Origin of the sequence: Amycolatopsis sp. FU40 (genome assembly GCF_021903635.1) — a bacterium.
GTDB classification, from domain to species: Bacteria; Actinomycetota; Actinomycetes; order Mycobacteriales; family Pseudonocardiaceae; genus Amycolatopsis; species Amycolatopsis dendrobii.
Genome location: NZ_CP091381.1, coordinates 735,333 through 848,808 on the forward strand (window position 1 = coordinate 735,333; position 113,476 = coordinate 848,808).

107 protein-coding genes (2 of these 107 only partly in view) are annotated in these 113,476 nt (G+C 69.8%); 63 read left to right on the forward strand and 44 right to left on the reverse strand.

Translation table 11 applies throughout. The features are described 5' to 3' along the window. The 7 genes from L3Q65_RS04660 to L3Q65_RS04690 all read left to right on the forward strand — a co-directional run. Positions 1–43, forward strand: the end of a protein-coding gene (locus L3Q65_RS04660) for a nitrilase-related carbon-nitrogen hydrolase (protein WP_182896026.1). It extends 770 nt beyond the left edge of the window; 43 of the gene's 813 nt are visible here — the last part of the coding sequence; the start codon falls outside the window, past its left edge; it ends in the stop codon at positions 41–43. Beyond that, complete coding sequence (locus L3Q65_RS04665) at positions 40–699, forward strand: DUF2848 family protein (protein WP_182896025.1); 660 nt, start codon at positions 40–42, stop codon at positions 697–699. The genes L3Q65_RS04660 and L3Q65_RS04665 overlap by 4 nt, the downstream gene beginning before the upstream one ends. Continuing rightward, positions 699–2,159, forward strand: coding sequence for a 4-hydroxyphenylacetate 3-hydroxylase family protein (locus tag L3Q65_RS04670; protein WP_182896024.1), 1,461 nt, complete (start codon positions 699–701; stop codon positions 2,157–2,159). Before L3Q65_RS04665 ends, L3Q65_RS04670 begins: the two co-directional genes overlap by 1 nt. After that, positions 2,156–2,500 (forward strand): cupin domain-containing protein, encoded by a 345-nt coding sequence (locus tag L3Q65_RS04675; protein WP_009076086.1) that lies wholly within the window; start codon positions 2,156–2,158, stop codon positions 2,498–2,500. Before L3Q65_RS04670 ends, L3Q65_RS04675 begins: the two co-directional genes overlap by 4 nt. Positions 2,501–2,522: 22 nt before the next feature. Next, positions 2,523–3,041: a flavin reductase family protein gene (locus L3Q65_RS04680; RefSeq protein ID WP_182896023.1), complete on the forward strand. Its 519-nt coding sequence runs from the start codon at positions 2,523–2,525 to the stop codon at positions 3,039–3,041. A 108-nt stretch (positions 3,042–3,149) separates the two neighbouring features. After that, complete coding sequence (locus L3Q65_RS04685; protein WP_237598864.1) at positions 3,150–4,487, forward strand: MFS transporter; 1,338 nt, start codon at positions 3,150–3,152, stop codon at positions 4,485–4,487. Then, positions 4,471–5,214 carry a cysteine hydrolase family protein gene (locus L3Q65_RS04690; RefSeq protein ID WP_237598865.1) on the forward strand — a complete coding sequence of 248 codons (744 nt, stop codon included), beginning with the start codon at positions 4,471–4,473 and terminating at the stop codon, positions 5,212–5,214. Before L3Q65_RS04685 ends, L3Q65_RS04690 begins: the two co-directional genes overlap by 17 nt. On the opposite strand, the gene L3Q65_RS04695 is transcribed toward L3Q65_RS04690, so the two are convergent. Then, positions 5,198–6,178 carry a biotin-dependent carboxyltransferase family protein gene (locus L3Q65_RS04695; RefSeq protein WP_182896021.1) on the reverse strand — a complete coding sequence of 327 codons (981 nt, stop codon included), beginning with the start codon at positions 6,176–6,178 and terminating at the stop codon, positions 5,198–5,200. The two genes, L3Q65_RS04690 and L3Q65_RS04695, sit on opposite strands and share 17 nt — an antisense overlap. Then, positions 6,175–7,128 carry an allophanate hydrolase subunit 1 gene (locus tag L3Q65_RS04700; protein ID WP_182896020.1) on the reverse strand — a complete coding sequence of 318 codons (954 nt, stop codon included), beginning with the start codon at positions 7,126–7,128 and terminating at the stop codon, positions 6,175–6,177. Before L3Q65_RS04700 ends, L3Q65_RS04695 begins: the two co-directional genes overlap by 4 nt. Positions 7,129–7,309: 181 nt before the next feature. On the opposite strand from L3Q65_RS04700, the gene L3Q65_RS04705 reads away from it, so the two are divergent. From L3Q65_RS04705 to L3Q65_RS04775, 15 genes are all read left to right on the forward strand, one after another. Then, positions 7,310–8,833 carry a PucR family transcriptional regulator gene (locus L3Q65_RS04705; RefSeq protein ID WP_182896019.1) on the forward strand — a complete coding sequence of 508 codons (1,524 nt, stop codon included), beginning with the start codon at positions 7,310–7,312 and terminating at the stop codon, positions 8,831–8,833. A gap of 761 nt (positions 8,834–9,594) precedes the next feature. Beyond that, a complete protein-coding gene (locus tag L3Q65_RS04710; RefSeq protein WP_182896625.1) occupies positions 9,595–10,302 on the forward strand; it encodes a hypothetical protein in 708 nt (235 codons plus the stop codon). A gap of 21 nt (positions 10,303–10,323) precedes the next feature. After that, positions 10,324–11,820 carry a YHS domain-containing protein gene (locus tag L3Q65_RS04715; RefSeq protein ID WP_182896624.1) on the forward strand — a complete coding sequence of 499 codons (1,497 nt, stop codon included), beginning with the start codon at positions 10,324–10,326 and terminating at the stop codon, positions 11,818–11,820. 11 nt (positions 11,821–11,831) lie between these two features. Beyond that, positions 11,832–12,110: a toluene-4-monooxygenase system B family protein gene (locus L3Q65_RS04720; RefSeq protein WP_182896623.1), complete on the forward strand. Its 279-nt coding sequence runs from the start codon at positions 11,832–11,834 to the stop codon at positions 12,108–12,110. After that, a complete protein-coding gene (locus L3Q65_RS04725) occupies positions 12,097–12,420 on the forward strand; it encodes an MmoB/DmpM family protein (RefSeq protein WP_043840218.1) in 324 nt (107 codons plus the stop codon). The genes L3Q65_RS04720 and L3Q65_RS04725 overlap by 14 nt, the downstream gene beginning before the upstream one ends. Then, a complete protein-coding gene (locus L3Q65_RS04730) occupies positions 12,417–13,403 on the forward strand; it encodes a toluene monooxygenase (RefSeq protein WP_182896622.1) in 987 nt (328 codons plus the stop codon). Before L3Q65_RS04725 ends, L3Q65_RS04730 begins: the two co-directional genes overlap by 4 nt. A 7-nt stretch (positions 13,404–13,410) precedes the next feature. Beyond that, the gene (locus L3Q65_RS04735) at positions 13,411–14,421 is read left to right on the forward strand and encodes a 2Fe-2S iron-sulfur cluster binding domain-containing protein (protein WP_182896621.1); all 1,011 of its coding nucleotides are present in this window, start codon (positions 13,411–13,413) and stop codon (positions 14,419–14,421) included. Between the two features lie 15 nt (positions 14,422–14,436). Next, positions 14,437–14,772: a Rieske 2Fe-2S domain-containing protein gene (locus L3Q65_RS04740; RefSeq protein ID WP_009076113.1), complete on the forward strand. Its 336-nt coding sequence runs from the start codon at positions 14,437–14,439 to the stop codon at positions 14,770–14,772. A 34-nt stretch (positions 14,773–14,806) separates the two neighbouring features. Further along, positions 14,807–15,529 carry a 5-oxoprolinase subunit PxpA gene (gene pxpA, locus L3Q65_RS04745; protein WP_182896620.1) on the forward strand — a complete coding sequence of 241 codons (723 nt, stop codon included), beginning with the start codon at positions 14,807–14,809 and terminating at the stop codon, positions 15,527–15,529. A gap of 44 nt (positions 15,530–15,573) precedes the next feature. Beyond that, a complete protein-coding gene (locus L3Q65_RS04750; protein ID WP_037717008.1) occupies positions 15,574–15,822 on the forward strand; it encodes an acetyl-CoA carboxylase in 249 nt (82 codons plus the stop codon). Beyond that, the gene (locus L3Q65_RS04755) at positions 15,819–17,177 is read left to right on the forward strand and encodes an acetyl-CoA carboxylase biotin carboxylase subunit (RefSeq protein WP_182896619.1); all 1,359 of its coding nucleotides are present in this window, start codon (positions 15,819–15,821) and stop codon (positions 17,175–17,177) included. The genes L3Q65_RS04750 and L3Q65_RS04755 overlap by 4 nt, the downstream gene beginning before the upstream one ends. Beyond that, on the forward strand, positions 17,174–18,064 hold the full coding sequence (locus L3Q65_RS04760) for an allophanate hydrolase subunit 1 (protein WP_182896618.1): 891 nt from the start codon (positions 17,174–17,176) through the stop codon (positions 18,062–18,064). Before L3Q65_RS04755 ends, L3Q65_RS04760 begins: the two co-directional genes overlap by 4 nt. After that, the gene (locus tag L3Q65_RS04765) at positions 18,054–19,019 is read left to right on the forward strand and encodes a biotin-dependent carboxyltransferase family protein (protein WP_237598866.1); all 966 of its coding nucleotides are present in this window, start codon (positions 18,054–18,056) and stop codon (positions 19,017–19,019) included. Before L3Q65_RS04760 ends, L3Q65_RS04765 begins: the two co-directional genes overlap by 11 nt. A 12-nt stretch (positions 19,020–19,031) precedes the next feature. Further along, positions 19,032–19,217 carry a tautomerase family protein gene (locus tag L3Q65_RS04770; RefSeq protein WP_237598867.1) on the forward strand — a complete coding sequence of 62 codons (186 nt, stop codon included), beginning with the start codon at positions 19,032–19,034 and terminating at the stop codon, positions 19,215–19,217. Then, positions 19,217–19,606, forward strand: coding sequence for an SRPBCC family protein (locus L3Q65_RS04775; RefSeq protein ID WP_237598868.1), 390 nt, complete (start codon positions 19,217–19,219; stop codon positions 19,604–19,606). Before L3Q65_RS04770 ends, L3Q65_RS04775 begins: the two co-directional genes overlap by 1 nt. Before the next feature lie 48 nt (positions 19,607–19,654). Here the strand turns inward: L3Q65_RS04775 and L3Q65_RS04780 are convergent, their stop codons facing one another. Then, the gene (locus L3Q65_RS04780) at positions 19,655–20,518 is read right to left on the reverse strand and encodes an MBL fold metallo-hydrolase (RefSeq protein WP_237598869.1); all 864 of its coding nucleotides are present in this window, start codon (positions 20,516–20,518) and stop codon (positions 19,655–19,657) included. 92 nt (positions 20,519–20,610) lie between these two features. Here L3Q65_RS04780 and L3Q65_RS04785 point away from each other — a divergent pair, with 92 nt between their 5' ends. From L3Q65_RS04785 to L3Q65_RS04795, 3 genes are read left to right on the forward strand one after another with little or no spacing between them, the layout of a single operon-like run. Next, complete coding sequence (locus tag L3Q65_RS04785) at positions 20,611–20,811, forward strand: hypothetical protein (protein ID WP_237598870.1); 201 nt, start codon at positions 20,611–20,613, stop codon at positions 20,809–20,811. Next, positions 20,798–22,114 carry an amidase gene (locus L3Q65_RS04790; RefSeq protein ID WP_237598871.1) on the forward strand — a complete coding sequence of 439 codons (1,317 nt, stop codon included), beginning with the start codon at positions 20,798–20,800 and terminating at the stop codon, positions 22,112–22,114. Before L3Q65_RS04785 ends, L3Q65_RS04790 begins: the two co-directional genes overlap by 14 nt. Continuing rightward, positions 22,111–22,665, forward strand: a complete 555-nt coding sequence (locus L3Q65_RS04795) for a TetR/AcrR family transcriptional regulator (RefSeq protein WP_237598872.1) — start codon at positions 22,111–22,113, stop codon at positions 22,663–22,665. Before L3Q65_RS04790 ends, L3Q65_RS04795 begins: the two co-directional genes overlap by 4 nt. Here the strand turns inward: L3Q65_RS04795 and L3Q65_RS04800 are convergent. The 4 genes from L3Q65_RS04800 to L3Q65_RS04815 form a co-directional block, all read right to left on the reverse strand. Further along, positions 22,662–23,855, reverse strand: coding sequence for a GNAT family N-acetyltransferase (locus L3Q65_RS04800; RefSeq protein ID WP_237598873.1), 1,194 nt, complete (start codon positions 23,853–23,855; stop codon positions 22,662–22,664). The two genes, L3Q65_RS04795 and L3Q65_RS04800, sit on opposite strands and share 4 nt — an antisense overlap. Positions 23,856–23,926: 71 nt before the next feature. Further along, complete coding sequence (gene xdhC, locus L3Q65_RS04805; RefSeq protein WP_182896611.1) at positions 23,927–24,751, reverse strand: xanthine dehydrogenase accessory protein XdhC; 825 nt, start codon at positions 24,749–24,751, stop codon at positions 23,927–23,929. Further along, positions 24,748–27,117: a xanthine dehydrogenase molybdopterin binding subunit gene (xdhB, locus tag L3Q65_RS04810; RefSeq protein ID WP_237598874.1), complete on the reverse strand. Its 2,370-nt coding sequence runs from the start codon at positions 27,115–27,117 to the stop codon at positions 24,748–24,750. Before xdhB ends, xdhC begins: the two co-directional genes overlap by 4 nt. Next, positions 27,114–28,538: a xanthine dehydrogenase small subunit gene (locus tag L3Q65_RS04815; protein WP_237598875.1), complete on the reverse strand. Its 1,425-nt coding sequence runs from the start codon at positions 28,536–28,538 to the stop codon at positions 27,114–27,116. Before L3Q65_RS04815 ends, xdhB begins: the two co-directional genes overlap by 4 nt. Before the next feature lie 422 nt (positions 28,539–28,960). On the opposite strand from L3Q65_RS04815, the gene L3Q65_RS04820 reads away from it, so the two are divergent. Next, positions 28,961–29,659, forward strand: coding sequence for a hypothetical protein (locus L3Q65_RS04820; RefSeq protein WP_237598876.1), 699 nt, complete (start codon positions 28,961–28,963; stop codon positions 29,657–29,659). A 49-nt stretch (positions 29,660–29,708) separates the two neighbouring features. Beyond that, positions 29,709–31,103 carry an MFS transporter gene (locus L3Q65_RS04825; RefSeq protein WP_237598877.1) on the forward strand — a complete coding sequence of 465 codons (1,395 nt, stop codon included), beginning with the start codon at positions 29,709–29,711 and terminating at the stop codon, positions 31,101–31,103. Positions 31,104–31,156: 53 nt separating this feature from the next. Here L3Q65_RS04825 and L3Q65_RS04830 read toward each other — a convergent pair whose 3' ends face one another. Genes L3Q65_RS04830 through L3Q65_RS04840 form a run of 3 tightly spaced genes read right to left on the reverse strand, consistent with a single transcriptional unit; the run spans position 31,157 to position 33,290 of the window. After that, positions 31,157–31,579: a DUF2871 domain-containing protein gene (locus L3Q65_RS04830; protein ID WP_237598878.1), complete on the reverse strand. Its 423-nt coding sequence runs from the start codon at positions 31,577–31,579 to the stop codon at positions 31,157–31,159. Then, positions 31,576–32,274, reverse strand: coding sequence for an ABC transporter ATP-binding protein (locus L3Q65_RS04835; protein ID WP_182896605.1), 699 nt, complete (start codon positions 32,272–32,274; stop codon positions 31,576–31,578). The genes L3Q65_RS04830 and L3Q65_RS04835 overlap by 4 nt, the downstream gene beginning before the upstream one ends. After that, positions 32,274–33,290: an ABC transporter permease gene (locus L3Q65_RS04840; RefSeq protein WP_237598879.1), complete on the reverse strand. Its 1,017-nt coding sequence runs from the start codon at positions 33,288–33,290 to the stop codon at positions 32,274–32,276. Before L3Q65_RS04840 ends, L3Q65_RS04835 begins: the two co-directional genes overlap by 1 nt. 171 nt (positions 33,291–33,461) lie before the next feature. Between L3Q65_RS04840 and L3Q65_RS04845 the strand changes: the two genes are divergently transcribed. The 7 genes from L3Q65_RS04845 to L3Q65_RS04875 all read left to right on the forward strand — a co-directional run bounded on the left by L3Q65_RS04845 (position 33,462) and on the right by L3Q65_RS04875 (position 39,163). Then, on the forward strand, positions 33,462–34,637 hold the full coding sequence (locus L3Q65_RS04845; RefSeq protein WP_237598880.1) for a sensor histidine kinase: 1,176 nt from the start codon (positions 33,462–33,464) through the stop codon (positions 34,635–34,637). Beyond that, positions 34,634–35,251, forward strand: coding sequence for a response regulator transcription factor (locus L3Q65_RS04850; protein WP_182896602.1), 618 nt, complete (start codon positions 34,634–34,636; stop codon positions 35,249–35,251). The genes L3Q65_RS04845 and L3Q65_RS04850 overlap by 4 nt, the downstream gene beginning before the upstream one ends. A gap of 178 nt (positions 35,252–35,429) precedes the next feature. Next, positions 35,430–36,572 (forward strand): cation:proton antiporter, encoded by a 1,143-nt coding sequence (locus L3Q65_RS04855; protein ID WP_182896601.1) that lies wholly within the window; start codon positions 35,430–35,432, stop codon positions 36,570–36,572. Continuing rightward, positions 36,569–36,946 (forward strand): hypothetical protein, encoded by a 378-nt coding sequence (locus L3Q65_RS04860; protein ID WP_182896600.1) that lies wholly within the window; start codon positions 36,569–36,571, stop codon positions 36,944–36,946. Before L3Q65_RS04855 ends, L3Q65_RS04860 begins: the two co-directional genes overlap by 4 nt. 102 nt (positions 36,947–37,048) lie before the next feature. Next, positions 37,049–38,002: a hypothetical protein gene (locus tag L3Q65_RS04865; RefSeq protein ID WP_237598881.1), complete on the forward strand. Its 954-nt coding sequence runs from the start codon at positions 37,049–37,051 to the stop codon at positions 38,000–38,002. 143 nt (positions 38,003–38,145) lie between these two features. Next, a complete protein-coding gene (locus L3Q65_RS04870; protein ID WP_182896630.1) occupies positions 38,146–38,742 on the forward strand; it encodes a GNAT family N-acetyltransferase in 597 nt (198 codons plus the stop codon). Between the two features lie 49 nt (positions 38,743–38,791). After that, a complete protein-coding gene (locus tag L3Q65_RS04875; RefSeq protein WP_182896598.1) occupies positions 38,792–39,163 on the forward strand; it encodes a VOC family protein in 372 nt (123 codons plus the stop codon). Here the strand turns inward: L3Q65_RS04875 and L3Q65_RS04880 are convergent. From L3Q65_RS04880 to L3Q65_RS04900, 5 genes are all read right to left on the reverse strand, one after another. Continuing rightward, positions 39,052–40,212 (reverse strand): cytochrome P450, encoded by a 1,161-nt coding sequence (locus L3Q65_RS04880; protein ID WP_237598882.1) that lies wholly within the window; start codon positions 40,210–40,212, stop codon positions 39,052–39,054. The genes L3Q65_RS04875 and L3Q65_RS04880 overlap by 112 nt on opposite strands. 86 nt (positions 40,213–40,298) lie before the next feature. Beyond that, entirely contained in the window at positions 40,299–41,015 is a 717-nt protein-coding gene (locus L3Q65_RS04885; protein WP_237598883.1) for a putative N-acetylmannosamine-6-phosphate 2-epimerase, read from the reverse strand. After that, the gene (locus tag L3Q65_RS04890; protein WP_237598884.1) at positions 41,006–41,920 is read right to left on the reverse strand and encodes an ROK family protein; all 915 of its coding nucleotides are present in this window, start codon (positions 41,918–41,920) and stop codon (positions 41,006–41,008) included. Before L3Q65_RS04890 ends, L3Q65_RS04885 begins: the two co-directional genes overlap by 10 nt. Further along, positions 41,917–42,843: a dihydrodipicolinate synthase family protein gene (locus L3Q65_RS04895; protein WP_182896594.1), complete on the reverse strand. Its 927-nt coding sequence runs from the start codon at positions 42,841–42,843 to the stop codon at positions 41,917–41,919. The genes L3Q65_RS04890 and L3Q65_RS04895 overlap by 4 nt, the downstream gene beginning before the upstream one ends. 31 nt (positions 42,844–42,874) lie before the next feature. Continuing rightward, complete coding sequence (locus L3Q65_RS04900) at positions 42,875–44,326, reverse strand: MFS transporter (protein ID WP_182896593.1); 1,452 nt, start codon at positions 44,324–44,326, stop codon at positions 42,875–42,877. A gap of 112 nt (positions 44,327–44,438) precedes the next feature. Between L3Q65_RS04900 and L3Q65_RS04905 the strand changes: the two genes are divergently transcribed. Continuing rightward, positions 44,439–45,140: a FadR/GntR family transcriptional regulator gene (locus L3Q65_RS04905; RefSeq protein WP_182896592.1), complete on the forward strand. Its 702-nt coding sequence runs from the start codon at positions 44,439–44,441 to the stop codon at positions 45,138–45,140. A 106-nt stretch (positions 45,141–45,246) separates the two neighbouring features. Here the strand turns inward: L3Q65_RS04905 and L3Q65_RS04910 are convergent, their stop codons facing one another. Continuing rightward, a complete protein-coding gene (locus L3Q65_RS04910; protein WP_220508701.1) occupies positions 45,247–46,290 on the reverse strand; it encodes an MBL fold metallo-hydrolase in 1,044 nt (347 codons plus the stop codon). Positions 46,291–46,539: 249 nt separating this feature from the next. On the opposite strand from L3Q65_RS04910, the gene L3Q65_RS04915 reads away from it, so the two are divergent. Beyond that, positions 46,540–51,132 (forward strand): RHS repeat-associated core domain-containing protein, encoded by a 4,593-nt coding sequence (locus tag L3Q65_RS04915; protein WP_237598885.1) that lies wholly within the window; start codon positions 46,540–46,542, stop codon positions 51,130–51,132. 127 nt (positions 51,133–51,259) lie between these two features. On the opposite strand, the gene L3Q65_RS04920 is transcribed toward L3Q65_RS04915, so the two are convergent. Next, on the reverse strand, positions 51,260–53,074 hold the full coding sequence (locus L3Q65_RS04920) for a sugar phosphate isomerase/epimerase and 4-hydroxyphenylpyruvate domain-containing protein (protein ID WP_237598886.1): 1,815 nt from the start codon (positions 53,072–53,074) through the stop codon (positions 51,260–51,262). After that, positions 53,064–53,963 carry a shikimate dehydrogenase gene (locus tag L3Q65_RS04925; RefSeq protein ID WP_237598887.1) on the reverse strand — a complete coding sequence of 300 codons (900 nt, stop codon included), beginning with the start codon at positions 53,961–53,963 and terminating at the stop codon, positions 53,064–53,066. The genes L3Q65_RS04920 and L3Q65_RS04925 overlap by 11 nt, the downstream gene beginning before the upstream one ends. A 121-nt stretch (positions 53,964–54,084) precedes the next feature. On the opposite strand from L3Q65_RS04925, the gene L3Q65_RS04930 reads away from it, so the two are divergent. Further along, the gene (locus tag L3Q65_RS04930; RefSeq protein ID WP_182896588.1) at positions 54,085–54,744 is read left to right on the forward strand and encodes a TetR/AcrR family transcriptional regulator; all 660 of its coding nucleotides are present in this window, start codon (positions 54,085–54,087) and stop codon (positions 54,742–54,744) included. Positions 54,745–54,873: 129 nt separating this feature from the next. Continuing rightward, entirely contained in the window at positions 54,874–56,244 is a 1,371-nt protein-coding gene (locus L3Q65_RS04935) for an MFS transporter (RefSeq protein WP_237598888.1), read from the forward strand. Positions 56,245–56,304: 60 nt separating this feature from the next. On the opposite strand, the gene L3Q65_RS04940 is transcribed toward L3Q65_RS04935, so the two are convergent. From L3Q65_RS04940 to L3Q65_RS04955, 4 genes are read right to left on the reverse strand one after another with little or no spacing between them, the layout of a single operon-like run. Then, positions 56,305–56,631, reverse strand: a complete 327-nt coding sequence (locus L3Q65_RS04940) for a putative quinol monooxygenase (RefSeq protein WP_237598889.1) — start codon at positions 56,629–56,631, stop codon at positions 56,305–56,307. Between the two features lie 18 nt (positions 56,632–56,649). After that, on the reverse strand, positions 56,650–57,675 hold the full coding sequence (locus tag L3Q65_RS04945) for an NAD(P)-dependent alcohol dehydrogenase (protein WP_182896585.1): 1,026 nt from the start codon (positions 57,673–57,675) through the stop codon (positions 56,650–56,652). Continuing rightward, the gene (locus tag L3Q65_RS04950) at positions 57,672–58,400 is read right to left on the reverse strand and encodes a metal-sulfur cluster assembly factor (RefSeq protein ID WP_182896584.1); all 729 of its coding nucleotides are present in this window, start codon (positions 58,398–58,400) and stop codon (positions 57,672–57,674) included. Before L3Q65_RS04950 ends, L3Q65_RS04945 begins: the two co-directional genes overlap by 4 nt. After that, a complete protein-coding gene (locus tag L3Q65_RS04955) occupies positions 58,400–59,425 on the reverse strand; it encodes an amidohydrolase family protein (RefSeq protein ID WP_182896583.1) in 1,026 nt (341 codons plus the stop codon). The genes L3Q65_RS04950 and L3Q65_RS04955 overlap by 1 nt, the downstream gene beginning before the upstream one ends. A gap of 181 nt (positions 59,426–59,606) precedes the next feature. On the opposite strand from L3Q65_RS04955, the gene L3Q65_RS04960 reads away from it, so the two are divergent. Then, on the forward strand, positions 59,607–61,058 hold the full coding sequence (locus L3Q65_RS04960; protein WP_237598890.1) for a helix-turn-helix domain-containing protein: 1,452 nt from the start codon (positions 59,607–59,609) through the stop codon (positions 61,056–61,058). A 97-nt stretch (positions 61,059–61,155) separates the two neighbouring features. On the opposite strand, the gene L3Q65_RS04965 is transcribed toward L3Q65_RS04960, so the two are convergent. Together L3Q65_RS04965 and L3Q65_RS04970 are read right to left on the reverse strand one after the other, a co-directional pair. Next, complete coding sequence (locus tag L3Q65_RS04965) at positions 61,156–63,468, reverse strand: beta-glucosidase (RefSeq protein ID WP_237598891.1); 2,313 nt, start codon at positions 63,466–63,468, stop codon at positions 61,156–61,158. Further along, positions 63,465–64,508, reverse strand: a complete 1,044-nt coding sequence (locus L3Q65_RS04970; RefSeq protein WP_182896581.1) for a LacI family DNA-binding transcriptional regulator — start codon at positions 64,506–64,508, stop codon at positions 63,465–63,467. Before L3Q65_RS04970 ends, L3Q65_RS04965 begins: the two co-directional genes overlap by 4 nt. Positions 64,509–64,659: 151 nt before the next feature. On the opposite strand from L3Q65_RS04970, the gene L3Q65_RS04975 reads away from it, so the two are divergent. From L3Q65_RS04975 to L3Q65_RS05005, 7 genes are all read left to right on the forward strand, one after another. Continuing rightward, entirely contained in the window at positions 64,660–65,970 is a 1,311-nt protein-coding gene (locus tag L3Q65_RS04975; RefSeq protein ID WP_182896580.1) for an extracellular solute-binding protein, read from the forward strand. Beyond that, entirely contained in the window at positions 65,967–66,899 is a 933-nt protein-coding gene (locus tag L3Q65_RS04980; RefSeq protein WP_370648172.1) for a carbohydrate ABC transporter permease, read from the forward strand. Before L3Q65_RS04975 ends, L3Q65_RS04980 begins: the two co-directional genes overlap by 4 nt. Then, complete coding sequence (locus tag L3Q65_RS04985; RefSeq protein WP_182896579.1) at positions 66,899–67,720, forward strand: carbohydrate ABC transporter permease; 822 nt, start codon at positions 66,899–66,901, stop codon at positions 67,718–67,720. The genes L3Q65_RS04980 and L3Q65_RS04985 overlap by 1 nt, the downstream gene beginning before the upstream one ends. A gap of 244 nt (positions 67,721–67,964) precedes the next feature. Then, positions 67,965–68,717: an SDR family oxidoreductase gene (locus L3Q65_RS04990; RefSeq protein WP_237598892.1), complete on the forward strand. Its 753-nt coding sequence runs from the start codon at positions 67,965–67,967 to the stop codon at positions 68,715–68,717. Further along, positions 68,714–69,487, forward strand: coding sequence for an SDR family oxidoreductase (locus L3Q65_RS04995; protein ID WP_237598893.1), 774 nt, complete (start codon positions 68,714–68,716; stop codon positions 69,485–69,487). Before L3Q65_RS04990 ends, L3Q65_RS04995 begins: the two co-directional genes overlap by 4 nt. Positions 69,488–69,541: 54 nt before the next feature. Further along, entirely contained in the window at positions 69,542–70,846 is a 1,305-nt protein-coding gene (locus L3Q65_RS05000; RefSeq protein ID WP_182896576.1) for an MFS transporter, read from the forward strand. Between the two features lie 196 nt (positions 70,847–71,042). Further along, entirely contained in the window at positions 71,043–72,023 is a 981-nt protein-coding gene (locus tag L3Q65_RS05005; RefSeq protein WP_182896575.1) for a chitinase, read from the forward strand. Between the two features lie 255 nt (positions 72,024–72,278). Here the strand turns inward: L3Q65_RS05005 and L3Q65_RS05010 are convergent, their stop codons facing one another. The 7 genes from L3Q65_RS05010 to fabG form a co-directional block, all read right to left on the reverse strand. Then, positions 72,279–72,821: a GrpB family protein gene (locus tag L3Q65_RS05010; RefSeq protein WP_182896574.1), complete on the reverse strand. Its 543-nt coding sequence runs from the start codon at positions 72,819–72,821 to the stop codon at positions 72,279–72,281. A gap of 36 nt (positions 72,822–72,857) precedes the next feature. Then, positions 72,858–73,952: an acyl-CoA dehydrogenase family protein gene (locus tag L3Q65_RS05015; RefSeq protein ID WP_182896573.1), complete on the reverse strand. Its 1,095-nt coding sequence runs from the start codon at positions 73,950–73,952 to the stop codon at positions 72,858–72,860. Then, positions 73,949–75,127 carry an acyl-CoA dehydrogenase family protein gene (locus tag L3Q65_RS05020; protein WP_237598894.1) on the reverse strand — a complete coding sequence of 393 codons (1,179 nt, stop codon included), beginning with the start codon at positions 75,125–75,127 and terminating at the stop codon, positions 73,949–73,951. Before L3Q65_RS05020 ends, L3Q65_RS05015 begins: the two co-directional genes overlap by 4 nt. After that, complete coding sequence (locus tag L3Q65_RS05025; RefSeq protein ID WP_182896571.1) at positions 75,124–76,347, reverse strand: acyl-CoA dehydrogenase family protein; 1,224 nt, start codon at positions 76,345–76,347, stop codon at positions 75,124–75,126. Before L3Q65_RS05025 ends, L3Q65_RS05020 begins: the two co-directional genes overlap by 4 nt. Beyond that, positions 76,347–77,372 carry a phosphotransferase family protein gene (locus tag L3Q65_RS05030; protein ID WP_237598895.1) on the reverse strand — a complete coding sequence of 342 codons (1,026 nt, stop codon included), beginning with the start codon at positions 77,370–77,372 and terminating at the stop codon, positions 76,347–76,349. Before L3Q65_RS05030 ends, L3Q65_RS05025 begins: the two co-directional genes overlap by 1 nt. A gap of 127 nt (positions 77,373–77,499) precedes the next feature. Further along, complete coding sequence (locus L3Q65_RS05035; RefSeq protein ID WP_182896569.1) at positions 77,500–77,952, reverse strand: MaoC family dehydratase; 453 nt, start codon at positions 77,950–77,952, stop codon at positions 77,500–77,502. Between the two features lie 5 nt (positions 77,953–77,957). Beyond that, positions 77,958–78,713: a 3-oxoacyl-ACP reductase FabG gene (gene fabG, locus L3Q65_RS05040; RefSeq protein ID WP_370648173.1), complete on the reverse strand. Its 756-nt coding sequence runs from the start codon at positions 78,711–78,713 to the stop codon at positions 77,958–77,960. 138 nt (positions 78,714–78,851) lie between these two features. Here fabG and L3Q65_RS05045 point away from each other — a divergent pair, with 138 nt between their 5' ends. From L3Q65_RS05045 to L3Q65_RS05055, 3 genes are all read left to right on the forward strand, one after another. Then, the gene (locus L3Q65_RS05045) at positions 78,852–80,030 is read left to right on the forward strand and encodes a sensor histidine kinase (RefSeq protein ID WP_237598896.1); all 1,179 of its coding nucleotides are present in this window, start codon (positions 78,852–78,854) and stop codon (positions 80,028–80,030) included. Between the two features lie 10 nt (positions 80,031–80,040). Next, positions 80,041–80,703 (forward strand): response regulator transcription factor, encoded by a 663-nt coding sequence (locus tag L3Q65_RS05050; protein ID WP_182896567.1) that lies wholly within the window; start codon positions 80,041–80,043, stop codon positions 80,701–80,703. A 102-nt stretch (positions 80,704–80,805) separates the two neighbouring features. Continuing rightward, complete coding sequence (locus L3Q65_RS05055) at positions 80,806–81,942, forward strand: glycosyltransferase 87 family protein (protein ID WP_237598897.1); 1,137 nt, start codon at positions 80,806–80,808, stop codon at positions 81,940–81,942. On the opposite strand, the gene L3Q65_RS05060 is transcribed toward L3Q65_RS05055, so the two are convergent. From L3Q65_RS05060 to L3Q65_RS05075, 4 genes are all read right to left on the reverse strand, one after another. Next, on the reverse strand, positions 81,884–82,534 hold the full coding sequence (locus L3Q65_RS05060) for a DUF998 domain-containing protein (protein WP_182896565.1): 651 nt from the start codon (positions 82,532–82,534) through the stop codon (positions 81,884–81,886). The genes L3Q65_RS05055 and L3Q65_RS05060 overlap by 59 nt on opposite strands. 39 nt (positions 82,535–82,573) lie before the next feature. Then, positions 82,574–83,653 carry a DnaJ domain-containing protein gene (locus tag L3Q65_RS05065; RefSeq protein ID WP_237598898.1) on the reverse strand — a complete coding sequence of 360 codons (1,080 nt, stop codon included), beginning with the start codon at positions 83,651–83,653 and terminating at the stop codon, positions 82,574–82,576. Positions 83,654–83,747: 94 nt separating this feature from the next. After that, positions 83,748–84,287 carry a GNAT family N-acetyltransferase gene (locus L3Q65_RS05070; protein WP_182896563.1) on the reverse strand — a complete coding sequence of 180 codons (540 nt, stop codon included), beginning with the start codon at positions 84,285–84,287 and terminating at the stop codon, positions 83,748–83,750. 1 nt (position 84,288) lies between these two features. Continuing rightward, entirely contained in the window at positions 84,289–84,825 is a 537-nt protein-coding gene (locus L3Q65_RS05075; RefSeq protein ID WP_237598899.1) for a GNAT family N-acetyltransferase, read from the reverse strand. Positions 84,826–85,110: 285 nt separating this feature from the next. Between L3Q65_RS05075 and L3Q65_RS05080 the strand changes: the two genes are divergently transcribed. The 6 genes from L3Q65_RS05080 (at position 85,111) to L3Q65_RS05105 (ending at position 93,609) form a co-directional block, all read left to right on the forward strand. Beyond that, the gene (locus L3Q65_RS05080; protein ID WP_182896561.1) at positions 85,111–86,544 is read left to right on the forward strand and encodes an APC family permease; all 1,434 of its coding nucleotides are present in this window, start codon (positions 85,111–85,113) and stop codon (positions 86,542–86,544) included. Then, positions 86,541–89,423: a beta-mannosidase gene (locus L3Q65_RS05085; protein WP_237598900.1), complete on the forward strand. Its 2,883-nt coding sequence runs from the start codon at positions 86,541–86,543 to the stop codon at positions 89,421–89,423. Before L3Q65_RS05080 ends, L3Q65_RS05085 begins: the two co-directional genes overlap by 4 nt. Continuing rightward, positions 89,420–90,307, forward strand: a complete 888-nt coding sequence (locus tag L3Q65_RS05090) for an ROK family protein (RefSeq protein WP_182896559.1) — start codon at positions 89,420–89,422, stop codon at positions 90,305–90,307. The genes L3Q65_RS05085 and L3Q65_RS05090 overlap by 4 nt, the downstream gene beginning before the upstream one ends. 882 nt (positions 90,308–91,189) lie before the next feature. Further along, the gene (locus tag L3Q65_RS05095) at positions 91,190–91,759 is read left to right on the forward strand and encodes an NADPH-dependent FMN reductase (protein WP_182896558.1); all 570 of its coding nucleotides are present in this window, start codon (positions 91,190–91,192) and stop codon (positions 91,757–91,759) included. 24 nt (positions 91,760–91,783) lie between these two features. Next, entirely contained in the window at positions 91,784–92,767 is a 984-nt protein-coding gene (locus L3Q65_RS05100; protein WP_237598901.1) for an ATP-binding cassette domain-containing protein, read from the forward strand. Continuing rightward, positions 92,764–93,609, forward strand: coding sequence for an ABC transporter permease (locus tag L3Q65_RS05105; RefSeq protein WP_182896556.1), 846 nt, complete (start codon positions 92,764–92,766; stop codon positions 93,607–93,609). The genes L3Q65_RS05100 and L3Q65_RS05105 overlap by 4 nt, the downstream gene beginning before the upstream one ends. 62 nt (positions 93,610–93,671) lie before the next feature. On the opposite strand, the gene L3Q65_RS05110 is transcribed toward L3Q65_RS05105, so the two are convergent. Both L3Q65_RS05110 and L3Q65_RS05115 read right to left on the reverse strand, forming a co-directional pair. Beyond that, positions 93,672–96,395, reverse strand: coding sequence for a P-loop NTPase fold protein (locus L3Q65_RS05110; protein WP_237598902.1), 2,724 nt, complete (start codon positions 96,393–96,395; stop codon positions 93,672–93,674). An 898-nt stretch (positions 96,396–97,293) separates the two neighbouring features. Next, a complete protein-coding gene (locus L3Q65_RS05115) occupies positions 97,294–100,389 on the reverse strand; it encodes an AAA family ATPase (RefSeq protein WP_237598903.1) in 3,096 nt (1,031 codons plus the stop codon). 261 nt (positions 100,390–100,650) lie between these two features. Here L3Q65_RS05115 and L3Q65_RS05120 point away from each other — a divergent pair, with 261 nt between their 5' ends. Next, positions 100,651–101,928: a cytochrome P450 gene (locus L3Q65_RS05120; RefSeq protein WP_237598904.1), complete on the forward strand. Its 1,278-nt coding sequence runs from the start codon at positions 100,651–100,653 to the stop codon at positions 101,926–101,928. A gap of 398 nt (positions 101,929–102,326) precedes the next feature. Here L3Q65_RS05120 and L3Q65_RS05125 read toward each other — a convergent pair whose 3' ends face one another. Further along, on the reverse strand, positions 102,327–102,953 hold the full coding sequence (locus L3Q65_RS05125) for an alpha-ketoglutarate-dependent dioxygenase AlkB (protein ID WP_182896899.1): 627 nt from the start codon (positions 102,951–102,953) through the stop codon (positions 102,327–102,329). Positions 102,954–102,994: 41 nt separating this feature from the next. Further along, a complete protein-coding gene (locus L3Q65_RS05130) occupies positions 102,995–103,573 on the reverse strand; it encodes a helix-turn-helix domain-containing protein (RefSeq protein WP_182896898.1) in 579 nt (192 codons plus the stop codon). A 137-nt stretch (positions 103,574–103,710) separates the two neighbouring features. Here L3Q65_RS05130 and L3Q65_RS05135 point away from each other — a divergent pair, with 137 nt between their 5' ends. After that, a complete protein-coding gene (locus L3Q65_RS05135; protein ID WP_182896897.1) occupies positions 103,711–104,316 on the forward strand; it encodes a hypothetical protein in 606 nt (201 codons plus the stop codon). A 52-nt stretch (positions 104,317–104,368) separates the two neighbouring features. Beyond that, entirely contained in the window at positions 104,369–105,178 is an 810-nt protein-coding gene (locus tag L3Q65_RS05140) for a bifunctional 2-polyprenyl-6-hydroxyphenol methylase/3-demethylubiquinol 3-O-methyltransferase UbiG (RefSeq protein ID WP_237598905.1), read from the forward strand. On the opposite strand, the gene L3Q65_RS05145 is transcribed toward L3Q65_RS05140, so the two are convergent. Beyond that, entirely contained in the window at positions 105,171–106,100 is a 930-nt protein-coding gene (locus L3Q65_RS05145; protein WP_237598906.1) for an RluA family pseudouridine synthase, read from the reverse strand. The two genes, L3Q65_RS05140 and L3Q65_RS05145, sit on opposite strands and share 8 nt — an antisense overlap. A gap of 12 nt (positions 106,101–106,112) precedes the next feature. Further along, positions 106,113–106,508 carry a DUF5313 domain-containing protein gene (locus L3Q65_RS05150; protein ID WP_237598907.1) on the reverse strand — a complete coding sequence of 132 codons (396 nt, stop codon included), beginning with the start codon at positions 106,506–106,508 and terminating at the stop codon, positions 106,113–106,115. Between the two features lie 104 nt (positions 106,509–106,612). On the opposite strand from L3Q65_RS05150, the gene L3Q65_RS05155 reads away from it, so the two are divergent. Both L3Q65_RS05155 and L3Q65_RS05160 read left to right on the forward strand, forming a co-directional pair. Then, complete coding sequence (locus tag L3Q65_RS05155; protein ID WP_182896893.1) at positions 106,613–107,056, forward strand: MarR family winged helix-turn-helix transcriptional regulator; 444 nt, start codon at positions 106,613–106,615, stop codon at positions 107,054–107,056. Between the two features lie 65 nt (positions 107,057–107,121). Further along, on the forward strand, positions 107,122–108,006 hold the full coding sequence (locus L3Q65_RS05160) for a TIGR03854 family LLM class F420-dependent oxidoreductase (RefSeq protein ID WP_237598908.1): 885 nt from the start codon (positions 107,122–107,124) through the stop codon (positions 108,004–108,006). On the opposite strand, the gene L3Q65_RS05165 is transcribed toward L3Q65_RS05160, so the two are convergent. Next, positions 108,003–109,529, reverse strand: a complete 1,527-nt coding sequence (locus L3Q65_RS05165) for an MDR family MFS transporter (protein WP_237598909.1) — start codon at positions 109,527–109,529, stop codon at positions 108,003–108,005. The two genes, L3Q65_RS05160 and L3Q65_RS05165, sit on opposite strands and share 4 nt — an antisense overlap. Positions 109,530–109,616: 87 nt before the next feature. On the opposite strand from L3Q65_RS05165, the gene L3Q65_RS05170 reads away from it, so the two are divergent. Genes L3Q65_RS05170 through ligD form a run of 3 tightly spaced genes read left to right on the forward strand, consistent with a single transcriptional unit; the run spans position 109,617 to position 112,891 of the window. Continuing rightward, positions 109,617–110,753: a DUF1015 family protein gene (locus L3Q65_RS05170; RefSeq protein WP_237598910.1), complete on the forward strand. Its 1,137-nt coding sequence runs from the start codon at positions 109,617–109,619 to the stop codon at positions 110,751–110,753. Positions 110,754–110,804: 51 nt separating this feature from the next. After that, positions 110,805–111,881, forward strand: a complete 1,077-nt coding sequence (locus tag L3Q65_RS05175) for an ATP-dependent DNA ligase (RefSeq protein WP_237598911.1) — start codon at positions 110,805–110,807, stop codon at positions 111,879–111,881. Then, positions 111,878–112,891, forward strand: a complete 1,014-nt coding sequence (gene ligD / locus L3Q65_RS05180) for a non-homologous end-joining DNA ligase (protein WP_237598912.1) — start codon at positions 111,878–111,880, stop codon at positions 112,889–112,891. Before L3Q65_RS05175 ends, ligD begins: the two co-directional genes overlap by 4 nt. A gap of 11 nt (positions 112,892–112,902) precedes the next feature. Here the strand turns inward: ligD and L3Q65_RS05185 are convergent, their stop codons facing one another. Together L3Q65_RS05185 and L3Q65_RS05190 are read right to left on the reverse strand one after the other, a co-directional pair. Further along, entirely contained in the window at positions 112,903–113,172 is a 270-nt protein-coding gene (locus tag L3Q65_RS05185; RefSeq protein WP_237598913.1) for a hypothetical protein, read from the reverse strand. 74 nt (positions 113,173–113,246) lie between these two features. Continuing rightward, positions 113,247–113,476: the 3' end of a GTP-binding protein gene (locus L3Q65_RS05190; protein WP_370648205.1), read on the reverse strand. It continues 748 nt past the right edge of the window; 230 of the gene's 978 nt are visible here — the last part of the coding sequence; the start codon falls outside the window, past its right edge; it ends in the stop codon at positions 113,247–113,249.

Genomic DNA, 113,476 nt, shown 5'->3' on the forward strand with positions numbered 1-113,476 from the left:
CTGGCCGGTGTCCACAGCAGACTTCACGGGAGCGGGAGTATGAGCACGATTGCCCTGCACGTCGCGGGAACCGGGGAGGAACTGGCGTTCGCTCCGGCGCGGCTGGTGGTGGCCGGGTACACCGGAAGCGACGAGGCCGCGGTCGAGGAGCACATCGCCGAACTGGCGGCGATCGGCGTGCCGCGGCCGGATTCAGTGCCCGCGTTCTACCACCTGGATACGGGCTTGCTGACGACGGAACCGGTGGTCGGGGTGAGTGCGCCGGGGACGTCAGGGGAGGTCGAGCCGGTGCTGATCCGGCACCAGGGGCGGTATTTCCTGGGGGTCGGGTCCGATCACACCGACCGGGATCTCGAGCGGGACGGGGTGGCACTGTCCAAAGCCGCCTGTCCGAAGCCGCTCGGGGAAGCGGTCGCCGAGATCGGGACCGAGGTGTCCATTCCGGACTGGGACCACGTCGTCGCGGATTCCAGTGTGGACGGATGCCCGTACCAGAAGGGGGAACTGGCCGCGCTGCGGCATCCGGCGGATCTGCTCGACCGGCTCGGTCCGGTCGAGGGCGATTTCGCGCTGTACTGCGGCACGTTGCCGTTGCTCGGCGGCGAATTCACCTACGGCGCGTACTGGCGTATCCACCTGGAACTGCCCGGCGGCCCGACCCTGACCCACGCGTACGAAACAAAACAGAGGAGCGAGTGATGCGCAGCGGAGCCGACTATCTGGCCGCACTGAAAGGCCCCCGGCGGATCTACCTCGACGGCGCGCCGGTCGAGGACGTCGCCCACCACCCGGCGTTCGCGCCGATCGCGAAGACCATCGCGGAATTGTTCGATCTCGCGGCCGATCCGGAATCCGGCATCTCGGTCACCGACCCGGCGAGCGGGTCCACTGTGAACCGGCTGTTCACGCCGCCGCGCAGCCGGGAAGACCTGAAGGCGTACCGCGAAGCGGCGACCGCCTGGGCGCGGCACACGCACGGCTGGGTCGGCCGCAGCCCGGACCACGTGGGGGCGTTCGTCGCGGCGTTCTCCGCGCATCCGGAGGCGTTTTCGCAAGGGGAACGGGACTTCTCGGCCAACATCGCCGCGTACCACAAGCGCGTGCTGGAGGAGAACCTGTACGTCTCCTACGCGATCATTCCGCCGCAGGTTTCGCGGGCGACTACCGCGCACGCCTGGGAAGGCGACCTGATCCAGGCGGGAGTCGCGGAAGAGCGCGAGGACGGCATCGTGATCCGCGGTGCGCAGATGCTCGCGACCGGCGGTGCGGTGGCTGACGAGATCTTCGTGTCCTGCATCAAGCCGCTCGGACCGGAGGACGCCGACTTCGCGCTCGGCTTCGCGGTTCCCGTTGACGCGGAAGGACTTAAGCTCTACTGCCGCCGTCCGTACGCCCCGGCTGCCACGAGTGAATACGACTATCCGCTCACCTCGCGCTACGACGAAACCGACGCGCTGGTGGTCTTCGACGACGTCTTCATTCCGTGGGACCGGGTGTTCGTTTACCGCGATGTCGCGGGACTGCGGCGGCAGTTCTTCGACACCGGTGCGCACGTGTTCGGGAACTGGCAGGCGCAGATCCGGTTCATGGTGAAGACGCAGTTCATCGCCGGGCTCGCGCGCAAGGTCGCGGCGGTGAACGGAGTCGACAAATTCCCCGGCGTGGTCGAGAAGCTCGGCGAGCTGGCGAGTCTCGCGTCCATTGTGGAATCGGCCGTGCTGGCGGCGGAATACACCGCGGAACCAGACGGGAACGGCATGTGGCGGCCCGGTTCCCGCGCGGTGTACGGCGCGATGGGGCTGCAGGCCGAACTGTATCCGCGGCTGCTGGCGATCCTGCGCGACCTGGTCGGCGGCGGCGTGCTGCAGGTGCCCTCCAGCGTCGCGGACCTGACGAACCCGGAGACCCGCGCCGATATCGACAAATACATCTACAGCCCGTCCGCGCCCGCCGAGGAGCGGGTGAAGCTGTTCAAGCTCGCCTGGGACGTCGTCGGCAGCGAGTTCGCCGGCCGCCACCACCAGTACGAGATGTTCTACGCCGGCGCGCCGTTCGTGGTGAAGGGCTACGCCTACCGCAATTACGGCTTCGACGGCGCGCTCGGCGACATCGACGCCTTCCTTGCCAGCTACGACCTCGACGGAGCGATCACCCGATGAGCAAACCGGAACACGAATTCTTCCCGGTGACCGACGTCGCCTTCACGGTGTGCCCCGGCGACGACCCGAAGATCACCGAGCGGATTCTCGCCAAGGACCCGGAAAGCGGGGTGGCGACGCGGATCCTGCGGTACGAGCCGGGCGCCGATTCGACGCCGATGGGCGTGCAGAAACACGATTTCTGGGAGGAGGTCTACATTCTCGAGGGCTCGTTCACCGACCTCACGCTCGGCCGGACGTTCACCGCGGGGATGTACGCCTGCCGTCCGCCGGGCATGCCGCACGGCCCGTGGCGGACCGACGAGGGGGTCGTCACGTTCGAGGTCCGCTACCCCGCCTGAGCCCCTTCGCAAGGAGAACGTCATGATCACTTCCTCGGCCGAGGTCGACCCGATGACGATGCGCCGCACGATGGGGCGTTTCGCGACCGGCGTCGCGGTGGTCACCACCCGGGCGGCGGGGGTGCCGCACGGGATGACCGTCAACTCGCTGACGTCGGTTTCGCTCGACCCGCCGCTGCTGCTGGTGTGCCTGACGACCGGCGCGCGCAGCACCGACGCGGTCGTCGAGGCGGGCCGGTTCGCGGTCAACATCCTGTCCGCGCGGCAGGAACAGCTCGCGCTCCGCTTCGCCCGCCGCGGCGAGGACCATTTCGCCGGGCTGGAGGTGACCGAAGGCAGGCATCGCGTGCCGGTGATCCCGGATGCCTTCGCGCACCTCGAATGCGACGTCGAACGGCATCTGGTCGCCGGCGACCACGTGGTCGTGTTCGGGCACGTGCGCAGCGTGTGCGAGCGCGACGGCGACCCGCTGGCGTTCCACGGGGGACGGTTCGCGGACCTCGCCGACCGGGCCGACGAGCCCGTGCACTGGTTCTTCTGAGGTTGTTCCCAGGGGGGAACCCGCCTCGGTGGCTGCGCCAACAGCCACCGAGGCTTCCGGCATCAGCACTTCATCCGCGTCACGGACCCTCCGACCACAGGAGCCGAAATGGCCGATACCTCTCGCGAACGTAACAGAAAACGCCCGCACACGCGGCTGGGGGTGGTGGCGGCGTCGAGTCTCGCCGGCACCGCCGTCGAATGGTACGACTTCTTCCTGTACGGCACCGCGTCCACTTTGGTCTTCAACAAACTGTATTTCCCGTCGCACGACCCGTTGGTCGGCACGGTTCTCGCTTTCGCCACCTACGCGGTCGGATTCCTCGCGCGGCCGCTGGGCGCGGTCGTGCTCGGCCACCTCGGCGACCGGAAGGGACGGCGGTCGACGCTCATCGCGAGTCTGCTTTTGATGGGTGCTTCGACGTTCTTGATCGCTTTGCTGCCCACTTACGAGGCGGTCGGCGTGCTGGCGCCGTTGCTGCTCGTCGTCTGCCGTCTGGTGCAAGGCTTTGCGCTCGGCGGCGAATGGGGCGGGGCCGTGTTGCTGGTGTCCGAGCACGGCGGCAGTGCGCGTCGGGCGTTCTGGTCTTCGTGGCCGAATGTCGGGCCGCCGCTGGGCAATCTGCTCGCCGCGGGGGTGCTGGCGGTGCTTGGCTCGGTGATGCCGTCGGCGCAGTTCCTGTCTTGGGGCTGGCGGATCGCGTTCGGCTTGTCGGCGGTGCTGGTTCTGATCGGCTTGTGGCTGCGGCTTTATGTCGCGGAAACACCGTTGTTCAAGGAAGCGCCGAAGCCTAAGGGGCTTCCTGCCGGCGTGGTCGTTCGCAAGCATTGGCGCAGCGTTTTGCTCGCGGCGGCGACTCGTTTCGGGGAGAATGCCGGGTTTTACCTGTTCTCGTTGTTCGTGATCACTTATGTCACGACTGTGCTCAAAATGGACAGTTCGGTCGGGTTGACGGCAGTGCTGGCCGGGCAGGCGTGTGCGGTGGTGACGATTCCGCTTTTCGCCCTGCTGGCCGACCGGATCGGACGGCGGCCGATCTACGTGGTCGCTTCGGTGGCGACGATCGTGTGGGCGTTCGTGTTCTTCGCGCTGGTCGACACGCGCAGTCCTGGGCTGATCACGGTCGCGGTGGCCGGCGGATTGCTGATCTTCGCCGCGTACAGCTCGGTGATCGGGGCGTTCTTCGCGGAACTGTTCCCGACCGAGGTGCGGTATTCCGGGGTTTCGCTGGCGTACAACCTGGCGTCGGTGCTGGCCGGTTCACTCGCGCCGATCATCGCGATCGGGTTGTACGCGAAGTTCGGCACCGGGTACGCGATCGGGGTCTATTTGGCGGTGATGGGCTTGATCTCGCTGGTGGCCTCGCTGATCGCGAAGGAGACGAAGTCGGTCGACCTTGGTTCGGTGCCGGGCAAGGAGGAGGAAGTTCGTGCATCCGTCGATTGAGTATCTGGACGCTTACGGCCGCGGCGAGGAGGACCTTCTCGACGGCGAACGCGAGCAGATCGCGGCCGCCGACGCGGACTACGACACCGACAAGCACTGGGCGTTCGAGATCAAACCCGAAGAATGCGCGCTGATCGTGGTGGACCTCCAGGAGGATTTCGTCCGCCCGGACGGGCCGATGCGGGTGCCGGAGGCGTACCGGCAGCTGCCGCGGGTACAGAAGCTCATCGACGCGTGCCGGGAAGCCGGGGTGCCGGTGCTGTACACCGAGCACACGATCGCGCCGGACGTCGCGCACGATTTTTACGCCTTCTGGCCGCCGATCGCGAACGGCGCGATCGCGGAGGGAACGCCCGGAGCGAAGCTGTACCACGGGCTGAAACCGCGCGAGGACGAACGCGTCATTTCAGCGAAGCACACGTACGACTCCTTCGCGGGCACCGATCTGGACTACGCGTTGCGGTGCCAGGGAGTTCGGACGTTGATCGTGTGCGGCACGCTCACCAACTTCTGCTGCGAGTCCACCGCTCGAACCGGATACTTCCTCGGTTACCACATCGTGTTCGGTTCGGACGTCAACGCGACCGACAACGCCGAAGCGCACCGCGCCACCCTCCGTACCATTCGGCGCGGGTTCGGCAGGGTCATGGACCACCAAGCGATCATCGCCGCCCTGAGCGAAGGCGACACCCTTCACCGCGAAGCGAAACTCAAGCCAGCGCCTTGACGTCCAGCAACTGATTCACCTGCGCACTGAGCGCCGCTGCCTGGTCCAGGTGGATTTCCCGGAACGTCACGGTGTCCCGCCCCGGCCGGAGCTGCCCGACCTTCCACAGCGAGGCCGACGCGACGGTGGCGATCACCGCGAACCCGCCGGAGGTGTTGCTGTCCGGGCCCAGCACGGTGAGCACGTCGCCGTACGCCAGGATGCCGCCGGGCGGGTAGCTGGAGTCCAGGAGGTTCGACGGGTGCCCGCCCGCCACGCCGCCGGACGGGCGGGCCCAGCGGAAGCGGTGCGGGTTGAACCGGATGCCGACGCGGTCCGAGCTCAGGTCGCAGCGCCAGGACGCGGCGAGGAAGTCGGCGAAATCCTCCGCGGTCAGGAAATCCGGGTCGGCGTGCGGGCCGCGGAGGATTTCGATTTCCCAGGCGGTCGGGTAGCTCGGGCGCAAGGAGACCGGGAGACGGCGCGGCCGGGAAGGAGCGGCGGGGAAAGTGTCCAGGATGTCCGCGCGTTCCAGGGCTCGGCCGTCGAGGCCGCCGATGCCGGCGAGCAGGAAGGTCGAACGGGAGCCGAAAACCTCCGGTACCGCGATGCCGCCGGACAGTGCCAGGTACAGCCGGTGTCCGGGGCCGCGCAGGACCTCGCAGGCCAGGACGTCGCCGGTTTCCACGGGGACCGATTCCCATTGCGGGACAGGGGATCCGTTGAGGGTGACCGTGGTTTCCGGGCCGGTGACGGCGATCCGGCCGGGGGCGAGGACGCCTGCTTGGAACCGGCCCAGCGGGATCTCCAGGGCGGCCGCGCCGGGGCGGTTGCCGACGAGGAGGTTCGCCAGGCGGAAGGCGAGCGAATCGACGGGACCGGAAGGGAAGAACCCCAATGACTGCCTGCCGCGCCGGCCCGGATAGTCCTGCACGGTCGTCTGCAGGCCGGGTTCCAGTACTTCGAGAGCCGCGGTCTGCGTCACGGGATCTTCACCAGTTCCTGCGCGGCGACCCGGTCCGCGCGCCGTTTGGCCGCCTCGGCCGCGACCGCCGGATCGGCTTGCACGGCGAGGTGGTCGGCGACCGCGTACCGGCCGGGTTCGATGTCGTAGTCGTAGCGGCCCTCGAAAACCTGCCTGCGCAATTCGATCAGTTCCGCCTCTTCGACGCGGTAGAAGGAGATCCGGTCGCCGGGATGGATCAGGATCGGGTCCGCGCGGTGCGCGCGCGGACGGCGGACGAGGTCGCAGATCGGCAGCGTCCGGCCGAAAAGCTGGTACGAGCCCGGCGATTCGATCGGGTGGATCACCAGGCACGGGCCGCCGAACGCGACGGCGCCCTCGGGGGTCCAGGAGCGCGCCGGGTTGTATTTCGGGGCGACCAGTTCGGAGCGCGGGTCGAGGGGGAGCAGCGACGGCAGGCCCGGGTAGAAGCCGGTGAACGCGTTCCACCACTGCGATTCCAGGATCCGCGAGTACAGCGCCTCGCGGTTCGGCAGGCCGTTGGAGCGCACGAGATAGTCGACGTTGTTGCCGTCGACGGCGTTGGGCGCGTCCGGGCGCGTGGTGATCTGGTAGCGCTCCACGGCTTCCCGCGACGTCGAATCGTCGAACGCGATCGGGAGCTTCACCCGGCGGCTCGGCAGCACGAGCGAGCCGGGCTCGGGGATTTCGCGGTGCAGCTGGTCCATCGCGGCGATCACGGCGTCGTGCCGGATCGTTTCCGGGTCGTAGTGCACGAGCAGCGAACGCAGTCCCGGCGCGACTTCCAGCACCCCGCGCACCGGGTTTTCCTCCAGCCGCCGCGCCGAGGCGTGCGCGAAGAAGTTGAGCCCGAGGTCGACCGGCAGCGGCGGCCCGTACTCCACCAGCAGCGCGCGATCGCCCGCGGTCCGGTACGTGACGTCCGGCCGGGACGGGGCAGCTGCGGGCATCGGGATCTCTTTCCGTTGTGCCGCCGGACATCCGGGGGCGGGGAAGTCCGATCGGGACGGTTTCTACCCACCAGCACCGGGTTTTGTCCAGAACGTTGGTTCGTCCGGGTGGCGATCGCCCGGCGGCCGGGCGGACCGGCGGTTACACTTCCGGCCGCCGGATCCGTCCCCGGGAGACACCATGCCGCTTACGGTCCAGATGCTGCTCGAACGCGGCGAACACGGTCTCGAACTCGCCGCCGAAGGCGCGCCCGGAGCTGTGGACCGGGCGGTCACGTGGGCGTTGATCAGCGAGCTGCCCGATCCTTCGCCGTATCTTGAGGGCGGCGAGCTCGTGCTTACCACTGGGTCTCGGCTCGCGCTGGGCGAAGCGGCCAGCCGGGAGTACGTGGACCGGCTCGTGGCTGGCGGTGCGGTGGCGCTCGGGTTCGGGGCCAGTTCGTTCTATCAGAATGTGCCGCGGCCGCTAGTGGACGCGGCCAGCGAGGCTGGGTTGCCCGTACTGGCGGTGCCTGCGACGACCCGGTTCGCCGCGTTGAGCCGTCTCGTCGCCGGGCATCTGTCCGATGAGCGGCAGCGGGAGTTGAACTACGCGGTTTCGGCGCAGCGGGATTTGACCCGGGCGTCCTTGTCGCCGTACTCGGCTCGGGCGATCGCGGAGCGGCTGGCGAAGGCGGTGCGCGGGTGGACGTTGCTGCTGGACGCTGCCGGCGGGTTTCGAGCGGGGGTGCCCGCGGCGCGGATGCATGTGGCGCGGGTGCGGATCGAGTTGCCGCGGCTGCGCGACCGGGCCAATTCGGCGAGTCTGAGCATGACGATCGCGGGGGAGTCGGTGGTCGTGCTGCCGCTCGCGGTGCGGGGGCGGGTGCAGGGGTTTCTCGTGGTGGGGCGGTCTACTCCGCTGACTGCTGCCGAGCAGGCGATTGTCACTACTGCGGTGTCGTTGCTGTGCGCTGAGTTGCATAGTGCGCGCGGGGTGCTGGACAGCGAGCGGCAGCATCGGCTGGCGGTGTTCAAGGCTGCTGTGGCTGGGGATGTCGGGCTGGCCACGGCTATTGGGGACGCGCTGGATACCGACTTTCCGGAGGGGGATCTTCGGGTCGCGATTCTGGGGGTTCCGTCCGGGCATGAGCGGGAGTTGCTCGAGCATGCCGAGGGGGATCACGGGTTGCGGAGTCTGCGGGCGTTGGTGGCCGAATGGGAGCGGGGGCGGGTGGTGGTGTTGATGCCGCCTGCGGAGGGGGATACGCGGACGTTGGAAGCCTTGCTGCGGCGGATTCCGCTGGCTCGGGGCGCGGTCAGTGATCCGACTCCGCCCGGGGAGCTGGCGGCGGCTTGGGAGCAGGTTCGGTCGGTGTTCACCAGTTCGCGTGGGGGTGCTGGGGTGCTGACTTGTGCTGGGGATGTGGCTACCAGCGGCTTGATGCGGTTTCTCGACAACGACGAGGTTCGGGGGTGGGCCCGGGCGTTGCTGGAGCCGGTCACGGACAAGACCGGGTCGGCGAAGATCGATCTGCGGCATACGCTGCGGACGTTTCTGGCGCACAACGGGCAGTCGGATGCTTCGGCTACGGCGTTGGGGATTCATCGGCATACGTTGCGGTATCGGATGGGGAAGGTTGCCGAGGCGCTGGGGAGAGAGGTGGACGATCCGGCTGTTCGGGCGGAGTTGTGGATCGCTTTGCAGTTGGATGATCAGTTGTGAGGGGGCGGCTCGTCGCCCTGGCGGTGCCATTGCGCCCGGGGGCGTGGGGTGCCTCGATGGGCGGGTGCGGCGGCTGCGGTTCGCGAGCCTCAATGAGGTTTTCTCAGTAGCTGTGGTGTGCGGGCTCGCTGCGGCAACGCGCAACGCACGGCTCCGCCTCGCGCCTGGCTCCGCCTCCGCCGACGTACGTGAGCGGACCCTCATTGACTTTGATTCCTCACGGTTCCCCTCACCTGCGGTGCTCACCGGCCGGACCGGCGGGCATCGGCCGGGGGCGGCTTCACCCGCGCCTCGCCAGGCACCCGCGCGGCTTACCGCCCTGCGTCCGGCCCGCCGCAAGGCGCCACTGAGAAACCCCAATGTGGCGTTGGGTGCATGGGATGCACCCAACGCCGCATTGGGGCGCATCCCGGCGAAGGCGGCCGAGGCGGTCCGTGGAGGGCTCCTTGAGGGAATCGGTGTCCGTGAAGGGGCCCCTCACGGCCGGTTGAGCGTCGTGAGAGGAAGCCTCAGGGACTCTGAGTTCCTCAGGTTGCCCCCACGGCGTTGGGAGGGCTTGACGGATTCAGAAGGTTGTTGCGGTGATCGTTGGATGGGGTGCTGACCTGCGCTGATGTGGGTTTGTGCTCCGGTTTGGCATTCCGGGCCCGACTGTTGTCCAACTTGCGCACTACCCGGTCGCGGGACGGTCGCGCAGTCTTTGGGACACCGCTCGAGGGACGGGGCGGGCAAGTTCAACGGTGAACCTGGAGGCAACCCCTATGGGCACGTCGCTGCATCCGCCGCAGCTGGTGACCGGGTCGCGGACTCTCTACCTCGTTTGGGTACCTGAGGATCCCGACGGCGTCGCGGAGCTCGTTCCGGCGGGGCTCACGCCGGCCGCTGATCGGTCGTGCTACATCAACCAGTACGTGGTCGAGGGGGACGCTCAGACGTCGGCCAGCGAAGGGGACGACGCGTTCGGCGCTTATTCGCTGACTTATCTCGGCGTGAATCTGTCCGGCTTGGACACCGAGGCCGGGGTTCCGGGGCGGTGGTGGACCGATTACCACAACAGTTCCGAGCCGATGATCCGTTACGCCCGGGAGCACGGCGTTCCGGCGGGGGCGCCGGGGGAGACGACGCTCGATCTCGACGGGGATCGGCTGGTCGCCACGACGGTCGTCGAGGGGCGGCCTGTTATCCGTACTACCGCGCGTCTCACGATCGGCACGCCGCAGCGGGTTACCGGGCAGTTGCGGTACATCACGAGCCGCGGCGGCGAATTCGTCAGCGGGAGGTATGCCTACGTCGCTGACATCGCCGAGGAATTCGCGGTCGAATCCTTCGAGTTCCTCGACAAAGAGCATCCCGCCTACCGGTTGCGGCCTGCGCACCCCTTGCAGGTGACGTTCGGGTTCTACTCCCCGGCCATGTCCTTCGTCTACCCCGGCGGCGAAGGGCCGCTGGGTTCCGAGCACGGCAGCTAAAAACCACAAGGAGCACCCGCAATGGCTCTGCTGGACCGAGCACAGTGGTACGACATCGCCCGCGACACTCAATGGACTCCGCGTTACGTCACCGAAGCGGAGTTGTTCCCGCCGGAGCTGTCCGGTGGCGAGGGGTTGCCCGACGAGGTGTGGGCGACCTATGACGAGCCGTACAAGGTGAGCTATCGCGAATACGTGGACATTCAGCGGCAGAAGGACGCCGGGGCGTATTCGGTGAAGGCTGCGTTGGAACGCGCGGATTTGTACAACAAAGCCGACCCGGGCTGGATTTCGATCCTCAAGGAGCATTACGCGGCGGTGGCGCTCGTGGAGTACGGGGCGTCGTTCCAGGAGTCGCGGTTCGTGCGCTGGTCGAAGGCGCCGGGCATGCGCAACATGGCGACCTTCGGGATGCTGGACGAGATCCGGCACGGGCAGATCCAGCTGTACTTCCCGCACGAGTACGTGAACAAGGACCGCCAGTTCGAGTGGTCGCACGCGGCGATGTTCACCGACAACTGGGTCACCCTCGGCGCACGGCACTTCTTCGACGACGTGATGATGACCCGCGACGCCGTCTCGACCTCGATTTTCGCGAACTTCTCCTTCGAGACCGGCTTCACGAACCTGCAGTTCATCGGCCTCTCCGGCGACGCCGCGAAGGCGGGCGACTTCACGTTCTCCAAGCTGATCCAGAGCATCCAGTCCGACGAGGCCCGGCACGCGCAGCTCGGCACGCCGCTGCTGCAGATGCTGATCGAGAACGGCCAGAAGGACGAGGCGCAGAAGAAGATCGACATCGCGTTCTGGCGTTCGTACCGGCTGTTCACCATCCTGTCCGGAATTCCGATGGACTACTACGTCCCGCTGGACGTGCGCGAGGCGTCCTTCAAGGAATTCATGGAGGAATGGATCGTCACCCAGTTCATGCGCTCGCTGGAGGACCTCGGCCTCTCCAAACCGTGGTACTGGGACATTTTCCTGCGCGACATCTCCGAGCACCACCACGGCCAGCACCTCGGCACCTACTCGTGGCGGCCGACGCTGTGGTGGGACCCGGCGGCGGGCGTCAGCCCGGAGGAGCGCGACTGGCTGGAAGAGAAGTACCCGGGCTGGAACGACACGTTCGGCAAGGTGTGGGACGTCCTGATCGACAACTTCGCCAACGACCGTCCGGAAAAGACGGTGCCGGGCACGCTGCCGATCATCTGCAACGTCTCCCAGTTGCCGATCGTCGGCACGCCTTCCCGGACGCTGCGCGACATTTCGCTGGTCCACGAAGGACGGCGCTACCACTTCGCGTCCGAAGTGGACAAGTGGATCTTCGAAGACGACCCGGAACGCTACCGGCACCACAAGAACCTGGTCGACCGGTTCCTCGGCGGCGAGATCCAGCCCGCGGACCTCGGCGGCGTCCTGGAGTACATGGGCCTCGGCTCGGTCGGCCCGGGCGGCGACGACGCGCACGGCTTCTCCTGGGTCGACACCTACCGCAAGCAGCTCGTCAAGGCCGGCTGAAAGGAACGCTGATGGCCACCATTCCGCTCGCCGTGCACTTCGACGGCGACTTCGTGCTCAAACTGCTCCCCGCGGACAGCGAGCACACGATGGACGAACTCGCCGCCGCGGCGGCCGAGAACTCGGTCGGCGTCCACGTGCCCGACCAGCCCGGCCGGACGCTGCGGGTGCGCCGCCAGGGCGACGCGCAGCCGTTCGACCGGGCCAGCACCGTCGCGGCGGCCGGCCTCGGGCCGACCGAATGCGTCGAAGTCTATTTCGAGCGAGGAGGACCGGATGAGCACCGCTGAACCCATCGCCGACCCGGTCGGCCCGGTCCTCCAGGTCGGCGAGGTGGCGCGTGCCGTCGCCGACGCCGCGGTGACCGACAACCCCGGCTGCCGGGTCGACATCCGCGACCGCGGCTCCTACGTGCGGGTCGAGGTCGAGGGCGGCGAATGCGTCCTGCGCCGCGAGACCATCGCCGAGGAACTCGGCCGCCCGTTCAAGATGTCCGAGCTGGAGCTGATCATGCCCTCGTTCGTGGGCCGGATCGAGACCGGCGGCGACGTCTTCCGCTTCTACCTGGGCACTTCCGCCCGCAAGGAGGCCAGCTCGTGAGCACCCCGCTCAAGCCGCTCAAGACCTGGGGGCACCTCGCCGCCCGCCGGCGCAAGCCGAGCGAGTACGAGATCGTCTCCACCAACCTGCTGTGGCACACCCGCGACCCCGAGCAGCCGTGGGACGTCGGGCACACCGGGTTCATGGCGGAGCACTACCGCCGCTACCGCAACCAGAGCCCGATCACGCACCCGGACTGGAACGCTTTCCGCGATCCGGACGAACTGGTGTACCGCACGTACAACATCCTCCAGGACGGCCAAGAGTCCTATGTGGACGGCCTGCTCGACCAGCACGACGCCGAGGGCCACGACCGCGGTCTCTCGCCGGAGTGGGTCGCGGTGCTGGCCCAGCTGTACACGCCGAGCCGGTACCTGCTGCACACCGTGCAGATGGCCAGCGCCTACCTCGTGCACATGGCTCCGGCCAGCACAATCGCCAACTGCGCGGCGTTCCAGGCCGCCGACTCGCTGCGCTGGCTGTCCAATGTGGCCTACCGCACCGCGGAGCTGCGCCAGGCGCACCCGACGGCCGGGTTCGGCGAGCGCGAACGCGAGCTGTGGGAAGAACTTCCCGCGTGGCAAGGGTTCCGCGAGCTGATGGAACGCCAGCTGACCACATTCGACTGGGCCGAGGCGTTCGTCGCGCTGAACGTGGTGGCCAAGCCGGCGCTCGACGAGATCGTGCTGCGTCAGCTCGGCGTCAGCGCCCGGCGGCACGGCGACGTACTGCACGCGTTGCTGGCCGAATCCGCGTTGCGGGACAGCGAGCGCTCGCGGCGCTGGACCGAGGCGCTGGTCAAGCAGATGTCCGAAGTGGACTCGAACGTGCCGCAGCTGCGCGAGTGGGTCGCGAAGTGGCAGCCGCTCGCGGTCGCCGCGATCGAGGCGTACGGCGCGGAGGTGGCGGAAAACGCCGAAGCGGCGGAGAACGCGATCGGCGCGGTCCGGGCGTTCCAGCGGCAGCTCGGCATCGGAGGCTGAACCGGCCATGACGACCGAACACCAAGTCCTCCTGCGGGGGACCGGCGTTCGCTTTCCTTGCGCGGAGGGCGACACGCTGCTGCGTGCCGCCCTCCGCGCGGGGGTCGGCCTCAGCTACGAGTGCAACAGCGGAGCCTGCGGAAGCTGCCGGTACGAGCTGCTCGAAGGCGACGTCCGCACGCGCTGGGCGGACGCGCCCGGGCTCAGCGCCCGCGACCGGCGCAAAGGCCGCAGGCTGGCCTGCCAGAGCGAACCGGCCGGCGACTGCGTCGTCGACCTGAGCTCGGTGCCGGAACCCGCGCCGCACCGTCCGATCCGGCAGCGCGCCCAGCTGCGCGAGGTGCACCGGCTCACGCACGACATGGCCGAGTTCGTGTTCGTCGCGGAGAAGCACGCCGCGTTCAGTGCCGGGCAGTACGCGATGCTCGGCTTCCCCAGCGGCATCGAACGCGCGTACTCGATGAGCAATCTCGGAAACTGCCAGCGGGAATGGAAATTCGTCGTCAAACGGTCGCCGGGCGGGAAAGCGACGTCGATCCTGTTCGACGGGCTCGGCCTCGGCGAGACGATCGAGCTGGACGGCCCGTACGGCCAGGCGTACTACCGTGCCGGCGACGACCGCGACATCGTTTGCGTCGCAGGCGGTTCCGGACTCGGCGCGATGGTGAGCGTCGTGCTCGGCGCGGCTGCCCAGGCCGACGCCGCCGAGCGCACGGTCCATTTGTTCTGCGGCGGCCGTGCTCCGCGCGATTTGCACATTCCGGAAGCGATGGCGATGGCCGGGCGCCGGCTGCGCGCACTCCACGTGCACACCGCGGTTTCCGAACCCGGTTCGGCGGATTCCGGATCGCACCAAGGATTCGTCCACGAGGCCGTGGTCGCGAAACTGGGCGGAGCGCTGACCGACTTCACTTACTACGCCGCCGGGCCGCCCGCGATGACCGACGCGCTCGCCCGCGCGCTGGTGCTGGACGGCGGGCTCGCCGCCGACCGGCTCCATTTCGACCGGTTCAGCTGAGAAAGGAGCTTCCGCATGGGTTTCGTGCGGGTGTGCAGCCTCGACGACGTCTGGGAAGGCGACATGGAGTCGTTCGAGGTGGGGGACAAGGAAGTGCTGATCGCCCACCTCGACGGCGGCGAGGTCGTCGCGACCCAGGCGATCTGCCCGCACCAGCAGGTCGAACTGGTCGAGGGCGAACTGGACAAGAAGACCCTGATGTGCAAAAGCCACCTGTGGACGTTCGACCTCACCACCTGCCAGGGCATCAATCCGGGCCACGCGCAGCTCGCCCGGTACCCGGTGCGGCTCGAGGGCGACGACGTCTACATCGACCCCGACGGGGACACCCCGAAGATCGCGCATTCCTGAGAAGAATTGCCGGAACAGACAAGGAACAGCACTCATGGTTGCCATCAACTGCGACATGGGCGAGGCCTACAGCATCTACCGCTGCGGCGACGACGAGGGCATCATGCCCTACATCACGGTCGCGAACGTCGCCTGCGGCTTCCACGCCGCCGACCCGGTCGTCATGCGGCGGACGGTCGCACTGGCACACGAGCATTCGGTGAAGGTGGGCGCCCACCCGTCGTTCCCGGACCGCGACGGGTTCGGCAGGCGCGAGCTGAAGATGGAGCCCGAGGAACTCACCGCCGCGGTGGTGTACCAGGTCGGCGCGCTGACCGGATTCCTGGCCGAGCACGGAATGCCGCTCAACCACATCAAACCGCACGGTGCGCTGTACGGCCTCGCCTCGCGGGACGAGACGGTCGCGCGGGCGATCGCCGAGGCGGCTGACGTTTTCGACGTGCCGCTGATGGGCATGGCCAATACCGTGCACGAAAAGGTGTGGGGCAAGCGCAGCCAGGGTTTCATCGCCGAGTACTACACCGATCTCGACTACCGCGCCGACGGTTCGCTCATCATCACCCGCGAGCACGTCGCCTACGACCCGGCGATCGCCGCCGAACGGTCCGTGCGCGCGGTCACCGAGGGGCTCGCGACCTCTGTGGACGGTCAGGACATCCCGATGCGCGCGGACTGCATCTGCGTGCATTCCGACACTCCTGGCGCGGTGGATCTGGCCAAGAGCGTGCACGACGCCTTGACGCCGTACCTGACCTGAGTTCCCCTGATTGTCCCTACCGAACCGAGCGCGAGGTGACGCTGATGTCCCGTCTCGAAGTGGTTTCGCCCATTCCCGGGGTCTTTTACCGCAAGCCCGATCCGGACAGCCCGGATTTCGTCAAGCCCGGCCAGAAGGTCGGTGCGGACGACACGGTCGGGCTGGTCGAGGTGATGAAGTCCTTCTACCCGGTGCCCGCGGGCGCGGCCGGGACGGTCGTGGAGTTCGCTGCCGACGCCGAGGCGGTCGTCGACGCGGGCCAGCCGCTGGTAGTGCTCGAGGTGGACGCATGAAACGGTTGCTGATCGCCAATCGCGGCGAGATCGCGGTCCGGATCATCCGCGCGGCGAACGACCTCGGGATCGAGACGGTCGCGGTCGTCAGCGAGGCGGACCGCAACGCCGCGCACGCGCTGCTCGCCGATCAGGTCGTCCCGATCGGCCCGGCTCCGGCGACGAAGAGCTATCTGGTGGCGGACGCGATCCTCGCCGCGGCGAAGGAAACCGGCGCGGACGCGGTGCACCCTGGCTACGGATTCCTGTCCGAGCGCGCGTCGTTCGCCGCGGCGGTGGCGGACGCGGGGCTGACGTTCGTCGGTCCGGAGGCTTCGGTCATCGAGCAGATGGGGGACAAGGTTCGCGCGCGGCAGGTCGCGCAGGCGGCCGGGGTGCCGACGGTGCCCGGGACGCCCGGCGGAGTGTCCGATGTGGCCGAAGCGGTCGCGGCGGCGAGCGAGATCGGGTATCCGATCATGCTCAAGGCCGCGGCGGGCGGCGGCGGCCGCGGGATCCGGGTGGTCGCGAACGAGGCCGAATTGAAGGTCGCGTTCCCGCAGGCTTCGGGCGAGGCCGCGAGCGCGTTCGGCGACGGGCAGATGTACCTGGAGCGGTTCGTGCGGGCCGCGCGGCACGTCGAGGTGCAGGTGCTCGGCGACGGTTCCGAGACGGTGCACGTCTTCGAACGCGAGTGTTCGCTGCAGCGGCGGCGGCAGAAGGTGGTCGAGGAGGCTCCGTCGCCGGGCATCGACGAGCGGATCCGGACCGGGATGACGTCGGCGGCGGTGCGGCTGTGCAAGGAGGTCGGCTACCGCAGCGCGGGCACCTGCGAGTTCCTGGTGGACGACGACACCGGCGAGTTCTTCTTCATCGAGATGAACACCCGGATCCAGGTCGAGCACCCGGTCACCGAGCTGATCACCGGGATCGACCTGGTCGCCGAGCAACTGCGGATCGCGGCCGGGGAACCGTTGCGGTTCCGGCAATCGGACGTGACGAAACGGGGGCACGCCGTCGAGTTCCGCGTCTGCGCCGAGGATCCGGAACGGAATTTCCTTCCCGGTCCCGGAAAGATCGGCGACGTCCGGTTGCCGGGCGGTCCGTGGGTCCGCACGGACACCTGGCTCGCGCCGGGCAGCCAGGTCCCGCCGTTCTACGATTCCTTGGTGGCCAAGGTGATCGTGTGGGGCGACGACCGGACGACCGCGTTGCGCCGGGCGAAGCGGGCACTGTCCGAATTGGTCGTCGAAGGCGTTCCCACCACCACGACGCTGCTCATCGAACTGCTCGGGCAGCAATGGTTCGCCGACGGCGCGTTCACCACCGGGACGCTCGAAGAGTGGCTCACCCAGCGGGCGGAGGCGGGCGCATGAACGGCGCGACTCCCGCCCGGTACAGCTGGGGCGGCGACGAGCACATTTTCGTCGAGCTGGCCGAGGAAATGAGCCTGCAAGCCAACTTCCGCGCGATGGCGATCACCACGTCGCTGCGCGAGAACCGGCCGGACGGCGTCGTGGAGATCTGCCCGGCGAACGCGTCGTATCAGGTCCGGTACGACCCGGACGCGATCGAACCGCGCACCTTGATGGCGCATCTGCGCGACATCGAGGAGAAGGTCGGCGACGCCGCGGACTTCAGCCTCTCGACGCGAGTGGTCGAGATTCCGGTGCTGTATCAGGACCCGTGGACCACCGAAACGCTGATGCGCTTCCGCGACCGGCATCAGGACCCGGACGCCACCGACATCGAGTACGCCGCGCGGATCAACGGATACGCCGGGGCCGGGGAATTCATCGCGGCACACAGCGGCGCGCCGTGGTTCGTCTCGATGGTGGGGTTCGTCGCGGGCCTGCCGTTCATGTACCAGATGGTGCCCCGGGAACGGCAGATCGTCGTGCCGAAATACCTGCGTCCGCGCACCGACACTCCTAAGCAGACAGTCGGTTATGGCGGCTGCTTCAGCTGCATTTACTCGGTGCGCGGTGCGGGCGGGTACCAGATGTTCGGCATCACTCCGGCCCCGATTTACGATCCGGCGCAGGAACTGCCGGACTTCGAGGATTTCATGGTGTTCTTCCGGCCCGGCGACATCGTGCGGTTCAAGCCGATCGACCGGGACGCCTACGACGACTACGTCAAGGAGGTCGAGGCCGGGACGTTCCGGATCCGTTCGCGTCCGGTCGACTTCGGGCTGCGCGAGTACCTCGACGACCCGGACGGCTTCACCGCGGGACTGATGGAGGTGCACCGTGCCGATTGAGGTCCGCCAGCCCGGACTGGCCACGACGATCCAGGACGCCGGCCGCAACGGCTATTACGACGTCGGCATCCCGCCTTCGGGCGCGCTCGACCAGTACTCGTACTCGGTCGCGAACCGCTTGGTGGGCAACGATCCCGGGGCGGCCGCGCTCGAGTGTGTCTATCTGGGACCGGAGCTGCGTTTCACCGAGGACACCGTCATCGCGATCACCGGCGCCGAACTTCCGCCGAAACTCAACGGCGAGGAACGGCCGCTGTGGGAGGCGTTCGCAGTGCAAGCGGGCGATGTCCTCGCCTTCGGGTTCTGCAAGCGCGGCGCTCGCGCGTACCTCGCGGTGAGCGGCGGCGTCGACGTCCCCTTGGTGCTGGGCAGCCGATCCACCTACGGGCTGGGGAAACTCGGCGGGATCAGCGGCGCGCCGCTCGTCGCCGGGGATGTCGTCCCGGTCGGCTCCGGCGCTGGTGTGCCGGGGCGTTCTTTGCCGGAATCCTTGCGTCCGGCGTTGTCGAAGGAGATCGAAGTCCGGGTGGTGATGGGTCTTTACGACCACGTGCTCACCGACGCGGGCCGCGCGACGTTCCTGGACACCGACTGGACGCTCACCCCGGTCGCCGACCGCGTCGGTTTCCGGTACCAGGGCGCACAATTGGAGACCAAGCCGCGCACCCCGCCGTTCGGAGCCGGACAGGATCCGTCGAACATCGTGGACGCGCCTTATCCGATCGGATCGATCCAGGTTCCCGGTGGCGTCGAACCGATCATCCTGCACCGGGACGCGGTGTCCGGCGGCGGTTATATGATGGTCGGCACTGTCCTCAGCGGAGACTTGGACCTGGTGGCGCAGTCCGCGCCGAACACCAAAACCCGTTTCGTAGCGGTCGATCTGGACGAAGCGCTCGCCATCCGCCGCGAATACCGCGCTCGCACTCGGCGGGCCGTTGAATCCCTGAGCTGACAAGGAGTTCTCATGCCCCACGTCCAGATCGACTGGTTCCCCGGTCGCACCGCCGAGCAGAAACGCGAGCTCGCCGAGGTGCTGACCCGCGAGATCTGCCGGATCGGCAAGTGCGCCCCGGAATCGGTCGGCATCGTGTTCACCGACGTCGACACCGCGAACTGGGCGCGGGCGGGCAAGCTTTTCTCGGACAGCTGATGACCGCCCTCCGCTCCCACGTCCTGATCGACGCTCCCGCCGACGCGGTGTGGCAGGTCATCGGCGACCCCGCATCGGTCGCCGATTGGTTCCCGTCGATGAAGTCCTCCACCGGCGACACCCGGCACCGCACCGTGGTACTGGGGGACGGATCGATTCTGGAAGAAGCCGTCGTCACCCATGACCCGGCCCGGCGGCGGCTGCAGTACCGGGTGACCGGCGGCGATCTCCCCGTCATTGACCACCTCGGCACCGTGGACGTGCTGGAGATCGACGCGGGCCGGTCGATCGTCGTGTACAGCACGGAAATCTCGCCGGACTCGCTCGCCGACGCCTTCGACGCCGCCATCAGCGAGGCCGTCGCTGCCCTGCCTGCCCACCTGTCGTGAGGTCTGTGAAGGACTCCTTGGGGGAAGCAGATTCCCTCAAGGAGTCCTTCACGGCTTTTCCGCGAGCCGGTAGCCGGAACCGCAGGGGATCAGGCGGCCGCCGGTGGGCGGGGTGAAGTGCGTGCCCAGTACGAGCGCACCTGAACCGGCCAGTTCGGCGAGGAGGCGACGGCGGGTCTTCTCGGCTTCCGCCGGGTCGATGTCCACGGACGCGCCGATCTCCGGGTGCGCGAACTGCACCGGATGGTGCACCGCGTCGCCGGTGATCAGCGCGGTTTCGCCGGAGCCGGCCAGTTCGATCGAGACGTGTCCCGGGGTGTGGCCGGGCGTCGGCAGCAATCGCACGCCGGACACGATTTCCACTCCGTCCGCGGGGACGTCGACCAGGTCCAGCAGGCCCGCGCGTTCCACCGGCAGCACCGAATCCTCGAACATCCGCCGCCGCGGTGCGTCCATGGCATAGCCCGCCCAGAAATCCCGCTCGGCGCGGGCGGTGACGTACCGGGCGGAGGGGAACGTCGGCACCCATTCGCCGTCCTGCTCACGCGTGTTCCAGCCGACGTGGTCGGCGTGCAGGTGAGTGAGCAGCACCAGGTCCACCTCGTCCGGCGCGAACCCGGCGGCGGTCAACGCGTCCAGGTAGCCGGTGCTGAGGTCGTGCCACGCCGGGTTCGCGCGGGTCTTCCCGTTGCCGATCCCGGTGTCGACAAGGATCTTCATCCCGTCCTTTTCGAACGCGAAACTGTGGCTGTGCAAGCGGATCGCGCCGCCGTCGGCGAAGTCCGGCCGCAGCCAGTCCTCGCCCGAGACGACTTCCGCGGTCGCGCCGGGGAGCAGCCACGGTCCGGTCGCGGCGGGGAATTCGATCTCGTCGATCCGGTGGACAGCGATCTCGCCGACGGTCCAGGACATGAGCCAGCGCCTCCTTAACGCAACATGTTTGCGTTAAGCGACAGTAGCCGCTACCGTCGCTTAAAGCAAACGCTTAGCTTTTAGGAGCCCTAGTGTCCGACCTGACCCCCGAGCAAGCGGCAAGCCTGGCCGCCCGAGCCGGATTGCCGCTGGATACCGCCAGACACCCCGACGTGGCCGCCGTCGCCAACCACATCCACTCCGTGGTGACCGTCCTGCGCGACCTGGATTTCGGCGACACCCCACCGGCTTCCCTCTACCGCGCGGAGGAGGACGTCCGTGTCGCTGGCTGACCTCACGCTCGCCGAAGCCTCCGCCGCGATCCGGGACCGGCGCGTGTCGCCGACAGAGCTGGTCGAGGACGTCCTGGCGCGCATCGACGAGGTAGAACCCCGGCTGCACGCGTACGTCACGGTGGACGCCGACCGCGCCCGCGCGGAAGCCGCAGCGCTCGGCCGGATCCGCGGCCCGCTGCACGGCATCCCCATGGGGTTGAAGGACCTGATCGACGTCGCCGGAACCGCGACCACTGCCAGTTCCCAGGTCCGTGCCGGACATCGCGCCGAGCGGGACAGCGCCGTCGCCGCGCGGCTCAAGGCCGCCGGAGCGGTCCTCCTCGGCAAAACCCACACGCACGAATTCGCTTACGGCCTCACGACTCCGCAGACGCACAACGCCCGCAACCCGTCTCGCGTCGCCGGGGGATCGAGCGGCGGCTCGGCAGTGGCCGTCGCCGCGGGCGCCGCGACGTTCGCCCTCGGCACCGACACCGGCGGCTCGATCCGGGTCCCCGCCGCGCTGAACGGAGTCGTCGGCCTCAAGCCGACCTACGGCCTCATCCCGCGGAACGGCGTGACGTCGTTGTCCTGGTCGCTGGACCACGTCGGCCCGATCACCCGCACCGTCGCGGACGCCGCGCTCGTCCTGTCTGTCCTCATCGGACAGTCGTTCCCCGTCGGCGAAGACGTGGCCGGTCTCCGCGTCGGAGTGCCGGGCAACTACTACTTCGACCGCCTCGACCCGACGGTGGAAGCCGCTGTCCGCGAAGCCGTCGGCCACCTCGCCGAACTGGGCGCGGAGCTGGTCGACGTCGAAATCCCGATGACCCGCTACCTCCAGGCAACGCACTGGGGCCTGATGGTTCCCGAGGCCACGGCGTATCACGAACGAAGCCTGCGGACCGTGCCCGACCAGTACGCCGCCGACGTCCGGGTTCTGCTGGAGGCCGGCGAGCTGATGAGCGCGGGGGACTACCTGCGCGCCCAACGCGCCCGCACCCTCATGCGCCAGGAATGGACGCGGCTGTTCGACAAGATCGACGTCCTCGCCGCGCCGACCGTCCCGATGACCGCTGTTCCGGCCGGACAGGAGACGGTCACGTGGCCGGACGGAAGTGTCGAAGCGGTCTCGGACGCGTACGTACGACTGTCGGCCCCCGCGAACATCACCGGCGTACCAGCGCTAACCCTCCCGGTCGGCGAAGACCTCGACGGAATGCCGATCGGCCTGCAACTACTCGCCCGGCCGCACAGCGAATCCGTGCTGCTGCGGACCGGACACGCCCTGGAACAGGCGCGGCTTAAAGTGGCACGGTGAGCCAGAAGCGGATGGTGCGCCCGGGCGGGCGCAGTGCGCGAGTCCAGGAATCGGTGCACGCCGCCGTCCGCGACCTGATCGCCGAATCGGGCCGGGACGCGCTGACCGTGCCGCAGGTGGCCGCCCGCGCGGGCGTCACGCCCTCGACGATCTACCGGCGCTGGGGCGATCTGCAAGAACTCCTGTCGGACGTCGCGGTCGAACGGCTGCGCCCGGAAGCACCGCCGGAGGACCGCGGTTCGCTGGCCGAGGACCTGACGGCGTGGACCGAACTGTTCCTGGACGAAATGTCCTCGCCCGCGGGCCGCGCCTACATCCGCGACGCGCTGCTCGGCGACCCGGACGGCAGCAACGCCGGCCAGTGCTCGGCGTACGCCGTCGACCAGGTGGAAGTCGTGCTGGCCAGGGCGGCCGCCCGGGGCGAGGCCGCGCCGGCGGCGGACACGGTGATGGACCGGGTGGTGGCCCCGATCATGTACCGGATCCTGTTCCGTCCGGACGGCCTCGACGCCGCCTACGCGCGCCGGCTGGCGGCTGAAGTGCTGGCTTAGAACCAGTGCACGCAGTGCGGCGCGCGATCCGACCGGAACAACGCGTCCGCCAGTCCGGCGGCTTCTCCGTTGTGCGCCTGGACGTGACCGGCCCGGACCAGCACGCTCGGCAACGTGCCGCCGAGATAGACCGACCCCAGATCGCTCACGTCCAGCGACAGATCCGGCGCGAGATCCGTCCGCACGCACTCCGCCTTCCCGTCCCGCACCCTCAGCAGGTACCGGCCGTGTTCTGCCAAGAAGGGGTCCGTCACGTCGAGGACCAGCGATCCGTCCGTGAACCAGCCCCGGCTGGTCAGGGCGCGCGGGACGTCCAGCAGCCGCACCCAGAGCCAGTCCGTCGTGGTGGGCTCGCCCGCGCGCAGGTCCGCCAGCTGCCAGCGCAGGGGATTCCCTGGCGGGAGGTGCCTGAAGTCGATCTTCTTCACCAGGTCGTGTCCCAGCAGGTACTGGGTGAGCGAGGTGAAAGCCGCGTCGTCGACAGCGATGACCTCGTCGACTGTCAGGGCGGTGTCGTTGACCAGGTAGCTCGCGTACCCGTCCGCGGTGCCGTCCGCGTCCCGGTGCACGACGAGGTAGCGCGGCTCCGGCCCGGTCGGCGGGTGTCCCGCGCCCAGCGCCCACCAGCGATGCGGCCGCGACAACGCGCCGGGCTGGGTGCGGCGGTAGCGGTCGTAGATCTCTTCCAGCAGCTCGCCGCAGTCGACGCGCCGGAGCAACTCGACGGAGCCGGTCGCGACCGCCGTGCCTCCGCGTGGGGTGCCGAAAGCGGAGCGGTGCCGCTCGACGGTCATCTGCTCCGTGAAGGTCGCCGGTCCGTAGCCGAATCGCCGGTAGATCACCGCTTCGGAGCAGAGCAGGACGGACAGGAACTCGCCCCGGGCACGGACGTCGGCGAGGTGTTCCTGCATCATCGCGCGGAGCACGCCCTGGCGCCGGTGCGTCGGCAGCACACCGACGGCCGTGACCCCGGCGGCGGAGGCGAGCACGTCGCCCGGCAGCGTGAGGTCGAAGGAGTACGCGCCGGCGGTGCCGACCGGTTTCCCGTCCGGCGCGTGGGCGATCAAGCTCCGTTCGCTCTCGAAAGCGCCCAGGATTCCGCTGCCCGCCGAATCGGGCCAATACCGGCCGAACGCGGCTTGGACGGTGCTGAAGAAGAGCTCGTAGTCGTTGTTGTGCCGGATTTCCATGGCAGGAGGCCCCCAGGAGCTGACGGTGTCTCCCAGTATCCCAGCCGCGCTCCCGGGGGCAGGCAAGCGATTTACGCCTGAAGGGCTCCCGGCTGGACGCGCGCCTGGAATTTCTGCAGCAACGCGGCCGCGACGCTCACCGCGATCACCGCCGGTTCCTTCCCGGCGAGGTCCGGCAGCCCGATCGGGGTCGTGATCCGGGACAGTGCCGCCTCGTCGTGCCCGAGGCCGGTCAGCCGTTTCCGGAACCGCGACCATTTCCCGGCGGACCCGATCAGCCCGATCGACCCGCAGGCGCCGCTGCGCAGCGCCGCGTCGCACAGCGCGATGTCCTCGGCGTGGTCGTGCGTCATGATCAGCACGTGCGTGCCCGCGGGCAGCTCCGACAGCACCGTCTCCGGAAGCAACGGAACCTGGTGGACGTGCACGCTGGCCACGGCGTCGTCGAGCACGGCCAGCCGTTCCGCGGTCAGCTGCGCCGGCCTGCTGTCGATCAGGTGCAGCGAAACCTCGTGCCGGGCGAGCACCCGCGCCAGCTCGAGGCCGACGTGCCCGACCCCGAAGACCGCCACCGCCGGACGCACCGGAAGCGGCTCGAACAACAGCGTCATCGTCCCTCCGCAGCATTGCACGCCGTGCTGGTAAGGAGCCTTGTCGGACAACGAAAGCGTTTGCAGCACCGGCGCGGTCGCGTTGTCCCGCAACAACTCCCGGGCCCGCTCGATCGCGACTGCCTCGGCGTTGCCGCCGCCGATCGTGCCGTGGCATTCCGCCGAGCCGACCACCATTTTCGCGCCGCCCTCGCGCGGGGTGTGCCCGCGCGAGGACGTCACCGTGACGAGCACGCCCGGCAGCCCCGCGTCCCGCAGGTGCTGGACCGCGCTGAGCCAGTTCACGGCTGGCCCACCAGATCAGGTACCTGCGCCTCGACCGCCGGAGCTGCGGTGACCGCTCGGTCGATCGCCCAGAACACGGCCTCCGGCGTCGCCGGCGAAGCGAGGTCGACGCTGTGCCCGGGCTCGCCGAACGCGGCGACCGCCTGCCGCAACGCTTCGCGCACCGCGAAAGCCAGCATCAACGGCGGTTCGCCGACCGCCTTCGAGCCGTAGACCGCGCCTTCTTCGGCGGCATCGGTCAGCAGCGTGACGTTGAAGACCTCCGGCATCTCCGACAGGCTCGGCAGCTTGTACGTGCTCGCCGCCTGGGTCGCGAGCCGTCCGCGCGAGGGCCGGCCGGACTCGTCCCAGCGCAGGTCTTCCAGCGTCAGCCAGCCCATGCCCTGCACGAACCCGCCCTCGATCTGGCCGATGTCGATCAGCGGGGACAGGCTGTCTCCGACGTCGTGCACGATGTCGACCCGCCGCGTCCGGTACGCGCCGGTGAAGTCGTCGATCTCGACCTCGGCCAGCGCCGCGCCGTAGGCGAAATACTTGAACGGGGTGCCGCTCATCGTCGCGGAATCCCAGCTCAGGCCCTCGGTCCGGTAGTACCCGGCGGCCGACAGGTGCACCCGGTCGAAGTAGGCCGCGTGCACCAGTTCGTCCCAGCCGATCTCCTCGCCGGACGGGGTGCGCGCGACCCCCCGGACGATCCGGACGTCGCTCTCGGGCACGCCGAGCTTGCCCGCCGCGACGGCGAGCAGCCGGTCGCGGATCTGCTCGCAGGCGTTCTTGACCGCGCCGCCGTTGAGGTCCGCGCCCGAACTCGCCGCGGTGGCCGACGTGTTCGGCACCTTGTCCGTCCGGGTCGGGGCCAGCCGGACCTTCTCCGGCGGCACGCCCAGCGCGGTCGCGGCCACCTGCAGCATCTTCGTGTGCAGGCCCTGGCCCATTTCGGTGCCGCCGTGGTTGATCAGCACCGAGCCGTCCTTGTAGACGTGCACCAGCGCGCCGGCCTGGTTGAACGCGGTGAGGTTGAACGAAATCCCGAACTTCACCGGCGTGATCGCGAGCCCGCGCTTGGAATGCGCGTGCTTCGCGTTGTACGCCGCGATCTCGGCCTGCCGCTGCTCGGCGTCGCCCGAGTCCAGGAGCTGCTGCCAGATCCGGTGGATGCGTTCCGGGTGCCGCACCGGCATGCCGTACGGCGTTTCCTGGCCCTCGGAGTAGAAGTTGCGCCTCCGCAGCTCGGTCGGGTCGATGCCGAGCAGCGGTGCGCAGCGGCCGAGGATGTCCTCGATCACCAGCATGCCCTGCGGCCCGCCGAATCCGCGGAACGCGGTTTGCGACGTCTTGTTCGTCTTCGCGATCCGCCCCAGCGCGCGGACGTGCGGGATCCAGTACGCGTTGTCGACGTGGCACAACGCGCGGGCGAGCACCGGCTCGGACAGGTCGAGGCTCCAGCCGCCGTCCGCGGTCAGCACGACGTCCAGCGCCCGCAGTGTGCCGTCGGCGTCGAAACCGACGCTCCATTCGGCGTGGAAACCGTGCCGTTTGCCGGTCATCGTCATGTCCTGGGTGCGGGTGAGCCGCAGCCGCACCGGACGTCCGGTGAGCGTGGCGCCGAGCGCGGCGACGGCGGCGTACCCGTGGGGCTGCCATTCCTTGCCGCCGAACCCGCCGCCCATCCGCAGGCTCTGCACGGTGACCTCGTGGCTGTGCTTGCCCAGCACGTGCGCCACGATGTCCTGCGTTTCCGACGGATGCTGCGTGCTGCTCTGCACGAAGACCTGGTCGGACTCGTCGACGTGCGCCAGCGCGCACTGGGTTTCCAGGTAGAAGTGCTCCTGGCCGGCGAAGTCGAACTCACCGCGGAAAACGTGCGCTGAGCTGGCCATCGCCGGATCGACGTCGCCGCGCGCCACCACTCGCGGCTCGCCCTGGAAACTGCCCGCGGCGATCGCTTCGCCGACGGTCACCAGCGACGGCAGCGCTTCGGTGTCCACCTCGACGGCCGCCGCGCCCAGCCGGGCCGCTTCCAGCGTCTCGCCGAGCACCCAGGCGACCGCGTGGCCGAAGAACATGACCTCGGACGGGAACAGCGGTTCGTCGTGGTGCACGCCGGAATCGTTGACGCCGGGCACGTCGGCCGCGGTGAGGACCCGGACCACGCCGGGTACGGCTTCCGCTGCCTCGGTGCGGATCGCGAGCACCTTCGCGTGCGCCTCGGTTACCTGTACAGGGTATGCGTGCAGGACGTCTTTCGTGCGGGCGACGAGGTCGTCGGTGTACAGCGCGGTGCCCCGGACGTGCGCGGCCGCGGCCTCGTGCGGGCGGGCGATCCCGATGGACGGGCTTTCCGGGCGTTCCGAAAGTGCGCTCATGCTCGTGCTCCCTCAAGAGAGTCGGCGTGCAGTTTCAGCAGGCTGCGGCCCAAGGTCGCGGCGCGGTAAGCGGCGCTCGCGCGGTGATCGTCCATCGGCGTGCCCTCGCCGCGCAGGATTTCCGCCGCGGCGCGGACGGTTTCCTCGTTCCAGGACTGCCCGACGAGCGCCGCTTCGGTGTCTTTGGCGCGAATCGGTGTCGCGGCGACGCCGCCGAGGCCGATCCGCGCGGTGCGCACGAGACCGTCTTCGATGTCGAGCGCGAACGCGACCGCGACGCTGGAGATATCGTCGAACCGTCGTTTGGCGACCTTGTGGAACGCGGTGGTTCCGGCCAGCGGCAGAGGAATGCGCACCGACCGGATCAGTTCGTCGTCGCGGCGGACGCTTTGCCGGTATCCGGTGAAGTACTCGTCGAGCGGCACCTCGCGCTCTCCGTCTACAGAGGACAAAACGACACTTGCGCCGAGTGCGAGCAGCACCGGTGCGGAGTCGCCGATCGGCGAACCGGTGCCGAGGTTCCCGCCGAGCGTCGCGGCGTTCCGGATCAGCCGCGACGCGAACTGCGGGATCAGCTGGCTCAGCAGCGGCACCCGGCCGTCGAGGCGGCGGTCCATTTCGGTGAGGCTCAGCCCGGCCCCGATTTCGATCGTGTCCGCGCCGATGTCCAGCACCTGCAGTTCCGGCACGCGGTCGATGGCGACGACGCAGTCCGCCCGGACGCCGCGGATGTTCACCTCGACGCCCCAGTCCGTCGACCCGGCCACGAAAGTCGCGTTAGGACGGTCGTGGCGCAATTGCAGCGCTTCGGCCCAGTCGGACGGCCGGAGATAGTCCCGCCCGCCGTCATGCAGTCGCGTCGCAACGGGTTCCGGTGCGCGGCAGGTTCGCCGCTGTGCCAGCGGATCCTCGGCCGGGGGAGCGCCGAGCGCGTGCGCGGCGTCGCGGATCGGCCGGTATCCGGTGCAGCGGCAGAGGTTTCCGCTCAGCGCGTGGATGTCGAAGCCGTTCGGCGCGTGGTCGTCGCCGGTCGCGTCGCGGTCGCTGCGGTAGTACTCGGCGGCCATGCTGCAGACGAATCCTGGAGTGCAGTAGCCGCACTGGGATCCGCCGCGCACGGCCATTTCGTGCTGCACCGGGTGCAAGTCCGCTGTGGACCCGAGACCCTCGGCCGTCCACACCTCCTGCCCGTCCAGCGAGCCGACCGGGGCGAGGCACGCGTTGATCGCGACCAGGTCCGTCGGGGATTCGACGCCGGGCCGCGCGACCAGGATCGCGCACGCGCCGCATTCGCCTTCGGCGCAGCCCTCCTTGCAGCTGGTCAGGCCCTGTCCGCGAAGCCAGTCCAGTGCCGTGGTGTGCACGGGAACGGCGCCGATCGCGGTGCGTTTCCCGTTGACGGTCACCTCGGGGTCGACCATCGGAGTTCCTCTCGTCTTTTCTCGGCTGGGGCCACGGCCGCCGACGCGCCGGGCCGGCGCGGGTCAGGGGACCGTGGGGGAGTAGCGGCGACGGGACTCGAGCCCGTGCGCGAAGCGCGACCGAGCGGGGGAACCGCTCAGTGCCGCGTTGGCCAGCCGTGCGCGACGCGCCCCTTGTTCCAGGCGGACTGGCGCGTGCGCTGACGGAGGTCGGCGAGCTGTCCGGAAGTCAGCAGCATCGCGCACCTCCTCGAGAGCGAACGGAACGGGCGGTGCGGGCGCACCGCCGTCGACGAAGCGTAACGCCGGTCTCAGGCCGAGACAAGGGCCGGGGTCGCCCGGAAGGAGACCCAGGACACACTCCTCTATACCCCCATGGGGTATAGAGTTCGTGCCGTCGAGAACGAGCGAAGGAGAGTCCGATGAACGTCAACGGCACCGCACTTTCGACCGGCGAGGTCCAGCTCGGCGTGGTGCACGCCCCGGCGACGGCGGGCGAGGACGGCGAGCTTTCGTTCACCGTCGCCACTGCCGGCGGGCAACCGGTAACCAAATACGAGGAGGCGCACGGCAAGCAGTTGCACCTGATCGTGGTTCGCGCCGACGGGGCGCACTTCCGGCACCGCCACCCGGTGCTCGACCCGGAAACCGGCGTCTGGACGATCCCGTGGACTTGGGCCGCGGCAGGCACCTACCGCGTCTTCGCCGACTTGACCCCGGCGGGCGGCGAGAGCGTCACGCTGTCGCGCACGGTCGAGGTCGCTGGCGACTACCAGCCGCAGGTCGCGGAACCGATCGCTGCGAGCGTCGTCGACGGCTACCAAGTGACCCTCGAAGGCACGCTCGCGGCCGGTGCCGGAACGCTGCTGACCGCCCGTGTAACCCGCGACGGACAGCCGGTCACCGACCTGGAGCCGTACCTGGGTTCGTTCGGGCACCTGGTCGCACTGCGCCAAGGCGACCTCGCCTACCTGCATATCCACGCGCTCGACGACGGGAAGCCCGGACCGGAGATCCGCTTCCACGCCGAGGCCCCGACGACCGGCCGGTACCTGCTGTACCTCGACTTCCAGGCCGCGGGCGTCGTGCGCACCGCCGCCTTCGTCCTCGACGCCGCCTGAGCAGCTTTATGCCGTGCTGCCGATCCCCTTGAAGAGAAAGCGAAAGACGATGACCACTGCCCAAGAAACCCGGCCGAACACCCTCCGCTGGCGGGCGCTCGGACTGATCGCCCTGGCCCAGTTCATGGTGATCATGGATACCTCGATCATCGGCGTCGCCCTGCCGCGCATGCGCGACGCTCTCGGCTTCACGCCCAGCACGCTGTCCTGGGTCTTCAACGCTTACGTGATCGCCTTCGGCGGCCTGTTGCTGCTCGGCGGACGACTGTCGGATTTGTTCGGCGCCAGAAGGCTTTTCGCCGCCGGCTGGGCAATCCTCCTGGCCGGTTCGGTGCTCGCCGGAGCCGCCGGGAACGTGCCGGTCGAACTCGCCGGCCGGATCGTGCAGGGCGCGGGAGCCGCGCTCATCGCCCCGTCCGCGCTGACACTGCTGATGATGCTCTTCGGCAGCAACCCGAAGGAGCTCACGAAAGCCCTTGCCCTGTACGGCGCGGCGGCTCCGGCCGGCGGTACCGCGGGAGTGTTCCTCGGCGGAGTGATCACCGAGTACCTGTCGTGGCCGTGGGTGTTCTACCTCAACGTGCCCATCGCGGTGCTCGCGCTGTTCGCCGCTCGCGCCGTTCTGCCCGGGGGAGCGACCGGAACCCGCGGCACGGTCGACGTTTTCGGCGCGCTGACCGTCACGCTCGGCTTGGGGACCCTGGTGTACGGCATCGTCCGCGCTCCGGAAGCGGGCTGGGCAGCCACCTCGATCGCTGTGGGCGCCGGCCTCGTACTGCTCGCGGTTTTCGTTGCCCGGCAGGCGAAAGCCCGCACTCCGCTGATGCGGCTGTCGATCTTCCGCGCCCCGCGGCTCGGCGCGGCGAACCTGGCGCAGGTGTTCCTGGGCGCGGCGTGGATTCCGATGTGGTTCTTCCTGAACCTCTACCTGCAGCAGGTGCTCGGCTTCCGCGCCTTCCCGGCCGGTGCGGCGCTGCTGCCGATGACCGCGCTGATCGTGCTGGGGATGATCGCCTTGGCCCCGCGGGTGATCGGCCGGTTCGGGGCGAAATTACCGATCGTCGCCGGGTTGCTGCTGCTGGCGATCGGGCTGGGCTGGCTCGCGCTGGTGCGTGCTGACGGAAGCTTCTGGGTCGACGTCCTGCCCGCGTCGCTCGTCGCGGCGCTGGGGATGTCGCTGGCCTTCATCCCGTCGCTCAGCACGGCGATTTCCGCGGCCCGGCCGGAAGAAGGCGGTCTCGCGTCGGGGATCGTGAACACCGGTTACCAGGTGGGTTCGGCGCTGGGGCTGGCCGTGATGACCGCACTGGCGGCCGCTTCGGGCGCGAGCGCGCTCGGCGACCCGGCGGCGTTGACGAGCGGCTACTCGGTCGCGTTCGCCGGCTCGGCAGTGCTCGCCCTGGCAGGTGCCGGCTTCGCGGCTCTGACCTTCCGCCGCCGGTAAGCGACGTGAAGGACTCCTTGAGGGAATCTGGTTCCCTCAAGGAGTCCTGCACGTCACGCCTTTGTCTCGGCGGGCTTCCAGATGCGGGCGTGGAGGCCGACGAACAGCAGCACGAACGCGACCGTCAGCAGGATGTGCCCCAGCCCGGCGATCCCGGCGATCGCCGCGCCGGATTCCTTGCCCAGCACGGTGAGCGTGCCGTGCACGACCATCCCGCCGACCGTGACGAGCATCCCGGCGTGGTAGATCCAGAAGAACGGCGCGAACGACCTGGTCGCCGACAGCGTGAACACCTTGTCCAGCACCAGGACGATCAGGAACACCAGCGTCCCGAGCGCGAGCAGGTGGGTGTGCACGATGGACAGCTGGGTGTCGCCGGTGAAGTCCTTCGCCTTGGTCAGCTCGCGGTAGTACAACCCGCCGAGCAGGCCGAGGATCGTGTAGATCGCGGCGGCCCAGTAGATCTTCTTCGTCATCGGTTCTCCTCGGCTCCGGCCCGGGCCGGCTGGTGGATCCGTCCGTCGACGACCTCGTGCACCGAGTCGACCCCTTCGAGGTGGGAGCGGTCGTGGGTGACCAGTACGGTTGCCGTCGCCTGCTGGTGCGTGATCGTAGTGAGCAGATCGACCACCGCCGCGCCGCGGTCCTGGTCAAGGGCGCTCGTCGGCTCGTCGACCAGCAGCACGGCGGGCTCGTTCATCAAGGCGCGCGCGATGTTGACCCGCTGTTGCTGGCCGCCGGAAAGCCGCCCCGGCCGGTGCGTCGCGCGATCGGCCAGTCCGACCGCGTCGAGCAGCTCCCTCGCTCGTTTCGCCGCCTCGCGGCGCGGCGTCCCGCTCAGGTGCGCCATGACTTCCAGCTGTTCCGCCGCGGTGAGCGACGCGAGCAGATTCGGTTGCTGGAACACGATCCCGATCGTGGTGCGGCGCAGTTCCGCCAGCGCGGCCCGGTCAAGGCCGGTGGTGTCGGCGCCGCCGACGACTACGCGTCCGCGATCGGGCCGGATGAGCGTCGCGGCGACGGCCAGCAGGCTCGATTTGCCGGACCCGGACGGCCCGACCACCGCGGCGACGCTCCCGGCGGGCACGTGGAGGTCGACCTGGTCGAGGGCGGTGAGGCGGGAATCGCCGTCGGGGTAGGTGAGGGTGATGCCGGACAGGTGCAGGCTCATCAGTGCGCTCCGGAGGTGAGGGCGGTCAGCGGGTCGACGGAAGTGATGCGGCGGACCGCGAGCGCGGCGCCGAGCACCCCGAGGAGCACCAGCACCGCGGCCGGGCCGAGCAAGGTGCCCGCGCTGAGCACGAACGGCACCGTTCCCGACGCGACCGCTCCGAGCGCGGCGGCGAGCCCGGTCCCGAGCGCGGTCCCGCCGACCAGCAGCACGACGACCTGGCCGAGAGCGTCGCGCAGCAGGTACCTGGTGGTCGCGCCGAGCGCTTTCAGCACCGCGATGTCGCGGCTGCGCTGGATCGTCCACACGGTGAAGAACGCGCCGATCACCAGCGCGGAGATCACGAACAGGAACGCGCGCATGAGCTGGAGCGAACCGTTTTCCGCCGAGTAGGAACCGATCGCGGACAACGCGTCGTCCTTCGTGACGGTCCGGGTGCCGAGGCGGGCGTCCGCGGCGGCGATATCGGCGGATGAGTCGGTGGTCACCGCGAGCACTGTCGCGTTTGGACCGTCGAGGTGCGTCCACACCACCGGGAGATGGCTGTACGACGCGTCTCCGGAGATCGCGGACACGGTGACTTTCTGGCCTTGCAAGGCGAGCTGATCGCCTTCGCGGGCCTGCAGCGCGTCGGCCGCGTCCGTGGACAACACGACCGTGCCCGGACGCTGATTTCGGACCCCGAACGACGCCAGCGTCGCGGTGCGCTCGCCGGCCGCGGCGCTGGCCGTGCTGATCGCGATCGGTTCCGCGCTGGTCACGCCCGGAACCCGGGCGTACTGCCCGGCCTGCTCACGGGTCACTGTGGACTGTCCGAACGAGAGCGATCCGCTGCCGGGTTCGGCGAAGACCAGGTGGTCGGCCTTCAATCCGGTGATCGCGGACGTGCTCTGCGCGGCCAGCCCCGCGGTAAGCCCGGACAACAGCCCGACCAGCAACGTCATCAGCACGACGACGGTCCCCATCAACGCGAACCGCCCCTTGGCGAAGCGCAGATCCCGCCACGCGACGAACATGTGCGTCCCTTCCTTCTCGATGTGCTTCCCAGCCTCGTCCGGACGGGGCGCGGGAACATCGCGCCGCGGATGGCATCCCGGGAATCGATGGGTGCACTCGCCGCTCAACCTTTCGATTGATGCGAAATCCGCCCGGGACACGGACAATCGGCGGGGGAGGTAGCCGCTTTCGTGAATCCGCACACCCTCGACCGGCCGTTGCGCGTCCTGCGCGTCTGCCTGCACCTCCTGCTCGCCGGGCTGCTGGTGCTCGCCGTCGCGCGCGCGTTCGCCGACGGCCTGCCGCACGCGCCCGCGGTGCTGGCGGGCGCGCTGGTGATGGGCGGCGTCTACACCGCGGGCCCGCTGCTGCCTCGCGTCGGCCGGTTGCCGGGTGCGACGGCCGGATGGCTGGCCGTGCTGGGCGTCGCGTGGCTCGTGCTGCTGTGGCTCACACCGGACGGGGTGTGGCTGGCATTCCCGCTGTACTTCCTGCAAATGCACCTGCTGCCGACGCGCTGGGGTCCGTCCGTCGTCGCGCTGACCACCGTGCTGGCGATCGCCGGTTTCACGCGCCACCAAGGCGGATTCAGCGTCGGCGTGATCATCGGCCCGGCGCTCGGGGCCGCGGTCGCGATCGCCACCGTGCTCGGCTACCAGGTGCTCTACCGCGAAAGCGAGCAGCGGCGGCAGCTCATCGAGGAGTTGCGCGAGACCCGCAACGATCTCGCCGCGATGGAACACTCCGCGGGCGTCCTAGCCGAACGCGAACGCCTCGCGCGGGAAATCCACGACACCCTGGCACAGGGCCTGTCGAGCATTCACCTGCTGCTCCGCGCCGCCGAGCGCGCACTGCCGGACCGTCCGGACGCGGCGGTCCCGCACGTCACGCAGGCTCGGCAAGCCGCCCAGGACAACCTCGCCGAAGCCCGCCGCCTCGTCTACGCCCTCGCCCCGGTGGAACTGGAAGGCGCTTCCCTGCCGGCGGCTTTGGAACGCCTGTGCGCGACCACGCAGCAGCGCTCTGGCCTGACTGTCCACTTTCACCTCAGCGGCACCCCGTTCGACGTGCCGACCGCGTATGAGGTCGCCTTGCTGCGGATCGCCCAATCGGCACTGGCCAACACCGTCCGGCACGCCGCGGCCGGCCGGGCGGAGCTGACCTTGAGTTACATGGACACGAGCATCACCCTGGACGCCGTGGACGACGGCATCGGTTTCGACCCGCAGGAAGTACGCGGCGGCAGCGGCTTCGGCCTGCCCGCGATGCGCGCCCGCGCCCGCTCCCTCGGCGGCTCGTGGACCGTGGAATCCTCGCCCGGCAACGGCACCGCACTGGCCGTGAGCTTCCCCGTGGACCCGCGATGATCCGCCTCCTGCTGGCCGACGACCACCCCGTCGTCCGCGCCGGATTGCGCGCCGTCCTGGAAACCGAACCGGATCTGGAAGTCGTCGCGGAAGCCTCCTCCGCGGAAGAGGCCGTGCGGCTGGCGGCGGACGTGGACGTGGTGCTGATGGACCTCCAATTCGGCTCCGGAATGCACGGCTCCGAAGCCGCCGCGGCGATCACCGCGTCGGCCGACGCCCCGAAAGTCCTGGTCCTCACGACGTACGACACCGACGGCGACATCCTGGCCGCGATCGAAGCAGGCGCGACCGGGTACCTGCTGAAGGACGCCCCGCCCGAAGACCTCGCCGCCGCGGTGCGCAATGCCGCCGCCGGACAGACCGTGCTGGCCCCCGCGGTCGCCCACCGGCTGATGAACCGCATGCGCACCCCGGCGGCCGCGTTGTCGCCCCGGGAGATCGAGGTGCTGGGACTGGTCGCGGACGGGTTGTCGAATCTGGAGATCAGCAAACGGCTGTTTTTGAGCCAGGCGACGGTGAAATCGCATTTGGTGCACATTTACACGAAACTCGGAGTGGATTCCCGGACAGCGGCGGTGGCGGCGGGGAAGGCGCAGGGGCTGATCCGCCGCTGACAGCGGGCGTCCGGGGTTTCGGTCGCCGCGGCGGATCGCGGCCGGTTCGCGGCGCCGGACCTGGCTGACCGATCGCGCGCCGGATTCCCAGGCCGCCGCAGCCGCACCGCATCCAGGTGACGGGAGTAGTCCGGACAGCCCGGCCGGGCGACAATGCTCAGCGGGAGGAGGCGCGCCGATGACCCTGTTCGCGATGGCCGTCGTCCTTCTCGCGGGCCTGGCCGGACCGCTGCTGGCCACCCCGGAACGCGCCCGGATCCCGATCGTCGTCGGGGAAATCCTGCTCGGCGTGGCGGCCGGCCGGACCGGCTTCGGCTGGGTGGACGCCGGCGATCCGATCCTCTCTTTCGTGGCCTCCGCCGGGTTCGCGCTGGTGATGCTGGTCGCCGGCAGCCACGTGCCGTTGCGGGACCCGGCGTTGCGCGTCGCGGCCGGGCGAGGGGCGGTGCTGGCCGCGCTGGCGGGCGTGCTGTCGGCGCCCGCCGGATTCGGGGTGGCGGCGCTCGTCGGCACCGGGCACGGACTGCTGTACGCGGTCCTGCTCGCGTCCAGTTCCGCGGCGCTGGTGATGCCGGTGCTGAACGAGACGAAACTCGCCACACCGCCCGCACTGGCCTTGACCGTGCAGGTCGCGATCGCGGACACGGCGTGCATCGTGGCGCTGCCGCTGGCGGCCGCGCCGGAGCGGGCCGGGCGCGCGGCGCTCGGGGCGCTGGCGGTCGTCGCGGCCGGGGCGGTGTGGTTCGTCGTGCTGCGGTGGCTGCATTCCCGGGGCCTGGTGGACCGGGCGCACGACCTCAGCAAGTCCCGGCATTTCGGCCTCGAGCTCCGGATCGCGCTGATCGTCCTCTTCGGACTCGCCGGGCTGGCCCAGCTCGTCGGGGTGTCGGTGATGCTGGCGGGATTCGTCGCGGGTCTGGCGCTGGCCGCGGTCGGGGAACCCCGCCGCCTCGCCCGGCAGCTGTTCGCGGTGACCGACGGCTTCCTCGGGCCGGTGTTCTTCGTGTGGCTGGGCGCTTCGCTCGATTTGCGCGCGCTCGGCCAGCATCCGGTGATGCTCGTGCTCGCGGCGTTGATCGCAGCGGGTTCGGTGGTGGTCCACGGTGCGACGCGGCTGCTGGGACAGCCGTTTCCGCTGGCTTTGCTCGCAGGCGCGCAACTAGGGGTGCCGGTCGCGGCGGTCACCATCGGCACGAGCGAAAAATTGCTCGCTCCGGGCGAGGCCGGGGCGATTCTCGCCGCGGCGCTGATCAGCGTCGGGGTCACCGCGTGGGCAGCGTCCCGTGCTGTCCGCGATGCCGAATCGAGGGAGGCCTCATGAAGGAACATTGGAAAGACGAACCGGACGAGCATGATTATCCGGCAGCATTCGACTACCTCACCCTGGTCGCGCCCGAGGACACCGCGACCGGTCTGGTCGATCAGCTGAAGGAAGCGAAACTGACCCACCGCAAGGCGAAGGACATCCTGCGGGCCAGCAGGCTGAAGCTCCTGCCCGAGGACAACGCGCACGTCGCGAAGGACCTCGAGAAGGTCAAGGACGGCAAGGCGCTCTCGCCGGTCCTGCTCGTCCGCGGGCACGGCCATCCCGGGTTCGAGACGGCCGACGACCTGGTCGTCGCGGACGGTTACCACCGCGTGTGCGCTTCGTATCACCTCGACGAAAATGCCGACATTCCGTGCAAATTGATTTGAACGCCGCTTGGATTCCGAATTGATTGCGAAGCCCGGCCGTTCGTAACGCCTGCTCGTCGTTGTCGATCTTTCGATGCGAGATCGACGAGACAGGCGGAACAAGTGGACGAGCACAACATCGAGAGCCACCCGGACCTGATGGACCCGGATTGGCAGCGGCACGCCGAGAAGGAAGCCTGGACCGGCCTGCGCCGCGACCGCCGGCGGGCGCGGCGCAGGCTGGCCGCCATCTGGGGCGCGGTGGTGATCGTCGCGGCGGCGGCCGGGTTCTACCTGTGGCAGCGGGGGACGACTCCGGAGGAGGTCGCCGGAAGCGGTCCGGCTGTGCTCACGTCGACCACCACCGCGCCCGCGCCGACCGACCTTCCCGGCTACGGGCGCGTCGACCTGGCCCGGCCGTTCCTCAACACCCCGGCGCAGAACTGGCCCGAAGGCATCGCCGGGCTGAAGATCCCGGCCCCGGCGAAGGTCGGCGCGTTCTCCGCGAAGCAGGTCGGGGCGGCGCAGGAGCAGGTCAAGCACGCGGTCGAGGTCGCGCAGTTCGACAAGAACGTCCTCGAAGGGCATCACCCTGAGGGGTATGTCGGGCTCTTCGCGCCGGATCAGCGGGGCGACCTCACGGCCCACATCAGGCATTACGTGATCTACCTGGCCGAGGGGTACCGCCTGCTGCCCGTGCAGTCGAGGATGACCGGGAAGATGACCGTGCGGCCAGGCGAAACCGGCGAACTGCTGGTGCACGTCTCCTACGTGGTGGCCTACGCCTTCGATCCCGGCAGCCGCATCGTCAACGGGCCCGCCGACCTGGAGCCGTTCGTCCGGGTCGACACCGACTACATCCTGCGCAGCGGCTCGGGCTGGGCGCCGGGCGACCGCGGGCTGTGGGCCGGCGACGGCGGTTCGTTCTACACCAGCGTCGCGTGCCGCACCGGCAAGTCGGACGACCTCGCGCCCGCGTTCAGCGACCCGAACTACGACGCGCCCTCGATGAGCCCCCAGCCGGGCGAGTTCGACCCGGACAAACCGTTGCCCACCAAGGGAAACTGCGGCGAGTAACCAGGCCGGGAACCGAACGGGGGATTCTCTGGAACGCGCCAGGACGCGGCCCGGTACCATCAGTCGCGATGATCACGAATGTGTCTCGGCGGGCCGGGTCCGGCGCCGTCGCCCCGTGGCGGGTCGACGAGGTCGGACGGAAGGTGCGGCTGCGCGAGGTCCGCCCCGGCGACCAGCGCACCCTCGCCGGATTCGACCGGGACTCCGTCCGGGCGCGCGACCCGCAGGTCGGCGGTTACCGGCACTGGGCGACGCACCGGGGGCACTCCTCCCCGGACGGCTTCCACTTCGCGATCGAGACCCTGCACAACCGGACGCTGGTCGGCTCCGTGTGGGTCGAAACGGACCCGTTCTCCGGCCGGTTCAGCTACGGCGTCGGGATCGGCCCGCAGCACCGCCGCTGCGGTTACGCCGCCGACGCCGTCGCGCTGCTGCTGGCGTTCATGTTCGAGCGGTGCCGGTACCGGGCGTGCGAGGTGAGCGTCAACGGGAGCAACTTCGCTTCGCTGTCGCTGCACGGCGAGCTGGGCTTCCGGGAAGAGGGCCGGCTCCGCGACGCCGAGTTGCTGCGCGGGGAAGTCAAGTACCCCGTTCTCATGAGCATCACCGCCGAGCAGTTCGCGGAGCGTCACCTGGCACTCGCGGCCCGCGGCGCAGGCCGGTCCTCGTCGCGCGGGCGGCACTGGCGAGTCCAGCGCCCCGGACGGCACCGCCGCATCGCCTACTCCACGGGCGGCTAGCTCCCATTTCTCCAAGCGCCCGGGCCGCCTGAGCTGCGATGCTCACCGGGTGATCAAACGCATCATCGCCTACTCCGAAGGCGCCGACGACGCCGCGACCCGCGACTTCTACGTCCACGTCCTGGGGCTCGACGTCGCCATGGACTATCCCGCTCTCGGCCTCCGAAGCGGCGACAACCCGGCCGCGCAGGTGCTCGTCCTCCCGCCCGGAAGCACCGATCCCGTCCCTCGCTGGGGCATCGACCTCGGCGACCCCGAGGCGGTCGAAGCAGCCCACGCCGAGGTGGTGCGGCGCGGGCTGCGGGTGGTCTATCCGCTGACTGACGAGTCGTGGGGAGTGCGGCGGTTCTTTGCGGAGGATCCGGGCGGCAACGTCGTCAACGTGCTTGCCCACGTAACCGGCAGTTCGCGCACCGAATAAAAGATCGCGTTCTCCTTGAACTCCAAGCGATCCAGCGGGGCGGCCAGCGTCAGCGTCGGCACCCGTCGCCGCAACGTCGCGTACGCGACCTCCAGCTCCACCCGGGCCGGCGGCGCACCGAGGCAGAGGTGCCGCCCATAGCCGAACGCGACGTGGTGGCGAGCGGACCGGCGGATGTCGAAGCGGCCGGGGTCCGGGAAGACCAGCGGATCCCGGTTCGCGCGACGTGCCTCGGTGTGCGTGATCGACAAGTAGCGCAACAGTTCCTCCGCCGGGCCGGACACATCGCTGAACTGCTCCGGGTGCGTCAGCAACACGGCCGTGCCCAACGCGATCATGGCTGCGGTGGTGTCGTGACCGGCGACGAGAAGAAGTTGCCCCAGCACGGCAATGGAACGCGGGGACATCGCTTCCCGTTGCTCGACGGGCAGCTTGCTGAGCAAACCCGGCTCGGCGGCCTCCGTGGCGACGAGCCCTTCCAGATACGCATTCAGCTCTTGGCTGGCCGTGACAGCCCGCGTCGGGTCCGGGTCGTCCATGACGAGCGTGCGGGCCACGCTCTGAAAGAAATCGCGATCCGCGCAAGGGACGCCGAGCAGTCCGCGGATCACCAGCGAGGGGAGCGGCGCCGCGAACGCCTCGACCAGATCGGCCGGATTCGGTCCGGCGAGCATTCCGTCAAGGAGATCGTCGGCTAATCGCTGAATGCGCGGCCGCAGCGCCGCCATTTTCCGGACGGTGAATTCCGGGGCCAGGATCCGCCGCTGCGCGGTGTGCTCCGGCGGATCCATCTGCATCAACGTCTTCATCCGCGCGTCGCGCGCCTTGCTGATCGCGTTGGTGTGCGGAAAACCAGGCTGCGCGACGTCGGCGCTGACCCGCGGATCCGCCAGCACCGCACGGACATCGGCATACCGGGTGATCAGCCAGGGCTCGCTGCCGTCCCACAGCCGGACCCGCGACACCGGCGGCCGCGTCGTCAATCCGGGCGCGGGATCGAAGGGGCACCGTGGCGCACGCGCCATCGGGAAGGTTTCCTCGTCGCTCATGCGGACTCCTCGCGTCGGCTTGCCTGGAGTCGCAGCATGGCCGCCCGGGAGGCCACGGCAATCAGGCAAAACGGACGTGAGGTGTGTCACGGACTGAGAACTCCGGTCTGTCCGGCGGCGGCCGCGGCGAAGGACGCCGTCAGCCAGGCCGGGTCGGTGATCGCGGTGCCGACGACTACGGCGGCGGCTCCGCGAGCGAGCGCGGCTGCTGCCGAGTCCGGCCTGTGGTAGCGGCCTTCGGCGATGACCGGCGTGGCCGGCAGTGCTTTCCGCAAGGCCGCGACCAGGTCCAGGTCCGGCCCGTCCCGATGCGGCGAATTGCCGGTGTATCCGGAAAGGGTGGTCGCGACGAGGTCCGCTCCCGCCTCGGCCGCGGCGATTCCTTCGTCCACAGTGGACACGTCGGCGAGCACGAGTCCGCCGCGACCGTGCGCGGCGGCGACGAGGTCCGCGAAAGCCGATCCGTCCGGGCGCGGCCGCGAGGTGCCGTCGGCGGCGACGACGGCCGCGCCCGCGTCGAGCACGGCGTGCGCGGCGGCGACGGTCGGCGTGATGTAGACGCCTTCCGTGCCGTCCTTGGTGAGCCCGAGCACCGGGACGTCCACCGCGGCGCGGACGGCGGCCACGTCCGGCACGCCGCCGACGCCTCCGCACCGGATCGCCGCGGCGCCGCCGCGAACGGCGGCCTGTGCCATGCGGACGATCGTCGGCGTGTCCCGCAACGGATGTCCTTCGGGCGCCTGGCACGAAACGATCAGCCTGCCGTGGATCGTGCGGACGAATTCTTCCCGCGTCAAGCGCATTCCGCGGTTCCTTCCTCGAGTGCCAGGAGCGCCAGCAACGCGGCGCCGAGGACGGGCGCGTCGGCGCCCAGCCGCGCCGATCGCACCTCCGCCGGACGGCCCGCCGGGCGGACTTCTGCCCGCAGGGCCTCGGCTGCTGCCTGGACGAACGGCTCGCCGAGTCCGAGCCCGGCGCCTCCGCCGAGGACGACCGCGTCGACGTCGACGGCGGTGACGAACCCGCTCAGCGCCCTTCCCAGGATCCGGCCCGCTCCCGCCACGACCGCGGCGGCGTCCGGCTCGCCTGCCCGCATCCGCCTCGCGATCTCCGGCAGCGGCACTGGTTCGCCGCCGGCCCTGGCGGAATACGCGGCCGCGACGGCAGGCCCGGCGACGCTCGCTTCGAGGTGGTCGTACCGGCCGCAGCCGCATGGCCGCGCGCCGCGTTCCGGCGTCAGCAAATGCGCTATCTCCCCGGCGCTCCCGTGGTTGCCGTGCACGAGAACGCCGTGCCGGACAAGGGCTCCGCCGAGACCGGTGCCGACTGAGACGTACAGGACGAGGCCGTCCGGTTTCCCTTCGGTCCGGCAGGACTCGCCGTACGCCATCGCTCGCACGTCGTTGTCGACCGCGACCGGCACGCCGAACTCCCCGGACAACCGCTCTCGGACGGGCGCGCCTGCCCAGCCGGGCACCACGTCCGTCGCCGACACGACCGTCCCGTCGCGGACGATGCCGGGCGAGCCGACCCCGATCGCCGAGAACGGCCCGGCCAGTTCGCGCAGCATCGTCGCCACCGTGTCCAGCACCGCCGCGGAACCGCCGTCCGGCGTGGGCCTGCGGAGCATCCGCACGACCTCGCCGTCGTCGACGAGTCCCGCGGCGATCTTGGTGCCGCCGATGTCCACGCCCGCGGTCGTCGTCACAGCAAGCCGCTTTCGGCGAGCCGCGTCCGGACCCGATCGATTTCGCCCGCGTCAAGAGGGATCTGCGGGGGAGCGGTGAGCGGATCGCCGATGACGCCGAGCAGATGCAGCGCCGCCTTGAAGGCGCCGAGCGCCGACGAGCCGCGGCCCATGCGGGCGGCGGACCCGGCGTTGACGAGGTCGAACAGCCGGATCAGCCGTTCCTGTTCCTTCGCCGCGGCATCCCATTCGCCGGCGACGCAATGCCGGTACAGCCGGACGTAGCCGTGCGGATCGACATTGCCGAGTCCGGGCACCACGCCGTGCACCCCCATGCGCAGCGCAGTGTCCACTGTGGTCTCGGAACCGGTCAGCACGCTGAACGAAGGCGCGCTGTCGCGGGTCGCGAGCGTCACGGACCGCATGGCCGCCTCGTCGCCGCTGGAATCCTTCAGCCCGGCCAGCACGCCGTCGGCGGCCCAGCCGCACAGCAGGTCCGCGGTCAGCTTCGTGTGCACCGAAACCGGGAGGTCGTAAGCGAAAACCGGGACCGGGCTCCGCTGGGCGACCAGCCGGAAATGGCGGTCGATCTCGGCCGGGTGGGTGCGCGTGTAGAAGGGTGCGGTGACGACGACGGCGTCGCAGCCCGCGGCGGCCGCCGTCCGCACCTGGTCGAGCACGCGCAGCGTGGTCATGTCGATGGCGCCGGCCAGCACCGGGACCTGCCCGGCCGCGCGGGCGACCGCCACCTCCAGCACGGTGCGCCGGTGCGCATCGGGCAGGAAGGCGGTCTCGCTGGTGGAGCCGAGCACGAAGAGCCCGTCGACCCCTGCGTCGAGAAGGTGGTCGAGGAGGCGTTCCAGCGAGGGCACGTCGACCTCGCAGCCCGCGGTGAGCGGGGTGCAGACCGGCGGGACGACGCCGTGCAGCGGTGCGGTGATCACAGGGTTTCCTTGCGGTTCGAGGACGGGCGGTTCAGCGGGCGGTCGCGGCGGCGGAACGGGTCCGGCCGTCGACGGCGTCGGCGGTCCAGGCGGCGTCCGGGCGCAGCAGCCGCTGGATCCGGGTCGGGGCGTCGATCGCGATGAGGATCAGGACGACGAAGGTGAGGGAGAACGACAGCACGGCCAGCGCGGTGCCGAGGGTGAGGTGGGTGGCCAGGCTCGCGCCGAACACCGGGGCGACCGCGCCGCCGAGCGCGCCGACGTTGTAGGTGAACCCGAGGCCCGCCGCGCGGTGCCGGACGTCGAAGTACCCGGCGATCCACTTGGGCAGCAGGCCGGAGATGCCCTGGCCGAACACCTGCTGCAGGAACAGCAGCACGCCGAGCAGGACGAGCTGCTGCCCGCCGAGCGCGAACACCGGGAAAATCAGCACCTGGGAGATCAGCAGGCTGACCCAGTAGGCGCGGGCGGTGCCGAAGCGGTCGCCGGTGAACCCGGCCACCCAGCAGCCGGCCGCGGCGCCCAGGCCCGCGAAGAACAGGACGGTGCTGGTCTGCGCCGGGCTGTAGCCGAGGCTGGTCTTGAGGTAGGTGGGCAGCAGCGACTGGATCGGCCACGAGTACAGGAACGCGCAGAACACGATCACCATCACGGTGATCCCGGTCGGCCAGCGGCGGCCGGAGAACTGCACCATGTAGGAGACGAACACCGCGGCGGCGGCGACCGCGAGCGGGATCACCAGTGCCGCGGAATCCGCGATCCCGGTGAAGATCAGCACGAGCGACGTCAGCGCGACGGCGGCGAGCGCGAGGTTGACGGCCGCGCGGCGGCCGCGGAACAGGATGTCGAGCACCGTCGGTTCGCCGGTGTTCCCGGCTTCGGTCCAGTCCCGCGCCTCGGGGAGGCTCCGGCGCAGCCAGACCGCGACCGCGATCGGGGCCAGCCCGATGCAGAACAGCGCGCGCCAGCCCCAGGCGGGCACGACCAGTTCGTAGGCTCCGGCCGCCACGACGGTGCCGATCGAGTACCCGGAGATCAGGAACCCGCTGGCCTTGTTGCGCAGGTGCTGCGGCCAGGACTCGATCACGTAGGTGGAGCTGGCTCCGTACTCGCCCGCCATGCCGAGGCCGATGACCAGCCGCGCCGCGAACAGCACCCCGTAGGACGGCGCGAGCCCGCAGGCGAGGGTGCCCGCGGAGAACAGCACGATCGAGACGATCATCGCGCTGCGCCTGCCGTACCGGTCGCCGAGCGCGCCGATCACCAGCCCGCCGACCCAGCGCGAGACGAACGCCGCCGAGATCAGCGCGGCTCCTTCCGCGGTGGTCAGCTGGAAGGTGTCCTTGACCTCGGTCAGCACGAGCGTGATGAGGACGAAGTCGAATCCGTCGAGCAGGTAGCCGAGCCAGGCGGCGGCGAACGCCTTCCACTGGCCGCGGTCGATCTGGCGGTACCACCGCGCGGGCGGCTCGGCGTGCGTCATTGCTCCTCCAGGACCGGCGCTTGAGGTTGGACGTTGGACGTCCAACGTTGTGCGGTAGAGTAGGCACACGCAGGGTCCGAAGTAAAGGGCGTCTTCCGGAAATGAGGTTGCGATGACCCGAGCCACCGCAGGCAGGCCGCGCCCGGCGCACGGCGATCCGCTCGCCGCCGAGATCCTGCGGCTGATCCGGGAGCTGGGCCTGCGGGCAGGCGATCCGATGCCGACCGAACTGGAACTCATCGACCGGCTCGCGGTATCGCGGAACACGGTCCGGGAAGCGATCCGCGGCTTGCGCGCGCTGGGCATCGTCGACATCCGGCACGGCCACGGCACGTTCGTCGGGGAGGGTTCGCTCGCCGTGCTCGCGCCCTCGCTGGTGTTCCGCACGCTGGCCGACGGGGGAGCGGGCGGTCTGCTCAACCTGGTCGACATCCGCGAACTCGTCGAGGTCGGGACGATGGACGTCCTGGCCGGCGCGTTCAGCGACGAGACGCTGGCGCGGCTGGAGGGCCTCTGCGACGAGATGATCCGGACGTCGCTGGACCCGGCAGTCGACCGCGAATTCCACCGCACCCTGTACGCCGGCTTGGCCAACCCGCTGGTGGGGCAGCTCGTGGACCTGTTCTGGGACTCCTACCACTCCGCCGAATCCGAGCTCACGCTGCCGGCCGACGCGGCGAACGTCGCGCATACCGCCGAGCAGCACCGCGCGATCGTGAAGGCGCTGCGCGCGGGCGACGCGGCGCGGGCCCGGACCGCGATGACCGAGCATTTCGCCGACATCAGGGCGCGGCTCGCCCGGGCCGGCGGATAAGCCCGGCGCTCGCGCTCGCCGCGACGGCCGCGGACCGGGTGCGCGCTCCGAGCGATGACTCGCGCGGAAACATCGACGGCGCGCTGAGCGGCGCCGGTGATGCCGGTCAGCGGACTTCGAACGTGTCCAGATCGCGTGCCACCGCGACGGGACCGGGGAACGTTTCCCGGGCGGTCGCGACGAGGCGCCGCGGGTCGACCGCGTCGAGGTGGTTGGGGACCACGTGGCTCAGCACCAGCCGGCGGACCTCGGCCTGACGGGCGACCCCTCCGACTGCCGTGTGCGGGGTGTGGGACTCCCGCAGGTGCCGGGCGATGCCCTCGCGCTTCGGGCCGGCGGGCAGGGTGGCGAGCATGGCGTCGAGGTCGATGACCTCGTGCACCAGCAAGTCCGCTCCCCGCGCCAAGGCGATGAGGTTGCCCGAAACCGCGGTGTCGCCGCTGATCACGACCGAGCCGTGCGCGCTGTCGAACCGGAACGCGAACGCGGGGTAGCAGAGCCGGTGATCCACCAGGGTCGCGGTGACGCGCACGAGGTCGTCGGCGTACACCTCGAACGGTTCGACCGGCGGATGACGGCACGTCACCGGATCCGCGCCCGCGTGCTCGGGGATCGCGATGTCCCGGGGCCGGATCCATTCTTCCGGCGCGGAGCGGCCCTCGTCCGCCATGCGCACGGCGACGTCCGGGCCGTAGACGCCTTCCAGGAGCGCGGCCACCACGTCTTGCGTTCCCGACGGTTTCCGGTTGCCGCACACCGCGTCGATGCGCTGCGCTCGGGCGTCGTCCTCCGCGGGGAACCGGGACGGCGCGGCGGGTCCGACCACCTCGACGGGGCGGGCGAACGACTCGCCCGGCACCTGCCATCCGGTGACGAGGAACGCGCCGAGATCGTAGATGTGATCGGAGTGCAGGTGCGTCAGGAACACGGCGCGCAGCTGTTCCCAGCCGGCCGCGGCGCGATAGTTCCGGACCGATCCCATCCCGCAGTCGACAACGTAGGCGGCGCCGTCGACGGTGACCAAGGTGCTGATGCCCGCTCGGCCCTGGGAGACCACGGGGCCTCCGCCGGTGCCCAGCGTGACCACTCGCATCCCGTTGCCTGCCGGGAATTCTCCGTCCCGGGGCCCGGTGTCGGGGGGTGCCGGCATGAGCGTTGCCTCCGCGGTCGGTGATGCGCCCACGCTATGGTGCCGGCGGTGCGGTCGGCAAGGCATCGCTCCGGTGTCCTCATCGGACTGACCGGAGCCGCCGGGGTTTCTCCAGGGCCACTGCACGTGCGGCCCCTTCGGCGGAGTCGGGAGGGCAGAGGATCGGCCCGCCGGAGCGCCTGACCGCCCACGGCGGTTATGGTCGAGCAAACGGCCGCGGGCCGGTACATCGTCGTGCGGGGGAGTCGAGTGAGCAATCCGTTGGTCGCGCCGGTCAAGGACTCGACGACGGCGTTGTCCGGGATACCGTTGCTCGAGGACGCGGAGACGCTGAAGCAGGGCATCGAGAGCAAGAACTGGGCGTCGGTGGCGATCGGCGCGGTCGGGACCGCGCTGGACGTGCTGACCGCGGTGATGGACCCGTTCGGCGCGATCCTCGCCGCGGGCGTGGGCTGGCTGATGGAGCACGTCGGCCCGTTGAAGGAAGCGCTCAACGCGCTGACCGGCAACGCGGACGAGATCAAGTCCCAGGCCGAGACGTGGACGAACGTCGCCAAGGAACTCGAGGGCATCTCGGCCGAACTGGGCGAGCTGATCAAGAAGGACCTGGAGAGCTGGCAGGGCGAGGCCGCGGACGCCTACCGGAAGCGGGCCGGGGACACGTCCGCGCTGATCGCCAGCGCGCAGAAGGGTTCCGAGGGCGCGGCCAGCGGGGTGAAGACCGCGGGCGAAGTGGTGGCCGCGGTGCGAACGCTGGTGCGCGACACGATCGCGGACCTGGTCGGGCACCTGATCTCGTGGGCCTTGCAGGTGCTGTTCACCGCGGGGATCGGGATGGCGTGGGTGGTGCCGCAGGTCGTCACCGCGGTCGCCAAGACCGCCTCGACCATCGCCAAGGTCACCTCGAAGCTCGTCAAGGCGCTCAAGGCGCTGATCCCGCTGCTGAAGAAGGCCGGGACGCTCTTCGAGGACGCGGGCAAGGCGCTGAAGGGGCTCAAGAGCGGCAAGGGCGGCGCGACGCACACGCCCAAGGACATCAACGTCAAATCCGAGAAGCCGAAGGGCGGCTCGAAAGACAACGAGAGCACCACAGCCTCCGGCGACCACAGCGGCGGGCATGGCGGCGGCGAGCGCGGCGGGGACACGCACACCTCCGGCGACCCCAACCCGCCGAAGGACCACAAGCCTGAGACCAGGGACGAAAACACCTCGGCCGCGGGCTCGCGGGAGGACGTCGGGGGGACGGACGGTTCGCGCGGGGGAACGCGCGACCGGGACGGCGGCAACTCGATCAAGAAGAACAACCAGCCGCCCGCGGAGAACTCGACCCCCGGCTACTGCCGTCCGGGCAGCGGCGACCCGATCGACATGACCACCGGGCGGATGATGCTGCCCGAGACCGACCTCGTGATCGCCGGTGCGCTGCCGCTGGTGCTGCAGCGCATGCATTTCTCCACCTACCGCGCCGGATTCCGGTTCGGCCGCACGTGGGCGTCCACTGTGGACCAGCGGCTCGAGATCGAGGACGGGGAGATCGGCTTCGCCGCCGAGGACGGCACGTTCCTCGTCTACCCGGTGACCGAAGGCGCCGCGCTCCCGGTCAGCGGGCCGTACTGGCCGCTCAAGCGTTCGCCCGAAGGCGGCTACGTCATCGAACAGCACGACCTGCAGCGGATGCTGTACTTCGCGCCCGACGGCAACGGACGGCTGCCGCTGACGGCGATCTTCGACAACGACGGGCACCGGATCCACTTCTGCCACGACGAAGACGGACTCCTCGCCGAGATCCGGCATTCGGGCGGCGCCCGCATCGGCGTCGAAACCGCGGCGGGGCTGGTCACCGCGCTCACTCTGCTGGGCGAGGACAACGCGGCCGAGCGGGTCGAACTGGTCCGCTACCGCTACGACCGCGAACTCCGGCTGACCGAGGTGATCAACTCCTCCGGCCAGTCGATGCGCTACGGCTACGACGGACTGGGCCGCGTCGTGCGGTGGACCGACCGCAACGGCCGCTCGTACGAATTCGTCTACGACGAGCAAAGCCGGTGCGTGTCGGGCAGCGGGACCGAGGGACACCTCGCCTACACCTTCGCTTACGACAGCGAGGCGCGCGTCAGCACCGCGACCGATTCGCTCGGCAACACCACCGAATTCCACCTGAACGCGAACTTCCAGATCGTGCGCCACGTGAGCCCGCTCGGCGGGGTCACGCGCTACGAATGGGACCGCTTCGATCGCATCGTCTCCCAGACCGACGAGCTGGGCCGCACCTCGCGGTGGGAGTACGACGAACAGGGCGACCTGGTGGCGTACACGTTCCCGGACGGCGCGCGCCGCCTGTTCGAGTACTCCGAGCACCGGCTGCTGTCCACTGTGGAGCCCGACGGCGCCGTGTGGCGGCAGGAGTACGACGAGGAAGGGCGGCTCGCCGCGGTGCACGGCCCGCTCGGTGCGACCGTCCGCTACACCGTCGGCGAGGACGGCGCGGTGCGCAGGTCCGTCGACGAGCTGGGCAATCTCACGAGGATCGAGTCCGACGCCTTCGGCAGGCCCGTCACGGTCACCGACCCGCTGGGCGCCGTCACGCGCACCTCGTACGACGCGATGGGCCGGGTGGTCTCCGAGACCGACGTGCTCGGCGGCACCACCGAGTACGCGTGGACGGTCGAGGGCCGCGGCTGGCGGCGGACCGCGCCGGACGGGTCCGTGCAACGCCGGGTCTACGACGGCGAGGGCAACGTGCGGGAGGAGATCGACGAGCTGGGCGGCGTCACCCGTGTCGACTACGGTGCCTTCGATCTCCCGATCACCCAGATCATGCCGGACGGCAGCCGCCTTCAGGTCGAGTACGACACCGAGTTGCAGATGATCGCCGCCACCAACGGCGAGGGCCAGACCTGGCGGTTCGAGTACGACGGCGAAGGGCGCGTGGTCCGCGAAGCCGACTTCGACGGGCGAGTGCTGACCTACGCCTACGACGCCGCGGGACAGCTCGTCTCGCGCACCAACGCACTCGGCAGCGTCACCACCTATGCCTACGATCTGCGTGGCAACCTCGTCGAGAAGCGCACTGAAGACGATGTCAGCCGCTACGCCTACGACGCAGCCGGGCGCATGGTGCGCGCCGTGAACGCCAGCGCCGACGTCTCGTTCACCTACGACGCTCTCGGCCGGGTGGTGGCCGAGACCGTCGACGGCGAGACGGTCACGACCGGCTACGACCTCGCGGGCAACCTCGTGCACCGGCGAACCCCTTCGGGGGTGGAGAGCCGTTGGGACTACGACGGCCGGGGCGCGCCCGAGTCGCTTGCCGCGGGCCCGCGCACGCTCCGGTTCCGCCACGACGCGGCGGGCCGGGAGATCTGGCGCGGGCTCGGCGCCGCCGAGCTGACTCAGGAATGGGACGCGCGATACCGGTTGCGCAGCCAGACCGTCGCCACCGGACCGGCCGCCATCGCGCAGCGCCGCGTCTACGAATTCCGGGCCGACAGCGCCATTTCCGCCGTCGAGGAACTGCTGGGCGGCCGGCGCGAGTTCACGCTCGACCGGATGGGCCGCGTCCTCGCAGTGCAGGGCCCGAACGGCCCGGAGCAGTACCGGTACGATCGTGCCGACGCCGTGGCACTGCCGGACAAGCGCGCCGGTGAGTTCGACGCGCAGGGCAGGCTCGTCAGCCGCGAGGGCTGGACGTACGAGTGGAACGGCGAAGACCGGCTCGTCGGCGCGACGTCCCCGGACGGGCAGCAGTGGCGGTACCGCTACGACGCGCTCGGCCGCCGCGTCGCGAAGCAGCGCCTCGACGGCGAAACGGTCGTGTTCGAGATCCGTTTCGTGTGGAGCGACGACCTGCTCGTGGAGCAGATCGAAGCGACGCCGTCGGGCCGCGCGCGCAGCACCACGTGGGAGTGGCATCCGGACGACGAAACCCCGGTGGCGCAGACGGATCGCACGTATGACGGCGAAGCTTGCGTCGACGACCGTTTCCACGCGATCGTCGCGGACTTCCTCGGCGCGCCCGCCGAACTGGTCGACGAAACCGGCCAGATCGCCTGGCACCGCGACGAAACGCTGTGGGGCGTGCCCCGCTCGGCTCCGTCCGGCCCGTCGACGCCGCTTCGGTTCCCCGGCCAGTACCTCGACGCCGAGACCGGACTGCACTACAACCGCCACCGCTATTACGACCCCGGCACCGCCCGCTACCTCAGCGCGGACCCGCTCGGGCTCGACGGCGGGCTCGACCCGCACGCGTACGTGCGCAACCCGCTCACCTGGAGCGACCCGCTCGGCCTCGCGGGCGGGTGCAAGAAGAACAAGCTCGACCTGCGGAACGGCAAGGAACGGAAGGGACAGACCGGCACCACGCCCTCAGGGCTGAGCTATGGCCCGATGAAACGGGGCGGGCGCGGGGAGAAGAGCCGGGTCGACCACGTGGACCTGCACACCGACAACGTTCCGGGCAAGGCCGAACACGGGGTTTTCGGCACCCGCAACGGAAACGCGTGGAGCAAGGACAAGGCCGTCAAGGTCACCGACTCCGCTTGGCGAAGGGTCAAATCGGGCGACCCGCGCATCACGAAGGAAGTGCAGGGCGACCGGACGGTCTATATGGTTCCGATGGACAAGAAGGTCGGTTACATCGACGAGCGCGTCCCGGAGCGCGGCCCATTCGACCACAACACCGGCCGCGCCGAGATCATCCGGAACGAGCGGGGCGACATCCAGTACCAGCGGGAGAACGGGAACTATGTCCGGGAGCCGCACGACCTCGACCACCTCAGGATCGTGGTCGACAAGAAGGGCAACGTGATCACCTCCTACCCCGACCGCGTCCGCGACTACTGAGCCGCGGCGGCGGGGCGAGCCGGCCGCAGCCGGCACGCACCGCACTGATCGCGCGGGAACGGCTCGTGCGCCAGTCTCGCCGGAGACAGGCGGCCACCGGCCGGCTCGCGTCTCCGGCGGCCGGCGTTCAGGCGGGCACGTGCGTACGGGCGAGTCGCCGCCGGCGGTGAGCGGCCATGCGGACCGGGGCGTCGGTCCAGCCGTAGCCGTCGTGGCCGCCGAGGCGCTGGACCAGCGCGAGGAACACCCGGCCGCCGAGTACTTCGGTGCAGGCTTGCAGGTAGTCGCCTTCGGCGGTGTGTTCGTGCAGCACGCCGAGTTCCCGGTAGGCGGCGAGCCGGCCGGCGGGCAGGTCGAGGCGGGCGTCGAGGTCGGCGTAGTAGTTGTCCGGGACGGCCAGCAGGGGAGCGCCGGCGGCGCGGGCGGCTTGGGCCGCGGCGAGAAGGTCGTCGACGGCGAGGGCGATGTACTGCGGTTCGGACACGCCGGGCGCCCATTCGCCGCGGCGCAGCAGGGAAACCGTGAGCGCCAGCCGGATCCGGCGGTGCGGGTCGGCGACCGCTCGGCTGCGGACGAGGCCGAACGGCGCGGCGAATTCGCCGGCCGCGGCGGGTTCTAGGCCGAGCACGGTGCGGTAGAACAGGGCTGCTTCGTCGAAGTGGTCGAAGGGCTGTGCGAGTCCGATGTGGTCGATGCCGGTGATCCCGATGCCGTCGGCGGTTGCGCCGGTGGGCACGAAGTCGCCGGTCCAGTCGTCCTCGTTTCCGGTGCGGCAGAAGAACAACGCTGTTCCGTCCGGCGCGGTGACCGCGGCGAGGTCCGCTTCGGCGGGGCCCTGTTCTCGCGGCAGGCGTTTCGCGTCGAGCCGGATGGCCCGGCGGGCGGCCGCAGCGGGGTCGGCGGATTCGACGGCGAGGGCAGCGACGGCTGCCGGGCCGCCGGAGCGGTTGACGAGGATCCGTGCGGCGCCTTGTTCCCAGCGTTCCACGGGTTTGGTGCGGTGGGTTCCGGTGCGCGCGAAGCCGAGTGCGGACAGGACCGGGGCGAGGGAATCGTCGGCGGAGAGTTCGACGAAGGCCGGTCCGCGGACAACCGGTGCGGGCTGGGCGATCGGATCGGGGGCCGAGGTGGCCTCGGCGAGCGCGAGCAGGGAGCGGTGCGCGTCGATCGCGGCGCGGTCGGGATCGGCTTGGCGGAAGACGTCGTTGAACACCTCGAGCGAGAGCGGTCCGGCGTATCCGGCGGCGAGCACGGGGGCGAGGAATCCGGGCAGGTCGAACGCGCCTTGCCCGGGGAAGAGCCGGTGGTGGCGGCTCCACTGCAGCACGTCCATCGACAGATGCGGCGCGTCGGCGAGCTGGAGGAAGAACAGCTTGTCGCCGGGAATACCCGCGATGGCGGCGGGGTCCGAGCCGCGCGAGAGGATGTGGAAGCTGTCCAGGCACAGGCCGACCGCCGGGTGGTCAGCGCGGCGCACGGCCTCCCAGGAACGGTCGTAAGTGGACACTTCCTTGCCCCAAGCCAGTGCCTCGTAAGCGATCCGCAGCCCGCGGGCGCCGGCTCGTTCGCCGAGTGCGTGCAGTTGCCCGGCGAGGCGGTCGAGGTCGGCGACGGCGTCGTGCGCCACCGAGGAGCAGACGAGCACGGTGTCGGCGCCGAGTTCTTCCATGAGGTCGAATTTGCGTTCCGCGCGGCGCAGGTTCGCCGCGAACCGGTCCGGGTCGGTGGAGTCCAGGTCGCGGAAGGGCTGGTAGAGGTCGATCGACAAGCCGAGGTCGGCGCAGCGCAGCCGGACCTCGCCGGGCGGCATGGGGGAGGCGACGAGGTCGGGCTCGAAGATCTCGACGCCGTCGAATCCGGCGGCCGCGGCGGCGGACAGCTTGTCGTCGAGCGTTCCGGAGAGGCAGACGGTGGCGATTCCGGTGCGGAGTTCACGCGACACGGCTGGCGCCTCCCGAGGTCTCGGCTCCGACCAGTTCGGTGAGGTGCCGCAGCATCCGCGCCGGATCGGGTTCGCGGCCGCAGAACAGTTTCAGCGCGGCGGCGGCTTGGTGCACCGCCATCGGGCTGCCGTCGAGGGTGCGGCAGCCGAGCGCGCGGGCGGCGCGCAGCAGCGGGGTCTCCAGCGGCCGGTAGACGATCTCGGCGACCCAGAGTTCCTTGCGCAGCAACGAAATCGGCAGCGGCAAGCCGGGATGCCCGGCCATGCCGACCGGGGTCGCGTGCACCAAGCCGTCGGCTTCGGAAAGCTCGCGCTCGAGACCGTTCCCGGCCCGCGCCCGATCGGCTCCGAACCGCGCGGTGAGGTCGTCGGCGAGCCGGATCGCGCGGGTGGCGTCGGTATCGAGCACGGTGAGCGATTCGGCGCCGAGCTTCAGCAGCGCGTGCGCGGCGGCCGCACCCGCTCCGCCCGCGCCCAGCAGCACGACTCGGCGAAGCGGCGCGTCGGGCAGACCGGCGACGAAGCCGTCGCGGAATCCGGACCAGTCGGTGTTGTGCCCGACCGCGCGCTGGCCGTCGAAGACGACGGTGTTGACCGCGCCGATCGCCGCCGCGTCCGGCGACAGTTCGTCCAGCTGCGGGATCACCAGCTGCTTGCACGGATGCGTGACGTTGACGCCGGACAGGCCCTCCTCGCGCGCCTGGGCGATCAGATCGCCGACGGCGTCGGCCGGAATGCCGAGCGCGTCGAGGTCGAACCGGGCGTAGGTGCACTCCAGGCCGAGTGCGCGCGCCTCGCGCTCGTGCAGCGCGGGAGAGAGCGACGGGCCGATTCCGGTCCCGACGAGGCCGGTCAGCAGCCGGCCGGGCACGATGCGGTCGGGGGACATGCGCACGGCTCCTCGCTGTCAATGAATGTACTAGTTAGTTACTTGTACCGTGTCGGGGCGCGAAAGGGAAGCGGCGGCCGGATATCCTCGGCCAGGTGAGCCGAGCAGCGAGGACGATCCCGTGAGCGCCGAGCCCTCCGACGCGCCGGAGCGGCAGCGGGACGCCGAACGCACCCGTGCCGAGATCCTCGACGTCGCGACCGGCGAGTTCGCCGACCGCGGCTACGACGGCGCCAGGGTCGACGAGATCGCCGCCCGCACCAGGACCACCAAGCGGATGATCTACTACTACTTCGGCAGCAAAGAGGGCTTGTACGTCGCCGTCCTGGAGCGCGCCTACCAGGGCATCCGGGCGCTGGAGCAGCAGCTGGACGTCGATCACCTCGACCCCGCGCGCGCCATGCGGGCGCTGGCCGAGCTGACCTTCGACCACCACGAATCGCATCCCGCGTTCATCCGGCTGGTCGGCATCGAGAACATCCACCACGCGGAGCACCTGCGGACCTCGCCGATCCTGCCCGGGCTCGCCGCGCCCGCGGTCGACGTGCTCGCCGGCATCCTGGAACGCGGCCGCGCCGCCGGGTTGTTCCGCGACGACGTCGACGCGCTCGACGTGCACATGATGATCAGCGCGTTCTGCGTCTTCCGGACCGCCAACCAGCACACCTTCCAGGTCATTTTCGACCGTGACCTGCTGGATCCCGCGCGCCGCGACCACTACCGGCGCATGCTGGGAGACCTGGTTCTCGAGTACCTGACCGCGCACGTCGGGCGGGCCTGACCGGACCGGATCGCGGCGAAGGGCTTGACACGCCCGCGGCGGCTAACTCACTATCCGGTACATAACCAGCCGGGACATTCCGGCCGGACGGACCCGTCGACCGCCGCCGCGGTCATCAAGGAGGCTGACGTGGACGACGCTGTCCCGCGCCAGGAGCACGATCCCGCATCGCCGGGCGCCGCTCGCCGCACCCCACGCCAGGCGGCTGTGTCGTCGTGGATCGGCAGCGCATTGGAGTACTACGACTTCTTCATCTACGGCACCGCCGCGGCGCTGATCTTCCCGAAGGTCTTCTTCCCGGCAGGCAACGCCGCGACCGCGACGATCGCCTCGCTCGCCACGTTCGGCGTCGCCTACGTCGCCCGTCCCGTCGGTTCGTTCATCCTCGGGCATCTCGGCGACACGCTGGGCCGCAAACGCGTGCTGCTGCTGACCTTGCTCGGCATGGGCACCGCGACCTTCCTGATCGGCGTCCTGCCCGGCTACGGCACGATCGGCGTCGCCGCGCCGATCCTGCTGGTCGCGCTGCGCCTCGTGCAGGGGCTCGCGGTCGCCGGCGAACAGTCCAGCGCCGGATCGGCCACGCTGGAACACGCGCCGCCGGGCAAACGCGCCTACTTCACCAGTTTCACCCTCGCGGGCACGCAGTTCGGCCTGATCCTGGCGACCGCGGTGTTCCTCCCGCTGTCCTCGATGCCGACCCCCATGCTGCTGTCCTGGGGCTGGCGGATCCCGTTCCTGCTCAGCGCGCTGGTCACGGTCGTCGGCTGGTGGATCCGGCGGTCGATGCGGGAAAGCCCGGAATTCGCCGCCGCGCGCGAGCAGAACGCCGTGCCGAAGGCTCCGCTGCTGGTGCTCCTGCGGCACCACACGCCCGACGTGCTCAAGATCGTGGTGAGCGCGCTGATCTCGGTCACCAGCACGATCGTCAGCATCTATTCGCTGACCTACGGGGTGTCCACGATCGGCCTGTCCCGCAGTTCGATGCTGTGGATGATCATGCTGAGCAACGTGGTCGCGCTGGCCGCCATTCCGTTGTGGGGCAAGGCAGGCGACCGGTTCGGCCGCAAACCCGTCTTCGCTGTCGCCGCGCTGGGCGTCGCAGTGCTGATCTGGCCGTTCATCTGGGCGGTCAGCCAGGCGAACGTGGTGCTGGTGTTCGCGCTCGGGATCCTGTTGTCGGGAGTCGTGTACAGCGCCTACGGCGGGGTCGGCTATGCCTTGTGGACCGAGCAGTTCGGCACCAAGGTGCGGATGTCCGGGGTCGCCGTCGGCACGCAACTGGGCTTCGCGCTCGGCGGGTTCGCGCCGTCCATCGCCGCGGCATTCGCCGGTTCTGATCTGAAGAACTGGCTGCCGGTCGCCGGGCTGACCGCCGGGGCGGCGTTGGCGGCGGGGCTCGCGGTGCTGACCATGCGCGAAACCTGCCGGGTTCCGTTGGCGGAGCTGGGAAAGCGAGCGCCGCGCGCGGTCGCGGACAGCAGCACAGTGGCTGCCTGACGCGTTCGCCGCGAAGGGCGAGGAGTCCCAGCGGGAAGACTCCTCGCCCTTCTGCCGCGGTCAGTCGCGCACGGCCAGTTCGCCGAGTTCGGACCAGCCGTCCTGGTCGACCTTCGCGTTGACGATGCGCGGCGTCTCGGCCAGGTACGGAGGCAGTTCCCGCTGCGCGTTCTTGAAGTGGTCCGAGCCGACGTGCGCGGCGCCTGCGTCGTCGTCGCGGAAAGCTTCCACGAGCACGTACTCGTTCGGATCGGCGAGACTGCGCGACCACTCGTACCAGAGGCAGCCTGGTTCGGCGCGGGTCGCTTCGGTGAACGCGCGCGAGATCTCCGGCCAGTTCTCGGCGTGTTCGGGCTTCACCCGGAATTTCGCGGTAATGAAGATCATCGAGGCTCCTTCTGCGGGTCAGGGCACGAGGATCGCCCGGCCGCGGATGCGCCCGGCGGTCAGATCGTCCAGTGCGTCCTGGAATTTCTCGAGCGGATAGCGCACCGTGTGCAGCCGCACCCGGTCCTGCGCGGCGAGCACCATGAGCTCGCACAGGTCGGTATAGGACCCGACGAGGTTGCCGATGAAGTTGATCTCGGCCGAGATGACGTCGATGGTCGGCACGTCGATGTTCTCGCCGTAGCCCACGACGTGGTAGTCGCCCGCACGGCGCAGCATCGCGACGCCGTCGCGGGTCGCGCCGCCCTCACCGACGAAGTCGAGCACGGTCTCCGCGCCCGCGCCGCCGGTGAGGTCCCGCACCGCGGCGACCTGCCCGCCGTCCGCGACGACGCCGTGGTCCGCCCCGATCGATTCGGCCAGCTTCACCGCATCCGGATTCCGGTCCACCACGATCAGTTCGGCCGCGGTGAGCGCCTTGAGCACCTGGATGCCGATGTGCCCCAGTCCGCCCGCGCCGATCACCACGCACCGGTCGCCCGGGCGCAGCCGCCGCGCTGCCTTCGCGGCCGCGTGGTAGGCGGTGAGCCCGGCGTCGGCGAGTGCGGCGACGTCGGCTGGTTCCAGGGCGTCGTCGAGCTTTACGACGCTGCGGGCCGAGGTCTTGAGGTATTCGGCGTATCCGCCCGCGGTGTCGATTCCGGGGAATTGGCTTGCCGCGCAATGCACATCGTCGCCAGCGCGGCAGGCGCGGCACAGGCCGCAGGTGATCAGCGGGTGCACGATCACCTTGTCGCCTTCGGCCACGTTCGTGACCGCGCTCCCGACCGCGTGCACCCAACCCGCGTTCTCGTGGCCGATCGTGTAGGGCAGCGCGACTCCGGACTTCTCCGCCCACTGCCCTTCGAGGATGTGCAGGTCGGTGCGGCAGACCCCGGCCCCGCCGATCCGCACGATCACGTCGTAGGGGCCGGTGATGTCCGGTTCGGGGACGTCGGCGAGCCGGGGATTCTGGTCGTATCCGACGACCTGTACTGCTTTCACGACGCCTCCTTGGCGATTGCGTGCTCGCGCGGCGTCTGGTCGGCCGCGGACTCGGGGTAGCGGGTGCGGAGCAGGCCTCGGCAGAAGTGCGCGTTGCCGTCCATGGAGATGCGGACCGACCGTGCGAACCGCAACCGCAGCGGCACTTCCTCCCTCGGGTACGGCCGTCCGTGGTCGTCGACGAGCACCGGTTGGTCCGGGGCGGTGGCGAGGCCGAGCGCGGCGCGGCGGCGCAGCAGGGCGTGCGTGGCGCGGTCGTCGGGCAGATCCCCGAGCGTGACGTCGTGCAGCGCTTCCTCGGCCAGGTCGCGGTCTGCACGAAGCAGTGCGGTCAGCACTCGCTCCATCGCCGCGGTGTGCGCCTTGCGCTGGAACGTCAGGCGCAACTCTTCGAGGTCTTTCTCCGCCTCGCTGCCGAACGTGCCGCGATAGCCCGCGTCCGCGGCCAGACCCCGGTTGATCAGGTCCGAATCGTGATGGTCGTCCAGCCGCACCTCGACCCGCTCCGCTTCGGGCAGACCGGTCAGCACGTCCTTCGCATCTGATGCCATCAGGTACGCGAAATTGGGCGAACAGAACGAAGTCGGCAGCCGCAGATGCACGGTCACCGTCCCGTCCCGGGCCTCGAGCGAACGCACGAAACCCAGGTCGGTGATCGGTTCGTCGAGTTCGGGGTCGAAGACGGTGTCCAGCGCCGCGCGGGCGCGCTCTTCCAGGGCGGGCATCACGCGACCGACACCGCCTCCGGTGTCGCCTCCGCCGGGTCGTCGGCCACGCGCAGCTCTTCCGGGACCTCGATGTCGTACATCGCCGCCGCGTTGAGCCCGAGGATCTTCTTCTTGACCTCGGTGGTGAGCGCCGGGTACTCCGTCATGTCCTCGGGGATCTGGAAGTCGACGAACTTCTCGACGAGCCACTTCGGCGTCCAGATCGCGTAGTCGCTGGAGAACTGGATCCGGTTTTCGTCGAGCCAGTACAGCAGTTCGCCGATGATCTGCGCGAAGTAGCGCGGCCGCGTGTGGATGAACGGCATCGCGACGGCGAGCCCGGCGTGCACGTTCGGCTCCTGGGTGGCGATCCAGCAGAAGTCCTCCAGCCGCGGCAGGCCGCAGTGCTCGATGACGAAGTTCAGCTCGGTGAAGTCGGTGGCGACCTTGTCCACGTCGGCGACGTCGAACGCGTCGCGGTCCAGCGGCCGGATGGTGGGGCCCTTGTGGATGTGGATGTTGCGGATGCCCAGCTCCTGCGCCGCTTCCAGGTAGCGGTAGCTCCACTTGTCGTCGAGCTTCCAGCCGCGCGAATCGCCGAACCACTCGGCGGTGTAGAGCTTGACGCCTTTCAAGTTGAACCGTTTGGCGTCCTCGCGCAGCTGCTTCAACCCGTCCTCGCCGAAACGCGGGTCCCAGCAGTGGTTGTAGGTGAGCTTGTCCGGATGCTGCTGCGCCAGCGCGAACGCTTCCTCGGTCTGGCCGAAACCGTTGGTGTAGAAGGCGGGCAGCGCCGCGGGCTGGAAGATCGCGTGGTCCACGTAGCCGTCGGCGAACAGGTCTTTCAGGAGCCGGTCGCCGCCCTGGTAGAGGTACTCCTCGTACGGCCACACCTCGGATTCCGGGCTGAGGTTGCGGTGGTAGTCGTAGAAGCAGTCGATGAACTGCTTGCCGTGGATGTTGCGCTGGTTCTCCGGGCGGGCGTCCCAGAGCGCGACGTGTGCGTCCAGGATGTAGTAGCTCTCGCCGTCCTTGGTGTACATGGGTTTCCTCTCCGCGTCGTGACCGCACTGGCACGTCCGGACTCGGACGGTAGGGCGGACGCGGCGGGCGGGGGAGGGCCCCGGTGTCTCACTTTGAGACACCGGACGCGTTCGCGGGTTACGCTCGCGCGGCTAGCCTGGACCAGGACGGACGCAGTGCCGCGTCTCCCGGGAGGTCGATGTGCCGAACAGCTCGCACGAATCCGGCCCGCCCGCCGTGCCGAGCGCGAACGCGCCGCGGCTGCGCGCGTCGTGGCAGCGCAGCGAGCACTACGGGGTGCCCGAGGACGAGGTGAACCCGGTGTTCAGCGGCTCGGTCGACACGGAGTCTCTGCTGTACGAATGCGGCCTCGAGGTGCTGCGGGGTTTGCAGGCGACGCTCGCGAACGAGCCGATCAGCCTGATGCTCACCGACAGCGAGGGCCTGGTCCTCAGCCGGATCTGCGGGGACGCGGGCATCACCAAGTCGCTCGACCGGGTGCATCTGGCGCCCGGCTTCTACTTCGCCGAGAGCAACGCGGGCACCAACGGCCTCGGGCTCGCCCTCGCGGACCGCACGCCGTCGCTGGTGCGCGCGGGGGAGCATTACTGCACCAGCTTGCGCGGTTACACGTGCGCGGCGGTGCCGGTTCTCGATCCGCTGAGCGGCGCGCTCGCAGGAAGCGTCAATCTCACCACGTGGTCGGAACAGTCGTCGGACCTGCTGCTGGCTCTCGCGCAGACGGCGGCCGGGCACACGAGCGCGCTGATGCTCGCCCGCGCTTCGGGGAGGCAGCCGCGCCCGGTGCCGCGCGGCGAGGTGTACCGGATGTACTCCGAACGCCTCGACCCGCCGCGGTTGTCGGCGGCCTGGCAGCATCCGCTGGTCGAGGCGTTCGAGGCGATGCGGCAAGGCCGGACGGTGCTGGTGACCGGCGAATCCGGCGCCGGCAAGACAGCGCTGGCCGCACTCGCGCGCCGGGAACTGCGCACCCGCGAACGGCTGCTCAACGCCCGCCCTCCCGCGCCGGACGAGGTGCGCCAGTGGCTGCGGGTGTGGGAACCCGAACTGGGCAAGGCCGACACGTGCGTCGTCGTGTCCGGAGCGGACACCTTGCCCGCGTGGGCCGCGAGCGAGCTGGCCGCCCGGTTCCTGTCGCTGCGCCAGGACGACGGTGTCGCCCCGTTCGTGCTGACCGCTGCTTCGGACGCGGTTCCAGCCTCCCTGGCGCCCATCGTGGACACGGTGGTCGAAGTTCCCCCGCTGCGGCTCCGGCCGGACGATGTGCTGCCACTGGCGCAGCATTTCGCGCACCGCGCCCGTGGCCGCCCGGCGCAGTTCACGCCTGCGGCTGCGCGGGCGTTGACCGCCTACGACTGGCCGGAGAACGTCAAGCAGCTCCGGCGGGTGATCCAGAAGGCGGCCGCGCGTTCCGGGAACATCGACCTCCAGCACTTGCCAGCGGAGATCTTCGCGAACGCCGGGCACCGGCTGAATCGCATGCAGGCACTGGAGCGGGACGAAATAGTCCGCTGCCTGTCCCAACCCGGTGCGACGGTGGTGCAGGCCGCCGAGCAGCTCGGCATGGGCCGCGCCACGGTCTACCGGAAGCTGGCGCAGTACGGGATCGACGTGCAGCGGTTCCGCTCCTGACCTCGTCGGTCCGGCCTGCTGCGGGGAGGTCCGCTCGCGCGACTCGTTCCCGGGAAACCGTTGCGGGGTCTGAGGTTTTCCGCCCAGCGCGCTCCGGTCACCCGGGAAGCGGCGTGATCGACACCGGCGTGACCAAGACCCGGTCGTGGCCCGCTTCGCGGACCGGGCCGGTGAGTTCGAACGAACCGGTGCAGGGCAGGTCGCCCGCGGACGGCCCGGCCAGGACCTCGATCGTCCCCGGCTCGACGATCCGGCGCAGGTCGAGTCCGGTGAAGCTGGTGCGGTCGGCGTGCAGCGCGAACGTGACCCGGGCGGCGCGGCCTGCCTCGAGCGGCACCCGGGCGAAGCCGGCGAGCTGCCGGACGGGGCGGGTGACCTGGGCGTGCACGTCGTTCAGGTACAGCTGCACGATTTCGTCCGCCGCGCGTTCGCCGGTGTTGCGGACGGTGACCGAAACCGACAGTTCGCCGTCGGTGGGAATCTCGGACGCGCTCAGCCGCAGGTCCGAGTAGGCGAACGTGGTGTAGGACAGGCCATGGCCGAACGGGAACAGCGGGGTCGGGTCGAGGTTGCTGATGCCCTCGCTGTCGCGGCCCAGCGGCGGGGCCAGGTAGGTGCCGGGCGAGCCGCCGGGCACGCGGGGGACCTGCACCGGCAGTTTCCCGGACGGGGCGGTCCGGCCGGACAGGATCCCGGCGACGGCGCCGCCGCCCTCCTCGCCCGGCAGGAACGCCTGGACCGCGGCGGCGGCGCGGCCGGCGTGGCGGCCGAGGGCGTACGGACGGCCGGAGACCACCACGACCACGACCGGGGTGCCGGTCGCCAGGAGCGCGTCGAGGAGTTCGTCCTGGACGCCGGGGAGGCTCAGGTCGGGGGCGTCGCAGCCCTCGCCGGAGGTGCCGAGGCCGAACATGCCCGCCCGGTCGCCGACGACGGCGACGCACACATCGGCGGCTTCCGCGGCGACCGCCGCGGCGGCGATGCCGGAGCGGTCCTCGTCGAGGATGGGGCAGCCTTGGTGCACCGTGATCTCGGCTGCGGGCAGTTCGAGCCGCAGCGCGTCGGCCAGGGACGGAACGCTTACGCCGAGGCCGAATTCGGGGTGCCGCGGCAGGACGTGGTTGGGGTAGGAATAGCAGCCGAGGAAGACCAGCGGGTCGTCGGCGCACGGCCCGACGAGGGCGATTTTCCCGGCGGATTCCCGGGCGGACAGCGGAAGCGTGCCGTCGTTGGCGAGCAGCACGACGGACTTCTCGGCGATTTCCCGGGCCAGGGCCCGGTTGCGCGGCGAATCCAGATCGACCGGCGCGGCCCGCGGAGCCCAGTCCGCGTCGAGCAGGCCCAGTTCGGCCTTCTGCCGCAGGAGGCGGCCCGCGGCCCGGTCGACGAGCGCCTCGGGGACCTCCCCGGAACGGACCAGTTCGGTCAATTCCTTGCTGTAGCACAGGGTGTCCGGCAGTTCGACATCGATCCCGGCGGCCAGCGCGAGCGCGCCCGCCGCACCCGCGGTGGCGGCCACGCGGTGCATGCTCTTGAGGAACGCGATGGCCCAATAGTCGGAGACGACGACCCCGTCGAAACCCCATTCCTCGCGCAGAATCGTGCTGAGCAGCGCTTTGCTGGCCGCGGCGGGCACGCCGTCGAGGTCGGTGTAGGAGTTCATGACCGAGCGGGCCCCGCCCTCGCGCACCGCCATCTCGAACGGCGGCAGGACGACGTCGCGCAGTTCGCGCGGCCCGATCGAAACCGGCGCGTGGTTGCGGGCCGCCCGGGACGCGGAGTAGCCGGCGAAATGCTTCAGCGTCGCGATGATCCCGGCCTTCTCCAGGCCGCGGACATAAGCGGTGCCCATCATGCCGACGAGGTACGGGTCTTCGCCGAGGGTTTCCTCGGTGCGGCCCCAGCGGTAGTCGCGCACGACGTCGAGCACGGGCGAAAGCCCTTGATGCACGCCGACCGCGCGCATGTCCTCCGCGATGGCGGTGGCCATCCGCTCGACGAGACCGGGATCGAAGGTCGCCGCCCAGGCGAGCGCGGTGGGGTAGACCGTGGCGCCGAGGGTGGTGAAGCCGGTGAGGCACTCTTCGTGCACGATCGCCGGGATGCCGAGCCGGGTCCCGGAGACGATTTCGCGCTGCAGCGCGGCGATCCGGGCGACGCCGTCGGCCGCGCTCACCGGCGCCGTGCCGAACGGGCGGGTGAGGTGCCCGATCCCGTCCGCGCGCACCTGGTCGAACGGGACCTCGCCGCGGGCGAAAACGTCCTGCATGGGAGCGACGTTCCCGCTGATCTCCTGATTGCCGGGCCACGCGCTGCCCAGCTGGGCGACCTTCTCCTCGAGCGTCATCCCGGCCAGCAGCGCGTCCGCGCGTTCGGCGGGGGAGAGGGTCCGGTCGTGCCAGCGGCTCATCGTGCTCCTCGGTCGGCTGCGGGGGCGGTCGAATCGCGCACGACGAGATGGGTCGCGAGTTCGACGTGGTGGGAATCGAGCGTCTGCCCGGAAATCAGCTTGAGCAGGGTGCGCAGCGCGACCCGGCCCATGTCGTGCAGCGGCTGCCGGATCACGGTCAGCGGCGGGGTGGCGAGCCCGGCGAGCATGGTGTCGTCGAAGCCGACGACGCTCAGGTCCTGCGGCACCCGCAATCCCCGCTGCCGGGCGGCTTCCAGCACGCCGAGCGCGGTGGCGTCGCTGGCGGCGAACACCGCGGTCGGCGGATTTTCCATGGCCAGCAAGCGGTTTCCGATCTCCAGCCCGGCCGGATGGCCGAAGTCGCCGTGGCGCACCAGTTCCGGGTCGAAGGCGACGCCCGCGTTGTCGAGGGCGGCGCGGTAGCCGTGCAGCCGGGCCTGGCTGCAGGAGGCCCCGACCGGCCCGCCGGCGAACGCGATGCGCCGGTGCCCGAGGCTCAGCAGGTGCTCCGCGGCAGCGATCCCGCCGGACCAGTTCGTCGCGCCGACGCTGGCGACCTCGGTCCGCGGCAGGTTGATCGGGTCGATGACCACCAGCGGCAGCCCGGCGCGTTCGAAGCTTTCGACCTGGGCGAGCGAGAGTTCGGAGGTCACGACGATCAGGCCGGCCCGGCCGTTGCCCTTGAGCCGGTGCGTCCACTGGTCCTCGGGGCTGAGCGGGCCGCCGGGCGCCGCTTCGGGCATCCGGCTCACCACCACGTCGGTGCCGAGTTCGGCGCCCGCGGCGGTCACCCCGCGCAGCACTTCGAGCGCGTACGGGCTGACGAGATCGTCGAACACGACGTCGACGATCCGGGTCGCGGGGGCGTTCCGGCTCCCGCCGCGCGGCACGTATCCGGCCTCCCGCAACGCTTGTTCCACTCTGGCGCGGGTGCGCGCGGCCACGTCGGACCGCCCGTTGAGCACCTTCGAGACGGTCGGCAGCGAGACGCCGGCGGCTTCGGCGACCGCCGCGAGCCTCGCGCCGTTGCGGGACGGCATCGGGCCCCCTCCTTTCGAAATGTTTCGAACCGTGATTGTTGGCTGTGAAAGGGAATTTAGCACTTGACTGGCCCGAATCACTACCCTAGATTTCGGCCAGCCCACGGGAAGTTTTCGAAACTTTTCGAACCTTCGGAGCGGAAGGTGCATCATGAAACTGGGTACTCGCCGGACGGTCCGCGGGACGCGGACGACGCTCGCGGCGACCGGGTTCGCGGCTCTGCTGGCCTTGACCGCGGCGTGCGGCACGAGCGGGCCCACGGCCGCCGCCGGGGGGAAGGCGACGGCATGGGCGCTGACCGGCGGCGACGAGCAGGTGTTCCGCACTTCGTTCGCCAGCGGCGGCGTCGAGGGGCAGTTCTTCGGCAACGACGCGTACAAGCAGAAGATCCGCTCGGCCGTCGGCGCCGACCAGGCGCCCACCCTGGTGTTCAGCTGGGGCAACGGCGGGATGCTGAAATCCTGGGTCGCGGCCGGGAAAATCATGGACCTGACCCCGGAGGTGCGGAAGGATCCCGCGCTGACCGGCCGCTTCCTGCCCTCGGTGGCGAAAACCGGGGTGCTGGACGGAAAGACCTACGCCGTGCCGAACAACAGCATGCAGCCGGTTTTCCTGTTCTACAACAAGGATCTCTTCGCCCGGGTGGGCGCGCAGCCGCCGAAGACCTGGGACGAGCTGATGGCGCTCGTCCCGAAGTTCACCGCGGCCGGGGTCGCCCCGTTCTCCCTCGGCGGGCAAAGCAAATGGCCGCAGCTGATGTGGGAGGAGTACCTGGTCGACCGGATCGGCGGGCCGGGCGTCTTCGCCGCGATCGCCGCGAACAAGCCGGGCGCCTGGTCCGATCCCGCGATCCTGGACGCGAACCGCAAGATCCAGCAGCTCGTCGACGCGGGCGGATTCGCCAAGGGGTTCAATTCGATCAGCACCGACAGCAACGCCGACCTCGCCCTGCTCTACACCGGCAAGGCGGCGATGTACCTGATGGGTTCGTGGGCGTTCCCCACCATCAAGGAAGCCGACCCCGGTTTCGCCGCGGGCAAACTCGGCTGGCTCGGCTTCCCGGTCGTGCCGGGAGGGAAGGGCGATCCGGCCGACATCGTCGGGAACCCGGCGAACTTCTGGTCGGTGTCCGCGCACGCCTCCGACGCGCAGAAACAGGCAGCGGTGAAATACCTGCGCGAGGGCGTCATGAACGACACCTACGTCGACGCGCTGCTCGCCGGGGGCGCGGTGCCGCCGGTGAACGGGATCGAGGCCAAACTGGCCAAGGCCCCTGACCCGGCGTATCTGTCCTATGTGTACGGACTGGCGCGGAACGCGCCGAATTTCCAGCTCTCCTGGGACCAGGCCCTTTCGCCCGGACAGGCCGACGCGCTGCTGAACAACCTGGACCAGCTGTTCCTCAAGCAGATCACGCCCGAGCAGTTCTCGGCGAACATGAACGCGACGGTCGGGAAGTGACAGTGTCCGCTGCCCTCGCGCGAGAGCGGTCCGGCAAGCGGCCGCGGTCCGCCGCGACGCCCGGCCGCGCCGGACCGCATCCGCTGACGGCCGTTCCCGCGCTGGCGTTCTTCTCGATCTTCGCGCTGCTCCCGCTCGGCGGGGTGGCGGCGCTCAGCCTGATGAAGTGGGACGGGATCGCCGACCCCGGCTGGGCCGGGCTGGCCAACTGGACGGCGGCGCTCGGCGATCCGGCCACCTATCACGCACTCTGGCTCAGCGTGCAGGTGATGGCGGCGAGCTGGTTGTTCCAGACGCCGGTCTCGCTTCTGCTCGGCGTGCTGACGGCGGGCCGCGGCCGGTACCGCGCGGTGCTGGGCGTGCTGTATTTCCTTCCGCTGCTGCTGTCCTCGGCCGCGATCGCGATCGCGTTCAAGGCCCTGCTCGACCCGAACTTCGGGATGAGCCGCGCGTTCGGCGCCGCCTGGCTCTCCCAGGACTGGCTCGGCGAACCGACACTGGCTCTGTACGTGGTGATCTTCGTGATCGGCTGGCAGTTCATGCCGTTCCACACGCTGCTCTACCAAGCGGGCGTGCGGCAGATCCCGGCCCAGCTTTACGAAGCCGCGCAGATCGACGGCGCGGGCCCGGTCCGGCAGTTCTTCCACATCACCCTGCCGCAGCTGCGCTACACGATCGTCACCTCCTCGACGCTGATGCTGGTGGGTTCGCTGACCTATTTCGACCTGGTCTTCGTGCTCACCGGCGGCGGCCCGGGCAACGCCACCCGGTTCCTGCCGCTGGACATGTACCTCAACGGTTTCTCCAACAACGACATGGGCCGCGCGAGCACCCTGGCCGTGCTGCTCGTCGTCGCCGGGCTGGCGCTGTCGCTGGGCCTCTCCCGGTTCGCCCGCTTCTCCCGCGGCAGCCAGCAGGACGGTGTGTGATGGCCAGGAGCAGGCCCAACGTGCTCGGCGGGCTCGCCGGATTCGCCTGGCTGTTCGTCGTCCTCGTGCCCGTGTACTACATCGTCGTGACCAGCCTGCGCGGCCAGAGCGGGTTCTTCGGGGCCAACCCGTTGTCGCTGCCCGCCGATCCCACCTTCGAGAACTACCGGCTGGTCCTGGACAACGGCTTCCTGCGCTACCTGCTCAACAGCGCGATCGTCACGGCAGGCACCGTGGTCATCACCGTCGCGGCAGCGCTTCTTGCGGCCTACTACATCGTGCGCGGCCGGACCCGGTTCTCCGCGACCACGTACAAGATTTTCCTGCTGGGGCTGGCGATCCCGCTGCAGGCGACGATCATCCCGATCTATTACCTGATCACGCGCGCGCACCTCTACGACACCCTGCTCGCGATCGTGCTGCCCTCGGTCGCCTTCGCGATTCCGCTCTCGGTGGTCGTCCTGGCCAATTTCCTGCGCGACGTGCCGCACGAGCTGTTCGAATCGATGCGCGTGGACGGCGCCGGGCACGGGCGGATGCTCGTCAGCCTGGTGCTGCCCATGGTCAAACCCGCGATGGTCACCGTCGCGGTGTACGACGGCCTCAACGTGTGGAACGGATTCCTCTTCCCGCTCATCCTCACCCAGAGCGCCGACCAGCGCGTGCTTCCCATGGCGCTGTGGGCCTTCCAAGGCCAGTTCCGGGTCAACATCCCCGCGGTCCTCGCCGCGGTCGTCCTTTCCACCCTGCCGGTCCTCGCGCTGTACATCCTCGGCCGGCGCTACCTCGTCACCGGTCTCACCGCCGGCTTCGGCAAGTAAGCCGGCCCTCGCCCAGCCGGCCGTCCTGCGGGGACGGGCAGTGCGCCGCGCGTCGGCCGGACTTCCCGGCGGGGCCCGCCGTTGCCGAAGCCGGGCAAACGCACTGGGTCGCGACGGCGGTCACCGGCTGTGTTGTGACCGTCGCCGTAGCGGTTCGAGGTTGCGCGAGGAACCAGCGCCGTTATCCTGCGACTAAGCGGCCGCTTAGCGGTGGCTGTCCAGCGGCGGACAAGGAGACGGTGTGGTGGAGTCGTTCAAGGATCGCGTTGCCCTGGTCACCGGGGCCAGCCGGGGGATCGGGCTGGCCATCGCGCAGGGGCTGGTCGAGCGCGGGGCCAAGGTGGTCATCACCGCGCGCAAGCCGGAGCCGCTCGCCGAGGCCGTCGAGCTGCTCGGCGGGCCGGACGTCGCGATCGCGGTGCCCGGCAAGGCCGACGACGCCGCGCATCAGCAGGAGGCGGTCGCCGCCGCGGTCGAGAAGTTCGGCAGTCTCGACATGCTGGTCAACAACACCGGCATCAACCCGGTTTACGGTCCCACGCTGGACGTCGACCCGGCCGCCGCGAGCAAGATCTTCGCGGTGAACGTGGTCGCGCCGCTGTCGTGGATCCGCGCCGCGCGGGACGCGTGGATGGGCGAGTACGGCGGGTCGGTGGTCAATGTCGCCTCGATCGCGGGCATCCGCACCTCGCCGGGCATCGGCATGTACGGCGTCAGCAAGGCCGCGCTGATCCGGCTCACCCAGGAACTCGGCGCGGAACTCGGCCCGAAGATCCGGGTGAACGCGGTGGCTCCGGCGGTGGTCAAGACGCAGTTCGCGACCGCCCTTTACGAGGGGCGCGAGGAAGAGGTCGCGGCGGCGTACCCGATGAAGCGGCTCGGCGTGCCGGAGGACATCGCGGGCGCGGTGGCGTTCCTGCTGTCCGGCGAGGCCGGCTGGATGACCGGGCAGACGGTCGTTCTCGACGGCGGCGTGACGCTCGGCGGCGGTCTGTGAGCGCCGGAGTCGTCATCACCGGCGGTGGTGGCGGGATCGGGGCCGCACTGGCGCGGCGGTTCGCGGCGGACGGGGCTCGCATCGTGGTCGCGGACCTCGCCGGGGATCGTGCGGCCGAGGTCGCGGCGGAGGTGGGCGGCACGTCGTTCGCGGGTGACGTCGCAAGCGAATCCGGGGTGGCCGACCTGATCACTGCGGCCCGCGCAACGCTCGGTGAGATCGACGTTTTCTGCGCCAACGCCGGGGTCGCGCCGTTCGGCGACGCCCACGCGGACGAAGACGCGTGGTCGCTGGCCTGGGACGTCAACGTGATGGCGCACGTCCGGGCGGCCCGGTTGCTGCTGCCCGCGTGGCTGGAGCGCGGCGAGGGCCGGTTCGTCGCGACGGTGTCCGCGGCGGGCGTGCTCACCAGCCTCGGCTCGGCACCGTATTCGGTGACCAAGCACGGCGCGCTGGCGTTCGCGGAATGGCTTTCGGCCACTTATCGCCACCGCGGCATCGCCGTGCAGGCGATCTGCCCGCAGGGCGTGCGCACCGCGATGCTCGAGGAGACCGGAGAACGCGGCAAACTGCTGATGGGCGCCAGCGCGATCGACCCGCCGCAGGTGGCCGACGCGTTGTTCGCCGCGATGGCCGAGAACCGGTTCCTGGTGCTGCCGCACGCCGAGGTCGCGGACTTCTATGCCTTGCGCGCCACCGAAACCGACCGCTGGCTCGGCGGGATGAACAAGCTGCAGCGGAAAATGGAGGAACTGCCCGGCGACGCGTGACCCGATATTCTCCCCGGGGCGGCACGGGGCCGCAGGGGAGAACAGGGAGCCGGAATGACCGCACCCGCGCGGGCTGACGTGTCGCGCATCGCTACTGCCAGTTCCATCGGCACCGCCATCGAGTTCTACGATTTCTACATTTACGGGACCGCGGCGGCGCTGGTGTTCGGGAAGGTCTTCTTCCCGACGTTTTCCTCGACCGCCGGGGTGCTGGCCTCGCTCGGCGCCTTCGCGGTCGGGTTCGTCGCGCGCCCGGTCGGCGCGATCCTTTTCGGACACTGGGGCGACCGGATCGGCCGCAAGTCCATGCTGGTCACGTCCTTGCTGGTGATGGGACTGTCCACAGTGGCCGTCGGGCTGGTGCCGGACTACGGCACGCTCGGCATCTGGTCGCCGGTCCTGCTGGTAGTGCTGCGCTTCGTGCAGGGCATCGGCCTCGGCGGCGAATGGGGCGGCGCGGTGCTGATGTCGACCGAGTACGCGCCGCCGGGCAAACGCGGCCTGTACTCGGCTTTCCCGCAACTCGGCCCGGCCGTCGGGTTCGTGCTGGGCAACCTGCTGTTCCTGGTGCTGGACGCGGCGCTCCCGCCCGCCGAGTTCCTGTCCTGGGGCTGGCGGCTGCCGTTCCTGTTCTCCGCGGCGCTGCTGGCGGTCGGGTTCTACATCCGGATCACAATCGCCGAGACGCCGGTTTTCCAGGCCGCTTTGGACAAGGCCGAACAGGCGAAAGTCCCGCTGTTCGAACTCTTGCGAAAGCAACCGCGGGTCTTGGTGCTGTCGACGTTGTCGTTCGTGCTCGCGCACGCGCTTTTCTATACCGTCACGACATTCTGTCTTTCGATGGCGACGACCACGCTCGGCATCCCGCGCACGACTGTGCTGATCAGCCTGCTCATCGCGGCCACCGCGATGGGCGTGGCGACGCTGGTGTTCGCGATGAAGTCCGACCAATGGGGCCGCCGACGGCTGAGCGCGGCTGCGGCGGTTTCCGTTGTGGTGTGGGCCTTTCCGCTGTTCGCCTTGCTGCAAACCGGCAATCCGGTGCTGCTGACGATCGGGTTCGCCGGCGGCCTGGCGTGTTTCGCGATGCTGTACGGGCCGATGGGCGCGTTCCTGCCGGAGCTGTTCCGCGTGCGGTACCGGTATTCCGGCGCTTCGATCGCGTACAGCGCCGCCGGGGTGATCGGCGGCGGGATCGTGCCGCTGATCTCCACCGACCTGTGGGCGTCGACCGGTTCGACGGTGCCGGTTTCCCTGGTGCTGGTCGTGCTCGGGGTGCTCAGCTTCCTGTGCGTGCTCGCCTTGCCGGAGACCCGCGACCACGACTTCTCCGACGGACTCGGCGCGGGCCGCCCCTGACTTTCGGCCCCACCCGGCCGGGGGAAACCGGCCGGGAGCGTTGTTTCCGGCCTTCTGCGCCGTTCGGGCTGCGGCTCTTGACACGCCGATTTGGTCTAGTCCAGTGTGTGACGGCACCCTTCCGGGTGCACTCCTCCCGGGTTGATCCCGCCGCCTCAAACCGGAGGTGTTCCGTGGTGCTCGTGGGAGGAACACGATGAAATCAGTGCGTCGGCTGGCCGCGCTCGCGGCGGCGGCAGGGGCGGCTCTCGCGACGGCGGCCGGGGTGGCCACGGCCGCGCCCGCGTCCGCTCCGCAGCTCGCGGCGGCTCCGGACCCGGTGCTCGCTTCGCCGTACCTGTACCAGTGGGCGGGGCAGACCAGTGCGTCGGCGGCGATGTCCGCGACCGGGATCAAGACGTTCACCCTCGCGTTCATGCTGTCGGACGGCTCGTGCAATCCGAAATGGGACGGCGACCGTGCGCTGACCGGTTCGGACAAGACCCTGATCAAGAGCATCCGCGACGCGGGCGGCGACGTCATCCCGTCCTTCGGCGGCTGGTCCGGCACGAAACTCGGCGCGAAGTGCTCCTCGGCCACGGCGTTGGCGGGGGCGTACCAGAAGGTGATCGACGCGTACGGCCTGAAGGCGATCGACCTCGACATCGAGAACACCGACGAGTTCGAGAACGCGACGGTGCAGGACCGGATCCTGAACGCGGTCAAGATCACCAAGCAGAAGAACCCCGGCGTGCGCGTCGTGATCACGATCGGCACCGAAACGTCCGGCCCGAACGACTGGGGCAAGCGGCTGATCAAGCAGGCGAAGGCGATCGGCGCGCCGGTGGACGTGTGGTCGGTGATGCCGTTCGACTTCTCCAGCGGCGGCGACATGGCAGGCAAGACAAAGTCCGCGGTGGACGGCCTGGCAGCCCAGTTGAAGTCGACGTTCGGCTGGGACAGCGCCACGGCGTACCGGCACGCGGGCCTGTCGTCGATGAACGGCAAGACGGACAACGCGGGCGAGGTCGTGTCGGTGTCGGACTTCACCGCCATCCGCGACTACGCGGCCAGCCATCACCTGGGCCGGTTCACTTTCTGGGCCGCCAACCGGGACTGCTCGGGCGGCGGGGAGTGCAGCGGAATCTCGCAGCCGAAGTACGCGTTCACGAAGATCGTGGCCGGGTACCACGGCTGATCCTGGTTCCGGTCTGAGCCGGTCGGGCTGATGGGACTGGGCCGATCCTGCGGGCCGGATCGGGCGAACCTGTCCGGACCGGCCAGGCCCTGGAGCCCGCGCTTGATCTTGGCGACGAGGCCGCCGTTTCCGAGGGGTGCGGCCTCGTCGCCGCCGTCGCGATCAAGCTGTCCGTGCGGGGCCCCTGAGGGAATCGGATTCCCCTCAGGGGCCCTTCGCGCGGCGGGGGTGCGACCGCGGCGGGCGGCCGACCCGTCAACCGCCCAGAACCCGCCGGACGAACTCCGTCTTCCCCGCCGTGTACTCCTCCCGGTCCGTCACCTCCCCAGCCAGCCGCCGCTTCACCTCGGCATATTCCTCGGCCAACCCGGGATCCGCCCGCAGCGCGTCCCGGAATCGGAGCTGTGCCTGCCACCTGGGATGTCCTTCCGGCAGCAAATGCAGATGCGCCACCCGACGCCGCCCCTCCGCGTCAGGCAGCACGAAAAACCGCCGCCAAGGCGCCGCGACATCCAACTCCGGCGGCACGAAACACCACCCGCCCGCGGAAAGCACCGGAACCACCGCCGAGACCGTCTCCGGGGACAGGTCTCGCATCGAGGCCATCACGTCGAGCACCGGTTTGGCCGCCAAGCCGGGCACCGCCGTCGAGCCGACGTGTTCTACCTCCCCGCGGGCGAGCCACGGCGCGAGCCGCCGCGCGAGCTCCGCGCGCAATGCGGAGCCCCGCGACGCCCACGTCGGATCCGGGGGATGGATTGCCGGCCGTTCATCGGCCCAAGCCGGGGTCTCGGACATGCGAGCACGGTAACCCCGTCCACCGACAAAAAACCGTCAGGCGGGCAGATCCACCAGGTCAGCCAGCCGGGCCCGATGCCGTCCGGGCGTGCCGAAAGCGATCTGGTCGCTCTTGGCCCGCTTGAGGTAAAGATGCGCCGGATGTTCCCAGGTCATCCCGATCCCGCCGTGCAGCTGAATCGCTTCCTCCGCCGCGTGCACCGCGATCGGCGACACCCGGGCCTGCGCGACGGACACCGCGATCGGCACGTCGTTCCCCGTCGCCAGCGCATCCGCCGCGTACCGGGCCGCGGCCCGTGCGTTGACCAGTTCCGTGTACAGATTCGCCAACCGGTGCTTCAGCGACTGAAAACCCCCGACCGGACGGCCGAACTGATACCGCCCCTTCAGGTAGGTGACAGTCTCGGTCAACGCCCACTCGGTGATCCCGGTCTGCTCCGAAGCCAGCAACCCAGCCGCAGTGGTCAAGGCGCTGTCCAAGGCATCGGCGGCAGCTGCACCGGTGCAAATCGCCTGCGCGGCAGCAGAATGCAGCGTCACATCGGCGACCCGCCGCGTCAGGTCAAGCGACACGGCCTCGGTCACGGTCGCCGCGGAAGCGTCGACGGCGTAAAGGCCAGGGCCGTCAGGGCCAACAGCCGGAACGACCAGCAGATCGGCGGCCGAGGCATCGACCACTGTGGACACTCGCCCGGTCAGGGTTCCGTCGAGAAACTCGACAGTCGAAGGAAAAGCAGCGCCCGGAGCGGTCGACAAAGGCACCGCCAAAGCGCCGATCGCCGAGCCGGAAGCGAGCTGGGGAAGCAGATCCGAGCCGGCAGCCAGCAAAGCCGCGGTAGCGAGCACCGCACTGCCCAAGTAAGGCACCGGCGCGACGCTCCGGCCCAGTTCCTCCATGACGACCGCGACCTCGCGCGGCGAAGCCCCGTGCCCGCCAAGGGATTCCGGCACCATGAGGCCCGCCGCGCCGAGGTCGGCGGCCAAGGTCTTCCACAGGGAAAGGTCGTACGGCGTGTCCGTTTCGACCCGCGCCAGCAGCGCCGTCGGCCCGGCCCGGTCGGTCAGCAGCGCCCGCACCGAGGACCGCAGATCCTCTTCCACGTCCGAGTACAGCAGGTCCGGCGTGCTCATCGCGGCAGGTCCTTCCAGGCGACGTCCTTGTCCACCCGCGGCTCGGACGGCAGCCCCAGCACGCGTTCGGAGATGATGTTCCGCAGCACCTCCGAGGTGCCGCCCTCGATCGAGTTCCCCTTGGCGCGCAAGTACCGGTACCCGGCGTCGCGGCCGAAGAAGTCGACCTGTTCCGGACGGCGCATCGTCCAGTCCTCGTAACGCAGGCCCTCTTCCCCGAGCAGTTCCAGCTCCAGGCCGGACAGCTGCTGGTTCAGCTCGGCGAACGCCACCTTCATCGCCGAACCCTCCGGACCGGGCGCGCCGACCGCGAGCTGCTGCCGCTGCCGTTCTCCGGCCAGCCGCAGCGATTCGGCCTCGACCCAGTGCTGCACGAGCCGGTCGCGCAGTTCCGGCGTGCGCAGCTCCGGACGGTCCCGCCACGTCTTCGCGACCAGCCCGATCATGCCGCCCTCGCGCGGCATCGCGGTGCCGCCGATCGCGACGCGCTCGTTCATCAGCGTGGTCTGCGCGACCTTCCAGCCCTCGCCGACCGCGCCGATCCGCTGTGAGTCCGGGATCCGCACCTCAGTGAGGAAGACCTCGTTGAACTCCGCCTCGCCGGTGATCTGCCGCAGCGGCCGGACCTCGACGCCGGGTGCGGTCATGTCGCACAGGAAGTACGTCATGCCCTGGTGTTTCGGCACGTCCGGGTCGGTGCGGGTGACGAGGATGGCCCACTGCGCGAGGTGCGCGCTGGACGTCCACACCTTCTGTCCGGTCACGACCCAGGCGTCGCCGTCGCGGACCGCGCGGGTGGCCAGCGCGGCGAGGTCGGAGCCGGCGCCGGGTTCGCTGAACAGCTGGCACCACACCTCCTCGCCGGTCCACAGCGGACGGAGGTAGCGCTTCTTCTGCTCCTCGGTGCCGAACGCGAGGATCGTCGGCGCGGCCATGCCGAGTCCGATCAGGATCCGGCGCGGGTTGTTGTCCGGTGCGCCCGCGGCGGCGAAAGCGGCCTCGACCTCGCCCTGCAGCGCACGCGGAGCGCCTTGTCCGCCCAGGCCTTCAGGGAAGTGCACCCAGGCGAGCCCGGCGTCGAAGCGAGCCCGCAGGAAGTCCACTGCGGACATCTTGGAAGGATCATGCGCGGAAAGGAAAGCGGCGACCTGCGCCCGCAGCTCCTCGGCGGTCACTTGCCCGCCTCCGTCCGGTACTTCTTCAGCTCGCGCCGTGCCAGCGACCGCTTGTGCACCTCGTCCGGGCCGTCGGCGAGCCGCAGCGTGCGCACCCCGGCCCAGATCTCCGCCAGCGGGAAGTCCTGCGAAACGCCGCCCGCGCCGTGCGCCTGGATCGCCTTGTCCAGGATCCATTCGACGGCCAGCGGGGTGGAGATCTTGATCGCCTGGATCTCGGTGTGCGCGCCCTGGTTGCCGACGGTGTCCATCAGCCACGCGGTCTTCAGCACCAGCAGCCGCTGCTGTTCGATCCGCACCCGCGCCTCGGCGATCCAGTCCTGCACCACGCCGGAATCGGCGATCGGACGCCCGAACGTCTCGCGCGACAGCGTGCGGCGGCACATCGCCTCCAGCGCGCGCTCCGCCATGCCGATCGCGCGCATGCAGTGGTGGATGCGGCCGGGTCCGAGGCGGGCCTGCGCGATGGCGAACCCGGACCCCTCGTCGGCGATGAGGTTTTCCGCGGGCACCCGCACGTTCTCGAACAGCACCTCGGCGTGCCCGCCGTGGTCGCCGTCGGTGTAGCCGAACACCTGCATGCCGCGCACGACGGTCAGCCCCGGGGTGTCGCGCGGGACCAGGATCATGCTCTGCTGCTTGTGCGCGGGCGCGTCCGGATCGGTCTTGCCCATGACGATGAAGATCTGGCAGTTCGGGTTCATCGCGCCGGTGATGTACCACTTGCGCCCGTTGATGACGTACTCGTCGCCCTCGCGCCGGATGCTCGTCGCGATGTTGCGCGCGTCCGAAGAGGCCACCTCGGGTTCGGTCATCGCGAACGCGGAGCGGATCTCCCCGGCCAGCAACGGTTCCAGCCACTGCTTCTTCTGCTGCTCGCTGCCGAACATGGTCAGCACTTCCATGTTCCCGGTGTCCGGCGCGGCGCAGTTCACCGCGGCGGGCGCGAGATGCGGGCTGCGGCCGGTGATCTCGGCCAGCGGCGCGTACTGGAGGTTGGTCAGCCCCGCGCCGTGGTCGCCGGGCAGGAAGAAGTTCCACAGACCGCGCTTGCGCGCCTCCGCCTTCAGCTCGTCGACGATCGGAGGCGGCGACCACGGATCGGTGCGCTTTGCCAGCTGCTCGTGGAAGACCGCCTCGGCGGGGTAGACGTGCGAATCCATGAATTCGAGCAGCTGCCCGCGCAGTTCCTCGGTACGGGCGTCGAACGCGAAGTCCATCAGTTCTCCTTGGTGAGCGTCTTGCTGCCCTGCTCGATCAGGGGGGCGACGGCGGCGCCGATCTGGTCGAAGCCCTCGCCGACGGTTTTGCCTTGCTGGAAACGGAAGTAGATGCCTTCGAGGATCACCGCGAGCTTGAAGAAAGCGAAGCTCACGTACCAGTTCAGCGCGGACAGATCGCGGCCGGACCGCTGCGCGTAGCGGGCGATCGTCTCGTCAGTGTCCGGATAGCCGGGCGCGCTGCTGGCGTTGGACACCATCGGCAGCGAAAGCTGGTCCCGCTGCGCGTAGGTGATCATCAGGCCGAGGTCGGTGAGCGGGTCGCCGAGCGTGGACATCTCCCAGTCCAGCACCGCGGTGATCTTGTCGTCGCCGTCGACGAGCACGTTGTCCAGCCGGTAGTCGCCGTGCACGATGGCGGGCGGGCCGGACACCGGGATCGCGGCGGCGAGCTGGTCGTGCAACCGGTCCGCGCCGGGCAGGTCGCGGCTGCGCGAACCGTCGAGCTGCTTCTTCCACCGGCGCAGCTGGCGTTCCAGAAACCCTTCCGGACGGCCGAAATCGCCGAGCCCGACCGCTTCCGGATCGACCGCGTGCAGGTCGACGAGCGTGTCCACCAGCGAATCGGCGATCGCCCGCGTCCGCTGCGGGCCGAGCTGCTCCAGCTCCTCGGCGGTGCGGTACGGCGTGCCCTCGACGAACTGCATCACGTAGAACTGCGCGCCGAGCACGTCCGCGTCCTCGCACAGCAGAACGGTTTCCGGCACCGGAACCGGAGTTCCGGCCAGGCCGCTCATCACGCGGAACTCGCGGCGCATGTCGTGCGCGGTCGGCAGAACGTGGCCGAGCGGCGGACGGCGCACGACCCAGCGCTGCGTGCCGTCGGAGACGAGATAGGTGAGGTTGGACCGCCCGCCCTGCACCACGTCCGCGGCGAGGGCTCCGGAGACGAGCCCGGGCCGCTCGCGGTCGAGATGGGCGCGCAGCCTCGCCAGATCGAGGCCGGGCGGGTCGGTTTCGGTCATCGGAAGGACTCCAGTTCGTGCGAGGTCGGCGGTCGCCCCAATGCCGCATTGGGTGCGTGAGACGCACCGAATGCCACATTGGGTGCGTCAGATGCACCCAATGCCACATTGGGGCGCGGGCGGACGGTCAGAGGATGAGCCGGGAAACCATCTCGGCGACGCAGGCGGGTTTGTCCTCGCCCTCGATTTCCACAGTCCAGCGCACCACGGCCTGCTTGCCGCCGGGCACGTCGGTCAGCTCGACCAGTTCGGCGGTCCCGCGCACCCGCGAACCCACCTTCACCGGCTGCGGGAACCGGACCTTGTTGAGGCCGTAGTTGATGCCCATCTTCAGGCCGTCGACCCGGTAGATCTCCGGCAGGAACGCCGGGATCAGCGACAGCGTGAGGAACCCGTGCGCGATCGTGGCGCCGAACGGGCCCGCGGCCGCTTTTTCCTGGTCGAGGTGGATCCACTGGTGGTCGCCGGTGGCGTCGGCGAACAGTTGCACCTGCTCCTGGGAGACGGTGTGCCATTCGCTCGTGCCCAGTGGCCCGCCCACTGCTTCGGCGAGTTCGGCGACATCGGAGAACACGCGCATCGAGATCAGTCCTTCGGTCCGCCGGCGACGTAGATGACCTGGCCGGACACGAATCCCGCGCCCTCGCTGACCAGGAAGGACGCGACGTTCGCGATGTCCTCGGGCGTGCCGACGCGCTGCACCGGGATCTGCGAGGCGGCCGCGGCCTTGAAGTCCTCGAAGCTCATGCCGACGCGCTCGGCGGTCGCCGCGGTCATGTCGGTGGCGATGAACCCGGGCGCGATCGCGTTGGCGGTGACGCCGAACTTGCCCAGTTCGATCGCCAGCGTCTTCGTGAAGCCCTGCATGCCGGCCTTGGCCGCGGAGTAGTTGACCTGCCCGCGGTTGCCCAGCGCCGACGTGCTGGACAGGTTGACGATCCGGCCCCACTTCTCCTGCGTCTGGTACTTCTGCACGGCGCGGGTCATCAGGAACGAACCGCGCAGGTGCACGTTGAGCACCGAGTCCCAGTCCTGTTCGGTCATCTTGAACAGCAGGTTGTCGCGGGTGATGCCGGCGTTGTTGATCAGCACGGTCGGCGCGCCGAGTTCCTCGGCCACGCGGGTCACCGCGGCCTCGACCTGCTCGGCGTCGCTGACGTCCAGCGCGACGCCGACCGCGCGGCCGCCGTCGGCGGCGATCGCCTCCGCGCCCTGTTTCACCCCGGCCTCGTCGAGGTCCAGCAGGCCGACGGCGAACCCGTCGGAGGCGAGGCGGCGGGCTACGGCGGCGCCGATGCCGCGGCCTGCGCCGGTCACGATGGCCACACGGGAAGCGGTCACGGGGATCTCCTCATCGTCGAGAAAGCGTTCGGCAGCGGCGCTAAGCGTACGCTTAGTACGAGAATTTCGCGAGACCTCGGACGTGCGGTTCGCCGCGTGCGGCCGGAATGTCGGGGCCAGCGAGTAGTGTCGCCGCCGATGAAGATCACGAGCGCGCCGCTCGCCGCGGCGGGTCGTGCGCTGGGGGAGGCAGTCGCCGGCGGCGGCGGTCCGGCGGTCGCGCCCGGCCGCACGCACCAGGCGCTGACCGGGCTCGCGGCGGTCGTCGCCGGAGTGCTCGCGTTCTTTCCCGCCGACCGCGCGAACGAGGGTCTGCGGGTGCTGGCGGCCGCGCTGACCATGTTCGCGGTCGGGCTCGCCCTGGTGCGTCCGCTGTGGGCCTGGCGGGTGCTGATCGTCGTCGTGGGCTGCGCGGACCAGCTGTACGGGATCCACGCCCGGTTCGGCTGGCCGTGGACCGAGGGGTTCGCGCTGGCGGCGATCCCCGTGCTCGCCGCGGTCGGCCGCAACCACCGGCCGGGCGTGCTGGCGTGGGTCTGGCTGATCTCCACCGGGGTCAGCGCCCTGCTGGCGAACGTGCGGGGCGAGCTGGTCGTGATCTCCGTGCTGCTCGCGGCGCCGCTGGCGTTCGGCTGGCTGGTTTCGCGGCTGCGCGGCGCCGAACGCGAGCTGGAGGCGGAGTCCACCCGCCGGGCGGTGCTGGAGGAACGGGCCCGGATCGCCCGCGAACTGCACGACGTGGTCGCGCACCACATGTCGGTGCTGGCCATGCGCGCGGACTCGGCGCGCTACCGGTTCCCCGGCCTCGACGACGGATTGCGCGAGGAGTTCCGGTCGATCCAGGACACCGCCCGCAACGGGATGACCGAAATGCGCAGGCTGCTCGGCCTGCTGCGCGCCGGGCAAGCCGGCCAGGAGACCGAGCCCCAGCCCGGAGCGGGCCAGATCGAACAGCTGGTGGAACGCGTCCGCGCGGCGGGCACCGACGTGCGGTTCGAGCTGCGCGGCGATTACCGCGGGCTGCCTCAGGGCGTCGGGCTGTCGGCGTACCGGATCGTCCAGGAAGGGCTCAGCAACGCGGTGCGGCACGCTCCCGGCGCGCCGGTCGAGGTGGTCGTGCACGTGGGTCCGGGACAGCTGCGGCTCGTCGTGCAGGACACCGGTGCCGTCGCGAGCGCTCCGGAGGACACGGCGGGCCGGGAGAAACACGGACTGCTCGGGATGCGGGAACGCGCGGCGGCGCTCGGCGGTACGTTTTCCGCGGGACGACGGGACGGCGGCGGGTTCGCCGTCGTCGTGACCGTTCCGCTGGACTAGGGGGAAAGCCATGGCGGTGACGGTGGTGATCGCCGACGACCAGACCATGGTCCGGCAGAGCTTTCGCGCGGTGCTGGACGCACAGCCGGACATCGAGGTGATCGGCGAGGCGGCCACCGGGACCGAGGCGGTGGCCGCGTGCCGCGCGCTGCGCCCGGACCTGGTCCTGATGGACATCCGGATGCCGGGCCTCGACGGGCTGGCCGCCACCCGGCTCGTCCTCGGCGACGGACGGGACGCCGGGCCGCGAGTGCTCGTGCTGACCACGTTCGACGCGGACGAGTACGTCTACGGAGCGCTCAGTGCCGGAGCCAGCGGGTTCCTGCTGAAGGACTCCCCGCTCGACGATCTGGTCGTCGCGGTCCGGATGGTGGCGGCGGGCAACGCGCTGTTCGCGCCAGCGGTCACCCGCCGGGTGATCGAGGGGTTCGCCGGGACGCGGCCGCCGACGCAGAACGTCGGCAGGCTGTCCGAACTGACCGCGCGCGAACTCGAGGTGCTGCGGCTGATCGCGCGCGGACTGTCCAACGCGGACATCGCCGCGCAGCTGGTGATCGCCGAGCAAACCGCCAAGACGCACGTCAGCCGGGTGCTGGGCAAGCTCGGGGTCCGCGACCGCGCACAAGCCGTGGTGCTGGCCTACGAAGCGAAGTTCGTGGTGCCGGGCCAGTGATACGCCGGTAGCACTCGCCGCGAGGGACGCTACCGGGGGAGCAGCCGAAGACCGCTCCGCGGACCGACGATTCCGAGTCCCTGGTCTCCCTAGCTTTCCCTTGTGCGCCAAGAGAAAAATATTCTCCTCGGGCTGGCGGCGGCGATCGCCGCGCTGACCGGGGTCGCCGTCGTCCGCTGGCTCGGCGGCGCACCGCTCGGAGTGGACAGCGCGGTGTATCGCGCCGGTGCGCTGGCCGTGCTGCGCGGACAGCCGCTCTACGAACCCTTGCTCGCGCTCGACCCGAAGTCCGCGCTGGAACTGCCTTTCACGTACCCGCCGAGTGCGGCGTTGCTGTTCCTGCCGCTGGCTGTGCTTCCGGGGCATTTCGCGTGGTTGCTGCTCGCGGTCGGCTCGGTGCTCGCGCTCTGGTCGGTGACGCGCCGGTTCGCCTGCGAACGACCGCTGCTGACGCTCTGTCTCCTGCCGGTGCTGGAACCCGTGTGGCGGATGATCTCGCTGGGCCAGATCAATGGCGTGCTGATGGCCATGGTGGTGCTGGATGCGCTGCCGGTCCGCAACCGCAGATCCGCCGGGGTGCTGATCGGACTCGCGGCCGCGGTGAAGCTGACCCCGCTGATTTTCGTCCCGTACCTGTTCCTGACCGGCCGCCGCGCCGAAGCCTGGCGCGCGCTGGCGACCTTCCTCGGGGCGAGCGCGGCCGGGGCGCTGATCCTGCCGGGAGACTCGATCCGGTATTGGACATCGGCGATGCTGGACAACCGCAACGCCGGAACCGTCGACTGGGTACTCGACCAGTCCCTGCACGGCATGTTCGCGAGGCTCGGCGCGACCTCGCTCGGCTGGTACGCGGCGTTCGCGGCGCTGTGCCTGCTGGCGGGTGCGTTGCTGGTCCGCGAGTTCCATCGGCGTGGCGATCAGCGAGCCGCGCTGCTCGTGACGGCGGGGTGCGGACTGCTGGTGAGCCCGCTTTCGTGGACGCACCACTGGATTTGGGCAGTACTGCTGATCGGTTTGCTTTCCGGCAGGCGGGCCGCCCTGATGTGCGCCGGAGCGGTTTTCAGCGGGATCGCGCTGGCTGTGGTTCCCGAGGGCGGGCATCGGGAGCTGTCGTGGAATCCGGTCGAGACCGTGCTCGGCAACGCCTATGTATTGAGCGCATTGGCTGTCGGCGCGGTGCTCACTGTCCGGATGCTCGTGCGGGGGCGGCTAGCGCGGCCAGCGCGACGAGTTCAGTAAGCGCCATCCCGCGTTCAACAAGACCCAGCGGAATCAGCAGCCACCAGCGCTGGTCGGTCAGCGCGGCGACGGCGACCGCGCCCAGGATCACCGCGAACCAGGCGAGCGACGCGACGGCGAGCGCGCGGGCGAGGAACCGGCGGCGCGGGGAGTCCGGAAAGGCCGTGCGCGCCGAGACGAGCACAGCGAGCGGAAGGCAGACGAAGGCGACGACGCTGGCGATCCGGTGCAGCGTGCCGCCTGCGCCGGTCGCCGCCGCGTTGGTCCAGTCGGTCTTCGGGAAGGCGACGATGACCAGCAGCCCGGCCGTCCAGAACGCTCCGAGCACGGCCGCGAGGACCGGCAGCCGTCGTTGCAGCCGCAGCACGGCGAACGCGACCGCCGAACCGGCCGCGACCAGCACGACTGCCAGGTCGAACACCCATTTGCGGTCCGACAGCCCGTATTCGCTGATGGTCCGCCGGGTCGCGCTGATCTCGTCGGTGGGCGGCACCACCTGCAACAGCAGCATCAGCACGGCGCCGAGAGCGAGCGCGGCGATCCCGGCCAGCGCGAGCAGGACGGGGCGGCGGTCTGCGGACACGGTCGTCATGTACTCAGCGTGACACGTGCCGGATATGTCCCCGGTGAGTCAGGCCGCCCGGCCCGACCCGGTGACCTGCGCGCGCACCGTGCGCAGCGCGTTGTGGTCCACAGTGGACGGTTCGGCGGACAGCCAGCCGCCGATTTCGTGCAGGAACTGCTCCGGCGTCATCGGCGGACCGGGTTCGCCGTCCGCTTCGGCGGTGGTGACCTCGCCGTCACGGCTCGGGTACACGATCATCGCGCCGCGCAGCGCGACGCCGGGCAGCAGTTCGCGGTAGCGCTCCAGGCTTTCTTCCAGCTGGCTGCCGCCGCCGCGGAACGGGCGGCCGTTGCGCAGCAGCCGTCCGTCCTCGGCGGTTTCGTAGTGCCCGGGCAGCCAGAGCTTCGATTCGACCAGCACCAGGCGTTTCCCGCACAGCACCGCGTGGTCGACGTCGGCGAAGACCGAACCGGGCCACGCGAGACCGTGGAAGATGCGCGCGCCGGGCAACCGGGTCAGATAGCGTTCCAGCAGGTCCGCGGTGAGCTGTTCGGCCAGTTCGTCGGCCTCGGCGCCGGGGGAGCCGAACACCGCGGTGGCGCCGAATTCCTCCGCGAACTCGTGCCGGGCGCGGCGCGCGGACAGGAAGCCGCGGGCCAGCCGGTGCACGAGCAGCGCGGTGCCCGCGGTGAGCGCGAGCCAGACGATCAGCACCGGCGGCGTGAAGTCGATCCCGGCGAGCAGCGGCAACAGCACCAGCACCGTGCCGGCGACCGCCGCGACCACCGCCGTGTGCCCCGGCCCGCGCCGCCGTCCGTGCCGCATCCGCGGGTCGGCCGCGGCGAACGACCACCACTCCAGGGTTTCCGGATCGATGTCCGGCGCTTCCGGGCGGTAGCCGGGCTGCTCGCCGAACCGCCGCCGCGGCCGCGGTTTGGGCACCGAGGCGGCCGGGACGCCGGCGTCGTAGCGGGCGCGTTCGTTGGGGTCGGCGAGGGTGTCGTAGGCCTCGCGCAACAGCTGGAAGGTGCCGACCGTGCCGCCCGCGTCCGGGTGCAGCGTCTTGGCCAGCCGGCGGTAGGCGGCCTTGATCTCCGTGGGGGACGCGGTTTTCCCCACGCCGAGTACCGCGTAGTAGTCGGGCACGGTTCGGGTTCCACCTCCGGACGGCTGCCCGCGCAACGATATGGGGTCGCCGGGGCGGCGTGCCATCCGCCTCCGCGGCGCGCCGGAGTGAACGCTAGTCCCGGGCCAGCCACTCGGCGCGGTCGAGGGCGTACTCGACGGCGTGCCGGTCGTCGCCCGGAGCGAAGTAGCCGGGGTCGTCGGAGACGAAGTCGCGGATGTGCCGGAGGCCGATGGCGGCCATCACCGCCTGGGAGGCTTTGTTGCCCGTCGCGGTCCCGGCGAAGATCCGGTCCAGGCCGACGTCCCGGAAGCCGTACCGGAGCAGTTCGAACGAGCCTTCCTTGGCGAGTCCTTTGCGCCAGTGCTTGCGGAGCAGCCGGTATCCCAGCTCGGCCTCTCCCGGAGTCTCGCCGGGGCGCAGAGCCCAGTAACCGGCGAAACCGGCTTCGAGGAACCCGGCCCAGCAGCCGAGGCCGAGGCGGGTGTCCGCGAGCAGTTTCCGAAGCGCTTCAGCCGATTGCTCCCGGGTCCGCACGCCGCCCAGGTACCGCATCACCTCCGGGTCGGCGGAAAGCTCGGCCTCGTGCTCGAGATGCCCGGCGGACAACGGGACCAGCCGGAGGCGTTCGGTGCGCAGGATCGGTTGGGACACGCTAGCTCCGGGCCAGCCACTCGTCGCGGCCGACGGCGTACTCCACCGCGTGCAAGTCGTCGCCGGGGGCGAAGTACTCGGGGTCGGCGACGAAGTCCCGGACGTGCCGGAGCCCGATCGCGGCCATCGTCGCCTGCGAGGCCTTGTTGAGCGCCGCCGTCCTCGCGTAGATGCGGTCGAGCCCGACGTCGCGGAACCCGTGCCGGAGCATCTCCCGCGCCCCCTCCTTGCCGAGTCCCTTGCGCCAGTACTCGCGAAGCATCCGGTAGCCCAATTCGGCCTCTCCCGCGGATTCACCCGGCCGCAGGGACCAGAAACCGGCGAAAGCGGCGTCGACGAAGCCAACCCAGCACCCGATCCCGCTGCCGGCGTACGCGAGGGTTCGCCGAAGCTCGTCCGCTGACTGCTCCGGGGTCTGCACGCCGGCCAGGTACCGCATCACCTCCGGGTCCACGGAGAGCTCGACCAGATGCTCGAGATGTCCGGCGGACAACGGCACCAGCCGGATGCGTTCGGTGTGCAAGACGGGCTGGGACATCACGCGAACGCTCCCGGATCGGCGGACGACGGGAAGCAGTCTGGCAGCCGCGAGGTCCGCCCGTCAGCCGGTTTTCCGCCGCTTCGTCGCAAGGCTCCCGGTCAGCGGCGCCATCCGGCGGAACCGCCCGCCCGCGCCCGGACGCGCTTCGTCCGCCGGGCCCGCGCCCCACCGTCCCCTTCTCCCACTCCCGCACCGGTTTCGGCAACTTTCCGGACGCAGCTCTTCCGCACCCCGTTCATCTTATGTTAAGAAGCTTTACTAACTATTGGATGGAGGCACGACGTGAGCTCACCCACCCGCCCGGGGGACTCCGCGACCCTTCCGGGGAACGGTCTCGAACGCCGGATCGGGCCGCTGCAGGCGACCGCGATCAACATGACGCAGATGTGCGGGATCGGCCCGTTCGTCACCATCCCCGCGATGGTCGCGACCATGGGCGGCCCGCAGGCGATGTTCGGCTGGATCATCGGCGCGATCATCGCGCTCGCCGACGGGCTGGTGTGGGCCGAATTGGGCGCGGCGCTGCCCGGGGCCGGCGGCACCTACATCTACCTGCGCGAAGCGTTCCAGTACCGCTCCGGGCGGCTGATGCCGTTCCTGTTCGCCTGGAGCGCGGTGCTGTTCATCCCGCTCATCATGTCCACCGGCATCATCGGGCTGGTCCAGTACCTGGGCTACCTGGTGCCGGGCGTGACCGACGCGGGCGGCGTCACCCCGCTGGGCAAGGTCATCGGCATCGGCCTCGTCGTGCTGATCGTGCTCGCGCTCTTCCGCCGGATCGGCCAGATCAGCAAGCTCACCACCGCGCTGTTCCTGGTCATGCTGTTCGCCGTCTTCGCGGTGATCATCGCGGCCTTCTCGCACTTCGACGCGCACCAAGCGTTCGACTTCACCCCGGGGGCCTTCAGCTGGGGCGGCTCGTTCTGGTCCGGCCTCGGCGCGGGCCTCGTCATCGCCGTCTACGACTACCTCGGCTACAACACCAGCGCGTACCTCGGCGGCGAGGTCCGCAACCCGGGCCGCACGCTCCCGCGCTCGATCATCTTCTCGATCCTCGGCATCATGACGCTCTACTTCCTGCTGCAGGTCGGCGTTCTCGGCTCGACCCCGCTGGAGGAGCTCAAGAACGCGACGTCCGTCGCGTCGTCGGTGCTGGAGCAGGCGTGGGGTTCGGTGACCGCGAAGATCGTCACCGTCTTCATCGTGATCGCGGCGGTCGGTTCGGTGTTCGCGGGCCTGCTCGGCGGGTCGCGCGTGCCGTTCGAAGCCGCGCGGGACAAGGTTTTCCTGCCGGTGTTCGGCAAATTGCACCCGAAGCTGAACCTCCCGACCGCGGGCGTGCTCGCGATGGGCGTCATCACCGCGATCGGTTCGCTGTTCACCTTGACTGACGTGATCAACGCGGCCGTTACCGTGCTGGTGATCATCCAGTCGCTGGCGCAGGTCGCGGCGATCGTCGTGCTGCGCCGCCGTCAGCCGCACCTCAAGCGGCCATACCGGCAGGTGCTGTATCCGGTGCCGACGATCATCGCGTGCCTCGGGTGGGTTTACGTTTTCTATTCCGCTACGCCGCTGTCGAAGTGGCTGACGGCGGCCTGGATCGTCCTGGGCCTTATCGCGTTCGCGGTCTATGCCTCGAAGGAAAAGGTGTGGCCGTTCGGTCCCAAGGAAATCCGCGAGGCGTTCGCCTCTCAACCGGCGGGGGCGGAGTCGTGAGGAAACCGCTGATCGCCGGGATCACCGCACTGGTCCTCGTTCCCGGCGTGGTGACGGGCGTGACTGCTTCTGCTGCTGATTCCGCGCAGCAGCCGGAAACCGCGGCGTCCCGTCCGCAAGGCCGGTCGGCGATCGGCCTCGACGGCTGGCAGGTCCTGACGACCGCGCAGGTCAAGGACGACGGCACCGCGGTGTCGAAGCCCGGTTACCCGACGCGCGGCTGGCTGAAGGTGAAGCCGGACGACGCGGGCGCGCCGGGCACCGAGATCAACGCGCTGGTGCAAAACGGCAAGTGCGCGGACGTCTTCTACTCGGACAACATGCGCAAATGCTTCGGCTACCAGTCGAAGCGCGGACCGGTCGTGACGAAGCAGTTCAAGGACCCGTGGTGGTTCCGCACCGAGTTCAACCCCGGTTTCCGGCCGGGCAAGAACGCGAAGCTGACCATCCCCGGCGTCGTCGGCGAGGGCGACGTGTGGCTGAACGGCACGCTCGTCGCGGGCAAGGACGTGGTGAGCGGCGCGTACGCGGGCCACACCTTCGACGTCACGAAACTCCTGCGGCCGGGCCGGAACACGCTCGCGGTCAAGATGTACCCGAACGACCCGAATTCGATGTACACGCTCGATCAGGCCGACTGGGCGCAGATCGTGCCGGACAACAACACCGGCCTGCAGTTCCCGCCCACGCTTCAACTGTCGGACGCGCTGAGCGGCGACAACGCGCACGTCGTGCAGGACAACGCGGCGGATCTGTCGACGTCCTCGCTGACCGCGAAGGTCGACGTCGCCAATGACGCGGGCACGCCGCAGACCGGCGAGGTCACCGCGACCGTCACGCCGCCGGGGCGCGACCGGCCGATCGTGGTGCGGCAGAACGTCACGATTCCCGCGCACACCAAGCAAACCGTGACGTTCACGCCGGCGAAGTTCCCGCAGTTGAAGATCGTCAAGCCTCAGGTGTGGTGGCCGTACTCGATGGGTGCACAGCCGTTGTACACCCTGGGCACGACAGTTTCGCAGGGCGGCGTGGTGTCGACGTCGTCTTCGGAGACGTTCGGGATCCGGACGGTGACGTCGAAGCTGATCGGCAAATCCCCGGCGCTGCCGGACGGCGCGCGGAAGTTCGCGATCAACGGCCGCGACTTCGTGTTCCGCGGCGGCGGTTTCGCGCCGGACCTGTTCCTGCGCTACGACAAGGCCGACATCGCCCATCAGCTCGCGCTGATCAAGAACATGGGCCTGTCCGGCGTCCGGCTCGAGGGCCACGACATGCCCGCGGACTTCTACGAACAGGCCGACCGCGCCGGACTGCTGGTGCTCGGCGGATTCCTCTGCTGCGACGCCTGGCAGCCGGAACATCCGGAGAAACTGACCGACCGCGACTACCGGATCATGCACGATTCCGCGTATTCGATCGCGCAGGCCGAACGCAGCCATCCCAGCGTGATCACCTACGGCTGGAGCGACAACGAACCGATCCCGCGGCAGGAAACCGAGACGCTGAGCGCGTTCAAGGCGGCCGACTGGGACGTGCCGGTGATCGCGTCGGCGGAGTACAAGAGCACGAAGACGCTCGGCCCGTCGGGGGAGAAGGAAGGCCCGTACGACTGGGTCCCGCCGACGTATTGGTACGACTCGTCGACCTTCGACAAGACCGACCCGAGCCGCACGAACGCGGGCGGCGCGTGGGGTTTCGCGAGCGAACAGAGCGCCGGGCACACCGTGCCGACACTGGATTCGCTCCGGCGGTTCCTGTCGCCGGAGGAGCAGGCGAAGCTGTGGCAGGACCCGGGGTACAACCAGTACCACGCGAATTACGAATCCGGGCACGGCGGCTACAAGTTCGGCACGCTGTACACCTTGGACGAGTCGATCCTCCGCCGGTACGGGAAATGGGATTCGCTGGAGTCCTATGTGGAGTCCGCGCAGATCGCGAACTACGAGAACACCCGTTCCCAGTTCGAGGCGTTCCTCGCGCACGCCAACGACAAGAAAAACCCGTCGACCGGGGTGGTGTACTGGCAGCTGAACAAGGGCTGGCCCACGCTGCTGTGGGCGCTGTACAACAACGACGGCGACCAGCCGGGCGCGTATTTCGGTGCGCAGAAAGCGAACAAGCCGCTGCACGCGCTGTACACCTATGACACTGGCACGGTCGCGCTGTCCAACCTTGGCGCCGCGCGGCAGAACGGGATTTCCGTGCAGGCCAAGGTGTACGATACTGCGGGCAAGGTCCTCGACGACCAGACCGCTCCGGCGGTTTCGCTGGACAGCCAGGGCGTCGCGACCGGTTTGCTGAAGCCGAAGGTCCCGGCGGAGACGAAGGCGCCCGCGAAGGCGCAGGTGTATTTCGTCGAGTTGCAGGTGCGCCAGGCGGGGAAGGTCGTGGACCGGAACGTCTACTGGATGTCGACGCAGAAGGACGTCGTCGACTGGGCGAAGACGCTGCAGAACCCGCAGGCGACGATGAGCCAGTACAGCGATCTGACCGCCCTGCGCGATCTGCCGAAGTCGCAGGTCGGCGTGACCGCGTCGACCCGCCCGTCGCGCGGCCCGGACGGCACGGACACCGCGACGACGGTCACGGTCGCCAACACGTCGAAGACCTCCGCGGTCAGCTTCTTCCTGCGCGCCGACTTGCGCCGCTCCACCGACGGGTCGCAGCTGCCGGCCGCGACCTGGGACGACAACGACATCACGTTGTGGCCGGGCCAGTCGCAGACGCTGACCGTCCGCTACCGGGCCGCCGACCTCCACGGCGCGGCCCCGACCGTCAGCGTCGACGGGTTCAACACCGGCAGGGTCGTGGCGCCCGCCGGTCCGCACCGGGACAGCCAGGGAGCTGTCCCGCCGGTCATCGAGGGGACCCGCGAGTGACATCGGAAGACCTGATCCTGGGCATCGACTTCGGCGGCACGAAAGTGGCGCTGGGTCTGTCCGACCGGACCGGCACGCTGCGGGCGACCCGCCGCCTGGACACCGACGCCGAAGCAGGCGCCGAACAGGTGGTCACGCGGGCCCTGGCGGCGGCTGAAGAGCTGGTTTCCGGTTCCCCGCTGGCCGCGATCGGCGTGGTCAGCCCGGGAATCGTGCTGCCGGACCGGATCCTGCTGGCCCCGAACGTGCCCGGCTGGGAAGAACTCCGTCTGGCCGAACTGGTGTCAGCGGCCTTCCCCGAGGTTCCGGTCGCGGTCGGCACCGACGCCAAAGCCGCGGCACTGGCGGAATGGACCTGGGGCACGTTGAAGGGAGCCGACCCCGCGGTCTTCCTCTCCCTTGGCACCGGAATCGCCGCCGCGGTCCTGGTCGGCGGCCGCCTGCTGACCGGCGCGAACGGGGCGGCCGGGGAGATCGGGTACAACCTGCGCACCCCCCAAGACGCCGACGGGTTCGCCAGCGGAGCGGCGCCGCTGGAAGAAGCCGTCGGAGGCCGGTGGCTGGGCACGCGGGCAACCGCGTTGCTCGGCCGCCCGGTCACGGCGGGGGAGTTGTTCGCCCTGGCGCGGGAAAATACCGACGCCAAGGAACTGGTCGCTTCGGCGCTGGACGAGCTCTCCATGCACGTGGCCAACCTGGCGATCGCCTTCGACCCCTCGCGGATCGCGGTGGGCGGCGGGTTGGTTCGGTCGGCCGATGTGCTGCTCCCGGCTTTACGAGAACGATTGGCGGCCGCGGTGCCGTTCCCGCCGGAACTGGTGCCCGCGCGGTTCGACCAGGACGCTTCGCTGCTGGGCGCGGTGGCTTTGGCACTGCGGGAGTGAGCCTCCGTGACCGGCGGGGTCGTTTCTGCGCTTCGCCGGTCACGGGTACCAACTTGACAGGGGGTTTGTTGGCTGGGTTCGCTAGCCGTGGTGGGCTAGCAGCTGTTCGCGTGCCGTGTTTGCTTGCTGCGATGGCCAGGCGCGATGACCTGTCGTGTTCGCCAGCTGCTGTGGCTGGCCATGTTCGCCCTCTGCGTTCGCCCGGCGCGGTGGCCTATCGCATTCGCCAACCGCGGCGGGCTAGCAGCCGTTCGCGGGCCGCGGTGGCCTCCGTACAGGCCACCAGTTCGCGGGCGTGCGCCTGGTCGGCCGGCACCCATGCGGAATTCCTGCTGGCGTCGGTGAATTCAGCGAACTTGCCCGTCCTTCGGCAGTAATCGAGCCGGTCAACCCAGAGTCTCCCCTTCGCCGAGCCGTATCGATTTCCCGCCGGACGTTCCCTGCCCGCGGTGTTCTTCCCCACGTCGGTGCTGCCGTCTTTCGCCGCGCGACTCGTCGCCGGATCCGCGCCTCTTCGCCCCGCAACCGGCCGCGGTGGCGCCTGAATCCCTAGCGTGCCAGCGCCTGCCCGCCGAACTGCCCGGCTGCTAGCCGTGCCAGCTTGCGTCTCGCGCCCCTGCTGCCGTTTCCCCCGGCCGCCGTCGCCCGCTCCTACTCGCCCCGCGGCCCGGCGAACTTCCCTCCGCGTTCCGAGGGTTCCGTGCCCGCCGTCGACCACGCAGTCCGGCCACCAGCCGCGCCAGACCGCGGCTAGGTCTCCTGCCCCCTCCGCCCTCCGCCCTCCGCAGCCGCCACCCGCTCCCCGGCCATCCCCCTGACCAGCCAAAACACCCGCTAGATCCAACCTGGCAGCACCGCGCACCGATCTGGCGCCCAAGAAGTGTGGACGAGGAGCTGCGGGTAGCCGTGCTCGTCGCCAGCACCCGGGAGGGCCGGGTCGGCGGCGAGATCGGACGATGGTTCGTCGAGCGGGCCGCCGGGCACGGCGGGGTGGCGCTCGACGTGCTCGACCTCGCGACGTTCGCGATCCCGGCCCGGTTGCCGGCCGAGCCGACGGCCGGCATGGCCGGGTTCGCGAAGCGGATCGCGGCGGCCGAGGCGTATGTGGTGGTCACGCCCGAGTACAACCGCAGCTTCCCGGCGTCGCTGAAACAGGCGATCGACTGCGCGTACGAGGAATGGCGGGCCAAACCGGTCGGCTTCGTCTCCTACGGCTACCGCGCGGGCGGCCGCTACGCGGTGGAGCACCTCCGGGATGTCTTCACCGAACTGCACACGGCGACGGTGCGGGATTCGGTGTGTCTCGACCTGCTCGAGCACGAATGCGGCGACCCCGGCGCGGGTCCGCACGGCGAATCCGCAGGCCACGCGGCCTCTGCTCTCCTGGACGAACTGATCTGGTGGGGCCTCGCGCTGCGCGACGGCCGCCGCGCGCGGCCGTATCGCGGATGAAGAACTGAGGGGAAGGACAAGAACATGAGCAACGCTGCCGGGGAACCGGCGATCGAGACTTCCGGGCTCGTCAAAGTGTTCGGCGAGACCCGTGCGGTCGACGGGGTCGACCTCGTGGTGCCCGCCGGAACCGTGTACGGCGTCCTCGGGCCCAACGGCGCGGGCAAAACCACCACCGTCCGGATGCTCGCCACGCTGTCCCGCCCGGACGGCGGCGAAGCACGGGTGTTCGGCCACGACGTGGTGCGCGAGGCGGACGCCGTGCGCAGCCGGGTGAGCCTCACCGGCCAGTACGCCTCGGTCGACGAAGACCTGACCGGGCAAGAGAATCTGGTGCTGCTGGGCAAATTGCTGGGGCATCGCACCGGCGCGGCGCGCGATCGGGCGGCGCAACTGCTCGCCGCGTTCGGGCTCACCGACGCCGCGCGCCGGCAGGTGAAGAACTACTCCGGCGGCATGCGCCGCAGGCTCGACATCGCCGCGAGCATCCTCAACACGCCGGACCTGCTGTTCCTCGACGAGCCGACCACCGGGCTCGACCCGCGCAGCCGCAATCAGGTGTGGGACATCGTCCGTGCGATCGTCGCGCAGGGCACCACCGTCCTGCTCACCACGCAGTACCTCGACGAGGCCGACCAGCTGGCGTCGCGGATCGCGGTCATCGACCACGGCCGCGTCATCGCCGAGGGCACGAAGGGCGAGCTGAAGGCCTCGGTCGGTGTCGGCGCCGTCCACCTGCGACTGCGAGACGCTGACCAGCGTGCGACCGCCGCCGAAGTGCTGGAACGCGCGCTGTCCGCCACCGTGCAGCTGGATCCCGACCCGGTCGCGATCACCGCGCGGCTGTCGTCGGACGCGCACGAAGCCGCCGCCGATCGCGCGTCGCGAGCTCTCGCGGAACTCGCGAAGGCAGGCGTCACCGTCGACACGTTCTCGCTCGGCCAGCCCAGCCTCGACGAGGTTTTCCTGGCTCTCACCGACCGCACAGCCACCGAGGAGGCGGCGTGACCACCGTCAAGGAACCCGATCTCGACCTCGCGGCCCCGAAACCGGACGACCTGGCCGCGGTCCTGCTCTCCACCGAACGGCCGCCGCGGCCGAGCGCGCTGTCCGCCTCGTTCTCCTTCGGCTGGCGCGCGGTGCTGAAGATCAAGCACGTGCCCGAGCAACTGTTCGACGTCACCGCGTTCCCGATCATGATGACGTTGATGTTCACGTACCTGTTCGGCGGCGCGCTGGCCGGTTCGCCCACGCAGTACCTGCAGTTCTTCCTGCCGGGCATCCTCGCGTCGAGCGTCGTGATGATCACGATGTACACCGGCGTCGCGGTCAACACCGACATCGAGAAGGGCGTGTTCGACCGCTTCCGCACGCTCCCGATCTGGCGGCCCGCCCCGATGGTCGGCTATCTCCTCGGCGACGTGCTGCGGTACCTGATCGCGTCCGTGGTGATCATGGTCGTCGGCCTGATCCTGGGCTTCCGTCCGGACGGCGGCGTCGGCGGCGTGGCCGCGGGAGTCCTGCTGCTGCTCGTGTTCTCGTTCGGGCTGTCGTGGGTGTGGACGATGTTCGGGCTGCTGCTGCGGTCCGAGAAATCGGTGATGGGCGTCAGCATGATGGTGATCATGCCGTTGACGTTCCTCAGCAACATCTACGTCGACCCGTCCACCATGCCCGGCTGGCTCCAGGGCGTCGTCTCGGCGAACCCGATCAGCCACTTGGTGACCGCGGTCCGCTCGATGATGTCCGGAGCCTGGGACGGCGGCGCCATCACGTGGACGGTGATCGCGTCGGCCGCACTGACCGCGGTGTTCGGGACGCTGACAATGCGGTTGTACAACCGAAAGTGACCGCTGCTCGGCAGGAGGCCGTCCGGACGTGAACCGGGCGGCCTCCCGGGCGGGTCGCGGCTCTATTCCGCGGGGGAGAGCACGTAGGAGAACCGGCGGACCGCCGGAACCCAGTGCTGGAACCGGGAAAGCGTGTCGATGCGCAGCGTGGCCGACACGTGGGCAAGGCCGCGATGCAGTTGACGCCAGTCCCGCAATTCGTTGTCGCACAGCGTTCCGGCGACCGGGTTCCGCCAGACCTCGCCGTGTCGCCGCGGTGCGCAATCGGCTACGAACCCGGCCCAGGCGGCATCCGGCGGACGGTGGACGAGGCCGCCGGTGATCGCCCGGTCCGGATCGGGCAGCGTGTCCAGTGCCTTTTCGAGTACGAGCCCCGGCGCGGTGAGCAGACCGAGCAGCGCCACGACCGCTTGGTAGTCGCCGGGTTCGGTCTCGTCGCCGAGGAAATGCGACGCAGCGGACAGATCCCGGGTCGCACGAATCATCCGGTACAGGTTGAAGAGCCGCTTCGCCTCGCGCGGGGTGCTGATCAGCACGTCCAGTTCGGACAGCAGATCGATCTCCGCGGGCGTGAGCGGACGCGGCGGATCCGCGGCACGCTCCGGACGGCTCTGACTGTCTACTTCGGACCCTTCCTCGATGTCCGGAGCCAGGTCAGGCAGCGTCCTGGCCGGGGAAGGAATCTGCTGTGTCCGCGGCCGTTCCTCTCCGGCCGGCTCCAGCAGCCGGTCGTCGGTCAGCGACCGCAGCAGCCGGCGCAGGCTTCCCTCGGACATCGTCGGCAGCACGAACGGCAGGTTGATGATCTTCCCGAGATAGTCCTCCGGCGAAGCGAGCCTGCCCGCTTCCGGGGAATCGTCGAGCATCCCGTCGTAGCGGCTGTGCAGCGACCGGGTCAGCCACCGCGGGTCGACGCCGACCACCACCACGAACAACTCCAGGGCGAGCAGCAGATGCACCGCCTCCAGCACCTCGACCACCTGACGCGCGCTGCACCGGTCGAGGTCGTCGATGTACAGCACGATCCGGTCGATCGGGGTGCCGCCCGAATCGGGGTGCGCGCGCCAATCGTCCATGAGCTCGACCAGTTGCTCGAAATCCTTCCGGATGGTCGAGATCAGCCCGAGGTCGCGCCGGTAGGAATCGCCGTGCGCGCGATCGGCCAGAAAAGCGTAAAGATTGCGGCCCGGCGTCAGCTCGGTCAGCTCCCGGCCGAGTTCGCCGACCCTGGCCACCACTTCTTCCAGTTGCGCCTCGGCGACCCGCTGATCGGTCTCCGCCCGCCGAAGCTCCTCGAGCATCCGGGCGACCTCGGGCGAGACCATCCTGCTCGCGCGCCGGTCGATGCCGCGGCGGAGATCCTCGCTGAGTTCGCGCAACTCCCGAAATCCCGACCGGGCGCGGCTCAGCAACGCGACCCCGGTGCCCGCCGCCGCGGCGAACCCGACGCCGATCCCGGCCAGCCATTCCCGCGCCACCGGCACGATCGCGGCGGCGAAGAACCCGACGAGCAGGATGACCACGGACACGACCAGCGCGATTTTGCCCCAGCGCCCCTTCGGCGACCTGCGCAACGCCTCGGCCTCGGACAACGTGCCGCGCAGCTGCTCGACGAGCAGCGCCCCCTGCTCGGCCTCGTCCTGAATCCCGAGGCGCTGCCACACTTCCCGGCTGCCGCCCAACGCCCGGATCAGGACTCTCGCGGCGTCCTTGCGATTCAGCGCGGCTTTGTCGACATCCGCTTGGAGTTTCGCGGCAGTCGCCCGCGCCTGACGCTTCGCGTCCTCGAGTTCGGTGACCTGATCGAGCCGTTGGGCCAGCTCCTCGCGCAGCTGGTCCCGCCGCTGCTGCGCATTCGGGCCCGGACCGGCGAGCTGCCGGAAGATTTCGTCGCCGAGACTGGCCCAGAGATTGCGATCCGCGTAATGCCAGGCGTTGAACCCGATCTGGACGATCTCGCCGCAGTAAGCCGGATTGCCCGACCCCGCGAGCCTGCCCACCTCGGCCCGCATCAGCCCCATGAAGTAACTCTTGCCCGCTCCCCACTCCCCGAACACCCCGACCGACAGCGGCGGCAGAGTGCTCCGGTCGGCGATCACCGTCGCCAGCATCGACACGTAGGGCGCGACGCCGAGCCGGTCGCGTTCGAGCGGGATGCCGAGCGTCGGATCGACCAGGTCGTTCGAGACGCCGCCGGCCAGCTCGACCGCGGAGAATCTCGGGACTCCCGGCCGGCCCCAGGCCGCGCGGATCGCGTTCTCCGTCTCCTCGGAGTTGCAAATGAAGACGAGAGTGCGCAACCCGCTGGTGTCCTGGAGAGCCTTGACCGCCGCCGGAATCACCACCGCGGCGACTTCGTCGTCGCCGAGCCCGAGGTTGCCAGTGCCGAGCAGCGGCAACCCGAGCGCGATCGAGTTCGTGCTCGCTGCGTACCGGATGCCCGCTCGGGTGGCCGCGGCGATCGCGGGGAAGGTCGGCGGGCCGGAAGCACCGCCTTCATGCGGCGTCACGAGCACGGCGAACCGGAGCGAATCCCGGCTGGTTCCGCCGAGATTCAGCACGACCGGCCGCTCCGGGACGATCGCGTCGTAGTCGACCGAGTCCCAGCCCGCGTCCGGAAACTGGTCCCGGACGACATAACCGAGGCTGCCGAGCCCGCTGCCGACGGAGACCGCGATGGAGTCGATACCGGATTTCCACGGACGGTTCGTGCGCACCACATGGCATGAGGTCCCGCCTGCTGAACCGAGATAACCGGAGTCGTTGTGTGCGGGTGTGCCTGCCATAGCAGCCCGCGGCCTCCACGACCTCGACGTCGACGCGGACGGCCAGCCTAGTCAACGGTGCGGCTTCTGCGCTCGGGCTGTGTGGTTTGGACGAGCAAGTGGTTTCGGGCGGGCGGGGCGCTGCGGCACCTATGAGCCTTGCTGACCTGCCGTGCTTGCCACTGCGTGAGCCGCGACATCGGCAGCCCAGCCTCAGGCGGTTGGTCGGCCTGGCCGACGGCACCGCTTCTGTGCTCGGGCAGCGTGGTTTTCGGCCAGCAGGCGGTTTCGGGTGCGCCGTCTGGGCACTGCCGTGCCCCTGCGCCTCGCCGATCTGCTGCGCTTGGCGTCGCGCAAAGCGCAGCACGGACAGCCCAGGCCCCGCGCGGTCGGTCGGCCTGGCCAACGGCACCGCTTCTGTGCTCGACCTGTGTGGTTTCGGCGACCTGTGTGGTTTGGGCGAGCGAATGGTTTGGGCGAGCGGGTGGTTTGGGCGCGCCGGGTGGAGTGCTGCCGTGCCGATGCGCCTCGCCCGGTCGCTGCGCGTTGCGCGAGCCACAGCACCGACAGCCCAGCTCCGCGAGGTCGGTCGGCTTTTCCGGCTCAGCCCGCTTGTGTGAGCGGGCGGGCCTGGCCACCCTCATTCGGTGCGGTGGTGCGGTGGTGCGGTGGTGCGGTGGTGCGGTGGTGCGGTGGTGCGGTGGTGCGGTGGTGCGGTGGTGCGGTGGTGCGGTGGTGCGGTGGTGCGGTGGTGCGGTGGTGCGGTGGTGCGGTGGTGCGGTGGTGCGGTGGTGCGGTGGTGCGGTGGTGCGGTGGTGCGGTGGTGCGGTGGTGCCGGTTGTTGCTTGTCTCCTGTCTCTGTTTCTCCTTGCTTTTCCTTCCCCTGACGTCGTGCCCGGCAGGCCGGGCGCGCCCGCGGTCACAAACGCCAGGTCGTAGGTGTCTCCGGGTGGTAGCTGCAGGACGAGCCCGTCGTGATGGTGCGGCGGAGGTGGTCGGCCAGTTCCGGGTGGAGGTCGGTCAGTTTGCGGATGGTGTCGCGGATGCGGGCGGTCACGGCTTTGCGGGCGCGTTCCGTTTCGTCGCCTAGGCGGCGGGTTCGGCCGGACAGGCCGGTCGATGTTCGGAGTTCGTCGAGCAGGGCGGCTCGTTCGGTGTCCAGGGTGGCGGCTTTGGCGTCGTCGCCGCGGAGGGCGGCGGCGTCGATCGCCTCGTCCAGGTGGTCCAGGCGGCGGCGGTAGGCGGCTTTCGCGGCGTCGTCCAGGACGGGGTCGCCGCTGAAGGTGCGGGTGGCTTCGGATTCTTGGCCGCCGTCGGGGGAGAGCAGTTGTGCTGCGGGGATTTCGGTGCCTGGGCTGCTCAGCAGGTAGTTCAAGTCTCGCAGGCCCTTCGCGTCTGGCATGCGTACTTCGCGGCCGGCGAAGCGCAGGGTCCAGACTGCGTCGGTTCGGTGGAATTCGTTGGCGGCAGCAGGAGGTGGCGGGGTCGCGGGGCGGAGGTGGGCGGTGATGTGGTGCAGGCCTAGTTCGGCGGCTTCGGCGGTGACGGCATCGGCTAGGGCGGTGGCGCGGTCGGTGTCGCCTAGGTCCAGCAAGGTGCTTGCCAGGTGGTTGCGGGCTTCGACGGCCCACGGGCGGGCACGTAGCCGGTCTGCGGAGCGGGCGGCGGCGGTGAGGTGGGCAGCGGCTGTTTCGTGATCGCCGAGGGTTTTGTGCAGCAGGCCGGTCCACAGGTCTACCGGGCCGCTCAATTCGCAGCCGTACAGGGAGACCAGCCATTCTCCGGAGTGCGGGGAAAGCTCGCGCAACAAGCGTTCTGCCGCTGCGCGGTCTTTCAGTACGACGGCGGCTTGGGCTTGGCAACGCAGCCACAGCGGAGTGAAGGCGCGGGCGTAGGGGCCGTCAGCGAGTGCTTCGGACAGTTCGTGCCGGGTGGTGGCTGCGTCGCCGGCGAGTGCTGCGGTGAGGGTGCGCAGCAGAGCTGGGTGCGGGAAACCCGAGTCGGCCATTTTTGCCGGGAGGTCAGCGGCCTCGGCGAAGCGGCCTTGCACCAGCAGGGCGCTCCAGCGCAATTGATCGGGCATGTAGCCGTAATCATTGCTGCCGAAGATTTCCGGTGCGGCCAGTGCTTCCGCGAGTGCTTCGTCGGCTTCTCCGAAGCGGCCGCGGAACGCGCAGATGATGCTGCGGTCGATCGCTTCCGCCAGTTTCGCGGCTTGCACGCCTTCGTCGGCGATCCCTTGGAACACGTGGAACTGGTCCAGATATCGCGGATCTCCCTGTTCCAGCAACGCGACCCACTTGAGCGAGGCCGCGAAGAACTCGTTCTCCCGGTCGCCGGTGCGCCGCGCGATGGCGGCGAGTTCGTCGGTGAGGCGCTCGCGTTCGGCACCGCTGCCCAGGCCCCAGATCGCGTCGTGCCTGGCCCACAAAGTGAACGCCAGTGCGTCGTCGTCCTCGTCGTCGCGGGCGAGGATCGTGGCGCGAGCGGTGAGTTCCAGTCTGATGCGGTCCAGCGAGAGGGGTTCGGCCGCGTTGCCGCCGCACAGTTTTTCGTGTGCCTCGCGGAGAACTTGAACGGTGAACTCGCGCTGCGCACCGCCGGTGCCGAATTTCGACAGGGTGAGGGCGGCGCGGGCCAGGAGGTTCGCGTTGTCCTCTTGGCGAGCCAGGGCGACCGCCTCTTCGCAGAGGAGCCAGGCTTCGTCTTTCGCCTCGAAGCGCCATAGTGCGGTGGCCAATTCCAGCGCGACGACGGCTTGGCTGCGGTCGTCTGCCGCTCGTTCGCGGGCTCGGCGCAGGTGTGCGACTGACTCCTCGAATGCCATCCGGGCGCCTGCGTCCTTGGCCGCGGCGAGCAATAAGCGGATTACGTGCTTCGGGTCGAGTTCGGTATGGGCGAGGTAGGCGTGCCGGGCGCGTTCGGCGACGCCGACCAAGGTTGGGGTGTGTTCGCCGGCGCGCACCACGGCTGCGTGGCGGCGTTGTGCTTCGGTGGGCGTCAGCTCGGCGTATCTCGACTCCCGTACCAGGTCGTGCGCGAAGGAGAAACGGCCTTCGCCAAGTGCGACAACGAGCCGGGCGGCTACGGCGCGGGTGAGCAGGTGGTCGACCTGGGCGGCGGGCGCGCCGGCGGTGGCGGCGAGCAGCTGGAGCGAGAACTCGCGGCCGAGCACCGCCGCGTTGGTGAGCAGATCGGTGACTGGGCGGGGGAGAAGGGACAGCCGTCGCTGGAGTGCGTCGGCGACGCCGGGCGCGACTGCGGACACGGTGTTCCCGCTGCGCCACAACCGCGCTGTTTGCTCGACGAAGAACGGGTTGCCGCCGGTGCGGCGCTGGACGTCGGTGGCCAGCTCGGCGCCCGGATCCGCGCCCGCGGTGCGGCTCATCAGCTCGGCGACTCCGGTTTCGTCCAAGCCGGTGAGCGTGATCGTGGTTGCTTTCGCGACCAGCGGCAGCATCAGCTCGTGCAGAGGATGGCTGGGCGCGTCCACCTCGACGTCGCGGTAGGTGCCGATGAGCAGCAATCGCTCGAACCAGGTGTGCCGGGCCGCGAATTCGAGCAGCCGCAGCGACGCCGGGTCGGCCCAGTGCAAATCGTCGAGGATGACGACCACTGGCCGGTCCTGTGCCACGGTGACCAGTGCTCGGGTGACCGCGTCCGGCAGTTCGAAACCGTCGTCGGCGGGTGGTTCGGGGGTTTCGCCGAGCAGCGCGGACAGCGTCGGCGAGCTGGCGACGGCCCATTCGTGCGGAGCGGCTTCGCGGCGGAGCGAACGCATGACCTGGACCCATGGCCAATAGCCCGGCGCGGCCCCGGACTCCCAGCAGGTGCCGCCGAGAACGAGCGCGCCTGCTTCTCGTGCGTCGTCGGCCAGTGCGCTGACCAGTGCGGTTTTGCCGATTCCGGCCTCGCCGGCGACCAGAGCGAGGCCGCCGTGGCTGGCGGTGGCGCGCGAGAGCTGCGCACGCAAGGTCGCGGCGGGGTGGGCCCGCCCGATCAGCGCCGCAGTCATGTCCGGTTCCTCCCTTTCTCTGCGAGCCTCTCACGGGACTCGCCTCGTCGTCGCGTACTTTCACCGGCTGCGACCGGCCGGTCACGCAGGTCATGCCGGTCACTGGCGATGCGGGCCATTCTGTCCGGGGGGTCTGACAATTCCCGGGAGCCGTCACCTGGCCGGGTGACGGGAGTCCACTGTGGACCGGCGCTGGTCACAGGGTGACGGGCGTCTCCGCCCGGGACCGGCGGAAGGGGTGGTTGCGGTACTGTCGCCGCCATGGGGAGTCTTCGTTCGCGCATCCTCGCCTGGGCGGGCCGCCGGTACATCGCCCGCCAGCAGAAGCGCGGTTTCGATCTCGAGAAGATGGCGCTGCTGCCGGATTCGGCGCTGGAGCCGTTGCGCCGCCAGGGTCTCGACCCGGTTCCGGACCTCGGCAGGCTGCGCGGCGAGGCGCCGATCAGCAAGCTGGACCTGCCGTTCGGGATGAACGCCTGGCTCGTGACCGGCTACGAGGAGGCCAAGGCCGTCCTCGGGAAGGGCACGGAGTTCAGCAACGACTTCACGAACCTCGTCGGCAACGCGGGCGTCACCGAGGACCAGAACCCGGGCGGCCTCGGATTCGCCGACCCGCCGGTCCACACGCGCCTGCGGAAGCTGCTGACGCCCGAGTTCACGATGCGCAGGCTTTCCCGGCTGACGCCGCGGATCGACGAGATCGTCGCGGACCAGCTGGACGCGATGGCCGCCGCGGACGGTCCGGTGGACCTGTGGGAGCAGTTCGCGCTGCCGATCCCGTCGCTCACGATCTGCGAACTGCTCGGCGTGTCCTACGAGGACCGGGCGGACTTCCAGCGGCTGAGCACCGCGCGGTTCGACCTGTTCAGCGGTGCGGGCGCGTCGCTGGGGGCGATCTCGGAGTCGCTGGGGTACCTGCTGGAGATCGTGCGCAAGCAGCGCGAACAGCCCGGCGACGGCCTGCTCGGCATGCTGATCAAGGAGCACGGCGACGAGGTCGACGACCGCGAGCTCGCCGGCCTCGCCGACGGCATCCTGACCGGCGGCCTCGAGACCACGGCGAGCATGCTGGCGCTGGGCGCGCTGGTGGTGCTGCGCGATCCGGCCGCGTTCGAGGCGGTCCGCGGCGACGACGATTCGGTGCACCGGTTCGTCGAGGAACTGCTGCGCTACCTGACGGTGGTGCAGATGGCGTTCCCGCGGTTCGCGAAGCAGGAAATGGACATCGCGGGCGTGCACATCAGCGAGGGCGACATCGTGCTGGTGTCGCTGTCGGTCGCGGACCGCGACCCGGTGCTCGGCAAGGGCGACATGGACCGCTTCGACCCGACCCGCGAGCCGTCCTCGCACCTGGCGTTCGGGTACGGGATCCACCGGTGCATCGGCGCGGAGCTGGGCCGGATGGAGCTGCGGGCGGCATACCCGGCCCTGGTCCGGCGCTTCCCGAACCTGCGGCTGGCGGTGCAGCCGGAGGAGCTGGAGTTCCGGAAGGTGTCGATCGTGTACGGGCTTGATTCGCTGCCGGTGCTGGTGGACTGATTCCGGGTCGCTGGACGGCCGGGGCGGCTCGGGTGGGTGCCTCGGGGCGGGCCGGTGCTCGGTCGGTGCGTGAGGGCTCGTGCGGCTGGGTTGGCGCGGCGCTCGGTTGCTGTCGGATGCGGTGGATTCGGCCGGCGGATGACTTGGGCGGTGGCCGCACCGACGGCGTGCGCGCGGGACGGCCGCATCGGTGGGTGCGCGAAGCGGCTTCGTCGGACCGGCGGCGTGCGAGTGGTGTGAACGGTCGCGCGGTGGAATCCGCGGTGCGCGCAGGAACGCACAAGACGGTCTAACCGACCCAACAGCGCACTCGTCATGGGCGGAGGCGACGCGGTCGGACCAGGTCCGCGCAGGTGATCGAAGCCCGCCACGGCACCGCCCTCGCCGGGCTGCTCACCTCATCGCACCCCTCGCGGCCGGAACTGGATGCTGATCCGCGGCCCCACCGCCCGCGCCGTCTTCGGGATCGCGTGTTCCCACGTCCTCTGGCAGGACCCGCCCATCACGATCAAGTCTCCGTGCCCCAGCGGGTACCGCACTGAATCTCCGCCGCCTCTTGGGCGTAGGGCCAGGTGGCGGGCGGCGCCGACGGACAGGATCGCCACCATGGTGTCCTCGGTCCGGCCGCGGCCTAGGTCGTCGCCGTGCCAGGCGACGCTGTCCTGGCCGTCGCGGTAATAGCAGAGTCCGGCCGTACGGAACGGTTCGCCCAGTTCGGCTGCGTAGTGGGCGGACAGTGCCTCTCGGGCCTCGGTGAGGACGGGATGCGGCAAGGGAGCGTGCTCACGGTAGAAGCACAGCAGACGCGGCACGGCGACGACCCGGTCGTACATCTGGCGGCGCTCCGCGTACCAGGGGACCTCGGCCGCCAGGTGTTCGTACAGCTCGTCCGAACCGTCGAGCCACCCGGGAAGCACGTCGATCCACGCGCCTTGACCCAGTTCGGTGCGCTGCACGTCGGACAGCGGGCCCAGCGTGGCCGGCCCGCTGGCACCGAACAGCGAGCCCTGAAATGCCTGACTCATGCCTCCAATCTACACGATATTCGAACACCTGTTCGGATGAACTACTCGGCGGGCTTGGGATGCGCGGTGACGACGAGGCGGTGGAGGCGGGCGTCGGGGGCGGATTCGTTGTGGTAGCGGGACACGAGGTCGGTCACGAGGGTGGTCAGCTCGTCGGTGAAAGCAGACCGGTCGCGGGCGGAAGCGAAGGCGATTTCCGTGTCCAGGGTCAGCGTCGAGAGCGGTTTGCCCGCGCGAGCCGCGCGTCGGGCCAGGCCCGCGACCTCGCGCAGGGTGCGTCCGGCGACGGCGAGCAGGTAGCCGACCGACAGGCGGTCCGGTTGCACGCTGGCGGAACCGGCGGCGCCGAGGGCGGCGGGGGAGACCAGGTAGGCGCCGGCGGTGGCGGCGAAAAGGCGTTCGGTCAGGCCGCCCCATTGCCGGGTTCCGGCGGGTTCCACCAGGCCGTGCGATTCGAGCGCGCGCAGGTGGTAGTTGACCTTTTGCCTGGTCAGGCCCACTCGGGCGGCCAGCGCCGCGGCGGACGCCGGTTCGGTCAGCGCGGCCAGCAGGCGGGCGCGCACCGGGTCCAGCGCGGCCGCCGCGACGGCGGGGTCCTCGATCACTTCGACGTCCTGCATCCCCTGAGCCAAGCAGTGACAAACAAAGTCGTCAAGGGAGGAGCCCTTGTCCGCGACCGGCCGGGGACTTACAGTGATCAGCCAGTGGTCTGGACCTGTACCGCTACCGCCGCCCTGAGTTCCACGGAGGTTGGCACGTGCGCACGAGAACCCGGATCGGCGGAGCACTGGCGGCGGCGGTGTGCGGGCTCGCGATTCTCGCCCCGGTCGCGAACGCCCAGGTCGGCGGCGGCACCTGGAAATCCTGGTCGCCGGGGTACAAGGAGCAGCAGAAGGGCTGCGGCCAGATCAGCGGGCTCACCTTCAAGCTGACCTGCTCCGACGGCAGCGGCGAACAGCGCGCCGAGCGCCGCTACGAGACCTACGCCGGCGGCACGCACCAGTTCGAGGGTTCCTTCAAGATCACCAGCATGGGCGGTTCGCGGATCAGCCTGAAGCAGACGTTCCGCGACGGTTCGAACGCCGGGCCGTACTTCCTGCTGGCGGTGGAAAAGGGCGGCCGCCTCTACACCGTCGAGAACGGCCAGACGGTGGCGACCGGCGCGACGGTCGGGACCTCGGTGCGGGTCAACACGATCAATCAAGTGGGCAGCTCCCACAAGGTGTACATCAACGGCTCGCTGAAGCAGACCGACGCCAGCCCATCGGGTAGTTATTACGACAAGTTCGGGTCGTACCGGACGGCGAGCGGGGCTGGGCCGATTACCGTGCAGTGGAGCGGAATCAAGTTCTGGACCCGGTGATCGCCCGGACGGGTGCCTGCCGCCGCCTGGCGCCCGTCCGGCCGGAATTCCGTTGCCTCGGCAGGGTAATTCGGTCACTGTTGCGGCCATGACTTTGGTTGAGCACTACAACGCCGAGACCACCGAGAACACGCGGCTCGTCAGATCGCCGCACGGCAGACTGGAATTCCGGCGGACGCAAGAACTTGTGCGCAGAGCGATGCCGGCGACCGGGCAGAGAGTGCTCGACGTCGGCGGGGCGACCGGGGTGCACGCCCGATGGCTGGCCGCGGACGGACATTCGGTGCACGTAGTCGATCCGGTGGCCTCGCATGTCGCGGCGGCAGCCGAGATCGAAGGCGTCACAGCGGAAGTCGGCGACGCGCGAGCGTTGGCGTGGCCGGACCACAGCGCGGATGTCGTGCTGTTAATGGGTCCGCTCTACCACTTGACTGAATCCGGTGATCGCGAGCGAGCGCTTGCCGAAGCCCGGCGCGTACTTCGTCCGGGCGGCATTTTGTTCGCGGCGGCCATTAGCCGTTATCTCTCAGTCATGGAGACCGGAACCAACGGCCAGCTCACCGAACAGTTGAGTCCAGCGGTGAGAGCCGTGGTCGATACGGGCAGCTACGACGGCCACGTCGGCTTCGTGCCCGCGCATTTCCACACCGCGGACGAACTGCGCGACGAGCTGGAAACCGCTGGTCTGAATGAGATTTCCGTGTGCGGAGTGGAAGGCCCGGCTTGGCCCGCGCTGGACGTGGCCGGCATCGAGGAATTCGACGCGCGCGTGGACGCGGCCCTCCGCTGTGCCCGCCTGGTCGAGCAAGACCCGCTCTTGATCAATGCCAGCGCGCATTTCCTCGCGGTAGCTGTCAACTAGCCCACTTGTCGAGCGAATCCCACGCCGCGAGCGTCCGGCGGCTGGTGAACCGGCGGTGCTCACCGGTCAGCGGATCGTCGAATTCCAGCACTTTCGCCAGCAGCTGCAAGGGTTTCGTGAAGTCGTCGAGCGGTTTCTCGTGCAGCTCCGGATAAAAATCGTCGCCAAGGATCGGAATCCCCAACGAACACATGTGCACCCGCAGCTGGTGCGTGCGGCCGGTAGCGGGCGTGAGGCGATAGCGGCCCAGCCCGTCCCGGTGTTCGAGAAGCTCCACTGTGGACTCGGCGTTCGGCGGTCCGGCAACCTCCTGCGCGGCGAGCACGCCGCGTTCCTTCACGATCCTGCTGTGCACGGTCCGGGGCAGCTCAAGGCCGGGATCGTAGGGCGCGATCGCCTCGTATTCCTTGTGCACCAACCGATCGCGGAACATCGTCTGGTACGCCCCGCGCGCGGACGGCGTGATCACGAACATCACCAGCCCGGCCGTCACGCGGTCGAGCCGGTGGGCGGGGGAGAGGGCGGGCAGGTCCAGCGAACGGCGGAGGCGCACCAAAGCGGTTTCCAGGACGTGCCGTCCGCGCGGGATGGTCGCCAGGAAGTGCGGTTTGTCGACCACGAGCAGGTGATCGTCGCGGTGCAGGACGGTGACGTCGAACGGCACCGGGACCTCGTCCGGCAGATCGCGGTGGAACCAGATGAACGAACCGGGGACGTACGCCGCGTCGATTCCCAGCGGACCGTCCTCGCCGTGGATCCGCTGCTCGTGCAGCATTTCCTCGATCCGTGCGGGGGCGACCCGGGGAAGGCGTTCGACCAGGTGTTCCAGCAGCGTCGTCCACGGACCTTCCTCGGGCAGCCGCAGCCGTGCGGGGTCTAAGCCGTGCCGAGGCGGGATCGGGGCCGGGCGCTTGCGTCTCATCGGCTCCCGAGTCTAGTCGGCGGAGTTCTGCCGGTAGGCCGCGATGTAGCGGGCGGTCGCCTCGGCGTTGGCCGCGGCGGCTTTCTCGCGGCGGACCCGCTTGCCGGTTCCGGGCGGGAAACCGTTGCGGGACAGCCGGTGGTCGATGCTTTCCTCCATGTACGCGCACGAGTAGAAGTACGACACCAGCGCGGCCATCAGCACGATCGCGAGCCGCAGCCCGAGCGGGGCCGGCAGCAGCAGCCAGACCAGGCACAGCGGCGCGATGCCCACCGTCGCGCGCAGGACGTGCCGGGCCTTCCAGTGCTTGGACGTCGCGTCGTGCAGCAGCCAGTCGCGGTAGCGCTCGGGAAGCCGTCCGCTCACGGCGTAGGCGAACCAGCGGAGAACGCCGGGCCGGTCGGTCATCGTTCCTCCTCGGGGTCTGCCGCCACAGTACCCTAATGATTAGTACGCTAACTAATAGTGTGGTGCAGCCCGCGCTAGAGTGGGCCCGAGCACGAGGAGGACGAGTGGCCGAGATCGACCTTGGCGAGGACCCGCTGAAGCTCGACCGGCAGGTGTGCTTCGCGCTGTCGGTCGCCTCGCGCAGCGTGATCGCGATTTACCGGCCGTTGCTGGAGCCGCACGGGCTGACCCATCCGCAGTACCTGGTGATGCTGGCGCTGTGGGAACAGTCGCCGCGGTCGGTGAAGGACCTCAGCACGGCGTTGCGGCACGAGCCCGCGACGCTGTCCCCGCTGCTCAAACGGCTGGAGGCGATCGGGTACGTGACCCGCGGCCGCAGCCGGGCCGACGAGCGTCAGCTGACGGTCGAGCTCACCGGGAAGGGCCGGGAACTGCGCGCCGAAGCGGAGAAAATCCCGTATCGCGTCGTGGAGCGGCTCGGCATGGAGGTCTCCGAACTGGAGGCGCTGCACGCCGCGCTGGGCCGGGTCATCGAAGCGACCGCCTGAGAAGGAAGAACTCGCGCCGCAATCCGGTTCTGTCGAAGGAAACGTGCCGACAGAGCGGAGCGAGCGTGGACAAGATCCGGGTGGGGGTGGCTCCGGGACTCGGGACCGGGCCGGCGGAATTCACCGGTTTGGCCGAGCTGACCGAGGCGGCGGGCGTCGACTCGCTGTGGCTGTCGGAAGTGGTCTATTCGCCGGATGTCGACCCGTTGATCGGGATGACGCACGCGCTGGCCCGCACCGAACGGCTCAAACTCGGCACGGGCGTGGCGATTCTCCCCGGCCGGAATCCGGTGCTGGTCGCGAAACAGCTGGTCACGCTGGCCGGGCTGGCTCCGAAACGCGTGCTTCCGGTGTTCGGCCTGCTGCCCGCGCAGCCCGCGGAACGCGGCCTGTTCCCGGTGCCGGAGGGCCGACGCGCGGCGGTCTTCGACGAGTCGCTCGCGTTGCTGCGGCTGTTGCTCGAACAGGACAACGTGTCCTTCGACGGCGAGTTTTTCCAGGTCGACGGCGTGACGATCGGGCCGCGTCCGGCGAAACGGCTCGACGTCTGGGTCGGCGGGGCCGCGCCTGCCGCATTACGTCGAGCGGGCCGGTTGTCCGACGGGTGGCTCGGCAGTTTCCACACGCCGGAGCAGTCCCGCGCGGCGCGGCTGGCGATCCAGGAAGCCGCCGCCGAAGCCGACCGCGAGATCGAATCGGACCATTTCGGGCTGAGCATGGTCTTGGCGCTGCACGGGATCCCGGAACGGCTGCGGGCGGTGGCCGAGAAGCGCAATCCGGGCCGTCCGACCACCGACCTCGTGCCTGCCAGCTGGGCCGAGGCGCGTCGGATGATCGAGCAGCACGTCGAGGCCGGACTCACGAAATTCGTGGTCCGGCCGGGCTACTCCGGCGACTACCGGCAGTTCCTCGACGATTTCGTGCGCGAACTCGTGCCGCTGCAGAACTAGAACGTCAGCTGTTCGGTCTTGCGGGGCATGAGCAGCAGCGCGACGACGCTCACCACCGAGACGGCGACGATCGCGAGGAACACGTTGTGCGTGGCCCCGGCGAGCGATTCGCGCACGTACGCCGTCGCCGGCGAGTTGTCGTGCGTGCCGCTGAGGACGCGGCTGGTGGCGTCGACGCTCTCCGGAAGGTGTCCGGCGACCTCTGCGGGCGGGTTCGCGAACCGGCCCGCGAGGGTCGCGTTGGCGATCGCGCCGAAGACGGCCGTGCCGACCGCGCTGCCCAGCGAACGGCTGAACATGTTGGTCGCGGTCACCACGCCGCGGCGCTCCCAGCCGACGGTGGACTGCACGGCCACGACCGTCGGACTGGAGGAAAGCCCGAGCCCGATCCCCACCACGAACACCGCAGCCGCGGCCATCCAGACCACTGAGTCGAGGCCGAGAAACGCGGCCATGACCGCCCCGACGAGCAGGAATCCGGTGCCGATCAGCGCGGTGTCGCGGAATCCGATCCGCAGGTGGATCTTTCCGGACAGCGACGCCGCGATCGGCCAGCCGATCGTCAGCGCGGCCAGCGCGAAACCCGCGGTGAGCGCGTCCGTGCCGAGCACGCCCTCGGAATACGTGGGCAGGAACGAGCTGAAGCCCAGCAGCACCGCGCCGGTGACGAGCGCGACGAGATTCCCGCCGATCAGGGTGCGGCGGGTGAACACCCAGAGCGGCAGCACGGGTTCCTCCGCACGCCGCTCGACCAGTACGAACGTGACCAGCATCAGGACCGCGACGGCGAAGATCGCCAGGCTCGGCGCTGAGGTCCAGCTCCACGCGACCCCGCCTTCCAGCAGGGCAAGGATCAGCAGCGCGCAGCCGAGCGTCAGCAGGGTCGCGCCGGCGTAGTCGACCTTGTGCCGGGTGCGGTTCACCTGCTCGGTGAACTTGCGGTAGAGCATCCACGCGGCGAGCGCGCCGAGCGGCAGGTTGACGAAGAAGATCCACCGCCAGCTGAGGTATTCGGCGAACACGCCGCCGAGCGTCGGCCCGATCACCGAGGCGACCGCCCACACGCCGGCGAGGTAGCCCTGCACCCGGGCGCGTTCCTCGACCGTGTACAGATCGCCGACCATCGTCATGCTGATCGGCTGGACCGCGCCCGCGCCGATGCCCTGCACCGCGCGCGCCGCGATCAGCACCGGCATGCTCCACGCGACCCCGCACAGCACCGAGCCGACCAGGAACGCGGCGATGCCGAAGAACATCACCGGGCGGCGGCCGAGGACGTCGGCGAACTTGCCGTACAGCGGCACGGTGACCGCCTGGGTGAGCAGGTAGATCGAGAACAGCCACGGGAACTGGGAAAACCCGCCGAGGTCGCGGACCACCGACGGGACCGCGGTGGCGATGATGGTGCTGTCGAGGGCCACGAGGCCGGTGCTCAGCATGACAGCGGCGAGGACGGGTCCCCGCTCGGATCGAAGGCCTACGGCGGCGCGTTTCGCCGCGGGCGGACTGCTCGTGCTACCCATGCCGGGAATAAACTCCTTCGCCCGGGCAAGCATTCCCCAGCCGATCGATCGGTGCCCGGGGGTCCGCCGGACCGCCATCATGGAGGGATGGACAGATGGGTGCGGCCGATCGGCCGGGGCTGGGTCGTTCAGGGCGCGGTGCCGGGGCCGGATGTCGACGAGTTCGCCGAACCGGAGGCGGTGACGAGGGCGCTCGCGGCGGCGGAAGGGGACACGCTGCTGGCCGCGCAGCATCCCGCGCGGACGCCCGCTGCGCTGGCCGCCGGGCTGGACGTCGAGGCCGCGCTGCCGGAGGCGCGGGCGACGCTCGAACGGCTGCTGACCGGCCATTACCGGCCGGAGACGGGATTCGTCGCGGCGTACCGGATCGGCGAGACGATCGCGGGCGTGCTGTGCCTGGTCGACGTCCGGGAGCTGACGTCGGCCGGGGCGCACGTGAAGCACACCGAGGAGGTGTATCCGGAGGTGGTCGCCGAGCGCGCGGCCGTGCTGGACGGCCTCGGGTGCGCGACGAGTGCCGCCCTGCTCGTGCCGGTCGGCGACGGAGCGGAGCTGACCGCGGCGGTCAAGGAAGCGGCGAGTTCGGCGGCTCCTGATGTGTCCACTGTGGACCGTGCGGGGCTGCCGCACGAGCTGTGGGTAGTGCGGCCAGGGGAGAGGCAGGAACGGCTGCTGGAGGCCGCGTCGGCGAGCGATCTGCTGGTGGCGGACGGGAATCACCGCGTCGCGGCCGCTGCCGGGAGCGGTCAGCTGCTGGCGTTGATCACGGCGGGTTCGCAGTTGGAGATCCGGGCGATCAACCGCGTGCTTCTCGGGACCGGACGCTCTGCCGAGAGCCTGTTCGCGGCTTGGCAGGAGGCAGGGCTGGACGTGGCCTGGTCGAATGACGCGACCCCGCCTTCCTGCCCCGGCACGGCAGTGGTGCTGGCCGGCTCGCGCGTGCTGCGGGTGCGGTTGCCGGGTTCGGACCCGCTGATCATCGACCACGAAGTGGCGGAACAGACGCTCCTCGGCTCGGCGCTCGGCCTCGACCCGGACGGCCCGCACGTGCGCCCGCTGCTGCCGGGCAGCCCGGTCCCGCCGGACGCGGACGCGGTGGTGCAACTGGCCCCGGTGCCGTTCGAGACGGTGCAGGCGGTGCACGCGGCGGGGCGTCGGATGCCGCGGAAGGCCACGTACTTCACGCCTAAACCGCGCGGCGGGCTGGTGCTGGCGCGCTGGTAAGCGCTGGTAAAAAGGTGCAGGTCAGCGTCTGTTCCGCTTAGGATCGCGCAGGTGGAGCTACCCCTGATGCCGCCGGTGCGGCCGATGCTCGCCAAAGCCGTGCACGAGGTGCCGCGCGATGGCGGGTTCTGGTATGAGCCGAAGTGGGACGGCTTCCGGTGCGTCGTGTTCCGCGACGGCGACGAGGTCGAACTCGGCTCGCGCAACGACCGGCCGCTCACCCGGTACTTCCCGGAACTGGTCGAGCTGCTGCGGGACGCGTTGCCGGAAAAATGCGTCGTCGACGGCGAGATCGTGCTGGTCACGCCGCGCGGGCTGGACTTCGGGGCGTTGCAGCTGCGGCTGCATCCGGCGGCCAGCCGTGTCCGGAAGCTCGCGGAGGAGACCCCGGCCAGCTTCGTCGCGTTCGACTTGCTCGCGCTTGGCGAGCGGGACCTGACCGAGGAGCCGTTCGCCGAGCGGCGGCGGGCGCTGGAGGGGATTTTCGCGCCCTCGACCGGTCTGCAGCGGGTGCATCTGACCCCGCTCACGACGGATCCGGACCTCGCGCAGGACTGGTTCACCCGGTTCGAGGGCGCGGGTTTCGACGGGGTCATGGCGAAACCCGCCGATCTGCCGTATGAGCAGGACAAACGCGTGATGCTGAAGGTGAAGCACGAGCGCACCGCGGACTGTGTCGTCGCGGGTTTCCGGTGGCACAAGGACGGCAAGGGCGTCGGATCGCTGCTGCTCGGGCTGTACGACGAGGAGGGGGCGCTGCACCACGTCGGCGTCGCGAGCAGCTTCACCGCGGCGCGGCGGCGGGAGCTGGTCGAGGAACTGGCCCCGTGGCGGGAGAACGCGCTCGACGGGCATCCGTGGCGCACCTGGGCGGAATGGCAGGCCGGCGAGGTGCGCCGGCCGGGCGCCAACAGCCGGTGGGCCCCGGACAAGGACCTGTCGTGGGAACCGCTGCGCCCGGAACAGGTCGCCGAAGTGCGCTACGAACACCTGCAAGGCGGCCGTTTCCGCCACGGCGGACGACTGGTGCGCTTCCGCCCGGACCGGACCCCGGAATCGTGCACCTACGCGCAACTGGACGAGGCCCCGCCCGCCGAACTGGCGGATCTGTTCGGGGAGGCCCGATGAGCGGCGTGCCGCTCGACCTGGACGGCGTGGAACTGACCATCTCCAGCCCGTACAAGGTTTATTTCCCGGAACGAGGCGAAACCAAGCTCGATCTCGTCCGCTATTACCAAGCTGTCGCGGGCCCGTTGCTCGACCGGCTCGGCGGCCGCCCCTTGCTGCTCGAACGCTATCCGGACGGCGCGGGCGGAAAGTCGTGGTTTCAAAAACGCACGCCCAAGAACGCGCCTTCCTGGCTGACCACCGCCGTCGTCTCCACCCCCAACGGCACCACCAGTGACGCACTGGTGGCTGCGGACCTGGCGCACGTCCTGTGGGCGGTCAACCAGGGCTGCCTGGGCTTCCATGTGTGGCCGAACCGCGCGTCGGCGCTGGACATCGCGGACGAACTGCGCATCGACCTGGATCCGTCGCCCGGGATCGGCTTCCCGCACCTGCGCGAGGCAGCCGTGCTGGTGCGGGAATTCCTCGCCGAGCTGGGGATCGAGGTCTATGTGAAGACTTCCGGTTCACGCGGCCTGCACTTGTATTCAATGCTGGAACCGCGCTGGAACGGCTACGAAGTACGGGCCGCCGCGGTGGCGTTGGCAAGGGCATTGGAACGGCGGCATCCCGACCTGATCACCGCGCAGTGGTGGAAGGAAGAACGCGGCTCGCGAGTTTTCGTGGACTTCAACCAGAATGCGCCGCACAAAACGGTTTTCGGCGCTTGGTGCGTGCGGCCGAGGGCCGGCGGACAGGTTTCTGCGCCGATCGCCTGGGACGAGCTGGCGACAGTGGATCCGGACGCCTTGACGCTGTCGACGGTCCCGGCGCGGGTCGCGGAACGGGGAGATCCGTGGGCTGGCGCGAACGATCGGCCGCAGTCGATCGAGGCGCTGCTGGAGATGTCGCGAGAGGACCTGGCCGGCGGGCTGATGGACGCGCCATGGCCGCCGGTGTACCCGAAGATGCCGAACGAACCGCCGCGGGTCGCGCCGAGCCGGGCGAAGAAGGCGCCCGCCGAGGAGTGACCCGGCACGTCTCACCCCAACGGCAGGTCAAACGCCAACTGCTCCTGTGCGCCAACCCCCACCGGCACTCCGGCCAAAGTGCCCGCGCACCCGGGGCAAGGCGTGACGTGCCCAGTCCCCTGGGCAGTGAGATCGATCGGCGTCCAAGTCCGTGATTCCCGCTCCCCGCAGGCAGACCGCCGATACCGCAGATCGTCCGCCCGAGTCATCACATGCGCGACCGGATCGTCCTCCGGCAACGCACCCACGAGGTACCACCGGGCCGCAATCGTCTCCGCCATGGAACTAGTCCTCCAAAGAGGCTGGTCCGAGCTATGAAGACATAGTGCGACTCCCACGCCGCCAACCCGCGCGTTTACGCTTCTTCGGCGTGGCGCGTTTCGCCCTCATCCGGTTCGTCCAGGTACCGCAGAAAGCGCAAAAGGCCCCGCTCATCAGGCACATCGTCCTCAGCCAGGCAAGCGGCGAGCTCCCGTTCGACGGCCGCGGAATCAATCCCGGCGCCAATCAGCACCAGTTCGGTCCGCCGCGGCCCAGACGGCCAGGTCGACCGTTCCACCTGCACAAACGCCCCGACAGTATGCA

Bases quoted from the DNA above. Each gene is read 5' to 3' on its own strand.
- L3Q65_RS05100 (WP_237598901.1), top strand. From the start codon at position 91,784: ATGAGCAACGCTGCCGGGGAACCGGCGATCGAGACTTCCGGGCTCGTC.
- L3Q65_RS04715 (WP_182896624.1), top strand. From the start codon at position 10,324: ATGGCTCTGCTGGACCGAGCACAGTGGTACGACATCGCCCGCGACACT.
- L3Q65_RS04840 (WP_237598879.1), bottom strand. From the start codon at position 33,290: ATGTTCGTCGCGTGGCGGGATCTGCGCTTCGCCAAGGGGCGGTTCGCG.
- L3Q65_RS04770 (WP_237598867.1), top strand. From the start codon at position 19,032: ATGCCCCACGTCCAGATCGACTGGTTCCCCGGTCGCACCGCCGAGCAG.
- L3Q65_RS05165 (WP_237598909.1), bottom strand. From the start codon at position 109,529: ATGGGTAGCACGAGCAGTCCGCCCGCGGCGAAACGCGCCGCCGTAGGC.
- L3Q65_RS04905 (WP_182896592.1), top strand. From the start codon at position 44,439: ATGACCCGAGCCACCGCAGGCAGGCCGCGCCCGGCGCACGGCGATCCG.
- L3Q65_RS04725 (WP_043840218.1), top strand. From the start codon at position 12,097: ATGAGCACCGCTGAACCCATCGCCGACCCGGTCGGCCCGGTCCTCCAG.
- L3Q65_RS05185 (WP_237598913.1), bottom strand. From the start codon at position 113,172: ATGGCGGAGACGATTGCGGCCCGGTGGTACCTCGTGGGTGCGTTGCCG.
- pxpA (WP_182896620.1), top strand. From the start codon at position 14,807: ATGGTTGCCATCAACTGCGACATGGGCGAGGCCTACAGCATCTACCGC.
- L3Q65_RS05005 (WP_182896575.1), top strand. From the start codon at position 71,043: ATGAAATCAGTGCGTCGGCTGGCCGCGCTCGCGGCGGCGGCAGGGGCG.
- L3Q65_RS04750 (WP_037717008.1), top strand. From the start codon at position 15,574: ATGTCCCGTCTCGAAGTGGTTTCGCCCATTCCCGGGGTCTTTTACCGC.
- L3Q65_RS04815 (WP_237598875.1), bottom strand. From the start codon at position 28,538: ATGGTCGACCCCGAGGTGACCGTCAACGGGAAACGCACCGCGATCGGC.
- L3Q65_RS04800 (WP_237598873.1), bottom strand. From the start codon at position 23,855: ATGGAAATCCGGCACAACAACGACTACGAGCTCTTCTTCAGCACCGTC.
- L3Q65_RS04820 (WP_237598876.1), top strand. From the start codon at position 28,961: ATGAACGTCAACGGCACCGCACTTTCGACCGGCGAGGTCCAGCTCGGC.
- L3Q65_RS04885 (WP_237598883.1), bottom strand. From the start codon at position 41,015: ATGCGCTTGACGCGGGAAGAATTCGTCCGCACGATCCACGGCAGGCTG.
- L3Q65_RS04825 (WP_237598877.1), top strand. From the start codon at position 29,709: ATGACCACTGCCCAAGAAACCCGGCCGAACACCCTCCGCTGGCGGGCG.
- L3Q65_RS04940 (WP_237598889.1), bottom strand. From the start codon at position 56,631: ATGATCTTCATTACCGCGAAATTCCGGGTGAAGCCCGAACACGCCGAG.
- L3Q65_RS04755 (WP_182896619.1), top strand. From the start codon at position 15,819: ATGAAACGGTTGCTGATCGCCAATCGCGGCGAGATCGCGGTCCGGATC.
- L3Q65_RS05145 (WP_237598906.1), bottom strand. From the start codon at position 106,100: ATGAGACGCAAGCGCCCGGCCCCGATCCCGCCTCGGCACGGCTTAGAC.
- L3Q65_RS04665 (WP_182896025.1), top strand. From the start codon at position 40: ATGAGCACGATTGCCCTGCACGTCGCGGGAACCGGGGAGGAACTGGCG.
- L3Q65_RS04735 (WP_182896621.1), top strand. From the start codon at position 13,411: ATGACGACCGAACACCAAGTCCTCCTGCGGGGGACCGGCGTTCGCTTT.
- L3Q65_RS05075 (WP_237598899.1), bottom strand. From the start codon at position 84,825: ATGTCCCAGCCCGTCTTGCACACCGAACGCATCCGGCTGGTGCCGTTG.
- L3Q65_RS04780 (WP_237598869.1), bottom strand. From the start codon at position 20,518: ATGTCCTGGACCGTCGGCGAGATCGCTGTCCACCGGATCGACGAGATC.
- L3Q65_RS04955 (WP_182896583.1), bottom strand. From the start codon at position 59,425: ATGTACACCAAGGACGGCGAGAGCTACTACATCCTGGACGCACACGTC.
- L3Q65_RS04880 (WP_237598882.1), bottom strand. From the start codon at position 40,212: ATGAGCGACGAGGAAACCTTCCCGATGGCGCGTGCGCCACGGTGCCCC.
- L3Q65_RS04835 (WP_182896605.1), bottom strand. From the start codon at position 32,274: ATGAGCCTGCACCTGTCCGGCATCACCCTCACCTACCCCGACGGCGAT.
- L3Q65_RS05060 (WP_182896565.1), bottom strand. From the start codon at position 82,534: ATGACGACCGTGTCCGCAGACCGCCGCCCCGTCCTGCTCGCGCTGGCC.
- L3Q65_RS05130 (WP_182896898.1), bottom strand. From the start codon at position 103,573: ATGCAGGACGTCGAAGTGATCGAGGACCCCGCCGTCGCGGCGGCCGCG.
- L3Q65_RS04985 (WP_182896579.1), top strand. From the start codon at position 66,899: ATGGCCAGGAGCAGGCCCAACGTGCTCGGCGGGCTCGCCGGATTCGCC.
- ligD (WP_237598912.1), top strand. From the start codon at position 111,878: ATGAGCGGCGTGCCGCTCGACCTGGACGGCGTGGAACTGACCATCTCC.
- L3Q65_RS04925 (WP_237598887.1), bottom strand. From the start codon at position 53,963: ATGTCCCCCGACCGCATCGTGCCCGGCCGGCTGCTGACCGGCCTCGTC.
- L3Q65_RS04855 (WP_182896601.1), top strand. From the start codon at position 35,430: ATGACCCTGTTCGCGATGGCCGTCGTCCTTCTCGCGGGCCTGGCCGGA.
- L3Q65_RS04710 (WP_182896625.1), top strand. From the start codon at position 9,595: ATGGGCACGTCGCTGCATCCGCCGCAGCTGGTGACCGGGTCGCGGACT.
- L3Q65_RS04740 (WP_009076113.1), top strand. From the start codon at position 14,437: ATGGGTTTCGTGCGGGTGTGCAGCCTCGACGACGTCTGGGAAGGCGAC.
- L3Q65_RS04965 (WP_237598891.1), bottom strand. From the start codon at position 63,468: ATGAGCCGCTGGCACGACCGGACCCTCTCCCCCGCCGAACGCGCGGAC.
- L3Q65_RS05045 (WP_237598896.1), top strand. From the start codon at position 78,852: ATGAAGATCACGAGCGCGCCGCTCGCCGCGGCGGGTCGTGCGCTGGGG.
- L3Q65_RS04860 (WP_182896600.1), top strand. From the start codon at position 36,569: ATGAAGGAACATTGGAAAGACGAACCGGACGAGCATGATTATCCGGCA.
- L3Q65_RS05115 (WP_237598903.1), bottom strand. From the start codon at position 100,389: ATGACTGCGGCGCTGATCGGGCGGGCCCACCCCGCCGCGACCTTGCGT.
- L3Q65_RS04675 (WP_009076086.1), top strand. From the start codon at position 2,156: ATGAGCAAACCGGAACACGAATTCTTCCCGGTGACCGACGTCGCCTTC.
- L3Q65_RS05150 (WP_237598907.1), bottom strand. From the start codon at position 106,508: ATGACCGACCGGCCCGGCGTTCTCCGCTGGTTCGCCTACGCCGTGAGC.
- L3Q65_RS05030 (WP_237598895.1), bottom strand. From the start codon at position 77,372: ATGACCGAAACCGACCCGCCCGGCCTCGATCTGGCGAGGCTGCGCGCC.
- L3Q65_RS04910 (WP_220508701.1), bottom strand. From the start codon at position 46,290: ATGCCGGCACCCCCCGACACCGGGCCCCGGGACGGAGAATTCCCGGCA.
- L3Q65_RS05170 (WP_237598910.1), top strand. From the start codon at position 109,617: ATGGACAGATGGGTGCGGCCGATCGGCCGGGGCTGGGTCGTTCAGGGC.
- L3Q65_RS04670 (WP_182896024.1), top strand. From the start codon at position 699: ATGCGCAGCGGAGCCGACTATCTGGCCGCACTGAAAGGCCCCCGGCGG.
- L3Q65_RS05035 (WP_182896569.1), bottom strand. From the start codon at position 77,952: ATGCGCGTGTTCTCCGATGTCGCCGAACTCGCCGAAGCAGTGGGCGGG.
- L3Q65_RS04975 (WP_182896580.1), top strand. From the start codon at position 64,660: ATGAAACTGGGTACTCGCCGGACGGTCCGCGGGACGCGGACGACGCTC.
- L3Q65_RS04705 (WP_182896019.1), top strand. From the start codon at position 7,310: ATGCCGCTTACGGTCCAGATGCTGCTCGAACGCGGCGAACACGGTCTC.
- L3Q65_RS05010 (WP_182896574.1), bottom strand. From the start codon at position 72,821: ATGTCCGAGACCCCGGCTTGGGCCGATGAACGGCCGGCAATCCATCCC.
- L3Q65_RS04760 (WP_182896618.1), top strand. From the start codon at position 17,174: ATGAACGGCGCGACTCCCGCCCGGTACAGCTGGGGCGGCGACGAGCAC.
- L3Q65_RS04700 (WP_182896020.1), bottom strand. From the start codon at position 7,128: ATGCCCGCAGCTGCCCCGTCCCGGCCGGACGTCACGTACCGGACCGCG.
- L3Q65_RS05125 (WP_182896899.1), bottom strand. From the start codon at position 102,953: ATGAGTCAGGCATTTCAGGGCTCGCTGTTCGGTGCCAGCGGGCCGGCC.
- L3Q65_RS04830 (WP_237598878.1), bottom strand. From the start codon at position 31,579: ATGACGAAGAAGATCTACTGGGCCGCCGCGATCTACACGATCCTCGGC.
- L3Q65_RS04680 (WP_182896023.1), top strand. From the start codon at position 2,523: ATGATCACTTCCTCGGCCGAGGTCGACCCGATGACGATGCGCCGCACG.
- L3Q65_RS04850 (WP_182896602.1), top strand. From the start codon at position 34,634: ATGATCCGCCTCCTGCTGGCCGACGACCACCCCGTCGTCCGCGCCGGA.
- L3Q65_RS05110 (WP_237598902.1), bottom strand. From the start codon at position 96,395: ATGGCAGGCACACCCGCACACAACGACTCCGGTTATCTCGGTTCAGCA.
- L3Q65_RS04685 (WP_237598864.1), top strand. From the start codon at position 3,150: ATGGCCGATACCTCTCGCGAACGTAACAGAAAACGCCCGCACACGCGG.
- L3Q65_RS04900 (WP_182896593.1), bottom strand. From the start codon at position 44,326: ATGACGCACGCCGAGCCGCCCGCGCGGTGGTACCGCCAGATCGACCGC.
- L3Q65_RS04720 (WP_182896623.1), top strand. From the start codon at position 11,832: ATGGCCACCATTCCGCTCGCCGTGCACTTCGACGGCGACTTCGTGCTC.
- L3Q65_RS05015 (WP_182896573.1), bottom strand. From the start codon at position 73,952: ATGAGCACGCCGGACCTGCTGTACTCGGACGTGGAAGAGGATCTGCGG.
- L3Q65_RS05050 (WP_182896567.1), top strand. From the start codon at position 80,041: ATGGCGGTGACGGTGGTGATCGCCGACGACCAGACCATGGTCCGGCAG.
- L3Q65_RS05120 (WP_237598904.1), top strand. From the start codon at position 100,651: ATGGGGAGTCTTCGTTCGCGCATCCTCGCCTGGGCGGGCCGCCGGTAC.
- L3Q65_RS04775 (WP_237598868.1), top strand. From the start codon at position 19,217: ATGACCGCCCTCCGCTCCCACGTCCTGATCGACGCTCCCGCCGACGCG.
- L3Q65_RS05025 (WP_182896571.1), bottom strand. From the start codon at position 76,347: ATGGACTTCGCGTTCGACGCCCGTACCGAGGAACTGCGCGGGCAGCTG.
- L3Q65_RS04950 (WP_182896584.1), bottom strand. From the start codon at position 58,400: ATGCCCGCCCTGGAAGAGCGCGCCCGCGCGGCGCTGGACACCGTCTTC.
- xdhB (WP_237598874.1), bottom strand. From the start codon at position 27,117: ATGAGCGCACTTTCGGAACGCCCGGAAAGCCCGTCCATCGGGATCGCC.
- L3Q65_RS04970 (WP_182896581.1), bottom strand. From the start codon at position 64,508: ATGCCGTCCCGCAACGGCGCGAGGCTCGCGGCGGTCGCCGAAGCCGCC.
- L3Q65_RS05000 (WP_182896576.1), top strand. From the start codon at position 69,542: ATGACCGCACCCGCGCGGGCTGACGTGTCGCGCATCGCTACTGCCAGT.